The sequence below is a fragment of the Duganella sp. GW822-FHT06D06 genome, assembly GCF_058799615.1.
In genome coordinates, this window is sequence record NZ_JBXALQ010000007.1 from 1 (window position 1) to 111,725 (window position 111,725).

104 protein-coding genes and 1 pseudogene (1 of these 105 running past the window's edge) are annotated in these 111,725 nt (G+C 64.0%); 66 read left to right on the forward strand and 39 right to left on the reverse strand.

All coding sequences use genetic code 11. The features are described from left to right. Positions 1-245 precede the first annotated feature (245 nt). Positions 246-1,616, forward strand: coding sequence for a L,D-transpeptidase Cds6 family protein (locus tag AC1RMD_RS14490; protein WP_492927351.1), 1,371 nt, complete (start codon positions 246-248; stop codon positions 1,614-1,616). Between the two features lie 104 nt (positions 1,617-1,720). Beyond that, a complete protein-coding gene (locus AC1RMD_RS14495; RefSeq protein ID WP_492927353.1) occupies positions 1,721-2,845 on the forward strand; it encodes a L,D-transpeptidase family protein in 1,125 nt (374 codons plus the stop codon). Positions 2,846-2,951: 106 nt separating this feature from the next. Here AC1RMD_RS14495 and AC1RMD_RS14500 read toward each other — a convergent pair whose 3' ends face one another. Then, a complete protein-coding gene (locus AC1RMD_RS14500; RefSeq protein WP_492927355.1) occupies positions 2,952-3,497 on the reverse strand; it encodes an acyloxyacyl hydrolase in 546 nt (181 codons plus the stop codon). A 115-nt stretch (positions 3,498-3,612) separates the two neighbouring features. Here AC1RMD_RS14500 and AC1RMD_RS14505 point away from each other — a divergent pair, with 115 nt between their 5' ends. Then, the gene (locus tag AC1RMD_RS14505) at positions 3,613-4,509 is read left to right on the forward strand and encodes an NAD(P)-dependent oxidoreductase (protein ID WP_492927356.1); all 897 of its coding nucleotides are present in this window, start codon (positions 3,613-3,615) and stop codon (positions 4,507-4,509) included. On the opposite strand, the gene AC1RMD_RS14510 is transcribed toward AC1RMD_RS14505, so the two are convergent. Then, positions 4,506-5,699: a M20 aminoacylase family protein gene (locus tag AC1RMD_RS14510; RefSeq protein WP_492927357.1), complete on the reverse strand. Its 1,194-nt coding sequence runs from the start codon at positions 5,697-5,699 to the stop codon at positions 4,506-4,508. The two genes, AC1RMD_RS14505 and AC1RMD_RS14510, sit on opposite strands and share 4 nt — an antisense overlap. Positions 5,700-5,836: 137 nt before the next feature. Here AC1RMD_RS14510 and AC1RMD_RS14515 point away from each other — a divergent pair, with 137 nt between their 5' ends. From AC1RMD_RS14515 to AC1RMD_RS14530, 4 genes are all read left to right on the forward strand, one after another. Further along, a complete protein-coding gene (locus AC1RMD_RS14515) occupies positions 5,837-7,915 on the forward strand; it encodes a molybdopterin-containing oxidoreductase family protein (protein WP_492927359.1) in 2,079 nt (692 codons plus the stop codon). Between the two features lie 9 nt (positions 7,916-7,924). Further along, positions 7,925-9,052 (forward strand): aminopeptidase, encoded by a 1,128-nt coding sequence (locus AC1RMD_RS14520; RefSeq protein WP_492927360.1) that lies wholly within the window; start codon positions 7,925-7,927, stop codon positions 9,050-9,052. A gap of 190 nt (positions 9,053-9,242) precedes the next feature. After that, the gene (locus AC1RMD_RS14525; RefSeq protein WP_492927361.1) at positions 9,243-10,934 is read left to right on the forward strand and encodes a long-chain-fatty-acid--CoA ligase; all 1,692 of its coding nucleotides are present in this window, start codon (positions 9,243-9,245) and stop codon (positions 10,932-10,934) included. Between the two features lie 3 nt (positions 10,935-10,937). Continuing rightward, a complete protein-coding gene (locus tag AC1RMD_RS14530; protein WP_492927362.1) occupies positions 10,938-12,608 on the forward strand; it encodes a long-chain-fatty-acid--CoA ligase in 1,671 nt (556 codons plus the stop codon). Between the two features lie 74 nt (positions 12,609-12,682). On the opposite strand, the gene AC1RMD_RS14535 is transcribed toward AC1RMD_RS14530, so the two are convergent. Genes AC1RMD_RS14535 through AC1RMD_RS14545 form a run of 3 tightly spaced genes read right to left on the reverse strand, consistent with a single transcriptional unit; the run spans position 12,683 to position 15,069 of the window. Continuing rightward, positions 12,683-12,979: a hypothetical protein gene (locus tag AC1RMD_RS14535; protein WP_492927364.1), complete on the reverse strand. Its 297-nt coding sequence runs from the start codon at positions 12,977-12,979 to the stop codon at positions 12,683-12,685. Between the two features lie 54 nt (positions 12,980-13,033). Further along, the gene (locus tag AC1RMD_RS14540; RefSeq protein ID WP_492927366.1) at positions 13,034-14,608 is read right to left on the reverse strand and encodes an alkaline phosphatase D family protein; all 1,575 of its coding nucleotides are present in this window, start codon (positions 14,606-14,608) and stop codon (positions 13,034-13,036) included. Positions 14,609-14,619: 11 nt separating this feature from the next. Further along, a complete protein-coding gene (locus tag AC1RMD_RS14545; protein ID WP_492927368.1) occupies positions 14,620-15,069 on the reverse strand; it encodes an acyl-CoA thioesterase in 450 nt (149 codons plus the stop codon). A gap of 61 nt (positions 15,070-15,130) precedes the next feature. Between AC1RMD_RS14545 and AC1RMD_RS14550 the strand changes: the two genes are divergently transcribed. Next, positions 15,131-16,999, forward strand: coding sequence for an ABCB family ABC transporter ATP-binding protein/permease (locus AC1RMD_RS14550; RefSeq protein WP_492927370.1), 1,869 nt, complete (start codon positions 15,131-15,133; stop codon positions 16,997-16,999). A gap of 14 nt (positions 17,000-17,013) precedes the next feature. Continuing rightward, positions 17,014-18,432 carry a M20/M25/M40 family metallo-hydrolase gene (locus tag AC1RMD_RS14555; RefSeq protein WP_492927372.1) on the forward strand — a complete coding sequence of 473 codons (1,419 nt, stop codon included), beginning with the start codon at positions 17,014-17,016 and terminating at the stop codon, positions 18,430-18,432. Here the strand turns inward: AC1RMD_RS14555 and AC1RMD_RS14560 are convergent. Beyond that, positions 18,429-20,000, reverse strand: coding sequence for a family 43 glycosylhydrolase (locus tag AC1RMD_RS14560; protein WP_492927373.1), 1,572 nt, complete (start codon positions 19,998-20,000; stop codon positions 18,429-18,431). The genes AC1RMD_RS14555 and AC1RMD_RS14560 overlap by 4 nt on opposite strands. Positions 20,001-20,188: 188 nt before the next feature. Here AC1RMD_RS14560 and AC1RMD_RS14565 point away from each other — a divergent pair, with 188 nt between their 5' ends. Both AC1RMD_RS14565 and AC1RMD_RS14570 read left to right on the forward strand, forming a co-directional pair. Next, positions 20,189-20,599, forward strand: a complete 411-nt coding sequence (locus AC1RMD_RS14565; protein ID WP_492927375.1) for a hypothetical protein — start codon at positions 20,189-20,191, stop codon at positions 20,597-20,599. Then, on the forward strand, positions 20,596-20,796 hold the full coding sequence (locus AC1RMD_RS14570; RefSeq protein ID WP_492927376.1) for a hypothetical protein: 201 nt from the start codon (positions 20,596-20,598) through the stop codon (positions 20,794-20,796). The genes AC1RMD_RS14565 and AC1RMD_RS14570 overlap by 4 nt, the downstream gene beginning before the upstream one ends. A 46-nt stretch (positions 20,797-20,842) precedes the next feature. On the opposite strand, the gene AC1RMD_RS14575 is transcribed toward AC1RMD_RS14570, so the two are convergent. After that, positions 20,843-22,105 (reverse strand): dicarboxylate/amino acid:cation symporter, encoded by a 1,263-nt coding sequence (locus tag AC1RMD_RS14575; RefSeq protein WP_492927377.1) that lies wholly within the window; start codon positions 22,103-22,105, stop codon positions 20,843-20,845. 168 nt (positions 22,106-22,273) lie between these two features. Here AC1RMD_RS14575 and AC1RMD_RS14580 point away from each other — a divergent pair, with 168 nt between their 5' ends. From AC1RMD_RS14580 to AC1RMD_RS14600, 5 genes are all read left to right on the forward strand, one after another. Next, the gene (locus AC1RMD_RS14580) at positions 22,274-22,999 is read left to right on the forward strand and encodes an amino acid ABC transporter ATP-binding protein (protein ID WP_492927378.1); all 726 of its coding nucleotides are present in this window, start codon (positions 22,274-22,276) and stop codon (positions 22,997-22,999) included. Positions 23,000-23,047: 48 nt separating this feature from the next. Then, positions 23,048-23,956, forward strand: a complete 909-nt coding sequence (locus AC1RMD_RS14585; RefSeq protein WP_492927379.1) for an amino acid ABC transporter substrate-binding protein — start codon at positions 23,048-23,050, stop codon at positions 23,954-23,956. Next, complete coding sequence (locus AC1RMD_RS14590; RefSeq protein ID WP_492927380.1) at positions 23,953-24,684, forward strand: amino acid ABC transporter permease; 732 nt, start codon at positions 23,953-23,955, stop codon at positions 24,682-24,684. The genes AC1RMD_RS14585 and AC1RMD_RS14590 overlap by 4 nt, the downstream gene beginning before the upstream one ends. Then, positions 24,684-25,376 (forward strand): amino acid ABC transporter permease, encoded by a 693-nt coding sequence (locus AC1RMD_RS14595; RefSeq protein WP_492927381.1) that lies wholly within the window; start codon positions 24,684-24,686, stop codon positions 25,374-25,376. The genes AC1RMD_RS14590 and AC1RMD_RS14595 overlap by 1 nt, the downstream gene beginning before the upstream one ends. A gap of 77 nt (positions 25,377-25,453) precedes the next feature. After that, complete coding sequence (locus AC1RMD_RS14600; protein ID WP_492927383.1) at positions 25,454-26,860, forward strand: amidohydrolase family protein; 1,407 nt, start codon at positions 25,454-25,456, stop codon at positions 26,858-26,860. Between the two features lie 28 nt (positions 26,861-26,888). On the opposite strand, the gene AC1RMD_RS14605 is transcribed toward AC1RMD_RS14600, so the two are convergent. Both AC1RMD_RS14605 and AC1RMD_RS14610 read right to left on the reverse strand, forming a co-directional pair. Then, positions 26,889-27,152: a Txe/YoeB family addiction module toxin gene (locus AC1RMD_RS14605; protein ID WP_492927384.1), complete on the reverse strand. Its 264-nt coding sequence runs from the start codon at positions 27,150-27,152 to the stop codon at positions 26,889-26,891. After that, the gene (locus AC1RMD_RS14610; protein ID WP_492927386.1) at positions 27,149-27,391 is read right to left on the reverse strand and encodes a type II toxin-antitoxin system Phd/YefM family antitoxin; all 243 of its coding nucleotides are present in this window, start codon (positions 27,389-27,391) and stop codon (positions 27,149-27,151) included. The genes AC1RMD_RS14605 and AC1RMD_RS14610 overlap by 4 nt, the downstream gene beginning before the upstream one ends. A gap of 115 nt (positions 27,392-27,506) precedes the next feature. Here AC1RMD_RS14610 and pyrC point away from each other — a divergent pair, with 115 nt between their 5' ends. The 4 genes from pyrC (at position 27,507) to AC1RMD_RS14630 (ending at position 31,689) form a co-directional block, all read left to right on the forward strand. After that, a complete protein-coding gene (gene pyrC / locus AC1RMD_RS14615; RefSeq protein ID WP_492927387.1) occupies positions 27,507-28,559 on the forward strand; it encodes a dihydroorotase in 1,053 nt (350 codons plus the stop codon). A 3-nt stretch (positions 28,560-28,562) separates the two neighbouring features. Further along, complete coding sequence (locus AC1RMD_RS14620) at positions 28,563-29,360, forward strand: DUF3025 domain-containing protein (RefSeq protein ID WP_492927388.1); 798 nt, start codon at positions 28,563-28,565, stop codon at positions 29,358-29,360. Positions 29,361-29,404: 44 nt separating this feature from the next. Then, positions 29,405-30,400, forward strand: coding sequence for a Gfo/Idh/MocA family protein (locus tag AC1RMD_RS14625; protein WP_492927390.1), 996 nt, complete (start codon positions 29,405-29,407; stop codon positions 30,398-30,400). 71 nt (positions 30,401-30,471) lie between these two features. Then, a complete protein-coding gene (locus AC1RMD_RS14630) occupies positions 30,472-31,689 on the forward strand; it encodes an MFS transporter (protein ID WP_492927391.1) in 1,218 nt (405 codons plus the stop codon). Positions 31,690-31,898: 209 nt separating this feature from the next. Here AC1RMD_RS14630 and recG read toward each other — a convergent pair whose 3' ends face one another. Next, a complete protein-coding gene (recG, locus tag AC1RMD_RS14635) occupies positions 31,899-33,965 on the reverse strand; it encodes an ATP-dependent DNA helicase RecG (protein ID WP_492927392.1) in 2,067 nt (688 codons plus the stop codon). 129 nt (positions 33,966-34,094) lie between these two features. On the opposite strand from recG, the gene queA reads away from it, so the two are divergent. The 5 genes from queA to secF all read left to right on the forward strand — a co-directional run bounded on the left by queA (position 34,095) and on the right by secF (position 39,696). After that, complete coding sequence (queA, locus tag AC1RMD_RS14640; RefSeq protein WP_492927393.1) at positions 34,095-35,123, forward strand: tRNA preQ1(34) S-adenosylmethionine ribosyltransferase-isomerase QueA; 1,029 nt, start codon at positions 34,095-34,097, stop codon at positions 35,121-35,123. Positions 35,124-35,131: 8 nt separating this feature from the next. Continuing rightward, complete coding sequence (tgt, locus tag AC1RMD_RS14645) at positions 35,132-36,271, forward strand: tRNA guanosine(34) transglycosylase Tgt (RefSeq protein ID WP_492927394.1); 1,140 nt, start codon at positions 35,132-35,134, stop codon at positions 36,269-36,271. A gap of 126 nt (positions 36,272-36,397) precedes the next feature. Beyond that, complete coding sequence (gene yajC, locus AC1RMD_RS14650) at positions 36,398-36,733, forward strand: preprotein translocase subunit YajC (RefSeq protein ID WP_020700692.1); 336 nt, start codon at positions 36,398-36,400, stop codon at positions 36,731-36,733. A 65-nt stretch (positions 36,734-36,798) separates the two neighbouring features. Beyond that, positions 36,799-38,661 (forward strand): protein translocase subunit SecD, encoded by a 1,863-nt coding sequence (gene secD, locus AC1RMD_RS14655; RefSeq protein ID WP_492927396.1) that lies wholly within the window; start codon positions 36,799-36,801, stop codon positions 38,659-38,661. A 12-nt stretch (positions 38,662-38,673) separates the two neighbouring features. Continuing rightward, positions 38,674-39,696, forward strand: a complete 1,023-nt coding sequence (secF, locus tag AC1RMD_RS14660) for a protein translocase subunit SecF (RefSeq protein ID WP_492927397.1) — start codon at positions 38,674-38,676, stop codon at positions 39,694-39,696. A 310-nt stretch (positions 39,697-40,006) separates the two neighbouring features. Here secF and AC1RMD_RS14665 read toward each other — a convergent pair whose 3' ends face one another. Both AC1RMD_RS14665 and AC1RMD_RS14670 read right to left on the reverse strand, forming a co-directional pair. Next, positions 40,007-40,486: a hypothetical protein gene (locus AC1RMD_RS14665; RefSeq protein WP_492927398.1), complete on the reverse strand. Its 480-nt coding sequence runs from the start codon at positions 40,484-40,486 to the stop codon at positions 40,007-40,009. A 253-nt stretch (positions 40,487-40,739) separates the two neighbouring features. After that, the gene (locus tag AC1RMD_RS14670; protein ID WP_492927400.1) at positions 40,740-41,627 is read right to left on the reverse strand and encodes a LysR family transcriptional regulator; all 888 of its coding nucleotides are present in this window, start codon (positions 41,625-41,627) and stop codon (positions 40,740-40,742) included. 92 nt (positions 41,628-41,719) lie between these two features. Here AC1RMD_RS14670 and AC1RMD_RS14675 point away from each other — a divergent pair, with 92 nt between their 5' ends. Together AC1RMD_RS14675 and AC1RMD_RS14680 are read left to right on the forward strand one after the other, a co-directional pair. Next, the gene (locus AC1RMD_RS14675) at positions 41,720-42,274 is read left to right on the forward strand and encodes a chromate transporter (protein ID WP_492927401.1); all 555 of its coding nucleotides are present in this window, start codon (positions 41,720-41,722) and stop codon (positions 42,272-42,274) included. Beyond that, positions 42,271-42,804, forward strand: a complete 534-nt coding sequence (locus AC1RMD_RS14680) for a chromate transporter (protein WP_492927403.1) — start codon at positions 42,271-42,273, stop codon at positions 42,802-42,804. The genes AC1RMD_RS14675 and AC1RMD_RS14680 overlap by 4 nt, the downstream gene beginning before the upstream one ends. Here AC1RMD_RS14680 and AC1RMD_RS14685 read toward each other — a convergent pair. Beyond that, positions 42,797-43,714, reverse strand: coding sequence for a helix-turn-helix domain-containing protein (locus AC1RMD_RS14685; protein WP_492927404.1), 918 nt, complete (start codon positions 43,712-43,714; stop codon positions 42,797-42,799). The genes AC1RMD_RS14680 and AC1RMD_RS14685 overlap by 8 nt on opposite strands. A gap of 206 nt (positions 43,715-43,920) precedes the next feature. Between AC1RMD_RS14685 and eat the strand changes: the two genes are divergently transcribed. From eat to AC1RMD_RS14715, 6 genes are read left to right on the forward strand one after another with little or no spacing between them, the layout of a single operon-like run. Beyond that, positions 43,921-45,300 (forward strand): ethanolamine permease, encoded by a 1,380-nt coding sequence (gene eat / locus AC1RMD_RS14690; protein WP_492927405.1) that lies wholly within the window; start codon positions 43,921-43,923, stop codon positions 45,298-45,300. Between the two features lie 35 nt (positions 45,301-45,335). Further along, the gene (locus AC1RMD_RS14695) at positions 45,336-46,157 is read left to right on the forward strand and encodes a TorF family putative porin (protein ID WP_492927406.1); all 822 of its coding nucleotides are present in this window, start codon (positions 45,336-45,338) and stop codon (positions 46,155-46,157) included. A gap of 28 nt (positions 46,158-46,185) precedes the next feature. Further along, positions 46,186-47,577: an ethanolamine ammonia-lyase subunit EutB gene (locus AC1RMD_RS14700; protein WP_492927407.1), complete on the forward strand. Its 1,392-nt coding sequence runs from the start codon at positions 46,186-46,188 to the stop codon at positions 47,575-47,577. 11 nt (positions 47,578-47,588) lie between these two features. After that, positions 47,589-48,434, forward strand: a complete 846-nt coding sequence (eutC, locus tag AC1RMD_RS14705) for an ethanolamine ammonia-lyase subunit EutC (RefSeq protein ID WP_492927409.1) — start codon at positions 47,589-47,591, stop codon at positions 48,432-48,434. A 44-nt stretch (positions 48,435-48,478) separates the two neighbouring features. Then, complete coding sequence (locus tag AC1RMD_RS14710) at positions 48,479-49,174, forward strand: helix-turn-helix transcriptional regulator (RefSeq protein ID WP_332855009.1); 696 nt, start codon at positions 48,479-48,481, stop codon at positions 49,172-49,174. Positions 49,175-49,234: 60 nt separating this feature from the next. Next, positions 49,235-49,852 carry a glutathione S-transferase family protein gene (locus AC1RMD_RS14715; protein WP_492927410.1) on the forward strand — a complete coding sequence of 206 codons (618 nt, stop codon included), beginning with the start codon at positions 49,235-49,237 and terminating at the stop codon, positions 49,850-49,852. Between the two features lie 162 nt (positions 49,853-50,014). On the opposite strand, the gene AC1RMD_RS14720 is transcribed toward AC1RMD_RS14715, so the two are convergent. The 3 genes from AC1RMD_RS14720 to AC1RMD_RS14730 all read right to left on the reverse strand — a co-directional run bounded on the left by AC1RMD_RS14720 (position 50,015) and on the right by AC1RMD_RS14730 (position 51,687). Further along, complete coding sequence (locus tag AC1RMD_RS14720; protein WP_492927411.1) at positions 50,015-50,851, reverse strand: HDOD domain-containing protein; 837 nt, start codon at positions 50,849-50,851, stop codon at positions 50,015-50,017. 84 nt (positions 50,852-50,935) lie between these two features. Further along, a complete protein-coding gene (locus AC1RMD_RS14725; protein ID WP_020700711.1) occupies positions 50,936-51,217 on the reverse strand; it encodes a hypothetical protein in 282 nt (93 codons plus the stop codon). Beyond that, positions 51,214-51,687: a MarR family winged helix-turn-helix transcriptional regulator gene (locus AC1RMD_RS14730; protein WP_116991930.1), complete on the reverse strand. Its 474-nt coding sequence runs from the start codon at positions 51,685-51,687 to the stop codon at positions 51,214-51,216. Before AC1RMD_RS14730 ends, AC1RMD_RS14725 begins: the two co-directional genes overlap by 4 nt. 80 nt (positions 51,688-51,767) lie before the next feature. Between AC1RMD_RS14730 and AC1RMD_RS14735 the strand changes: the two genes are divergently transcribed. The 12 genes from AC1RMD_RS14735 to AC1RMD_RS14790 all read left to right on the forward strand — a co-directional run bounded on the left by AC1RMD_RS14735 (position 51,768) and on the right by AC1RMD_RS14790 (position 68,876). Next, complete coding sequence (locus AC1RMD_RS14735) at positions 51,768-52,682, forward strand: DMT family transporter (protein ID WP_492927412.1); 915 nt, start codon at positions 51,768-51,770, stop codon at positions 52,680-52,682. 7 nt (positions 52,683-52,689) lie between these two features. After that, positions 52,690-53,649: a GlxA family transcriptional regulator gene (locus tag AC1RMD_RS14740; protein WP_492927414.1), complete on the forward strand. Its 960-nt coding sequence runs from the start codon at positions 52,690-52,692 to the stop codon at positions 53,647-53,649. A 142-nt stretch (positions 53,650-53,791) separates the two neighbouring features. Continuing rightward, positions 53,792-55,036 (forward strand): acetylornithine/succinyldiaminopimelate transaminase, encoded by a 1,245-nt coding sequence (locus AC1RMD_RS14745; RefSeq protein WP_492927416.1) that lies wholly within the window; start codon positions 53,792-53,794, stop codon positions 55,034-55,036. A gap of 92 nt (positions 55,037-55,128) precedes the next feature. Then, entirely contained in the window at positions 55,129-56,166 is a 1,038-nt protein-coding gene (locus tag AC1RMD_RS14750) for an arginine N-succinyltransferase (RefSeq protein WP_492927417.1), read from the forward strand. A 13-nt stretch (positions 56,167-56,179) separates the two neighbouring features. Beyond that, positions 56,180-57,238, forward strand: coding sequence for an arginine N-succinyltransferase (gene astA, locus AC1RMD_RS14755; protein WP_492927419.1), 1,059 nt, complete (start codon positions 56,180-56,182; stop codon positions 57,236-57,238). Further along, positions 57,231-58,703 carry a succinylglutamate-semialdehyde dehydrogenase gene (gene astD / locus AC1RMD_RS14760; protein WP_492927420.1) on the forward strand — a complete coding sequence of 491 codons (1,473 nt, stop codon included), beginning with the start codon at positions 57,231-57,233 and terminating at the stop codon, positions 58,701-58,703. Before astA ends, astD begins: the two co-directional genes overlap by 8 nt. A gap of 9 nt (positions 58,704-58,712) precedes the next feature. Then, complete coding sequence (gene astB, locus AC1RMD_RS14765; protein WP_492927422.1) at positions 58,713-60,050, forward strand: N-succinylarginine dihydrolase; 1,338 nt, start codon at positions 58,713-58,715, stop codon at positions 60,048-60,050. Positions 60,051-60,171: 121 nt separating this feature from the next. After that, positions 60,172-64,896, forward strand: coding sequence for an NAD-glutamate dehydrogenase domain-containing protein (locus AC1RMD_RS14770; RefSeq protein ID WP_492927424.1), 4,725 nt, complete (start codon positions 60,172-60,174; stop codon positions 64,894-64,896). 4 nt (positions 64,897-64,900) lie between these two features. Then, complete coding sequence (locus tag AC1RMD_RS14775) at positions 64,901-65,890, forward strand: succinylglutamate desuccinylase (RefSeq protein ID WP_492927426.1); 990 nt, start codon at positions 64,901-64,903, stop codon at positions 65,888-65,890. A 91-nt stretch (positions 65,891-65,981) separates the two neighbouring features. Next, entirely contained in the window at positions 65,982-66,488 is a 507-nt protein-coding gene (locus AC1RMD_RS14780) for an EF-hand domain-containing protein (RefSeq protein WP_492927428.1), read from the forward strand. A gap of 62 nt (positions 66,489-66,550) precedes the next feature. Beyond that, entirely contained in the window at positions 66,551-67,060 is a 510-nt protein-coding gene (locus tag AC1RMD_RS14785; protein WP_492927430.1) for a DUF1993 domain-containing protein, read from the forward strand. A gap of 349 nt (positions 67,061-67,409) precedes the next feature. After that, the gene (locus tag AC1RMD_RS14790; protein WP_492927431.1) at positions 67,410-68,876 is read left to right on the forward strand and encodes an APC family permease; all 1,467 of its coding nucleotides are present in this window, start codon (positions 67,410-67,412) and stop codon (positions 68,874-68,876) included. A gap of 218 nt (positions 68,877-69,094) precedes the next feature. Here AC1RMD_RS14790 and AC1RMD_RS14795 read toward each other — a convergent pair whose 3' ends face one another. After that, positions 69,095-69,349 carry a hypothetical protein gene (locus AC1RMD_RS14795; protein WP_492927433.1) on the reverse strand — a complete coding sequence of 85 codons (255 nt, stop codon included), beginning with the start codon at positions 69,347-69,349 and terminating at the stop codon, positions 69,095-69,097. A gap of 246 nt (positions 69,350-69,595) precedes the next feature. On the opposite strand from AC1RMD_RS14795, the gene AC1RMD_RS14800 reads away from it, so the two are divergent. Then, on the forward strand, positions 69,596-70,894 hold the full coding sequence (locus tag AC1RMD_RS14800) for a sensor domain-containing diguanylate cyclase (protein ID WP_492927435.1): 1,299 nt from the start codon (positions 69,596-69,598) through the stop codon (positions 70,892-70,894). Here AC1RMD_RS14800 and AC1RMD_RS14805 read toward each other — a convergent pair whose 3' ends face one another. The 3 genes from AC1RMD_RS14805 to AC1RMD_RS14815 all read right to left on the reverse strand — a co-directional run bounded on the left by AC1RMD_RS14805 (position 70,895) and on the right by AC1RMD_RS14815 (position 75,826). Then, a complete protein-coding gene (locus AC1RMD_RS14805; RefSeq protein WP_492927436.1) occupies positions 70,895-71,815 on the reverse strand; it encodes an EamA family transporter in 921 nt (306 codons plus the stop codon). Positions 71,816-71,875: 60 nt separating this feature from the next. Beyond that, entirely contained in the window at positions 71,876-74,062 is a 2,187-nt protein-coding gene (locus AC1RMD_RS14810; protein ID WP_492927438.1) for an FUSC family protein, read from the reverse strand. Positions 74,063-74,149: 87 nt separating this feature from the next. Then, positions 74,150-75,826, reverse strand: coding sequence for a M14 family zinc carboxypeptidase (locus AC1RMD_RS14815; RefSeq protein ID WP_492927439.1), 1,677 nt, complete (start codon positions 75,824-75,826; stop codon positions 74,150-74,152). A 218-nt stretch (positions 75,827-76,044) separates the two neighbouring features. Between AC1RMD_RS14815 and AC1RMD_RS14820 the strand changes: the two genes are divergently transcribed. After that, entirely contained in the window at positions 76,045-76,815 is a 771-nt protein-coding gene (locus tag AC1RMD_RS14820; protein ID WP_492927440.1) for a hypothetical protein, read from the forward strand. Here the strand turns inward: AC1RMD_RS14820 and AC1RMD_RS14825 are convergent, their stop codons facing one another. The 8 genes from AC1RMD_RS14825 to purB form a co-directional block, all read right to left on the reverse strand. Continuing rightward, entirely contained in the window at positions 76,816-77,382 is a 567-nt protein-coding gene (locus AC1RMD_RS14825) for an NADPH-dependent FMN reductase (RefSeq protein WP_492927441.1), read from the reverse strand. It abuts the gene before it with no gap. A 58-nt stretch (positions 77,383-77,440) separates the two neighbouring features. Next, positions 77,441-77,764, reverse strand: a complete 324-nt coding sequence (locus tag AC1RMD_RS14830; RefSeq protein ID WP_492927443.1) for a HigA family addiction module antitoxin — start codon at positions 77,762-77,764, stop codon at positions 77,441-77,443. After that, positions 77,764-78,042 carry a type II toxin-antitoxin system RelE/ParE family toxin gene (locus AC1RMD_RS14835; protein WP_492927444.1) on the reverse strand — a complete coding sequence of 93 codons (279 nt, stop codon included), beginning with the start codon at positions 78,040-78,042 and terminating at the stop codon, positions 77,764-77,766. Before AC1RMD_RS14835 ends, AC1RMD_RS14830 begins: the two co-directional genes overlap by 1 nt. A gap of 154 nt (positions 78,043-78,196) precedes the next feature. Continuing rightward, positions 78,197-80,350 carry a S46 family peptidase gene (locus AC1RMD_RS14840; RefSeq protein WP_492927445.1) on the reverse strand — a complete coding sequence of 718 codons (2,154 nt, stop codon included), beginning with the start codon at positions 80,348-80,350 and terminating at the stop codon, positions 78,197-78,199. A gap of 155 nt (positions 80,351-80,505) precedes the next feature. Beyond that, on the reverse strand, positions 80,506-81,072 hold the full coding sequence (locus AC1RMD_RS14845) for a YceI family protein (RefSeq protein ID WP_492927446.1): 567 nt from the start codon (positions 81,070-81,072) through the stop codon (positions 80,506-80,508). Between the two features lie 21 nt (positions 81,073-81,093). Beyond that, a complete protein-coding gene (locus tag AC1RMD_RS14850; protein ID WP_492927447.1) occupies positions 81,094-81,645 on the reverse strand; it encodes a YceI family protein in 552 nt (183 codons plus the stop codon). A gap of 24 nt (positions 81,646-81,669) precedes the next feature. Beyond that, positions 81,670-82,194, reverse strand: a complete 525-nt coding sequence (locus tag AC1RMD_RS14855; protein ID WP_492927448.1) for a cytochrome b — start codon at positions 82,192-82,194, stop codon at positions 81,670-81,672. A gap of 134 nt (positions 82,195-82,328) precedes the next feature. Continuing rightward, the gene (gene purB / locus AC1RMD_RS14860) at positions 82,329-83,705 is read right to left on the reverse strand and encodes an adenylosuccinate lyase (protein WP_492927449.1); all 1,377 of its coding nucleotides are present in this window, start codon (positions 83,703-83,705) and stop codon (positions 82,329-82,331) included. A gap of 107 nt (positions 83,706-83,812) precedes the next feature. Here purB and AC1RMD_RS14865 point away from each other — a divergent pair, with 107 nt between their 5' ends. The 6 genes from AC1RMD_RS14865 to AC1RMD_RS14890 all read left to right on the forward strand — a co-directional run bounded on the left by AC1RMD_RS14865 (position 83,813) and on the right by AC1RMD_RS14890 (position 92,096). Next, positions 83,813-84,421: a glutathione S-transferase N-terminal domain-containing protein gene (locus AC1RMD_RS14865; protein ID WP_492927450.1), complete on the forward strand. Its 609-nt coding sequence runs from the start codon at positions 83,813-83,815 to the stop codon at positions 84,419-84,421. Between the two features lie 3 nt (positions 84,422-84,424). Next, positions 84,425-85,471 (forward strand): LacI family DNA-binding transcriptional regulator, encoded by a 1,047-nt coding sequence (locus tag AC1RMD_RS14870; protein WP_492927451.1) that lies wholly within the window; start codon positions 84,425-84,427, stop codon positions 85,469-85,471. Positions 85,472-85,624: 153 nt separating this feature from the next. Then, the gene (locus tag AC1RMD_RS14875; protein ID WP_492927452.1) at positions 85,625-87,916 is read left to right on the forward strand and encodes a TonB-dependent receptor; all 2,292 of its coding nucleotides are present in this window, start codon (positions 85,625-85,627) and stop codon (positions 87,914-87,916) included. Further along, complete coding sequence (locus AC1RMD_RS14880) at positions 87,906-89,765, forward strand: alpha-amylase family glycosyl hydrolase (RefSeq protein ID WP_492927453.1); 1,860 nt, start codon at positions 87,906-87,908, stop codon at positions 89,763-89,765. Before AC1RMD_RS14875 ends, AC1RMD_RS14880 begins: the two co-directional genes overlap by 11 nt. A gap of 34 nt (positions 89,766-89,799) precedes the next feature. Next, entirely contained in the window at positions 89,800-90,765 is a 966-nt protein-coding gene (locus tag AC1RMD_RS14885; protein WP_492927454.1) for a PfkB family carbohydrate kinase, read from the forward strand. Next, positions 90,762-92,096 carry an MFS transporter gene (locus AC1RMD_RS14890; protein WP_492927455.1) on the forward strand — a complete coding sequence of 445 codons (1,335 nt, stop codon included), beginning with the start codon at positions 90,762-90,764 and terminating at the stop codon, positions 92,094-92,096. Before AC1RMD_RS14885 ends, AC1RMD_RS14890 begins: the two co-directional genes overlap by 4 nt. On the opposite strand, the gene bfr is transcribed toward AC1RMD_RS14890, so the two are convergent. Beyond that, positions 92,093-92,566, reverse strand: coding sequence for a bacterioferritin (bfr, locus tag AC1RMD_RS14895; RefSeq protein WP_217942480.1), 474 nt, complete (start codon positions 92,564-92,566; stop codon positions 92,093-92,095). The two genes, AC1RMD_RS14890 and bfr, sit on opposite strands and share 4 nt — an antisense overlap. Before the next feature lie 164 nt (positions 92,567-92,730). Here bfr and AC1RMD_RS14900 point away from each other — a divergent pair, with 164 nt between their 5' ends. Further along, on the forward strand, positions 92,731-93,411 hold the full coding sequence (locus tag AC1RMD_RS14900; protein WP_492927456.1) for a Fe2+-dependent dioxygenase: 681 nt from the start codon (positions 92,731-92,733) through the stop codon (positions 93,409-93,411). Between the two features lie 68 nt (positions 93,412-93,479). Further along, on the forward strand, positions 93,480-94,004 hold the full coding sequence (locus AC1RMD_RS14905; RefSeq protein ID WP_492927457.1) for a pyridoxamine 5'-phosphate oxidase family protein: 525 nt from the start codon (positions 93,480-93,482) through the stop codon (positions 94,002-94,004). Between the two features lie 159 nt (positions 94,005-94,163). On the opposite strand, the gene AC1RMD_RS14910 is transcribed toward AC1RMD_RS14905, so the two are convergent. Together AC1RMD_RS14910 and AC1RMD_RS14915 are read right to left on the reverse strand one after the other, a co-directional pair. Beyond that, on the reverse strand, positions 94,164-94,883 hold the full coding sequence (locus tag AC1RMD_RS14910) for an energy transducer TonB (RefSeq protein ID WP_492927458.1): 720 nt from the start codon (positions 94,881-94,883) through the stop codon (positions 94,164-94,166). A 23-nt stretch (positions 94,884-94,906) separates the two neighbouring features. Next, positions 94,907-95,122, reverse strand: coding sequence for a (2Fe-2S)-binding protein (locus AC1RMD_RS14915; protein WP_026333955.1), 216 nt, complete (start codon positions 95,120-95,122; stop codon positions 94,907-94,909). Positions 95,123-95,370: 248 nt separating this feature from the next. Between AC1RMD_RS14915 and AC1RMD_RS14920 the strand changes: the two genes are divergently transcribed. From AC1RMD_RS14920 to AC1RMD_RS14935, 4 genes and pseudogenes are all read left to right on the forward strand, one after another. Beyond that, a complete protein-coding gene (locus tag AC1RMD_RS14920) occupies positions 95,371-95,640 on the forward strand; it encodes a FeoA family protein (protein WP_492927459.1) in 270 nt (89 codons plus the stop codon). A 3-nt stretch (positions 95,641-95,643) separates the two neighbouring features. Continuing rightward, the gene (gene feoB / locus AC1RMD_RS14925) at positions 95,644-97,545 is read left to right on the forward strand and encodes a ferrous iron transporter B (RefSeq protein WP_492927461.1); all 1,902 of its coding nucleotides are present in this window, start codon (positions 95,644-95,646) and stop codon (positions 97,543-97,545) included. Between the two features lie 2 nt (positions 97,546-97,547). Next, positions 97,548-97,823: a DUF6587 family protein gene (locus AC1RMD_RS14930; protein WP_492927463.1), complete on the forward strand. Its 276-nt coding sequence runs from the start codon at positions 97,548-97,550 to the stop codon at positions 97,821-97,823. A 297-nt stretch (positions 97,824-98,120) separates the two neighbouring features. Continuing rightward, positions 98,121-98,324 (forward strand): annotated as a pseudogene (locus tag AC1RMD_RS14935) (BrnA antitoxin family protein); the annotation flags it as partial. A gap of 22 nt (positions 98,325-98,346) precedes the next feature. On the opposite strand, the gene AC1RMD_RS14940 reads toward AC1RMD_RS14935, so the two are convergent. After that, complete coding sequence (locus tag AC1RMD_RS14940) at positions 98,347-98,754, reverse strand: GNAT family N-acetyltransferase (protein WP_492927464.1); 408 nt, start codon at positions 98,752-98,754, stop codon at positions 98,347-98,349. A 6-nt stretch (positions 98,755-98,760) separates the two neighbouring features. Then, positions 98,761-100,371 carry an FMN-binding glutamate synthase family protein gene (locus tag AC1RMD_RS14945; RefSeq protein ID WP_492927465.1) on the reverse strand — a complete coding sequence of 537 codons (1,611 nt, stop codon included), beginning with the start codon at positions 100,369-100,371 and terminating at the stop codon, positions 98,761-98,763. A gap of 150 nt (positions 100,372-100,521) precedes the next feature. Between AC1RMD_RS14945 and AC1RMD_RS14950 the strand changes: the two genes are divergently transcribed. From AC1RMD_RS14950 to AC1RMD_RS14960, 3 genes are read left to right on the forward strand one after another with little or no spacing between them, the layout of a single operon-like run. After that, positions 100,522-101,193: a glutathione S-transferase gene (locus tag AC1RMD_RS14950; RefSeq protein ID WP_492927466.1), complete on the forward strand. Its 672-nt coding sequence runs from the start codon at positions 100,522-100,524 to the stop codon at positions 101,191-101,193. 48 nt (positions 101,194-101,241) lie between these two features. Continuing rightward, positions 101,242-102,018, forward strand: coding sequence for a 5'-3' exonuclease (locus AC1RMD_RS14955; protein WP_492927467.1), 777 nt, complete (start codon positions 101,242-101,244; stop codon positions 102,016-102,018). Between the two features lie 30 nt (positions 102,019-102,048). After that, the gene (locus tag AC1RMD_RS14960) at positions 102,049-102,486 is read left to right on the forward strand and encodes an ANTAR domain-containing response regulator (RefSeq protein WP_492927468.1); all 438 of its coding nucleotides are present in this window, start codon (positions 102,049-102,051) and stop codon (positions 102,484-102,486) included. Between the two features lie 2 nt (positions 102,487-102,488). Here the strand turns inward: AC1RMD_RS14960 and mnmA are convergent, their stop codons facing one another. Both mnmA and AC1RMD_RS14970 read right to left on the reverse strand, forming a co-directional pair. Next, complete coding sequence (gene mnmA, locus AC1RMD_RS14965; protein WP_492927469.1) at positions 102,489-103,595, reverse strand: tRNA 2-thiouridine(34) synthase MnmA; 1,107 nt, start codon at positions 103,593-103,595, stop codon at positions 102,489-102,491. 14 nt (positions 103,596-103,609) lie between these two features. Next, positions 103,610-104,107 (reverse strand): NUDIX hydrolase, encoded by a 498-nt coding sequence (locus tag AC1RMD_RS14970; protein ID WP_020700758.1) that lies wholly within the window; start codon positions 104,105-104,107, stop codon positions 103,610-103,612. A gap of 305 nt (positions 104,108-104,412) precedes the next feature. Here AC1RMD_RS14970 and AC1RMD_RS14975 point away from each other — a divergent pair, with 305 nt between their 5' ends. The 4 genes from AC1RMD_RS14975 (at position 104,413) to AC1RMD_RS14990 (ending at position 108,213) form a co-directional block, all read left to right on the forward strand. After that, positions 104,413-105,525, forward strand: coding sequence for a Re/Si-specific NAD(P)(+) transhydrogenase subunit alpha (locus AC1RMD_RS14975; RefSeq protein ID WP_492927470.1), 1,113 nt, complete (start codon positions 104,413-104,415; stop codon positions 105,523-105,525). A gap of 14 nt (positions 105,526-105,539) precedes the next feature. Beyond that, positions 105,540-105,869, forward strand: a complete 330-nt coding sequence (locus AC1RMD_RS14980; RefSeq protein WP_020700760.1) for an NAD(P) transhydrogenase subunit alpha part 2 — start codon at positions 105,540-105,542, stop codon at positions 105,867-105,869. After that, positions 105,866-107,344, forward strand: a complete 1,479-nt coding sequence (locus tag AC1RMD_RS14985) for an NAD(P)(+) transhydrogenase (Re/Si-specific) subunit beta (RefSeq protein WP_492927471.1) — start codon at positions 105,866-105,868, stop codon at positions 107,342-107,344. The genes AC1RMD_RS14980 and AC1RMD_RS14985 overlap by 4 nt, the downstream gene beginning before the upstream one ends. Before the next feature lie 104 nt (positions 107,345-107,448). Continuing rightward, complete coding sequence (locus tag AC1RMD_RS14990; RefSeq protein ID WP_492927472.1) at positions 107,449-108,213, forward strand: SDR family oxidoreductase; 765 nt, start codon at positions 107,449-107,451, stop codon at positions 108,211-108,213. Between the two features lie 241 nt (positions 108,214-108,454). Here AC1RMD_RS14990 and AC1RMD_RS14995 read toward each other — a convergent pair whose 3' ends face one another. The 4 genes in view from AC1RMD_RS14995 to AC1RMD_RS15010 are tightly spaced (at most 10 nt apart) and all read right to left on the reverse strand, a layout consistent with a single transcriptional unit that may run on beyond the window. Then, on the reverse strand, positions 108,455-109,585 hold the full coding sequence (locus AC1RMD_RS14995; protein WP_492927473.1) for a UbiH/UbiF/VisC/COQ6 family ubiquinone biosynthesis hydroxylase: 1,131 nt from the start codon (positions 109,583-109,585) through the stop codon (positions 108,455-108,457). Next, on the reverse strand, positions 109,582-110,907 hold the full coding sequence (locus tag AC1RMD_RS15000) for an aminopeptidase P N-terminal domain-containing protein (protein WP_492927474.1): 1,326 nt from the start codon (positions 110,905-110,907) through the stop codon (positions 109,582-109,584). Before AC1RMD_RS15000 ends, AC1RMD_RS14995 begins: the two co-directional genes overlap by 4 nt. Continuing rightward, positions 110,907-111,641 (reverse strand): N-acetylmuramate alpha-1-phosphate uridylyltransferase MurU, encoded by a 735-nt coding sequence (gene murU / locus AC1RMD_RS15005; RefSeq protein WP_492927475.1) that lies wholly within the window; start codon positions 111,639-111,641, stop codon positions 110,907-110,909. The genes AC1RMD_RS15000 and murU overlap by 1 nt, the downstream gene beginning before the upstream one ends. 10 nt (positions 111,642-111,651) lie before the next feature. Further along, on the reverse strand, positions 111,652-111,725 hold the 3' portion of the coding sequence (locus AC1RMD_RS15010) for an aminoglycoside phosphotransferase family protein (RefSeq protein ID WP_492927476.1). It continues 982 nt past the right edge of the window; 74 of the gene's 1,056 nt are visible here — the last part of the coding sequence; its start codon lies off the right edge, out of view; the stop codon is at positions 111,652-111,654.

Consider the following 111,725-nt stretch of genomic DNA (forward strand, 5'->3'; position numbering starts at 1 on the left):
GTGAAACAACTCTGCGCCGATGATAGTGCTGCAACCAGTGTGAAAGTAGGTTATCGTCAGGCTAGTTATATAAAGAACCCCACCCGGTGATCCAGGTGGGGTTTTTTGCTTTTGGCGGCTGTTTTTTTGTGACAAAAGAGGCATATAAGATACAAGCTAGATTTTGATCTGGGGAAACGAAAGGTGTACCATGTGTGCTTTCGTGCTTGCTTCACACCTCAATGAAAAATAAGACAGCTCCAACAATGCTGTACCGTGCCCTGGCGTCCGCCGGCATCGTGGTAACTCTCTTCGCGCTTGCGCCTGCGCGCGCCGATGAGATGGCCGATGTCAGCAAGCTGGCCAAGGCCGGCAAGTTTGTCGAGGCACTGAACAAGACCAACGAATACCTGGGCAAGCACCCATCCGATCCGCAAATGCGCTTCATGAAGGGCGTGCTGCTGACCGAGCAAAACAAGTCGGATGAAGCGATCGCGGTGTTCACCAAGCTTACCGAAGATTACAAAGACCTGCCGGAACCGTATAACAACCTGGCCGTGCTGTATGCGGCCAACGGCCAGTACGACAAGGCGCGCGTGTCGCTGGAAAAAGCGATCCGCACCAATCCGAGCTATATGACGGCGTATGAAAACCTGGGCGACGTCTACGGCAAGATGGCCAGCCAGGCCTACGACAAGGCGCTGGCGCTGGGCGCGAACAATGCTCCGCCGGCCAAGTCCAAGTTGACGCTGCTGCGGAACTTCTCGAGCAGCACCGGCGCCAAGTTGGGCGCCCCAGAGATCGCCGCGACTGCGCCGGCATCCGCGCCTCAGCAAGTGGCCCAGGCGGCCACGCCACGTGCCGCGGCCAATGCTGCGCCGCCGCTGATTTCGCAACTTCCTGCCGATACCGGCAAGTCGACTACCTTGCAACGGATACCGGCGTTGTCGGTTACGCCGCCCGCACCGACACCGGCGCCAGCCATCAAAGTGGCCGCAGCGCCAGCGCCCGTACCAGCGCCCGCGCCGGTCGCAGCCAAGCCGGTCGCGCCAACACCTGTGCCAACGCCGGTTCCAGTCAAGCCTGCAGCACCGGCGCCTGCGCCAGTGCTGGCCAAGGTTGAACCGCCGAAGCCGGCGCCTGCCCCAGCACCCGCGCCGGTCAAAGCTGCGCCGGTGGTGGTGGCCCAGGCCGAGCCGGTCAAGCCGGCCAAAGTGGAACCGCCGAAACCAGCCAAAGTGGAGTCATCGAAACCCGCCAAACCCGAACCGGAAAAAGCCGCCAAGCCGGATACCTCCGAGCGCGACGCGGTGCTAGCCCAGGTTCACGGCTGGGCCAAGGCCTGGACGACGCAGAATGTTGACTCCTACCTCGGCTACTACAGCCAGGAGTTCGAGCCACCTAAAGGCTTGTCGCGCAGGGCCTGGGCCGATGAGCGCCGCGCCCGCATCGAAGGCAAGGGCCGCATCCACGTCGAAGTAGGCGGACCGGAAGTGGTTGTGAACGGCAACACGGCCAAAGTGACCTTCCGCCAGACCTATGAATCGGACCGCCTTACGGCCAGAAGCCGGAAGACGCTCGTGCTGGTCAAAAATGGTGGAAAATGGCAGATTAAGCAGGAAGCCTCGGGTAGCTGATGTCACACTTTAGTTTTTCGCGACGCTGGCGTGCCAGCGGCTTGCTTTGCGTCGTCCTCCTCAGTGTGGTGGGAGGGACGGCCAGTTACGCCGCAAAAAAGCCGGTGCGGACGCCGGTCGTCCGTAAAGCCAATCCCGAAGAGCTACTGTCCGAAATCTACAAAGAGCTGTCCCGGCACAACCTGCGTATCGCCCAGCAGAAGGCCGACGCGCTGGTGGTCGCCTTTCCCAATTTCCGCCTGGGTCACCTGGTCCGGGGCGACATCCTGTTGATGCATACCCGCGCCGTGGGCGAGCTGGGGGCGGCGGTACCGGCGGGCGAAGCATCCAAGCTGGCGGACTTGCGGCGCGAAGCGACCGTGCGCATGCAGGCCGAGCCTGGCCGGCCGTCGGCGGCGCTGCTGCCGCGCGCGCTGATGCAGATGCGCAAGGACCAGAAGCACGCGCTGATCGTCGACGCCAAGCATTCGCGCCTCTACCTGTACGAGAACCGCAACGACCAGATCCGCCTGCTGTCCGACTTCTACGTCAGCCAGGGCAAGCTGGGCATCAACAAGCTGAAGGAAGGCGATATGCGCACGCCGGTCGGCGTGTACTACATCATCGGCCGCTTGCCTGGCGTGAAGCTGCCTGACATGTACGGCAAGGGCGCATTGCCGCTCGATTATCCGAACGACTGGGACAAGGCGCAGGGCCGCAGCGGCTCCGGCATCTGGGTGCATGGCACGCCGCCGGAAACCTTCAGCCGTCCGCCGCTGTCGACCGATGGCTGCGTGGTGGTCAGCAATGACGACCTGAACACGCTGACCCGTACGGTAGAAATCGGCAAGACGCCGATCCTGATCGGTGACCAGGTCGAGTTCGTCAGCAAGGAGCAAATGGAGCGTGACTTGCGGGTGGCCAGTGCGCTGGTGGAAGCCTGGCGGCGCGATGTCGAGAACCGCGACGACGCCGGGTTGCGCGCGCTGTATTCGCCGCGCTTCAAGTCGGCGGCTGATGAGGATGTGAATGCCTGGCTGGACAAGAACCGCTTCCTGCCCGGCGCCAAGAAGATCAGCGTGACCGTGAGCCAGCCGAGTTACTTCCGCCAGCCTAGCCAGGAAGAAGTCATCGTCAGCAATTTCACGCAGCAGATCGTGGTCGGCAAATACCGCCACGCGGTGCGCAAGAAGCAGTACTGGGCCAAGGAAGGCAAGAGCTGGAAGATCGTCGCCGAATCGAATGTATAAAAAACAATGGGGTCAAGTCTGACATTCGGACACGAGCTCGACCGTAGCAATTGCTACGGTCGAGCTCGTGTCCGAATGTCAGACTTGACCCCAGCTTGTTTTTCGATCAGAAGTGGTAAGCCGCTTTGATTTCGACGAAGTTGACGCCGGTGTTAGGCTTTTTGTAGCCACCGTTGGAGAAGTGCTGGATCTTGGCGCCGATTTCCCAGTTGTTGTCGAACACGTAGCCGATGCCGATGTGGTCGCCAAACTGGAAGTGCGTCGATAAACGGTATGTATCGTTGTCGTACAGCTTGGACAGACGGTGCACGCCGATGCCGCCTTCGTAGTAGATGCCCTTCTTGTTGTCATTCTCGAAGCGGAACACCGGCGTGAAGCCTACATCCCACAGGTGGGCGGTGTTGCCCGAAATATTCTGGTACTTGCTTTCTTTCCACAGACCGGCGCTGGCTTCCCAGTAGCCGCTCAGATGCGTGCCGTTCGATTGGAACCAGCGCGCGCTCCAATCCTTGGAGGCGCTGAAGCGCACCATTTGTACCTTGGCGGCGTTGCCATAATCGATGGCCACGGAATCGACCAGTTTGTCATCGGCCAACGCGCCCTGCATGGCGATCAGTGCGACAGCTGCTGCAATCATTTGTTTCGCGAACATAGTATCCTTGCAATGTAAGTGCCATATCTCATATTTATACGGCTGTCGGGATTGTACCGGGGTTCGTGGAATAATTCCGAAGTGGCTATTATTTTGAACATCTCAGGAGTTGGAATTGTCTACGCGAATCGCCTTTCTCGGTATCGGCTTAATGGGAGACCCGATGGTGCGGCGCCTGCTGGCGGCCGGCCATGCGGTGACGGTCTGGAACCGCACCTTCGCCAAGGCCGCCGCGCTGGCCGATGCCGGCGCGCACGCGGTGGCGACGCTGGCCGAGGCGGTGCGCGATGCCGACCTCGTCATCTCCATGCTGGAGGCCGGCCCGATTGTCGGCGCCGTGATGCGCGAGGCCCTGCCGGCGCTGGCGCCGCGCGCGCTATGGGTGGACATGAGCTCGACCCGCCAATCGGAGGCGCAAGAGTTCCACCTACTGTTGGCCGGGCAAGGCCGGCGCTTTGTCGATGCGCCGGTGTCCGGCGGCGTGGGCGGCGCGGCGGCCGGTACGCTGGCCATCATGGCGGGCGGCAGCACGGAAGATTTCGCCGAGCTGGAGACTGTGCTGGCGGCCATGGGCCGGCCGACATTGGTGGGCCCGGCCGGCAGCGGCCAGGTGGCCAAGCTGTGTAATCAGCTGATCGTCGGCGCCACCATCAACATCGTGGCCGAGGCCTTGTTGCTGGCGCAGGCGGCCGGCGCCGATCCGGCGGCGATGCGGGCGGCGATACGCGGCGGTTTCGCCGAGAGCAAAATCCTCGACGTGCACGGCCAGCGCATGCTGGAGCGGAATTTTGTCGCCGGCGGCCAGGTGAAGACGCAGCTGAAAGACCAGCGCAACATCCTGGCGGCGGCGCAAGCGGCGGGCATCACCTTGCCGGTGACGCAGTTGGTGACCGAGCGCTATCAGGCGCTGGCGGAGACGGTCCCGCAGGCCGATCATGCGGCGGCGCTGCTGGGACTGGAGGCCTTGAATCCCGGACAGCGCGTCGGCACCGCCCCGGACCGGCTGGCTTAGGCGAGCGGCAGGCTCTGCTCCGCCAGACGCACCCAGAAGCTGGCGCCGATCGGCAGCAGGTCGTCGTTGAAGTCGTAGCTGCCGTTGTGCAGCACGCACGGGCCGAGGCCGTGGCCGCCGTCGCGGTGGTCGCCTTCGCCGTTGCCGATGAAGACGTAGCAGCCCGGCTTGGCCTGCAGGAAGAACGCGAAGTCTTCCGCGCCCATGGTCGGCTCGACCTGGTCGTCGACCTGGTCCGCGCCCACCACCGACTTCATCACCTCCACCGCGAACCTGGTCTCGGCCGGATGATTGACCAGCGGCGGATAATTGCGGCGGAACTTGAAGTCCACCTCGGCGCCGAACGCGGCCGCCGTGTGCTGGGCGATCTCGCCCATGCGTTGTTCGATCATGTCCAGCACCGGCTGGGTGAAGGTGCGCACCGTGCCGACCAGTTCCGCTTCGTCGGGGATCACATTGGTGGCGCTGCCGGCGTGGATCTGGGTGATCGACAGCACCGCCGTATCCAGCGGGCTCTTCTGACGGCTGATGATGGTCTGCCAGCTCTGCGCGATCTGCACCGCCACCATCACCGGATCGATGCCCTTGTGCGGCTGGGCCGCATGCGCGCCCTTGCCTTTGACGGTGACGTAGAACTCGTTACTGGAGGCCATCATCGGTCCTTCGACCACGCTCATCGTGCCGACCGGCGCGCCCGGCCAGTTGTGCATGCCGTAGATCGCGTCCATCGGGCACCGATCGAACAGGCCGTCCTCGATCATGCGGCGGGCGCCGGCGCCGCCTTCCTCGGCCGGCTGGAAAATGAGGTAAACCGTTCCGTCGAAATTGCGGTGCTCGGCCAGGTGCTTGGCCGCGCCCAGCAGCATGGCGGTGTGGCCGTCGTGGCCGCAGGCGTGCATCTTGCCCGGGTGGCGCGAGGCGTGCGCGAAGGTGTTCACTTCCTGCATCGGCAGCGCGTCCATGTCGGCGCGCAGGCCGATCGCGCGCTTGGAGCTGCCGTGCTTGATGATGCCGACCACGCCGGTCAGGCCCAGGCCGCGTATCACGGGGATGCCCCATTCGCTCAGCTTGTCGGCGACGACGTCGGAGGTGCGTTTTTCTTCGTAGCACAGCTCGGGATGGGCGTGCAGGTCACGCCGGATTTGCTGTATTTCAGATTGAAATGCAATGATGGGGTCAACTAGTTTCATCTGCTTCTCCAATATCGGGTTCGCTTGCCTTTTGGGCATCGAGAACAGCCATTGTAGCCCTTGTCGCGCAAACAAATCCAGCGCGTCCGGAATGGTTTACGATAGTGCTTTCAGCCCATGCTTTTGGAACCTACGACATGACAACGACACAAGTCCGCGCGACCTGCCCGCACGACTGCCCCGACACCTGCGCGCTGCTGGTCACGGTGGAGGACGGCGTGGCCACCGCCGTCAAGGGCGACCCCGACCATCCGACCACGGCCGGCGTGCTGTGCACCAAGGTGGCGCGCTACACCGAGCGCACCTATCATGCGGACCGCCTGCTGCATCCGCTGCGCCGGGTCGGCAAGAAGGGCGAGGGCAAGTTCGAGCGCATCAGCTGGGGCGAGGCGCTGGACACCATCGCCACCCGGCTCAAGGCGATCGCCGCGCGCGCGCCGCAAGCGATCCTGCCGTACAGCTACTGCGGCACCATGGGGCTGGTGCAGGGCGAGTCGATGTCGTCGCGCTTCTTCCACCAGATCGGCGCCTCGCTGCTGGACCGCACCATCTGCGCGACGGCCGGCGCCACCGGCTACAAATACACCATCGGCGCCTCGATCGGGATTGACCTGGAGCAGTTCCAGAACGCCAAGCTGATCCTGATCTGGGGCGGCAATCCGATCGCCTCCAACCTGCACTTCTGGACCCGCGCCCAGGAAGCCAAGCGCAACGGCGCCAAGCTGATCGCCATCGATCCCTACCGCTCGCTGACGGCGGAGAAGTGCCACCAGCACATCGCGCTGCTGCCCGGCACCGACGCCGCGCTGGCGCTGGGCCTGATGCATGTGCTGATCGCCGAGGACCTGCTCGACCACGACTACATCGCGCAGCACACGCTGGGCTACCAGCAGCTCAAACAGCGCGCCGCCGAATGGACGCCGGAACGCACCGCCGACACCTGCGGCATCAGCGTGGCCGAAGTGGTCGAGCTGGCGCGGCTGTACGGCGGCATGGCGCGCGCCGGCGAGCCGGTGGCGATCCGCGCCAACTACGGCGTGCAGCGGGTGCGCGGTGGCGGCATGTCGGTGCGCAGCATCGCCTGCCTGCCGGCGCTGGTGGGCGCGTGGCGCCATCCGGCCGGCGGCATCCAGCTGTCGTCCAGCGGTTCGTTCCCGACCAACAAGGCGGCGCTGCAACGGCCGGACCTGCTGAAGAGCGCGCCGCGCACCATCAACATGACCACCATCGGCGACGACCTGTTGCGCGCGAGCTCGCCGCAGTTCGGACCGGAAGTGGAGGCGGTGATCGTCTACAACGCCAACCCGCTGGCGATCGCGCCGGATTCGGCCAAGGTCATGGCCGGCTTCGCGCGCGAGGATTTGTTTACCGTGGTGCTGGAACACTTCCAGACCGACACCGTGGACTACGCCGACATCGTGCTGCCGGCCACCACGCAGCTGGAGCACGTCGACACGCACACCGCCTACGGCCACCTGTACATGATGGCCAACAACGCCGCCATCGCGCCGATGGGCGAGGCCAAGTCCAACACGGAAATCTTCCGCCTGCTGGCGGCGCGCATGGGCTTCGACGATCCCTGCTTCCGCGACAGCGACGACCAGCTGGCGGCCATGGCCTTCAACGCCCAGGACGTGCGCGCCGTCAACTTCGATTGGGAGTCGTTGAAGCAAAAGGGCTGGCAGAAACTCAACGTGCCCGACGCGCCGTTCGCGCACGGCGGCTTCCCCACGCCGTCCGGCAAGTGCGAGTTCTATTCCGCCGCGATGGCGGCCGACGGCCTCGATCCGCTGCCCGCCTATCTGCCGCCGTATGAATCGGTGGCCAGCAATCCCGAGCTGGCCAGGCGTTATCCGCTGGCGATGATTTCTCCGCCGGCGCGCAACTTCCTCAACTCCACCTTCGTCAACGTCAAGAGCCTGCGTTCGGCGGAGGGCGAGCCGCACCTGGACATCCACCCGGCCGACAGCGCGGCGCGCGGCATCGCCGACGGCGACATGGTGCGCATCTTCAATGACCGCGGCACCTTCATCGCCAAGGCGCGCGTCACGGACAAGGCGCGCGCGGGTCTCGTTGTAGGCTTGTCAGTGTGGTGGAAAAAGCTAGGCCGGGATGGCAAGAACGCCAATGAGGTTACCAGCCAACAGTTGACTGATATGGGCCGCGCACCAACTTTTTACGATACACTGGTACAAGTCGAAAGAGTCGCTGCTTGAAGGTAATGTATGCGCAACTTAGCCCGCCGAATTGTCCGCGCCAGATACTGGGTTGCGGCGGGCTGTGCAGCAATCTTGCTGGCAGGTTGCGCTCAATTCAAGTATTACATGCAAGCCGCCCACGGCCAGTATGCGCTGTGGTCGGACGCCCGTCCGATTGAAGACTGGCTGGGCGATCCGTCCACCGACCCCCAACTCAAGGCCCGCCTGGAAAAAGCGTTGTTAATACGCCGCTTCGCCGTCAAGGAACTGGGCCTGCCCGACAACGCCAGCTACAAGAACTACGCCGCGCTGACGCGCCCCTTCGTGCTGTGGAATGTGGTGGCGACGCCGGAGCTGTCGCTGCGTCCGATCCAGTGGTGCTTCCCGATCGCCGGCTGCGTCAGCTATCGCGGCTACTACAGCAGGGACGACGCGATGGCCTACGCCGATGAGCTGCGCAAGGAGAACGACGACGTGCAGGTCGGCGGCGTGCCGGCCTATTCGACGCTGGGCTGGTTCAGCGATCCGCTGCTGTCGACCTTCATCAACTATTCCGACGCCGAGCTGGCGCGCATGGTGTTCCACGAGCTGGCGCACCAGGTGGTGTATGTGCAGGGCGATTCGCAGTTCAACGAAGGCTTCGCGACGGCGGTGGAGGAGGCCGGCGTGGCGCGCTGGCTGGAGCTGTACGGCACCGATCCGATGCGCGAGGCCTACACCCGCTACAACGCGCGCCGCCAGGACTTCCTCGAACTATTGGTGCGCCACCGCAAAATGCTGGCCGACACCTACGCCAGCAAATACAGCACCCGCCACAAGCGGGCCGAGAAGGCGCGCATCTTCGCCCACCTGAAATCCGAGTACCAAAAGTTGAAGGACAGCTGGGGCGGTTACGCCGGCTACGACCGCTGGTTTGCCGAGCCGCTGACCAACGCCCACCTCAGCGCTGTGGGAACTTACCACGATTTTCTGCCCGCCTTCCGTTCCTTGTTAAAGCAGGAACGAACGTTCGTGCGATTTTATGGTGCAGTGCAAAAAATAGCTTCTCTTGATCTAGTTCAACGCCAGCAGCAGCTGCAGCAACTGGGCCGCCCGGTAATGCTCAACGCGGAGAGCGCCAAGGAGCCGGACTCCGCGTCGGAAGGCATGCATTGATGTTGCGGTGCAGCATAAAAAGCCGTTAGAAGCCGCGTTCAAATATGGTTAAATGCGCTTGCGTCTGAGCTTGCTGCCCGATAGCATCGTCATAAGTAGGCTCCGGAAGTTCGCATAGACGAATCCCCCGACCCTGAACCGGCACTGTGCGCCGGACCTTACAACGATAATTCGAGACACGAGGCACAGGATGGAAAAAATCTGGTTGAAGTCGTACCCGCCCGGCATGCTGACCGAGATCGACACGAGTCAATACCGCTCGCTGGTACAGCTGATGGAAGAATCCTTCCACAAGTTCGCCGACCGCAACGCCTACGTCTGCATGGACAAATTCCTCACCTATGCCGAAGTGGACGCGTATTCCAAGCGCCTGGGCGCCTGGCTGCAAAGCCGCGGCATGAAGAAGGGCGCGCGGGTCGCCGTCATGATGCCCAATGTGCTGCAGTATCCGATCGCCATCGCCGCCATCCTGCGCGCCGGCTACACGGTGGTCAACATCAACCCGCTGTACACGCCGCGCGAACTGGAGCACCAGCTCAACGATTCGGGCAGCGAAGCCATCCTGATCCTGGAAAATTTTGCGACCACGCTGGAGCAGGTGCTGGGCCGCACGCAGGTCAAGCACATCGTGGTGGCCAGCATGGGCGAGATGCTCGGCGGCCTCAAGGGCGCGCTGGTCAACTTCGTGGTGCGCAGCGTCAAGAAGATGGTGCCGCCGTTCTCGCTGCCGAACGCGGTGCGCTTCAAGGACGCGCTGTCGCAAGGCGGCCGCATGAAGCTGACGCCGGTCTCGCTGGAGCCCACCGATCCGGCCTTCCTGCAATACACGGGCGGCACCACCGGCGTCTCCAAGGGCGCCACGCTGACGCACCGCAACCTGGTGGCCAACCTGCTGCAGAACGAGGCCTGGTCCAAGCCGGCGCTGGGCAATGTGACCGAGCAGATCACCATCGTCTGCGCGCTGCCGCTGTACCACATCTTCGCGCTGACCTGCTGCGCGATGTGGGGCACGCGCGTCGGCGCGCTGAATATCCTGATCCCGAATCCGCGCGACATCGGCGGCTTCATCAAGGAGCTGAGCAAGTACAAGTTCAACATGCTGCCGGCGGTGAACACGCTGTACAACGCGCTGTTGAACCATCCGTCGTTCGGCGGCCTGGACTTCTCGGCGCTGAAGATCTGCAACGGCGGCGGCATGGCGGTCCAGCAGGCCGTCAACGATAAATGGCTGAAGGTGACGGGCGTGTCCATCATCGAAGGCTATGGCTTGTCCGAGACGTCGCCGGTGGCTACCTGCAACCGCGCCGACAGCTCGGCCTTCACCGGCACCATCGGTTTGCCGGTACCGTCGACCGACATCGCTATCCTCGATGACGACGGCAAGGAAGTGGCGCTGGGCCAGCCGGGCGAGATCGCGATCCGCGGTCCGCAGGTGATGGCCGGCTACTGGAACCGTCCGGACGAAACCGCCAAGGTCATGACGGCCGACGGCTTTTTCAAATCCGGCGACGTCGGCGTGATGGACGAGAACGGCTTCGTGAAGATCGTCGACCGCAAGAAGGACATGATCCTGGTGTCCGGCTTCAACGTCTATCCGAACGAGCTGGAGGGCGTGATCGCCGCCCACCCGGGCGTGCTGGAGTGTGCGTGCATCGGCGTGCCGGACGAGCACTCGGGCGAGGCGGTCAAGATCTTCGTGGTGCGCAAGGATCCGAACCTGACGGTCGAGCAATTGATGGCTTATTGCAAAGAACAATTTACCGGCTATAAAAAGCCAAAATATATCGAGTTCCGCGAGGAGCTGCCCAAAACCAACGTCGGGAAAATCCTGCGGCGCATGCTGCGTGATGAACCACCCGGCCAGAACAAGAAAGTTGCATAAGACATGGAAAAAATTTGGTTGAAGTCCTATCCCGAAGGCGTACCCGCTGAAATCGACAGCACGCAGTACCGCTCGGTAACGCACCTGCTGGAAGAATCGTTCCGCAAGTTTGCCGACCGCAACGCCTACGTCTGCATGGACAAGTTCGTCACCTACGGCGAACTCGACAAGCTGTCGCTGCAAATGGGCGCCTGGCTGCAAAGCAAGGGCCTGAAGCCGGGCGCGCGCGTGGCGATCATGTTGCCGAACGTGCTGCAATATCCGGTGGCGATGGCGGCCATCCTGCGCGCCGGCTACACGGTGGTCAACGTCAACCCGCTGTACACGCCGCGCGAGTTGCAGCACCAGCTGGTGGACTCCGGTTCGGAAGCGATCATCGTGCTGGAAAACTTCGCCACCACGGTGGAGCAGGTGGTGGCGCACACCCAGGTCAAGCACGTGATCGTCGCCACCATGGGCGACATGCTGGGCACGCTGAAGGGTACGCTGGTCAACTTCGTGGTCCGCAAGGTCAAGAAGATGGTGCCGTCGTTCTCGCTGCCGAACGCGGTGTCGTTCAAGCAGGTGCTGGCCGAGGGTTCGCGCCTGACGCTCAACCCGGTCAAGCAGGGGCATGACGACATCGCCTTCCTGCAATACACCGGCGGCACCACCGGCGTCTCCAAGGGCGCCGTGCTGCTGCACCGTAACATCATCGCCAACGTGCTGCAGAACGAAGCCTGGCTGCAATTCAAGCCGCAGGCCGAGCAACTGGTGTTTGTGTGCGCGCTGCCGCTGTACCACATCTACTCGCTGACCATCAGCGCCTTCATGGGCATGCGCATGGGCGGCATGAATTTGCTGGTGCCGAATCCGCGCGACATCCCTGGCTTCGTCAAGGAGCTGGCCAAGTACCGCGTGGCGGTGTTCCCTGCGGTGAACACGCTGTACAACGCGCTGCTCAACAACGCCGAGTTCGCCAAACTGGACTTCTCGTCTTACGCGGTCTGCAACGGCGGCGGCATGGCCGTGCAACAAGCCGTGGCCGACCGCTGGCTCAAGCTGACCGGCACCCCGATCATCGAAGGCTACGGCATGTCGGAGACCTCGCCGGTGGCCACCGCCAACCGCGTCGACATCAAGGAATTCACCGGCACCATCGGCTTGCCGATTCCGTCGACCGACGTCTGCATTTTGGATGATGACGGCAACGTGCTGCCGCTGGGCGCGACCGGCGAGATCGCCATCCGCGGCCCGCAGGTGATGGCTGGCTACTGGAACCGTCCGGACGAAACCGCCAAGTCGATGACGGCCGACGGCTTCTTCAAGACCGGCGACGTCGGCATCATGAACGAGCAGGGTTTCACCCGCATCGTCGACCGCAAGAAGGACATGATCATCGTGTCCGGCTTCAACGTGTATCCGAACGAAGTGGAAGGCGTGGTGGCCTCGCATCCGGGCGTGCTGGAAGTGGCATGCATCGGCGTGCCGGACAAGAACTCGGGCGAAGCTGTCAAGCTGTTCGTGGTGCGCAAGGACCCGAACCTGACCGCCGAGCAGCTGCTGGACTTCTGCAAGCACGAACTGACCGCGTACAAGAAGCCGAAGTACATCGAGTTCCGTGATGAGCTGCCGAAGACCAACGTCGGCAAGATCCTGCGCCGCCAGCTGCGCGACGAAAAGGTCGCAGCGTAAAAAACAACCGGGGGGCAGTTCCGGCATCGTGCCACGCGTGGCACGATGCCGGAACTGCCCCCCGGTTGTTTCATCTAGTGGTGTTCGAAACGCGGCCCTTTCTTGATGCAAGCGAGCCGTTTGTCCCTCATGGCGGCGGCCAGCCGTTGCCGCACTTCATGATCGTGATCGACATATCCTTCGACGTTGGCCTTGCGGGCGCAATCGGCCCAGTGCTGGTCGTCGACATCTTGCAGCCTTTCAAACTCGGCCAGTGACAGCACGACCACGGCATCGCGGTCGGCCTGTTCCACGACTATCGTCTGCGTCAGGGCCTGGTGCAAATAGCTATCCAGCTCTTGCGCAATTTCACTCTCTGTTACTTTCAACATGTAGCGCCTCCATACGTTGATGGTCTAGCCAGTATAGGCCGTGTCGGCCCCGATTCAAGCGCTAACCAGTCCGGGCTGGCCGTCACGCACCAGGAAGCTGGCGACGGTCTTGATGGGGCTGGCTGGGCTGTGGACATCGTCCAAGGCCAGGAACAAGGTGGTGGTGGCGGACGGCGTGATGTTGAGCAGCATGAAGCCGCGCTGGTCGCTGCGCCCGTACTTGATGCTGTGGTTCATGGCGACATACTGTTCGGTGCGCGCCTGCGGGCGCGATGGCGACGTCACCGAGGTGCCGACGAATTCGGTGGCGATGACGGGATTGGCGGCCGAACGCGGACGCGTGGGAATGCGGTTGAGCTCGGCCGCGAAGAAGCTGTGGACGTCGCCGCCCAGTATCAGCGGGTTGCCGGCCTTGCTGGTGTGCAGCGCGTCAAACAGCCGTTGGCGCGCCGCCGGATAGCCATCCCAGCCATCGGTCCAGAAGCGGCCGTCGGATTCATGGGTGACAGGCACCTGGCTGTTCTGCGCCATCAGCGTTTGCTGGGCCAGGATGTTCCAGCGCGCCGGCGACGACGCCAGGCCTTGCTCCAGCCAGCGCTGCTGCGCCGCGCCGAGCATGGTGCGGCCGGGATCGGCCAGCGCCGGGCAGTCGCGCCTGAGCACCGAACTGGAGCCGCCGCGTCCGGCGGGTGTGCAGGCGTGGCGGGAACGGTACTGGCGGTCGTCCAGCACGTGCAAGCGCGCCAGCCGGCCCCAGTCGTAGCGCTGGTACATGCGCAGCCTGGCGAAGTCGGCCGGCGGCACGCGCAGCGGCATGTGTTCGTAGAAGGCTTGATAGGCCGCCGCGCGGCGGTCGAGGAAGCGCGGGTCCAGCCGCTCGTCGCGGTCGCCGCCGTAATCGTTGGCCACTTCGTGATCGTCCCAAGTCACGATCCATGGCGCGGCCAGATGGGCGGCCTGCAGGTCGCGGTCGGTCTTGTACTGGGCGTAGCGGGCACGGTAATCGGCCAGCGAGAAGCTCTCAGCGGTCCGTAGCGCGGTTTGCGGATGCCTGAGCTGGTACGGCCCCCACTCGTAGATGTAGTCGCCCAGGAAGGCCACCAGATCGGGCGCGGCGGCCGCGATGTGGCGGTGCGCCGCGTAGCTGCCGAACTCCCAGTGCTGGCACGAGGCCACGGCCAGCTTCAACTGATCGGGCATGGCGTTGGCGGCGGGCGCGGTGCGCGTGCGGCCGACCGGGCTGACGGCGTCGCCCAGCATGAAGCGATACCAGTACCAGCGGGCCGGCGCCAGGCCGGTGACGTCGACATGCACGCTGTGCGCCAGCTCCGGCGCGGCGCTGGCCGTGCCCTTGGCGACGATGCGGCTGAAGCGCTCGTCCTCCGATACTTCCCAGCGCACGCTGAAGGCCAACGGCGGCGTGGCGGCCGCGTCGAGCGGATCGTGCAGGATGCGGGTCCAGAGGATGACCGCATCCGGCAACGGCGAACCGGAGGCGACGCCGAGGCCGAACGGATAGGCGTTGCTGGCGCTGGACGGCGCGGCGTGGAGGCCGCTGGCGCCGCAGGAGACGGCCAGCGCTGCAAGGCGGCTGGCGGTTTGGAGAAATGCGCGGCGAGGCTGCTGCATGCCGCGCCGGATCAGGAACGGATCAGCGTTTCGATCGGCGGCACCTTGCGTGGCTTGCGGTCCGAGTCGGTGGCGACGTAGGTCAGCGTGGCCTCGGTGACCTTGACGGTGCAGGCTTGCAGGCGATTGCGCTCGGCATACACCTCGACGTTGACGGTAATGGACGTATTGCCAACCTTGACAATATCAGCATAAAACGACAGCAGGTCGCCCACGAACACCGGGTTCTTGAACACGAAGGAGTTCACCGAGATGGTCGCCACGCGGCCGTTGGCGCGGCGGGTGGCCGGCAGCGAGCCGGCGATGTCGACCTGCGCCATGATCCAGCCGCCGAACACGTCACCGTAGACGTTGGCGTCGGACGGCGCCGGCATCATGCGCAGTTCCGGCATCTTCCCTGCGGGCAGGCCGCGGTTGACGGTTTCGGCTTTGATGGTGGGGGGATTTTCTGGGGTGGTCATCGTGAATTCTCTTGAAGGGCTACAATTACCGGGATTGAACCATAAAAAGCCGACATCCGCCATGCGCCGCTACGCCGACACTCCGAACACCCCGCCACCTTCCTCCAGCAAAGCCACGCCAGCCGCCCCGCCGCGCAGCGACATGGCGACGCTGAAAACGCTCTTCCCTTACCTGTGGGTCTACAAATGGCGCGTGCTGCTGGCGCTGGGTTGCCTGATCGGCGCCAAGCTGGCCAACGTCGGCGTGCCGGTCGTGATGAAGAGCCTGATCGACAGCCTGAGCATCTCGCCATCGCATCCGCAGGCGCTGCTGGTGCTGCCGCTCGGCGCGCTGGCGGCCTACGGCGTGCTGCGCGTGTCGACCACCTTGTTCACCGAGCTGCGCGAGTTCCTGTTCGCGCGCGTCACGCAGCGCGCCGTGCGCACCATCGCGCTGCAGGTGTTCCGCCATCTGCACGCGCTGTCGCTGCGCTTCCACCTGAACCGCCAGACCGGCGGCATGACGCGCGATATCGAACGCGGCACGCGCGCGGTCGGCTCGCTGATCTCCTACACGCTGTTCAACATCCTGCCGACGCTGGTGGAGATCACGCTGGTGCTGGGCTACCTCGTCACGCACTACGACATCTGGTTCTCGGTGATCACCTTCGTCGCGCTGGTGACCTACATCTCCTTCACCATCTTCGTCACCGACTGGCGCACGCACTTCCGCCGCACCATGAACGAGCTCGATTCGAAGGCCAACACCAAGGCCATCGATTCGCTGATCAACTACGAGACCGTCAAATACTTCGGCAACGAGGACTATGAAGCGAAGCGCTACGACGAAGGCTTGCAGCGTTACGAATCGGCCGCCGTCAAATCGCAGACGTCGCTGTCGCTGCTGAACACCGGCCAGTCGCTGATCATCGCCACCGCCGTCACGCTGATCCTGTGGCGCGCCACGCAAGGCGTCATCGACGGCAAGATGACCCTGGGCGACCTGGTGCTGGTGAACTCCTTCATGATCCAGCTGTACATCCCGCTCAACTTCCTGGGCGTGATCTACCGCGAGATCAAGCAAAGCCTGGCCGACATGGAGAAGCTGTTCTCGCTGCTGGACCAGAACCGCGAAGTGGCCGATTCTCCAGACGCGCAGCCGCTGGTCACGCATGGCGCGCAGGTGCGCTTCAACCATGTGGACTTCAGCTACGAATCCAAGCGCCAGATCCTGTTCGATGTGGACTTCACCATCGCGCCGGGCACGACGACGGCGGTGGTGGGCCACAGCGGTTCGGGCAAGTCGACCTTGTCGCGCCTGCTGTTCCGCTTCTACGAAGTCAACGCTGGCGGCATCACCATCGACGGCCAGGACCTGCGCACGGTCACGCAGGATACGCTGCGCCACGCGATCGGCATCGTGCCGCAGGATACGGTGCTGTTCAACGACACCATCGAATACAACATCGCCTACGGCCAGCCCGGCGCGACGAAAGAGCAGATCGTGGCGGCGGCGCGCGCGGCGTCGATCCACGACTTTATTGAAAGCCTGCCGGACGGCTACGCGACCATGGTCGGCGAGCGCGGTTTGAAGCTCTCCGGCGGCGAGAAGCAGCGTGTGGCGATCGCCCGCACGCTGCTGAAGAACCCCTCCATCCTGATCTTCGACGAAGCCACGTCCGCGCTGGACTCCAAGGCCGAACAGGCGATTCAGGCGCAGTTGAAGGAAATCGCCAAGAGCCGCACGACGATGGTGATCGCGCACCGCCTGTCCACGGTGGCGGACGCGCAGCAGATCCTGGTGCTGGACCACGGCCGCATCGTCGAACGCGGCACGCACCAGTCGCTGCTGGCGGCGGACGGCCTGTACGCGCAGATGTGGCAACGGCAGCAGGCCAAGGCCGATGAAGAATTGGCGTCGTCCCCCGACGACGTCGTGGATGCAGTTTAACTAAGGAAGCGACTATGAAGTCTCGTTTTGCGCTGGGTGCGGCAACTGTCTTGATGGCTTGTGTTCAAAATGCGTATGCCGACCCTACGGAACCGCAGTTCCGCGCCCTGTACAAGGAGCTGGTCGAAACCAATACCACGCTGTCGGCGGGCAGCTGCACGCTGGCCGCGGAGCGCATCGCCGCGCGATTGAAGACGGCGGGCTTTGCCGACTCCCAGCTGCACCTGTTCGCCGATCCGGCGCATCCGAAGGAGGGCGGGTTGGTGGCCGTCATGCCGGGCAGCGATCCGAAGGCGAAAGCCATCCTGCTGCTGGCGCACATCGACGTGGTCGAGGCCAAGCGTGAAGACTGGGTGCGCGATCCGTTCACGCTGATCGAGGAAGACGGCAAGTTCTACGCGCGTGGCGCGCTGGACGACAAGGCCCAGGCGGCGATCTGGGCCGACACGCTGGTGCGCTTCAGGAACGAAGGCTACGTGCCGCGCCATACGCTGAAGATGGCGCTGACCTGCGGCGAGGAGACCGGCGGCGCCTTCAATGGCGCCGAGTGGCTGACCAAGAACCGTCGCGAGTTGATCGACGCCGGCTTCGCCATCAACGAAGGCGCGGGCGGCGAGCTCGATGCGGCGGGCAAGCGCGTATCGATGACGGTGCAGGCGGGCGAGAAGGTGGCGCAGAACTATCGTCTGGAAGTGATCAATCGCGGCGGCCACAGCTCGCGTCCGCAGAAGGACAATGCGATCTACCACCTGGCCGGCGCGTTGAAGAAGATCGAAGGCTACACCTTCCCGATCCAGCTGGCCGACGGCAGCCGTGGCTACCTGACCGGCATGTCGAAGATCCAGGCCGCCGAGGGCCACAAGGACGTGGCGGCGGCGATGCTGGCGGTGGTGAAGAATCCCAGGGACGCCAAGGCGGTGGCGCTGGTCTCCGGCCGCGACACCAGCTGGGGCGCGATGCTGCACACCACCTGCGTGGCGACCATGCTCGACGCCGGCCACGCCACCAACGCGCTGCCGCAGCGCGCACGCGCCAACATCAACTGCCGCATCTTCCCCGGCGTATCGCAGGAGACGGTGCGCGCGGCGCTGGTCAAGGCCATCAACGATCCGGCGGTGAAGGTGGATACGCTGGAAATCCGCGGCGAGAATTCGGCGCCGCCGGAGCTGACGCGCGCCATCATGGAGCCGGTTGAAAAACTGACCGCGAAGATGTGGCCGGGCGTGCCGGTGCTGCCGATCCTGCAATCGGGCGCCACCGACGGCCAGTTCCTGAACGCGGCCGGGATTCCGACCTACGGCATCAGCGGCATCTTCCTCACGCCGGACCTGGGCAACATCCACGGCCTGAACGAATACATCGGCGTGCAGTCGCTGATGGAGGGCCGCAGCTTCCTGTACGACCTGGTGAAGGTCTACGCCGGCCAAAACTAAGCCAGCGCGCGGTACTGGAAGTCCCGCATGCGTACAGCGCCTTCGCCGGCGCTGTACACCGCTGGCTGCAGGCTGAGGAAGCCGCCGAAGACGTTGTGGTGCATGCCGGAGGTCTCCATCTGCCACGGGTGCTGTATCCATTTGCCGTCGTCCAGCGCGTAGAAGAAGGTCACGATGTGGCGGTCGTTTCGGACGCGGATGCGCACCGTGGAGGCCTTCACGGCTTCGCGCATCCAACTCTGTTCGCTGGCGTACTGGTAGGTCAGCATCTGGGTGGCGCTGAAGCCGACGCCGACGAACATACGCTCGTTGTAGTGCAGTAGCAGGCCGCCATGGCCTGCGCCGCTGATCTCAAGCGTGACGCTGGCTTCGTAGGCGTGGTCGCCGACGATGCAGGCCAGCGGCGAGCAGTCGGCCGGCGAGGTGCCTTTGCCCGCGATGCTGACCGATCCCTGTTCAAATTGCACGCGGTTCATCTCGTCCGGCCCCGGATTGAAGAAGCACCACTGCGCGCCGAATTTGTTCTTCGTGAAGTCGTCCGATTTGGCGAAGCCTGCCTGGACGGCGCTGCCTTTCTTCGGCATCGGCAGCGGCGACGACAGGTCGCCGCCCTTGGGCTTGAACCAGCCGTCCGCCGTCCATTCGATCGGTTCGAGCAGCGTCTGGCGGCCGAGGGTGCGGTAGCCGTTCTCGTAGCCGTGGTAGACCATCCACCAGTCGCCGGCCGGGCCTTCGACCAGCGTGGCGTGGCCGCGCGACCACCACTTCTCGTCGGCGCTCCTGGTGCGCACCAGCGGATTCCGGGGACAGTTCTCCCATGGCCCGTGGATGGAACGCGAGCGCGCGGCGATCACCATGTGGCTGGTCGGCGGGCCGGAGGTGCCGCCGACCGCCAGCACCAGGTAGAACCAGCCGTTGCGGCGCAACAGCTTCGGTCCTTCTGGCGCGAACATTTCCACCACCCAGTCGGACGGATAGCGCCACGGTTCGTAGACTTTTTCGAGGGTGCCGACGGTCGCCAGGCCATCGTCGGTCAGGCCGATGCGGCGCACGCCGTTGACGAACAGGTAGCGCTTGCCGTCCTCGCCGAGCGCGTGGCCGGGATCGATGGCGTCGATGTGCAGGTCGATCGGATCGCTCCACGGGCCCCTGATGTCGTCGGCCCAGATGACGAAGATGGTGCCTTTGCCGTTCGGGGTGGCGGGGATGTAGATGAAGTAGCGGCCGTTGTGTTTGACCAGGTCCATGGCCCAGACGCTGCCGATCGGCTTGGTCAGCGCCGGGCCGATCGGCTCCCAGTTCACCAGGTCGCGCGAGTGCCAGAGGATCACGCCGGGGTAGGACAGGAAGGACGAAAACGTCATGTAGTAATCGTCGCCGTCCTTGAGGATGGTGGGATCGGGATGGTCGCCGGACAGGATGGGATTGAGGTAGGTGCCGTTGCCCAGGTTCGCCTTGCGCTGGCCTTCGATGCCGCGTCCCCAGGTGGGCTTGGCGTTGGCCGCCAGCGGCGCCAGCGCGGCGCCCGACAGCAGCGTTTTCAGCGCTGTGCGCCGTGTTGATTTCATTGTGTCCCCGCGGGTAGGTATCGTCGCGCTAGATGGTGCCCCGAGTGATGCGGACACGCAATTATGAAACTCACCAATCTGGGCAATGATTCCGCGCAACTGCGGCCGCGGTTGCTTGCTGTGAGGTCGCGCAAGGCGCATCATGCTCATTCAGACTACGCTTCGATGGAATTCCCATAGGAGGCCGTATGTCTGACTTTTACAAGTACTTCAAAGAAAATATGGATGGCTTGGGATTGCCTGCGCCTGAAAGTCTTTTTGGTAACGTGCAGTTAGCAACTGCAACGGCTTCGACGCTAATTGGTCTGGCTGAAAAATTCGGTAAAAAAGTGACTGTGGCGGAAATGATAGGAGCTGGAATTCGGGGCGAAAAATTGATGGTTATTGGAGCGATGAGCGCCGCCTATTATCTTGGCGCCGTGATCGGGAGTATCGCTGTTGCCACCGGGCGAAGTCTGGCAGGAGGAATTTCTCTCGCCGATGTTCTGCTTAGCGCACAGATGAGTCACCTGCATCGCCCTTGGCTGGCAGGCGTAATGATGCGTCATCCTGAAATTTACAAAAAGCGTCGGGTCGTGCAGACGAGGAGAGGTCCATGAAAGATGGTTTGATGCTGTTGATTGCCGGCGTGCTCTGCGCAGGCGGCGCGGCGTTGTTCTTCAGATTCTTCGGCAACGAGGCCTTCAACGTCATCATATTGGTGACGCTGGTATCTGTTCTTTTGGACAACGCGCGTTTGCGGCGCAGATTGCGCGAGATGGGCGCCAAGCCTGAGGGCAAGCGCACTTGGCTGTGACAAAAAAAAGGCCACCGCGAGGTGGCCTTCTGCCTGGTGGCGCCGCTTACGGCAGCGGTGCGTCCGCCAGCTCGCCGGACTTGAGCGGGTCGACCAGCTCGCCTTCCCACTTGGCGACCACCGCCGTGGCGATGCCGTTGCCGATGACGTTGGTCGCGGAGCGCGCCATGTCCAGGAAGTGGTCGATGCCCAGCAACAGCACCATGCCCGCTTCCGGAATGTTGAACTGACCCAGCGTCGCGGCGATCACCACCAGCGAGGCGCGCGGCACGCCGGCCATGCCCTTGGAGGTCACCATCAGGAACATCATCATGGTGATCTGCTGGCCCAGCGACATTTCAATGCCGTAAGCCTGCGCGATGAACACGGTGGCGAAGGTGCAGTACATCATCGAACCGTCCAGGTTGAACGAGTAGCCGATCGGCAGCACGAACGCGGCGATGCGGTTGCGCACGCCGAAACGCTCCAGGCCTTCCAGCGTCTTCGGATACGCCGCTTCGCTCGACGCGGTCGAGAACGCCAGCAGCGCCGGGCCGCGCATCTCTTTCAGCAGGCCGAATATACGGCCTTTGAGGAAGCCGTAGCCGATGATGATCAGCAGCGCCCACAGCAGCGCGATGCCGAAATAGAACTCGGCCATGAACACGCCGTAGGTCGACAGCACGCCCAGGCCGCTCTTGGCGATCACGCCCGCCACCGCGGCGAACACGGCGATCGGCGCGAACTTCATCACATAGCCGGTGACCTTCAGCATCACGTGGGCGACGCCGTCCAGCGCGTCGATCAGCGGGTCGGTCTTGCGGCCAACCGCCGCCGCCGCCATGCCGAAGAACAGCGAGAAGATGACGATCTGCAGGATCTCGTTCTTGGCCATGCCATCGATGATGGACGACGGCACCAGGTGGGTGACGAAGTCTTTCAGCGACAGGCTGGACGTGGCCAGCTCGGCCTTGCCGACGGTGGCGGCCAGGTGGCCCATCAGCGGGTCGCCCGGGCGGAACAGGTTCACCAGGATCAGGCCCAGGCTCAGCGACATCAGCGAGGCCAGGAAGAACCAGCCCAGCGTCTTGATGCCGATCCGGCCCACTTCCGAGGCGTCGCCCATGCGGGCGATGCCGACCACCAGCGTCGAGAACACCAGCGGCGCGATGATCATTTTGATCAGCCGCAGGAACAAGGTCGTGACCAGCGACATGATGTCGGCGAACGCGACCGGGTCGGCCAGGCTGCTATGGGCGATGTAGCCGGCAAGGATGCCGAGCCCCAGGCCCAACAGGATGTAAGTGGTCAATCGGCTTTTTTTCTGCATGTTCTGAATTCCCGTGGTAGTGTCTCTTTGGACGCAGGCCGACGCAGGGTAGTCTGCGGTAGCACAATCTGGTACAAAATAATGTCATTTCCCCTCTGTGTGGGGGTATGATCCTGCCAATGTTAGCCTTGTAAGCTGATGAAACATTAAGCAAGTTCCGCAGTATATATGATCGCGATAAAAAATCTTAATAAATGGTACGGCCAATTCCAGGTATTGGCCGATTGCAACACCAACGTTGCCAAAGGCGATGTGATGGTGATATGCGGGCCGTCCGGCTCGGGCAAGTCGACGCTGATCAAGACCGTCAACGGACTGGAGCCGTTCCAGCAGGGCGAGATCCTGGTCGACGGCATTTCGGTCGGCGCCAAGGGCACGGACCTGCCCAAGCTGCGGGCCCGCATCGGCATGGTGTTCCAGAATTTTGAACTGTTTCCGCATCTGTCGGTGCGCCAGAACCTGACCTTGGGCCAGACCAGGGTGCTGGGGCGCAGCGAGGACGAGGCCAACGCGCGCGGCCTGCAGTACCTGGACCGGGTCGGCCTGCTGACGCAGCAGGACAAATATCCGAACCAGCTGTCCGGCGGCCAGCAGCAGCGCGTGGCGATCGCCCGCGCGCTGTCGATGGACCCGATCGCGATGCTGTTCGACGAGCCGACGTCGGCGCTGGATCCGGAGATGATCAACGAAGTGCTGGATGTGATGGTCGGCCTGGCGCAGGAGGGCATGACCATGATGGTGGTGACGCACGAAATGGGCTTCGCCAAGAAGGTGGCGAACCGGGTGGTCTTCATGGACAAGGGCAGCATCCTGGAAGACTGCGGCAAGGATGAATTCTTCGGTGCGCCGCGTTCCGAGCGCGCGCGCGATTTCCTCGCGAGGATCATTCACTAGCAAGTTTGACGCTCGGTGCATTTTTTTCTTTCTACTTGGGGAGGAATCATGTCGTTACCGCGGGTACTCATACTTTTGTCCCTGGCCTGCCTCGGCGGCCAGGCCACAGCGCAGGAAGCCGGCGGCACGCTGGCCAAGATCAAGCGCACCGGCGCCATTACGCTCGGCGTGCGCGACGGCTCGATCCCCTTTTCCTACCTCGACGACAAGCAGCAGTACCAGGGTTATTCGGTCGACCTGTGCATGAAGATCGTGGCTGCGGTGCAGAAGCATCTGGGCACGCCGGTCAAGGTGGCGATGAATCCGGTCACCTCCGCCAACCGCATCCCGCTGATGGCCAACGGCACCATCGACCTCGAATGCGGCTCCACCACCAACAACGCGGAGCGCCAGAAGCAGGTGGCGTTCGCGCCGACCATGTTCGTGATCGGCAGCCGGCTGCTGTCGAAGAAAACGTCGAACATCAACGGCCTGGCCGACATGAAGGGCAAGACCCTGGTGGCCACCGCCGGCACCACCACCCTCAAGCAGATGACCATGCTGAACGCCGAGAAGCAGCTGGGCATGAACATCGTGGTCGGCAAGGATCATCCTGAATCGTTCCTGATGATGGAAACCGGCCGCGCCGCGGCCGAGGCCAATGACGACATCCTGCTGGCCAGCCAGGTGGCCAGCGCGCGCAATCCCGGCGAGTACGCGATCGGCAAGGAGGCCTTGTCGGTGGAGCCGTACGGGATCATGATGCGGCGCGACGATCCGGCCTTCAAGGCCGTGGTGGATGCGGCGCTGGTGCAGCTCTACCAGTCGGCGGAGTTCCCCAAGCTTTACCAGAAGTGGTTCCAGAGTCCCATCCCGCCCAAGGGCATCAACCTCAACTTCCCGATGCCGGAGCAGCTCAAGGCCGTCATCGTCAAACCCACCGATTCGCCTGATCCCGCCGCCTACGGCGCGCGATGAACTATCACTGGAACTGGCGCATTTTCGGCGAGTTGTCGCCGGACGGCGTTCATACCTACTGGGACACGCTGATGTCCGGCCTGGCCTGGACGCTGGCGACCTCGCTGGCCGGCTGGGTGATGGCGCTGGTGCTGGGCTTCGCGGTCGGCGCGTTGCGCACGCTGCCGGGACGCGTGCTGCCGCTGCTCGGCACCGGCTATGTTGAGGTGTTCCGCAACGTGCCGCTGCTGGTGCAGATGTTCCTGTGGTTCTTCGTCGCGCCCGAGTTGCTGCCGCAGGTGGCCGGCGACTGGCTGAAGACGCTGCCGAATGCGCCCTTCGTCACGGCCGTGGTGTGCCTCGGCTTCTTCACGTCGGCGCGGGTGGCGGTGCAGGTCACGGCCGGCATCCAGGCGTTGGCCGGCGGGCAGCGGCTTGCGGCGCTGGCGTTGGGGCTGGACCTGCCGCAGACCTATCGCTTCGTGCTGCTGCCGCTGGCGGTGCGCATCATCCTGCCGCCGCTGACCAGCGAATTCCTCAACATCATCAAGAACAGCTCTGTCGCGCTGACCATCGGCCTGATGGAGCTGACCGCCAGTGCGCGCGCGATCCAGGAGTTTTCGTTCCAGGTGTTCGAGGCGTTTTCCGCCGCCACGCTGATCTACGTTCTCGCCAACCTGGCGGTGATCGCCGCCATGCGGGTGCTGGAACGGCGTCTGGCGTTGCCCGGCACGTTGGGGGCGCGCTGATGTTCGCGCAGTTCGACTTCGACGTCATCGGCCGCTCGTGGGTATACCTGTTCCAGGTCGGCATGGCGTTCACGCTGGAGCTGACGGTGCTGTCGATGATCGGCGGCGTAGTGCTGGGCACCTTGCTGGCGCTGGGGCGCATGTCCAGCTTCAAGCCGCTGGCGCTGGTGGCCGCCGCCTACGTCAACCTGATACGCGCGGTGCCGCTGGTGCTGGTGATTTTCTGGTTCTACTTCCTGGTGCCGTATGTCGCCGCGTGGGTGATCGGCGCGGCGGAGCCGGTCAAGGTCGGCACGTTCTGGTCGGCGTTGATCACCTTCACCTTGTTCCAGGCTGCGTACTACTGCGAGATCATGCGCGGCGGCATACAGGCGATCCCGCGCGGACAGGTGCTGGCGGCGCAGGCGCTGGGACTGAACTACTGGCAGGTGATGGGCCGCATCGTGCTGCCGCAGGCGTTCCGCAACATGCTGCCGGTGCTGCTGACGCAGACCATCGTGCTGTTCCAGGACGTGTCGCTGGTGTACGTGCTGTCGGTGCCGGATTTCGTCGGCGCGGCCAGCAAGGTGGCGCAGCGCGACGGCCGGCTTGTGGAAATGTACACCTTTGTGGCACTGGTTTACTTTGTGTTGTGCTGCCTGCTTTCGTGGCTGGCAAGGCAGCTGCAAAAGCGCGTCGCCATCGTGCGCTAGTCTCTGGTAGTATCCTCGCCACCGCATTATTCGAACGGGAACACCGCATGCCATCCATGAAGAACATAGCAGGTGCCATGTTGGCGCTTGGCCTTCTCTCCAGCGCGCATGCCGCTGACAAAATCGCCGCCGACCTGGTGCTGACCCAGGCCACGCTGATCGACGTTGCGGGCGGCAAGGCCGTCAAGGGCAAGTCGGTCGTGCTCAAGGGCGACACCATCATCGCCGTGGTCGACGACAGCAAGCTGTCCGGCTACGCCGCCAGGAAGACCATCCGCCTGCCGGGCAAGTACCTGATGCCGGGGCTGTGGGACACGCACGTGCACTTCGGCGGCGGTCCCGCGCTGATCGAAGAGAACAAGCATCTGCTGGCGCTGTATCTCGCCAACGGCATCACCGCCGTGCGCGATTGTTCCGGCGACCTGGCGGACACCGTGCTGGCCTGGCGCGACCAGATCAAGGCCGGCCAGCTGGAAGGGCCGACCATCTTCACCTCCGGCGCCAAGCTGGAAGGCTACAAGCCACTGTGGAAGGGCACCATCGAAGTCGGCACGCCGGAAGAGGTGGGCAAGGCGCTGGATGGCTTGCAGGCGCAGAAGGTGGATTTCGTGAAGATCACCGAGAACACGCTGAAGCCGGAGATCTACCTGGAAGCGCTGCGCCAGGCGAAGGAGCGCGGCATGCGCACTTCCGGCCACGTTCCGGTGCAACTGACGCTGGCGCAGATGTTCGATGCGGGGTTGGGCACGGTGGAGCATCAATCCTACCTGCTGCGCTCCGCGACGCCGAAGGAGCGCGAGCTGACCGCGCAGGTGGCGGCCGGCACGCTGACCGGCAAGGAAGCGATGAAGCAGAGCCTGGCGACCTACGACGAGCCGACCGCGCGCGCATCGTTCCGTTACATGGCCGCCAAGGGCACGGCGGTGGTGCCGACGCTGTCGGTATCGCGCGTGGTGGCCTACCTGGACCGCGACGATCACTCGCACGATCCGGCCTTGCAGTACATCGGCAAGGGACTGCGCGCCACCTACGACTGGCGCGTGCAGCGCGCCGCGCAGGACAACCCAGAGGCGATCGCGCTGCGCAAGGCGACGTTCGAGAAGTCGGCATCGCTGCTGCCGTTGCTGGCGCAGGAGGGCGTGAGCATCATCGCCGGCACCGACGCGGGCTTTTTGAATTCTTACGACTATCCGGGCCAGGCGCTGCATGACGAAATCGGCCTGTACGTGCAATACGGCCTGACGCCGGTGCAGGCCCTGCGGACGGCCGTGGTCAACGGCCCGCGCTTCCTCGGCCACCTGGACCGCTATGGCAGCCTGGAGGCCGGCAAAACGGCCGATCTGCTGGTGCTGGACGCGAATCCGCTGCAGGACATCGCCGCCACCCGCAAGATCCGCACGGTGGTCAGCCGCGGCCAGGTCTACGACCGCGCGCGCCTCGACAGGATGCTGGCCGAAACCAAGGCCTGGGTCGTGGCCCAGTAGTCAGCCGCGTTCCGGGAGCGCGGCTGCTCTATCCGTAGTGCGTCCACATACGCAGGATGCGAACTATATGCTGGTCCGGGAAAACCTCGTAGACGAGGCGGTGATGTATGTTGATCCTTCGGGAGTAGGCCCCTGCCAGGTCACCGACAAGTTTTTCGAAAGGCGGGGGATGCGCGAAAGGATCGTCGGCGAGCAAGTCAAGTAGCGACTGCACTTGCTTTTTCATCCCTGCCGCAGCTGCTTTTTTTGCATCTTTCTGAGCCTGGTGGGAGTACACCAGTTGCCAGCTCACCAGATTAATTCCTTATCGCTGTCGCTTAATGGCTCCGCGCGTGCGGAGAGGATGGACTCGCGCATTCCTGGCACGGACAGCAAATACAGCGTTTCTTGTATTGCGCGCCAATCATCGGCGGAGACAAGCACAGCGTTGTTGCGCTTGCCGGTGATCGTTATTGGCACATGGCTAGCGGCGGTTTCGTCGATCAGGTTATAGAGGCGTACGCGCGCGTCGCTGGCTGAAATGGTATCCATGACTGCTCCTTGTGGGGTCATCAAAACGTACGCCTTAACGTACGCACTGTCAAGCGAGCGGCGCAAGGAGGTAAAATGGCGGTATTCGCCATTGATAGCCTGAAAGCCCGCCGCCATGTCCGACCTCGAACACATCCCAGACAGCATCACCATCGCCCGTCCCGACGACTGGCATTTGCACCTGCGCGACGGCGCTACCCTGGCCAGCGTGTTGCCGCACAGCGCGCGCCAGTTCGGCCGCGCCATCGTGATGCCCAACCTGAAGCCGCCGGTGACCACGGTCGCCGCCGCCGAGGCCTATCGCAACCGCATCCTGGCGGCTCTGCCGGCTGGCATGAAGTTTGAACCGTTGATGACGCTCTACCTGACCAACAACACGCCGCCGGACGAGATCCTGCGCGCGCAGGAAAGCGGCATCGTCCACGGGGTCAAGCTGTATCCGGCCGGCGCCACCACCAATTCGGACGCCGGCGTGACCGACCTGTCCAACTGCTACAAAACGCTGGAGATGATGCAGGAAGTGGGCATGCCCTTCCTGGTCCACGGCGAAGTCACCGACCAGGACATCGACCTGTTCGACCGCGAAGCCGTCTTCATCGAGCGCGTGATGCGCCCGCTGCGCCGCGACTTCCCGGCGCTGAACATCGTCTTCGAACACATCACCACCAAGCACGCCGCGCAGTACGTGGCGGAAGCGGAAGGCCCGATCGCCGCGACCATCACCGCGCATCACCTGCTGTACAACCGCAACGACATCTTCAAGGGCGGCATCCGTCCGCACTACTACTGCCTGCCGGTACTGAAGCGCGAAGAACACCGCCTGGCGCTGGTCACCGCCGCCACCAGCGGCGACGAGCGCTTCTTCCTCGGCACCGACTCGGCGCCGCACGCGCAGGGCGCCAAGGAAGCCGCCTGCGGCTGCGCCGGCTGCTACACCGCGTTGCACGCGATGGAGCTGTATGCCGAGGCCTTCGAACGCGCCGGCGCGCTGGAGAAGCTCGAAGCCTTCGCCAGCTTCAACGGCCCGGCCTTCTACGGCCTGCCGCGCAACACCGACACCATCACGCTCAAGCGCGAGCAGTGGACGCTGCCGGAAACCCTGCCGCTGGCGGACCAGCAAGTGGTGCCGCTCAACGCCGGCGAAACCATCAACTGGAAAATGGCATAAGCAGTGCTGCAAGCGATAGACTGGTCGCGTCGCTGGTACGACTCGGTCCGCGCTGCGGCCGACCAGCTTTCAGCGGACGTGCCCTTCATGGACACGTTCAACGCGCAAGCCGCTGCACTGGGCTTGCGCAATCATCTGGACCTGCCGATCTCCTTCGTGCCGCAGGAATCGCTGCCTGACGGCACCGCCTACGAAGCCTTCATCGGCGCCACCGGCGGCGTGCCCACGCGCGACAACCTGCACGACTTCTTCAACGGCCTTGTGTGGCTGAGCTTCCCGCGCATCAAAGTGCAGCTGAACGCCTTGCAGGCGGCGCAGATCGCGCTGGACGGCGTCGGCAAATCGCGCGGTCCCGCGCGCGACGGCGCCACCATCTTCGACGAGAACGCCGCCCTGCTGGTGGTGCGCGACTGCGCCGCCGGCCATGCGCTGACGGCCGCGCTGCGCGACCATCAATGGCGCGCCGCCTTCATCGAGCAGCGCGCCAGCTTCGGACCGGACGCGCAGGTATGGCTGTTCGGCCACGCGCTGATGGAGAAGCTGGTCGCGCCGCGCAAGGCGATCACCGCCCACACCCGCGTGGTGGTGGCCGGCGACGATTTCTTCACCATGGACCACGACGCCCGCCGCCATTGGATCGACGCCACCGTGGCGCGCGACCTGGCCGAACATGGCCTCAGCACCGCCGACTTCACGCCGATGCAGGCGCTGGGCGTGCCGGCCTGGTGGCCGGATCAGGACGATGCTTTCTACAACGACGCAACCGTGTTCCGCCCCAAACGCGCACCAGCGGTAAAATAGCCTTTTAACCGACTTCGCCGCCGACGCGGCAGAAAGAGCACGCCATGACGCAGGTAATTCGCTGGGGGATACTCGGCACCGGCAAGATCGCCAAGGCTTTCGCCATCGCCTTGCAGGACACGCCCGGCGCCAAACTGGCCGCCGTTGCTTCGCGCAGCGTAGATAGCGCTACCAAGTTCGGCGTCGAGCATGGCGCGGAACGCTTCCATGGCAGCTACCAGGCGCTGGCCGACGATCCCGAGGTCGATGTCGTCTACATCGGCACGCCGCACCCCATGCACCACGAGAACTCGCTGATGTGCCTTAACGGCGGCAAGGGCGTGCTGGTGGAGAAATCGTTCACCATGAATCGCCGCCAGGCCGAAGACATTGTCAACCTGGCACGCCAGAAAAAGCTGTTCGTCATGGAGGCGATGTGGACCCGCTTCATGCCGGCCGTGGTGGAGGCCAAGCGGATCGTCGACAGCGGCGAGATCGGCGTGCCGGCCAACGTCAGCGCTGATTTCGGCTTCACGGCGGATGTGGGACCCGAGCATCGTCTGTTCGCACCGGAGCTGGGTGGCGGCGCGTTGCTGGACCTGGGCATCTATCCCTTGTCGATGTCGTCGTTCTTCCTCGGCCCTGTGACGGGCGTGAAGGCGCAGGCTGAGATGGGCGCCACCGGCGTTGACATGCAGACCGCGTTCACGCTGATGCACAAGGATGGCGGCGTATCGTCATGCGCGTGCAGCCTGCGTTCGCGCACGCCGACCGAGCTGACCATCTCCGGAACCAAGGGCTTCGTGCGCCTGCACGACCGCTTCCACAACACCGAGACCATCACCGTCACGCTGGTGGACGGCGCCTCGCGCAGCGAGCGCACCATCAACCTGCCGCGCAGCGGCAACGGCTACACCCATGAAGCGCAGGAAGTGGGGCGCTGCATCCGCGCCGGCCTGATCGAAAGCCCGGTGATGCCGCACGAGGAAACGCTGTCCATCATGGGCACGCTGGACGACATCCGCGCGCAGATCGGCCTGAAGTACAGCGCCGATAATTAGGCGTCGCCAGCGCGGGTTGCGGGAACTGGTTAGAATCGACAGATATCGTTTCCACAATCAGGGTCCCTATCATGTTCGTCGCCGCTCGCGCTCCCTCGCTTAAAACCGTCCTGCTGGCCAGCGGCGTCGTCCTGACGCTGGCGATGGGAGTGCGCCACGGCTTCGGCTTCTGGATGCAACCTATTTCTCAGGCCAACGGTTGGACGCGTGAAACCTATTCGCTGGCGCTGGCCTTGCAGAATCTGCTGTGGGGCGCGTTCGGCCCGTTCGCCGGCATGGCGGCGGACCGTTTCGGCACCATGCGCGTGGTGCTGGTGGGCGCGGTCAGCTACATGGCGGGGCTGGTGTGGATGGCGCTGGTGAAGGATCCCACCTTGTTCGTGATTGGCTCGGGCGTGTTTATTGGCCTGGGGCTGGCGTGTACCGCGTTCGGCGCGGTCAGCGGCATCATTGGGCGTGTGGCGCCGGTGGAGAAACGGTCCTGGGCGTTCGGCATCTCCGGCGCGGCCAGTTCCTTCGGCCAGTTCCTGATGATGCCGGTGGAGCAGCAACTGATTTCTGCGGTGGGTTGGCAGAACGCCTTCTACTTGTTGGCCGGGTTGGTGGTGGCGCTGATGATACCGATGGCCTTCCACCTGCGCGAGCCGGCGGTTGCGCATGGCGGCGGTCCGCAGCAAAGCGTGCGCGAGGCGATGAGCGAGGCGGTGGGCAACCGCTCCTTCCTGTTGCTGGTGGCGGGCTATTTCGTATGCGGCTTCCAGCTGGTGTTCATCGGCGTGCACATGCCGGCGTACTTGAAGGACAAAGGCATTGTCAGCCCGGGCGTGGCGGTGATGGCGCTGGCGCTGATAGGCTTGTTCAATATCTTCGGCTCGTACTACGCTGGCAAGCTGGGCGGGCGTTTCCCCAAACGCCACCTGCTGTCGTCGATCTACTTCACGCGCGCCGTCGTCATCGGCCTGTTCCTGTTGGCGCCGTTGACGCCATACTCGGTGTACGTGTTTGCGGCGGCGATAGGATTCATCTGGCTGTCGACCGTACCGCTGACGAACGGCATCATCGCCGGCATTTTCGGCGTCAAGCACATGTCGATGCTGGCGGGCGTGGTGTTCTTCTCGCACCAGGTGGGCAGCTTCATCGGCGTGTGGCTGGCCGGCTACCTGTTTGCCAAGCTGGGAAGCTACGACATCGTCTGGGGCATCGCGATTGGGTTGAGCATCATGGCCGGCCTGGTCAACCTGCCGATCAACGAGCGAGCGCTTGAACGCGGCGTCCTGAAGGCGGCCTAGCAATGAAAACCTGGCTGTTGCGCGCGGCCGGCGTCGTGGTGCTGGCGCTGGTGTTCATGGCCTACCTGACGCCAGACTTCCTGCTGGACCTCGCCAACCGCTTCTACCTGTGCTTCTAGCAATGGGGTCAAGTCTGACATTCGGACACGGCCTCTGCCGTAGCAGCTGCTACGGCAGAGGCCGTGTCCGAATGTCAGACTTGACCCCAGCTAGACTTTGAGGAACTCTTCGCGGCCGCCTAGCCAGCGGGCCAGGTGGGCTTCGATGGTGGCGGCTTTTTCGGGGGTGTTGGCGTGTAGCAGGTCGTGGGCGACGTCGCGCGCCTGGTCGACCAGCCAGCCGTCCGTCTCCAGGTCGGCGAAGCGCAGCATCGCCTGGCCGGATTGGCGGGCGCCGAGGAATTCGCCGGGGCCTCGAATCTCCAGGTCGCGGCGGGCGATCTCGAAGCCGTCGGTGGTTTCGCGCATCGTCATCAGGCGCTGCTTGGCGATCCCTCCCAACGGGCTTTGGTATAGCAGCAGGCACACCGACGCCGCCGAGCCTCGTCCCACGCGTCCACGCAACTGGTGCAGCTGCGACAGGCCGAAACGTTCCGCATGCTCGATCACCATCAGCGATGCATTCGGTACGTCCACGCCCACTTCGATCACCGTGGTGGCGACCAACACCTGCATCTCGTTGGCGGTGAAGGCGTCCATGACCGATTGCTTCTCTGCCTGTTTGAGGCGGCCGTGTACCAGGCCCACATTCAGGTCCGGCAAGGCTTCCGCCAACAGCGCGTGCGTATCCGTCGCGGTTTGCAGTTGCAGCGCTTCCGATTCTTCGATCAGCGGACAGACCCAGTAGATCTGCCGTCCTTCCAGCGCGGCGGCATGCACACGTTCGATCACTTCATCGCGCCGGTTCTGGTCGATGGCGCGCGTGACGATCGGACTGCGGCCCGGCGGCAGTTCGTCGATCACCGATACTTCCAGGTCGGCGTAGTAGGTCATCGCCAGCGTGCGCGGAATCGGCGTGGCCGACATCATCAACTGGTGCGGGACCGCGCCTTCGACACCCTTGTTGCGCAAGGTCAGGCGCTGGCCCACGCCGAAACGGTGCTGCTCGTCGACGATCACCAGCCCCAGGTTGGCGAAATTGACTGCCTCCTGGATCAGCGCGTGCGTGCCGATCACCAGCTGCGCCTCGCCGGATTCGATCAGCGCATACGCGGCCAGTTTTTCCTTCTTCTTCAGACTGCCCGTCAGCCACGCGACCTTGACGCCCAACGGCTCCATCCACGCGGCGATCTTGCGGAAGTGCTGGTCGGCGAGGATTTCGGTCGGCGCCATCAGCGCGGCCTGGTAGCCGCTGTCGATCGCCTGCGCGGCGGCCAGCGCCGACACCACGGTCTTGCCGCTGCCCACGTCACCCTGCAACAGCCGCTGCATCGGATACGGATGGCGCAGGTCGGCGCGGATTTCGTTCAGCACGCGCTGCTGCGCGCCGGTCAGCTTGAACGGCAGCGCGGCCTGGAAGCTTTCTGACAACGCGCCGATCACCGTCAGCGCCGCCGCGCCCTTGGAACGGCGCGCACGCTGCGCGCGCTTGAGCGACAGCTGTTGCGCCAGCAGTTCGTCGAACTTCATGCGGGTCCACGCCGGATGCGAGCGGTCGAGTAGCGCATGCTCGTCCACCTGCTGCGGCGGGTGGTGCAGCAGCTTCACCGCCGGCTCGAAGTCGGACAGCTGCATCTGCGCGCGCAACTGCTCCGGCAGCGTATCGGTCCAGTCGACCCGTTTCATCGCATCGCCGATGGCGCGCCGCAGGATCGGCTGCGACAGGCCTTCACCCGACGGATACACCGGCGTCAGGGACGTCGGCAGCGGCGCGCCTTCGTTGACCACCTTGTAGGCCGGATGCACCATCTCGGCGCCGAAGAAGCCGTGTTTCAGTTCGCCGCGCGCGCGCACCCGCGTGCCCTCGGCCAATTGCTTGACCTGGCTGCCGTAGAAATTCATGAAGCGCAGCTGCAAATCGCCCGTCTCGTCGGCGATATGCACCAGCAACTGCTTGCGCGGCTTGTAGGTGATTTCATTTTTGACCACCAAACCCTCGACCTGCGAAGTATCGCCGCCGTGCAACCGGGCCTCTTCGATGGTGATGACCTGGGTCTCGTCCTCGTAGCGCATGGGCAGGTGCAGCACCAGGTCCATATCGGTGTGCAGACCCAGCTTGGCCAGCTTGGCTTCCGGGCTGACTGTCTTCTTGACGGTTTTGGAGGTTGAAACAGGCATATTGGAGCGTTTTTCGGGCACTAGCGTAAAATAGAGGGTTGGCCGCAGCAAAGCAACGCCGGTATTGTACGACTTGCACCGCCTTCGGGCCTATCCGAATTTTCTTCAACAGTTTCCAGAAGTCCGCAAATGTACTCGCTTTCCGATTTCGATTTTAACTTGCCGCAAGAGCGTATTGCGCAATTCCCGCTGCCAGACCGCAGCGCCTCCCGCCTGCTGCACCTGGACGGTGGGCAGATCATCGACCGTCAGTTCGCCGATATCGTCGGCCAGCTGCAGGCGGGCGACCTGCTAGTGATGAACGATACCCGTGTGCTGAAGGCGCGCTTCTTCGGCGTCAAGGAGAGCGGCGGCAAGATCGAGGCGCTGGTCGAACGCGTGCTGGACAGCCGCACCGTGCTGGCCCAGGTGCGCGCCTCCAAGTCGCCCGGCCCCGGCGTCAAGATCCGCCTGGCCGACGCCTTCGACGTCACCGTCGGCGAGCGCGCCGGCGAGTTCTACACCCTGCATTTCGAAGCCGACGTGTTCGACCTGATCGAAGCCCACGGCCGCCTGCCGCTGCCGCCCTACATCGAGCACGATGCCGATTCGTTCGACGAAACCCGTTACCAGACCGTGTTCAACAAGGTGCCGGGCGCGGTGGCCGCGCCCACCGCCGGCCTGCACTTCGACGAGCAGCTGCTGGCCGAGCTCAAGGCCAAGGGCGTCAATTTCGCCTACGTCACGCTGCACGTGGGCGCCGGCACCTTCCAGCCGGTGCGCGCCGAGGTGCTGGCCGAGCACAAGATGCACACCGAGTGGTACACCATGCCGCAGGAAACCGTGGACGCCGTGCGCGCCACCCGCGCCGCCGGTCGGGATGTGGTGGCGGTCGGCACCACCAGCCTGCGCGCGCTGGAGTCGGCCTCGCAGGGCGGCCAGCTGGAAGCGGGCAGCGCCGATACCGCGCTGTTCATTACGCCCGGCTACCAGTTCAAGACGGTCACCCGCCTGATCACCAATTTCCACCTGCCGAAGTCGACCCTGCTGATGCTGGTGTCGGCCTTCGCCGGTTTTGACGAGATCCGCAAGGCCTACGCCCACGCGATCGCCAACGAATACCGTTTCTTCAGCTATGGCGACGCCATGCTGCTGACGACGCAAGCACGAGCAAAATAAGGAACAATATGCTGGAATTTACACTACACAAGACCGATAGCAGCGGCCTGACCAAGGCCCGTCGCGGCGAAGTCAAACTGAACCACGGCGTGGTCCAGACTCCGATCTTCATGCCGGTCGGCACCTATGGCTCGGTCAAGGCGATGTCGCCGCTGGAGCTGAAGGAAATCGACGCCCAGATCATCCTGGGCAACACCTTCCACCTGTGGCTGCGTCCGGGCAATGACGTCATGGCCAAGTTCGGCGGCCTGCACGACTTCATGGGCTGGGACAAGCCGATCCTGACCGATTCCGGCGGCTTCCAGGTGTTTTCGCTGGGCGCGATGCGCAAGATCACCGAAGAGGGCGTGCACTTCAACTCGCCGATCAACGGCGACAAGCTGTTCCTGTCGCCGGAAGTGTCGATGCAGATCCAGCGCGTGCTGAACTCCGACATCGTCATGCAGTTCGACGAATGCACCCCTTACGAGATCGACAACCGCCCGGCCACCCTTGAGGAGGCGGCAAAGTCGATGCGAATGTCCTTGCGCTGGGCGCAACGGTCGAAAGACGAATTCCATCGCGGCGAGAACCCGAACGCGCTGTTCGGCATCGTCCAGGGCGGCATGTTCGAGAACCTGCGCGACGAATCGCTGGCCCAGCTGGAAGAGATCGACTTCCCGGGCCTGGCCATCGGCGGCCTGTCGGTCGGCGAGCCGAAGGAAGACATGATGCGCATCCTGGCCCACGTCGGCCCGAAAATGCCGGCCAACAAGCCGCACTACCTGATGGGCGTCGGCACGCCGGAAGACCTGGTCAACGGCGTTTCCAACGGCGTCGACATGTTCGACTGCGTGATGCCGACCCGTAACGCCCGCAACGGCTGGATCTTCACCCGCTTCGGCGACGTGAAAATCAAGAACGCTCGTTACAAGGAAGACAAGGAACCGCTGGACAGCACCTGCTCCTGCTATGCTTGCCGCAACTTCTCGCGCGCCTACCTGCATCACCTGAACCGCACCCAGGAAATCCTCGGCGCGCGCCTGAACACCATCCACAACCTGCACTACTATCTGGACATCATGCGCCAGATGCGCGAGGCGCTGGATGAGGACCGTTTCCACGCCTGGACCCTGCAATTCCACGCCGACCGTGGCCGCGGCATCTGAATTTAACCAAGAGTGTTGTAAGTCTTGTAAAAAGATTTATGCCACCCACATAGCCGGAAGACCTAGCGCCTTCCGGCCAGTGCTAGAATACAGCGCTATTTTTTCAAACTATTATCGGAGTCACCCGTGTTCATTTCCAACGCTTACGCCCAATCGGCTTCCCCACTCGACGCACTCGGCCTGGGCGGTAACCTCACCAGCTTCCTGCCGCTGATCCTGATGTTTGTCGCGATGTACTTCCTGATGATCCGTCCTCAGCAGAAGCGCGCGAAAGAACAGAAGGCCATGATGGAAGCACTGGCCAAGGGCGACGAAGTCGTGACCGCCGGCGGCGTGCTGGGCAAGGTCTCCAAAGTGACCGACCTGTACGTGACGATCGAAATCTCCAGCGGCGCCGAAATGACGCTGCAAAAGAATTCCATCACCATGCTGCTGCCTAAGGGCACGCTGAAGGCGCTGTAATCAGCCTCGGCCCGCGTAACGCGGGCCTTATTGCATCCGACGCCTAACACTGAACGTTGAACAATATGAATCGCTATCCTCTCTGGAAATACATACTGATCGTAGTCGCCATTCTGCTGGGCGCGCTGTACACCGCGCCCAACTACTACGGCGAATCGCCTGCGGTCCAGGTCACGAGCGGCAAATCGACCGTCAAGATGTCGGCCGAGATGGGCGCCAAGATGGAAGAGGTGCTCAAGGGCGCCGGCATCGCCTACAGCGGCGTCGCCTTCGACGGCACCGGCACCTACGCTTCCGTGCGCGCCCGCTTCGCCGATCCGGACACCCAGTTCCGCGCCAAGTCGGTGCTGGAAAAGGGCCTGAACGCCGATCCGGCCGATCCGACCTACCTGGTCGCGCTGAACCTGCAAAAAGACACGCCGAAATGGATGCAAGCCCTGCACGCGCTGCCGATGTACCTCGGCCTCGATTTGCGCGGTGGTGTGCACTTCCTGATGCAAGTCGATACCAAGGCCGTGCTGACCAAGCGCGTGCAAGGCATCCAGGCCGCGTCCCGCACTCTGCTGCGTGACAAGAACGTGCGTCACGCCGGCATCGACCGCGTGGGCGACGCCATCGAAATCAAATTCCGCGACGACGCCACCCGCCAGAAGGCCAAGGACGTACTGCAAGGCCAGATGACCGACCTGCAGCTGGTCGATTCCGGCGAAGGCGATGCGCTGAAAACCACCGTCACGCTGAAGCCGGTCGCGCTCAAGCAAACCATCGACGACGGCGTCAAGCAGAACATCTCCACGCTGTCCAAGCGTGTGAATGAACTGGGCGTGGCCGAACCTATCATCCAGCAGCAGGGCCCTGACCGCATCGTGGTCCAGCTGCCTGGCGTGCAGGACGTGGCGCGCGCGCGCGCCGTGATCGGCCGCACCGCGACGCTGGAAGTGCGCATGACCGACAACTCGGTCACTCCTGGCACCGAGCTGACTTCGGCGATTCCGTTCAACTCCGAGTTGTTCACCGTCGGCCGCAACGTGCCGGTTGTGCTGAGCAAGGATATCGTCATCACCGGCGACTCCATCTCCAGCGCCACCGCCACCTATGACCAGAACCAGCAGCCTGCCGTCAGCATCACGCTGAACGGCGACGGCGGCCGCAAGATGCGCGACCTGACCCGCGACAACGTCGGCAAGCGCATGGCCATCGTGCTGTTCGAGAAGGGCAAGCCGGAAGTGCTGTCGGTCGCCACCATCCAGAGTGAATTCGGCAGCAGCTTCCAGATCACCGGCATGGGCAACGCCGAGAATTCCGCCGAGCTGGCGCTGCTGCTGCGCTCCGGCGCGCTGTCCGCACCTATGGACGTGATCGAAGAACGCACCATCGGCCCGCAACTGGGCGCCGAGAACATCAACAAGGGTCTGCATTCGACGATGTACGGCTTCGCCGCCATCGCCATCTTCATGGTCGCCTACTACATGATGTTCGGCTTCTTCAGCGTGCTGGCGCTGGCCTGCAACCTGTTGCTGCTGCTGGCATTGCTGTCGCTGATGCAGGCGACCCTGACCCTGCCTGGTATCGCCGCTATCGCGCTGGCGCTGGGTATGGCGATTGACGCCAACGTGCTGATTAACGAGCGTATCCGCGAGGAGCTGCGTGCCGGCGCCACGCCGCAGGCGGCGATCGCCGCCGGCTTCGACCGCGCATGGGCCACCATTATCGACTCCAACGTGACCACGCTGATCGTCGGTATCGCCCTGTGGGTGTTCGGTTCCGGTCCGATCCGCGGCTTCGCCGTGGTGCACTGCCTGGGTATCTTGACCTCGATGTTCTCCGCCGTGTTCATCTCGCGCGGCGTGGTCAACCTCTGGTACGGCCGCAAGAAGAAGCTGCAATCGCTCGCCATCGGTACCGTTTGGGTACCGGGTCTGAAATAAACAGGGGCTGACATGGAATTTTTCCGCATTAAAAAAGACATACCGTTCATGCGCCACGCGCTGGTGTTCAACGCCATTTCGGCGTTGACCTTCGTCGCTGCCGTGTTCTTCCTGATCACCCGTCCGCTGAACTTCTCGGTGGAGTTCACCGGCGGCACCGTGATGGAGCTGAAGTACCACCAGCCGGCAAAGCTGGAGCAGATCCGTCACTCGCTGGAGACGATCGGCTACGAGCAGCCGGAAGTGACCGGCTTCGGCACCGCGCACGACGTCATGCTGCGCCTGCCGGTGGTGAAGAACGTCACCTCCAAGGATGCGTCGCAGCTGGTGTTCACCACGCTGTGCGCGGCCGAGAAGGGTTCGCCCAAGCAGATCGACGCCGTCAGCGCCAAGGGCGAACACGTGGTCAAATCCGCTTGCGTGGACGCGGCTGGCAACGAGGCGGTATCGCTGCAAAAAGTCGAATTCGTCGGCCCGCAGGTCGGCGATGAGCTGGCGCAGAACGGCTTGAACGCACTGGTGATGGTGATCATCGGCGTGATGCTCTACCTGGCCGTGCGCTTCGAATGGAAGTTCGCGGTCGCGGCGATCATCGCCAACCTGCACGACGTGGTCATCATTCTCGGCTTCTTCGCCTTCTTCCACTGGGAGTTCTCGCTGACGGTGCTGGCGGCGGTGCTGGCGGTGCTGGGTTACTCGGTCAACGAGTCGGTGGTTATCTTCGACCGTATCCGCGAAAACTTCCGCAAGCAGCGCAAGTCGTCGGTGCATGAAGTGATCGACAACGCGATCACCTCGACCATCTCGCGGACCATCATCACCCACGGCTGCACGCAGATGATGGTGCTGTCGATGCTGTTCCTGGGCGGCCCTACGCTGCATTACTTCGCCATCGCGCTGACCATCGGTATCTGCTTCGGTATTTACTCGTCGGTGTTCGTGGCTGCCGCCGTGGCCATGTGGCTGGGCGTGAAGCGTGAAGACCTGATCAAGCCGATCAAGGAAAAAGACGAAACCGATGGCGCTGTAGTGTAAGCGACACCAGCTTCTCAAAAATCCCTCTCCAGCCTGGACGCGCTCAAGATAGCGTTCAGTGCAGGGGAGGGATTTTTTTATTGTTCTTCGCGGATTTGCGGGAAGCAAACTCGGATCTGGAGGTTTGGGTATTCCTTTCGGCAGTTAAGTCTAATTCGATCAAAATCGCGCCGATTCAGTCTAATGGCGTCCAGAATCTCCGGGGGGCCGAGTTTTCTAGACTGAAATCGCCGGAATGCCAAATTCACTAGACCGGAATCGTCTTCGCAAAGCAACCCCAGGACCGAATTAGACTCTCCCTCATGACGGCTTAGACCGACCTGGATATATCAACGTCCCGTATTGCACGTCTTTGTAGTTGCTCCGCAAAGCGCGCCCTGTAACTGTCGGCACGGATCCAGTAGTCGTCGCCGGGAAAGCGCAGCCAAACAAAGCGCCACGCGTTGCGCCCCTTTGCATGGCGATTGGCGAATAGCGAGGGAGTGATGGACTCGCCATCGTCGGTCAGGATGCGATTGCCGACTACCTTGGTGAATTCAATGGTGTCGTGGTAGCTGGTTCGCAAACTGGTTCTGTCGGGCAGGAAGATATTCTTCCATTGAAAACCGCGCATTGCTTGACCATTCTTGCGCAGCGCGAGCCGCTCCATTTCAATCGTTAACCATCGCTGAACCAGTTCCGTGACAAGGGCATCGGGTTTGACGCCCGGTCGTGTAGCCATCAAATGGTATTCCAGATTCTGAAAATCAAGCAGAGGCAGGTATATTTGGTGTTTCGCTTCGTATGCCATGATGGATTCCTTTCGAACGGGGTCTATAAGTTGGACCACGGAACGGGACTATGGTTCGCTTTAGACTTTGGCTTGCTAAAACGCGACCAAATTAGATTTGGCTACCGGACTTCATCGACCGTTTTGGACATCGCTTGGGAATTTCAGACTAAATTAGCTACATTCGGCTCCAACCAGACTGAATTAGACTAAGTTGTGATTTGGAATACCGAAGCCTGAAGGGGGGGGCTCGGTAATCCGTGGAGAACCGTACTTATTTTGGCTTGATCATGTCGTACAGCGCCTGCGCGGCCGGCGACAGATGGCCGGCCTTGCGGGTGATGAGCACCAGCTGGCGCGAGATGGTCGGCTCCTTCAGCTTGATGGCGCGCAGGCGCGGATAGCTGCCTTTGATGATTGCCAGGTTGGGCACGATGGCGGCGGCGATGCCCGAAGCCACCAGACCCACCGCCGTTGCGCTGCGCTGCACGTCGTACTGGAAGTGCAGGTTCAGCTCCGCGCTCTTGCTGCCCAAGTAGCTGTCGAGCAGCGCGCGGTTGCCGTTGACGTCGCCCGAGAAGATCAGCGGGTAGGGCTGGATCTGCGACCACGTCAGCGAACGCCGCTTGGCCAGCGGGTGATCGTCGCGGCACACCAGTACGAAGTGATCCTCCATCAGCGGCACCGACACCAGGTCGGGATGCATGCCGCCACCCAGGCCGATGCCGAACTCCGCCTCCCTGCGCTGTACCGCCTCCGCCACGCGCGACGAGGCGTGGTCGAGAATCTTGATGCGGTTCTCGGGAAAACGCGCCGAGTATTCCTGGATGATCTGCGGCAGATACTGTATGCCCACCGTCGGCACGCAGGCGATCGCCACGTCGCCGCGCTGCGCCTTGCCGGTCTCGCGGATCTCGTTCAGCGTGGACGACAGCTCTTGCAGCAAGCGCCGCGCCTGCGGCAGGAAGTCCTTGCCGATGCTGGTCAGCGCGATCGAACGCGTGGTGCGCTCGACCAGCTTCACACCCAGGAAGTCCTCCAGGTTGCGCAACCGTTGCGTGACGGCGGTCTGCGTGACGTACAGCGTCTCCGCCGCTTTCTGGAACCGGCCGAAGTCCGCAATCGCGACAAAAGCCTGCACGCCGAGTATGTCTATTTTCATCAGAAAAATGAATGAATGATCTAAATAAATTCATTGTACTAATATTTTATGGAGGCGGAAAATTCGCTCCATTGAAACCGAAGGAGAAGATCATGCCGCTCTCAACAATTTTCCTGGTGTTCTCCAAGCTGGCGCTGATGGGCTTTGGCGGCGTGATGCCGTTTGCCTACCGCGCGCTGGTCGAGCAGCACAAGTGGCTCACGGCCGAGGAGTTCGCGAAGTATCTCGCCACCAGCCAGATGCTGCCCGGCCCGACGATCTGCAACGTGGCGCTGATGGTGGGCAACCGCTACGCCGGCACGGGCGGCGCGCTGGCGGCGCTGGCCGGCATGGTCGCCGGTCCGTTCCTGGTGGTCATCGCCCTGGGCGTGGTGTACCAGCGCTTCGGCGAGATCGAGATGTTCCGCCACGCGATACGCGGCATGGCGGCGGTGGCGGCGGGGCTGATCCTCGCCACCGCCGTCAAGATGGCGAAGGCCATGTTCGCCAAGTCCGACTGGCGCGAACGCCGCACGCAGTTGCAGGCGGCCCTGCTGGCGTTGGCCTTTATCGGACTGGGTCTGCTGCAATGGCAGCTGGCGCTGGTGTTCTGCGTGCTGGCGCCATTGGGTACCGGCGCGACTTACCTGATGGGAGAGAGAAAATGAACGAGCAATCTCCAGTAGTCGAACTATCGCTGCACATCGCGGTGATGTCCTTGATGGCGGTGGGCGGCGGCGTGGTGCTGCTAGGGCCACAGGTGGGACACTACGTGGTCGAAGGCAAGCAGTGGCTGAACAACGAGCAGTTCTCGGCCGCGTATGCGATAGCGCAGGCGGCGCCCGGCCCCAACCTGTTGTTCGTCTCGCTGGTGGGCTGGCTGATCGCCGGCTGGGCGGGCGCCATCTTCACCACGCTGGCGGTGCTGGGGCCCTCGACGCTGCTGACACTGGGCGCGATCCGCTTGCAGGCACGCCATGCCGGCGGGCGATTGACGCAAGCGTTGGGCGATGCCTTCGCGCCGATATCGATCGGCTTCCTGGCCGCCACCGCCTGGCTGTTCACCCGGATCTCCAACGTCGACTGGCATGCCGACGTGCTGACGGTGCTGGCGGCGTTGATACTGCTGCGCTCCAGGATCAATCCGGTGATACTGATCGCGGCCGGTGCGCTGGCCGGAACGCTGGGCCTTATCTGAGCGAGTGCGGCGTTGAGCGCGACCGCAGCGACGCCGACGGGCAGTGGCCGAACAGCTTGCGGTAGTCGCTGGAGAACTGGCTGAAGTTGCTCAAGCCCCAGGAGCCGGCCACGTCGCCGATGGCGCCGCCGTCCTGCAACTGCCGGCGCACGCCGTTCAGGCGCACCATGCGCAGATACAGCATCGGGCTCATGCCCAGCACGTCCTCGAAGCAGTATTGCAGCGTGCGGCGGCTCACGTGCACCCGTTCGCACAGCTCCGGCACCGTGATCGAGTCGCTGCGGTGCGCCATGATGTATTCGCGCGCCAGCGAGACCACGTGGCGGCGCCGTTGCAGGCTGGCGGCCAGCGCCGGCTCCACGCAGCTGTGGTCCAGCATGTCGAGCAGGGTGGACAGCACCAGCTCCTGCCACTGCGTCGCACCTTCCGCGGTGCTTTCCCCCTCGGCCGGCAGCAGCTGCGACAGGATGCGCAGGCATTTGGCCTGGGCCTGCGCATCGACTTGCAACAGCTCGGCCGACTGCACCCGCTGCCAGTCGATCTGGCAACCATAGCGCCGCGCCGTCTCGACCAGCAACTCGCGGCTGGCGACGATGCCGAAGATGCTGTAGGCGCTCGGTGTTACCAGTTCGAACTCAACGTTGCCCGGCTGCACCATGATCCAGTCGGCGGCCGTCTGGCGGCCGTTGATGCGGGTGCCGGCGCCGTGGTCGGGCAGGCCGAACCAGATGGCGTCCGGCCACACGCGGCAGGATTGGCGCACCGACTGGCTCAGGCTTTCCCGGAATACTTGCAGCTGCGGCAGGCGCAGTTCGGTCAGCGCACCGTGGAACAGGCCGGCGCTGATCTGGTCGTAGCTTTGTTGCCAGTTGGTGAGCTTGCTGGCCAATTCGTCGGCGTCGTGCGCCATCACAGTGCGCAAATCTGGCGCACTGTGTAACAACTCTGTCGCAGTCTGGTGCATATTATTTTTCTCCCGCTGTTGTTATTTCTTCCCTTGGACGCCAGCCCCTCGCAAGTTTGCCGATTTTCGATAACGCTGGCAATTGGCTCGCTCCTATACTCGATTCTGCTGCAACTTCCATACCAGACGCGCTTTACCTTAGGGAGAATCACATGAATGCAAAACAGGCGGCCGGGCAACCGGCGCTGCAACAGTCGCTAGGCACCTTCCAGTTGTGGGGCATCGCGGTAGGCCTGGTGATCTCGGGCGAGTACTTCGGCTGGAGCTACGGCTGGGCCTCGGCGGGGACGCTGGGCTTTACCATCACGGCGCTGTTCATCGCGGCCATGTACACCACCTTTATCTTCAGCTTCACCGAGCTGACCACCTCGATCCCGCATGCGGGCGGCCCGTTCGCCTACAGCAAGCGCGCCTTCGGCCCGACCGGCGGCTACCTGGCCGGCGCGGCCACCCTGATCGAGTTCGTGTTCGCGCCGCCGGCGATTGCGTTGGCGATCGGCGCGTATCTGAATGTGCAGTTCCCCACCGTCGATCCGAAGACGGCGGCGGTCGGCGCCTATGTCGTCTTCATGACACTCAACATCGTCGGCGTGCAGGTGGCGGCGACCTTCGAGTTGCTGATGGCGCTGCTGGCCATCTTTGAACTGCTGGTGTTCATGGGCGTGGTGTCGCCGGGCTTCTCGATGGCGAACTTCGTCAAGGGCGGCTGGTCGGGACAGGACAGCTTCAGCATCGCGTCTATCCCCGGCATGTTCGCGGCGATTCCGTTTGCGATCTGGTTCTTCCTGGCGATTGAAGGCGTGGCCATGGCCGCCGAGGAAGCCAAGGATCCGAAACGCTCGATCCCCATCGCCTACATCGCCGGCATCATTACGCTGGTGCTGCTGGCGATCGGCGTGATGGTGTTTGCCGGCGGCGCGGGCGACTGGACCAAGCTGGCCAACATCAACGATCCGCTGCCGCAGGCAATGAAGATCATCGTCGGCGAGAACAGCAACTGGCTGCACATGCTGGTGTGGCTGGGCCTGTTCGGCCTGATCGCTTCCTTCCACGGCATCATCCTGGGCTATTCGCGCCAGATCTTTGCCTTGGCCCGCGAGGCCTACCTGCCGCACTACTTCGCCAAGATCCACCCACGCTTCAAGACGCCGCACCGCGCCATCCTTGCGGGCGGCGTGGTCGGCATCGCTGCCATCTATAGCGACGAGCTGATCAAGATCGGCGGCCAGACCCTGACCGCCAACATCGTCACCATGTCGGTCTTCGGCGCCATCACCATGTACATCCTCAGCATGCTCAGCCTGTTCAAGCTGCGCCGCGCGGAGCCGAACATGGTCCGTCCTTTCCGCGCACCGTTCTATCCGCTGTTCCCGGCGATTGCGCTGGTCGGCGCGCTGATCTGCCTGGTGACGATGATCTATTACAACCCGCTGATCTTTGGCGTGTTCGTCGGCTTCATGGCGGTCGGCTATGCATTCTTCCTGGCCACCAAGGGCAATCGTCAGCAGCACGCGGCGTTCGACGCTGTCTAACCCGTCGTCTAACTCACATCAACGGAGCACTATTCATGTCCAAATCCATTTTCTCCCTGCTGGCCGCGGCCGCATGCCTGGCTTGCGCGGCAGGCAGCGCGCCGGCCGCTGACGCAGCACCGGCAGCGCCCGCGCCTGACTGGACCAACACCGGCAACGTGACGCTGGTGTCCGACTATATTTTCCGCGGCATCTCGCAGACGCAGGCCAAGCCGACCGCGCAAGCCACGCTGGACTTCACCCATGCCAGCGGCTTCTACCTCGGCCTGTTCGGCTCCGGCGTTTCGCACGCGGCCTATAACAACGGCAGCGGTTCGGAGATCGACGTCTACGGCGGCTATCGCTATCCGCTCAGCGCGGACAGCAGTATCGACGCCGGCCTGGTCACCTACTGGTATCCCGGCGCGCACTATGCGGCAGGCGGCAAGGACATCAAGTACCATACGCAGGAGGCCAAGCTGGGCGTGAATATCGGCGCCTTCAACGCCTACGCCTGGGTGGCGCTGAGCGAGTACTGGTTCGGTTTCGCGGTGCAGCCGGATAGCGGCAAGCTGGCCAACACGCGCGGCACCGCCTACGCCGAAGTGAACTGGAATCCCGAACTGATGCCGGGCCTGGTGCTGAACCTGCACGCGGGCCGCCAGCAAGTGCGCAATATGAGCGATTTCAATTTCTTCGACGTCAAGGCTGGCGTGACCAAGACCTTCGACAGCTGGGCGGTATCGGCGGCGGGCACCTACAACAGTGGCGACGCCAGCAAGAACGGCACGCCGTTGTGGACCTTCTTCAACGCCGACGGCAGCGGCAAGAACGTGGCACAGAAGCGCCTGGTCGTGACGGCCTCGCGCAATTTCTAGGTTACACCGGCAGCATCGGGAGACGGCAATGAGCAGTTTTGCACATACGGTAGGCAGCAGGACATATCAGTTCCGCGACCTGAAGGACTTGATGGCGAAGGCGACGCCGGCGCGATCCGGCGACTATCTGGCGGGGCTGGCGGCGGCCAGCGCCGAGGAGCGGGTGGCGGCGCAGATGGCGCTGGCCGAGCTGCCGCTGTCGCTGTTCCTGAACCAGATGGTGGTGCCGTATGAGCAGGACGAGGTGACGCGGCTGATCATCGACGATCACGACCGCGTCGCCTTCGCCCGCATCGCCCACCTGACCGTGGGCGACTTCCGCAACTGGCTGCTGGGCGACGCCGCCGATGAGGCTGTGCTGGCCGCCGTCGCACCCGGCATCACGCCGGAGATGGCGGCGGCCGTTTCCAAGATCATGCGCATCCAGGACCTGATCCTGGTGGCGAAGAAGTGCCGCGTGGTCACCCGCTTCCGCAACACCATCGGCCTGGCGGGTTGCATGTCGACGCGGCTGCAACCGAACCACCCGACCGACGACGCCACCGGCATCGCCGCCAGCGTGCTGGACGGCCTGCTGTACGGCAGCGGCGACGCGGTGATCGGCATCAACCCGGCCACCGACAACGTGCCGCAGGTGATCAAGATCGTCACCATGCTCGACGAGATCATCGATCGCTACGGCATCCCCACGCAATCGTGCGTGCTGACCCACGTGACCAACACCATCGCCGCCATCGAGCGCGGCGCGCCGATCGACCTGGTGTTCCAGTCGATCGCCGGCACCGAGGCGGCCAACGCCAGCTTCGGCATCAACCTGGCCCTGCTGGCGGAGGCGCAGCAGGCGGCGCTGTCGCTGCAGCGCGGCACGGTGGGCAACAACGTGATGTACTTCGAGACGGGGCAGGGCAGCGCGCTGTCGGCCAACGCCCATCACGGCGTCGACCAACAGACTTGCGAGACGCGCGCCTATGCGGTGGCGCGCAAGTTCCAGCCGCTGCTGGTCAATTCGGTGGTCGGCTTCATCGGCCCCGAGTACCTGTACGACGGCAAGCAGATCGTGCGCGCGGGGCTGGAGGATCACTTCTGCGCCAAGCTGCTGGGCCTGCCGATGGGCTGCGACGTCTGCTACACCAACCACGCCGAGGCCGACCAGAACGACATGGACATCCTGCTGACCCTGCTGGGCACGGCCGGCTGCACCTTCGTCATGGGCATTCCCGGCTCGGACGACATCATGCTCAACTACCAGACCACGTCCTTCCACGACGCGCTGTATGCGCGCCGCGTGCTGGGCCTGAAGCCGGCGCCGGAATTCGAAGCCTGGCTGAAGGAGATGGAAATCTTCACCCGCGACGATTACGTTACACTGGGCAAAGCGCTGCCGGCGTCCTTCCAACGAGCGCTGTCTAGCTTGAACTAATGGAAATCCGTATGAACGACGACGAGCACCTGCTTCCGGCCAGCCCGGTTGGCGACGACAGCGTGGTGACGAGCAATCCGTGGCAGTCGCTGCGGCGCTTCACGGCGGCCCGCATCGCGTTGGGACGCAGCGGCGTCAGCCAGCCGACCGCGCCGCAACTGGAATTCCAGCTGGCCCATGCGCGCGCGCGCGACGCCGTGCATCTGGCGCTCGATCACGCCGCGCTGGGCGACGCCTTGCAAGCCGCCAGCGGCTTGCCCTGCCTGGCGCTGCACAGCGCAGCAGCCAGTCGCGACATTTACCTGCAACGCCCCGACCTGGGCCGCCGGCTGGATGACAGCTCGCGCCAGGCGCTGCTGGAGCGCCAGCGCGATGCGGCCGGCTACGACCTGGCCTTCGTCATCGCCGACGGCTTGTCGGCGCTGGCGATCGAACAGAACGCCTTGCCCTTCCTGAACGTGCTGATGGCGCGCCTGGCCGCCGAATCCTGGTCGCTGGCGCCGCTGTCCATCGTCCGGCAGGGACGGGTGGCGGTGGGCGACGAGGTGGGCGAGTTGCTGGGCGCGCGCGCGGTGGTGGTGCTGGTCGGCGAACGTCCCGGCCTCAGCTCGCCGGACAGCATGGGCCTGTACCTGACCTGGGCGCCGAAGACCGGCCTGACCGACGCCGCCCGCAATTGCATCTCGAATGTGCGTCCGGCGGGTTTGACCTACAATGACGCAGCCTTCAAGCTTCACTACCTGCTGTCCGAATCGCGCCATCGGCAGCTGTCCGGTGTCGCGCTGAAGGATGAAACAGCCACCGACAACACCCTGCTGGACGCGCCGCAGCGCAACTTCCTGCTCGACCTCGATTAGTCGGCGGGCGGACGTCCCGCCGACCGACTAGCGAGAGAGCGACAATGAGCCGTACCGGCCGACTTTTTCTGTTGATGGACGCGATGCGCGGCTACCGCCGTCCCGTCACCGCCGCCCGCCTGGCCGAGCAGCTGGGCGTATCCGAACGCACCATCTACCGCGACATCCAGACCTTGTCCGGCCTGGGCGCGCCGCTGGAGGGGGAGGCCGGGGTCGGCTACATGCTCAAGGCCGGTTTCTTCCTGCCGCCGCTGATGTTCGGCGCCGACGAACTGGAGGCTCTGGTGCTGGGCGCGCGCTGGGTGCGCAGGCAGGGCGACGAGGCGCTGGCCGCCGCCGCCAACAACGCGCTGGCCAAGATCGCCGCCGCCTCGCCCAAGGACCTGCGCGACGACATGGCCGAGACCAGCCTGTGGGTGCCGCTGTACCAGGACCAGGACACCGCCAGCGACGTCCACGTGCGCCCGGTGCGCGAGGCGATCCGCTACCAGCACCGCTTGCGCATGGCCTACCAGGACGAGCACGGCAAACCGTCGGAGCGGGTGGTGTGGCCGTTCGCGCTGGCTTTCATGGAGGGCAAGCGCTTGCTGGCCGCGTGGTGCGAGCTGCGCATGGCCTTCCGCCATTTCCGCATCGACCGCATCGCGGAGGTGGAGTCGCTGGGCGTGCGCTATCCGGCCCGCCGCAGCGACCTGCTGAAGACCTGGCGCCAGCAACACAACCTGCGCGAAGACTACTGACAAAAACTGTCGCGGGCCGGTCGTACGATGAAGTCCTCAACTCATTCATCGGAGACTGCCATGCGCTTATACCACCACCCCGCTTCGTCCAACTCGCGCCGCGTCATGCTGGCGGCCCTGCACATGGGTACGCCTTTGGAAGTGACCGAAGTGAACCTGATGAGCCAGGAAGACCGGCGCCGGCTGGAGACGCTCAATCCCAATTCGATGGTGCCGGTGCTGCAGGACAGCGACTTCATCCTGTGGGAATCCTGCGCCATCATGCAATACCTGGCCGACCGCACCCACGGCCAGACGCTGTACCCGGACAACATCATGGTGCGGGCCGACATCAACCGCTGGTTGCTGTGGGCATGCCAGCATTTCTCGCCGGCGCTGGGCATCATCGTTTGGGAAAATATCTGGAAGGGCATCACCGGCAGCGGCCTTCCCGACCAGGCCGAGTTGGACCGGGGCGCGCGGCTGGTGGCGAAATTTGGCGCCGTGCTGGAGCAGCACCTGGCGGGCCGCGACTGGGTGGTGGGCGACAAGCTGAGCCTGGCGGATTTCGCGGTGGCCGCGCCGTTGATGTACGCCGAGCAAGCTAAGTTGCCCGTCACTCAATATCCGAAGATGATGGCGTGGTTAGCCCGCATTCAGCAGCTGGACGCGTGGAAACAAACGGAACCGGTATGGTGATGGAAACTTGTGTCCATATGTGAACTGGCGCACAGAGCGGACGGGGTGGGGAGGGTATTCTGAACTTGTCTCCTCTGGAGGAGATCCCTAGTTTTGGACTTTGCCCGCTCCCCAGCGGGCTTTTTTTTACCCGCCATTCCCGCGCAGGCGGGAATGACGACGCTATAGCATCAGCACCGCGTACAGCGACTGCACTTCCTGCGCCGATTCGCTCATGATGGCGTGCAGCGTGCCTTCGCCGACCACGAAGTCGATGGTGCGCGCGCTTTGCAGCGTGGTCGCCCCCGGACGCTGGTACAGCGGCGAATGCACCGGCGACAGATCGTTGGCCAGCAGCAGCGTATCGCCCAGGGTTTCCGGCGGCAGCGCGCGCAGGCCGACCCACATCGATTCGATCGCCCGGCAGACGCCATCCGGCACGTCCAGCTTGGTCATCACGCCGCGGCCTATTTCCACTTCGCCGTGCTCGACCCAATCCTCCGGCTCGCCTTCCATCACTTCAGGGAAGTCGCCGGCGCAGGACAGCATGTAGAAGCCCGCCACCTCGTGCATGATGCCGGCAAACAGCGCCGTATCCGGGTCGACGTGCGTGACGCGGCGCGCGATCACCTGCGACAGGGCCGCCACGTGCGCCGTGTGTTCCCACAGCTGGTTGATCTTGGCCAGCAGAACGGGATCGGTGACCTGGCTGCCGATCTGGCGCACGATCAGCGCCGCCACCAGCGATTGCAGGGTGCGCACGCCGAGCCGCTGCACGGCCGCGCGCACGCTGGAGATTTCGGTACCGGATCGGTTGTAGGCCACCGAGTTGGCGATGGCGACGCTGCGCGCCGCCAGCAACGGGTTTGCCTGGATGAGCTTGGCTGCAGCCTCGACGTGGCAATCGGGATCGCTCAGCGCCTGCTGCAGGCGCAGCGAGGCGTTGACGTTGGCCGGGAACGAAAGCTCCCCCCGGCTCGCCTGAGCAGCAATGGTCTTGAAGGCGTCGAGTCTGTCCATTGCAAAAAATTATACCCGGAATATTGCCGTGTGGCACTTCTTCTGAAAATACTTTTCTGCGGCACAACAGGCCGCCTTGGTGGATTATTGCTCGCTGAAGATGGCGTCGCAGCCGTCCTGGGTGGCGTCGGTGTCTTGCAGTTCGTCGGTCAGGCCCAGGTCGAACAGTTCTTCGATGGCGTTCATGAAGCTGTTGTGCTTGGTCGCGCCGATCAGGCGGTAGATCTCGCCGTCTTCGTTGCGCACGCCGATGATCAGCTTTTCCTGGCGGACTTCGTCAGGGGTGGACTGGTTCAGCAGCAGGTTGCCGATGATGTGTTTGTCGAACTTGGCAGGCTTTTTGCCTTCGAGCAGAGTCGTTTTCAAATGATTTCCTTGGTTGAGTCGCAGGTGGACGGGCATTCGGTATGGCCGGCCATGATGACAGTTTTAAGATCGCTCAGGGTTTTTTCAAGGGCGGCGAAGTCGTCTTCGCTGTAATGCGCGAACACTTTTCCGCTTTCCTTGACGACCGCCGGGAAGACCGTGCAGAACACCTGCTCGCCCTCCGCCGTCAGCCGGACAAAGAAGGAACGTTTGTCGCAGTCGTTGCGCTGACGCTCCACCAACCCTTTTTGTTCCAATCGCTCGATCACGCCGGTCAGCGTACCCTTGGTGATCAGCGTCTTGTCGCCCAATTCTTTATAGGACATGCCGGGCGTATTGCCCAGCGTGGCGATGATATCGAACTGGGCGTGCGTCAAGCCGCTCTGGCGCACGTACTGGCCAGAGAGCCGTTCGTAGCTCTGTAAGCAATCGGCCAGCAGCCGGATGCTTTTCAAAAATCGTTCACCCATAGACCGTGATTATAGCCGGTTCGCACCGGCAATCTTGGCCGGGACTATAATGGCGGACGCACATTCATAATAAAAAAACCATGCCTCAACACTTGCGCGGCATTGCCGCTTTGCTCATCGTGACCCTGGTATGGGGCACGACTTTCCCCGCGATGAAGGACATGACCGGCTACCTGTCGGCCAGCTGGATCGTGCTGTGCCGCTTCGCGCTGGCCGGCCTGCTGTTGCTGCCGTTTATGTGGCGCGCCAAGTGGAACGATATCCGCTGGGGCATCATCGCCGGTGGGGTGTTGTTCCTGTGCTACGTGTTCCAGATCGAGGGGCTGGCGCTAACCAGCTCCAACCGCAATGCCTTCGTCACCGGCCTGAATGTGCTGGTGCCGCCGCTGCTGGGCGTGCTGCTGGGCGCGCGGCTGGAGCGCCGCATCGTCGTCGCGCTCGCGCTGGCGCTGGCCGGCCTGTTCGCGTTGTGCTGGGAGGGCAGCTTCACCTGGGGCCGCGGCGATACGCTGGCGCTGCTGTGCGCGCTGTTCTTCGGCATCTACGTCAAGTTAATGGAAGCCACCACCCGCAAGGTCGAGAAGCTGATGGTGCTGACCGCCTCGCAGATCCTGACGGTGGCCGTGTGCGCCGCCGCCTGGCTGCTGATCCGCGAAGTGCCGCTGGGCTTGGCCGAGCGCAGCCAGGACTTGCCGGACTACGTCAGCTACATCTGGAAGGGCTTGCAGATCTATGGCCTGAACCTGGTCTACCTGGGCGTGGTCGCCACGGCGGCCATTATTTCGCTGCAAACCTGGGGCCAGAGCCACAGCAGCGCCAACGAGGCGGCGGTGATCTACGCCTTCGAGCCCGGTTGCGCGGCGATCTTCGCGTATTTCTGGCTGGGCGAGACGCTGGCCTGGAACGGCTTGCTGGGCGCGGTGCTGCTGATTTCCGGCATGATCGTCAGCCAGTGGAGCACCGAGCGGCCCGCCGCCGCGCTGGCTCCGGAGTAGGTGTCTTATGTCTTTCGATAATTTATCCCGCGTCATCCAGGAGCGGCCGCTGCGCATGCTGCTGGTGAATGCGGGCGAGGCCGATGCGCTCACCTGGGCCGGCCTGGTGCAGCCGCTGCGCCTGGCCGCCGCCGCGCTGGGCCGCGACGTGCTGCATCTGGAAACCATGACGCCGGCGCAGGTGGTGCTGGCGCAGCCGGGCTGGCCGCCTCACAGTCCACACCTTGCTTTGTTGGTGGCCGACGAGGGCCAGTCGCCGCTGGCGCCCGAATTGAGCCGCGCCGTCATCGAACGCTGCCGCTCGGCCGAGTATTGGGGTGGCGTCGGCGCCGGCGTGCTGTGGCTGGCCGCCGCCGGCCTGATGGCGGGCGTGCGCATCGCGCTGCCGTGGGCGTTGTACGCCGACACCGAGGGCATCTCCGAACGCGCCATCCTGACGCCGCACTTGTTCGAGCTGGACGGCCGCCACCTGAGCTGCTGCGGCGGCGCCGCCAGCATCGACTTCTCGCTGACCCTGATCGAGCATTTGTTCGGCGCCACCGTGCAGGCCGGCATCAAGGAAAGCCTGTGCATCGAGCGCGTGCGCGGCCACGAGGAACGCCAGCGGGTCGCGCTGCAGGCGCGCTTCGGCGCCTTGCAGCCGCGCCTGTCCGAGGCGGTGACGCTGATGGAAACCAATATCGAGGAACCGCTGTCGACCGACGACATCGCCAACCTGGTCGGGCTGTCGCGCCGCCAGCTGGAGCGCCTGTTCAAGCAATACCTGGGCAGCCTGCCGTCGCGCTACTACCTGGAGTTGCGGCTGCAACGCGCCCGCCAGTTACTCCTGGAGACCAACCACTCCATCGTGCAGGTCGGGCTGATGTGTGGCTTCTCGTCCGGCTCGCACTTCTCGACCGCCTTCGGCGCCCTGTTCGGCAACACCCCGCGCGAAGAACGCCAGCGCAAGCTGCTACCACCTGTATAGAACTGGTCGTTCTGACAAGCTTACTTTGCGGCCAAAAGTGAAAATCCTTGTCGCCATTAGAAAAGAGTTTTAGCATGCCGCTTTTTATAATGGGTCCACGCGGTGCTGTGCCGCGCCTTACCCAACAACGATAGGGAATGCCATGAACGCCAAGCTCGATACGACCGTAACTACCCGTCCTGTAACTCGTCAGACCTTTGATGAAGTTCTGGTGCCAACCTATGCACCAGCAGCGATGGTACCGGTCCGAGGCGCTGGTCTGGACCTGTGGGACCAGAATGGCAAGCACTATCTGGACTTCACCTCCGGCATCGCCGTCGCTTCGCTGGGCCATTGCAACCCGATCCTGGTCGAGGCGCTGACCCGCCAGGCCAACACCCTGTGGCACCTGGGCAATGGCTACACCAACGAGCCAGTGCTGCGCCTGGCCACCGCGCTGACCGAAGCGACCTTCGCCGACCGCGCCTTCTTCTGCAACTCCGGCGCCGAAGCCAACGAAGCCGCGCTGAAGCTGGCCCGCAAGTACGCCCACACCAAGTTCGGCCCGCACAAGTCGCGCATCGTGTCGTGCTACCAGTCGTTCCACGGCCGCACGCTGTTCACCGTGTCGGTCGGCGGCCAGTCCAAGTACACCGAAGGCTTCGAGCCGCTGCCGCCAGCGATCGACCACGTGACCTATAACGACATCGAATCCGCGCGCGCCGCCATCGGCGACGACGTTTGCGCAGTGATCGTCGAGCCGCTGCAAGGCGAGGGCGGCGTGGTCCCGGCCGACAAGGCTTTCCTGCAAGAGCTGCGCGACCTGTGCAACAAGACCGGCGCCCTGCTGATCTTCGACGAAGTCCAGTGCGGCATGGGCCGTACCGGCGACCTGTTCCACTACATGACCTACGGCATCACGCCGGACATCCTGACCTCGGCCAAGGCGCTGGGCAACGGCTATCCGATCGGCGCCATGCTGACCACCGACGAACTGGCCAAGACGCTGGGCGTGGGCACCCACGGCACCACCTACGGCGGCAATCCGCTGGCCGCGACCGTGGCGCTGACCGTGCTGGACACGATCAACCAGCCGGCCTTCCTGGCCCGCGTCAAGGAAGCCAGCGCCAAGCTGCGCGCGACGATGGAGAAACTGGTGGCCGACTACGCGCAGGTGTTCACGCTGGTGCGTGGCGCCGGCCTGCTGCAAGGCCTGGTGGTGACCGATGCCTGGAAAGGCCGTTCGAAGGACATCCAGCGCGCCGCCGAAGCCAACGGCCTGATGGTGCTGATCGCCGGCATGGACGTGCTGCGCCTGGCGCCGGCGCTGATCGTCACCGACGCCCAGATCGCCGAAGCCGACCGCATCCTGCGCCTGTCGCTGGACGGCATGATCAAGGCCGCTTAATAGCACCTACGGCGGCGGACCTGGTTCCGCCGTCTCTCATTCCAGCCCGGTGCTTTGTGCGCCGGGCTTGTGCATTAAACTGAGGAGTTCCCATGTATGTAGTCCGTCCGGTAGAACTTGCGGATATTGCTGCCCTCGAAGCGCTGGCCGCAGTGACCATGCCGGGTGTGCACACCTTGCCGAAAACGCGCGAGAAGATCGCCGACATGATCGAGCGTTCGATCGCTTCGTTTGCCGCGCACGTCGACATCCCCAGCGAAGAATCCTATCTGCTGGTGCTCGAGTCGCCGCAGGACAAGACCATCGTCGGCACCGCCGCGATCTTCGCCGCCGCCGGTTCCAACGGCACCTATTTCTCCTTCCGCAACGACGTGATCCAGCAGGTCTCGCGCGACCTGAACATCAGCCACAGCGTGCACGCGCTGACGCTGTGCTCCGAGCTGACCGGCTATTCGCAGCTGTCGAGCTTTTACGTCGGCGAACGCGAACACGGCACGCCGGAAGCGGCCCTGCTGTCGCGCGCGCGCCTGATGTTCGCCGTGCTGGCGCCGCACCGCTTCGCCGACCGCTTCTTCGTGCCGCTGGCCGGCGTGACCGACGCCGACGGCGGATCGCCGTTCTGGGATGCGCTGGGCCGCAAATTCTTCAAGATGGATTTCCTGGACGCCGAGCGCGTCATCGGCGGCGCGCGTAACCGCACGCTGATCGTCGAGCTGATGCCCCACTATCCGGTCTACGTGCCGCTGCTGCCGGGCGACGCCCAGGCGGCCATGGGCCAGATCCATCCGTCGGGCGAGCTGGCGTTCAACCTGCTGACGGCCGAAGGCTTCGAAGCCGACGACTACATCGATATCTTCGACGGCGGCCCGATCCTGCAGGCGCACAAGAATTCGCTGCGCACCTTCAACGGCGCGCTGCAACGCCGCGTGACCACCGCCGCCGAATCGCCGGACCGCGGCCGCGAACCGCAGCTGCGCTACGCCGTATCGTCCGGCTCCGAACACAACTTCCGCGCCGTGATCACGCATTGCGCCGCGCTGGAATCGCAAGTCAATGTGGCGCTGCCGGCCGACGTGCTGGAAGCGCTCCAGATCGCCGAAGGCGATACCGTCATCTGCGTCAGAATTTAAGAGTGGATCAATTATGCTAGTAGTACGCGCAATCACAGCCAACGACCTCGACGCCCTGTACGTGATGGCCACGCAGGTCGGCAGCGGCATGACCACCCTCAAGCCGGACATGAAGATGATGGGCGACCGCCTGGCGATCGCGGTCGCCTCGTTCGCCGAAACCATCCCGCCCGAAAAGCGCGACTACATGTTCGTCATGGAGGACACCGACAACGGCCGCATCGCCGGCGTGTGCGCGATCAAGGGCGCGGTCGGCCTGACGGAGCCGTTCTACAACTACCGCATCGGCACGCTGGTGCACTCCAGCCGCGAGCTGGACGTGTTCACCCGCATGGACACGCTGTACCTGTCGAACGACCTGACCGGCAGCACCGAACTGTGCTCGCTGTTCCTGGCGCCGGACTACCGCACCGGCAACAACGGCAAGCTGCTGTCGAAGAGCCGCTTCCTGTTCATCGCCCAGTTCCCGCACCTGTTCACCGAAAAGCTGATCGCCGAAATGCGCGGCTACCAGGAGGAGAGCGGCCGTTCGCCGTTCTACGAAGGCCTGGGCCGCCACTTCTTCAAGATGGATTTCGACCACGTCGACGACCTGACCGCCGTCGGCAAGAAGTCCTTCATCGCCGAACTGATGCCGCGCCAGCCGCTGTACGTGGCCTACCTGCCGGAAGACGCGCAGCAGGTGATCGGCAAGGTCCACATGTCGACCGCGCCGGCGCGCCGCCTGCTGGAGCAGGAAGGCCTGTACTTCGAAGGCTACGTCGACATCTTCGACGCCGGCCCGGTATTGCAGGCGCGCGTGTCGGAACTGCGCGCCATGCGCGAAAGCACGCTGGCCGAAATCGGCCCGACGACGGACTGGGATTCGGCCTGCGCGCCGGAATCCATCGCCGCCGAACCGATGCTGGTGTCGAACACCACGCTCAAGGATTTCCGCATGATCCTGTCGCAAGCGGTGCCGGTCAACGGCGCCATCGCGCTGCCGGAAGCCGAACAACAACTCCTGCACTGCCATACCGGCGATACGGTGCGCACGCTGACCCTTAATTTGAGGAAGAATCCACATGTCTAAAGTCCTGAGCAACTTCATCAACGGCGAATGGCTCGCCGGTAGCGGCGCCGAACTGGTCACCATCGATCCATCGGACGGCAAGCAGACCTGGGCCAGCAACGAATCGACCGCGCAGGACGTGGGCCACGCCGCCGCCGCCGCGCGCGACGCGTTTGAAGCCTGGGCCTTGACGCCGCTGGCCGAGCGCATCGCCGTCTGCACCCGTTTCCGCGATCTGCTGAAACAGGACGCGGAAGAGCTGGCGCTGCTGATCGCCGAGGAAGTGGGCAAGCCGATGTGGGAAGCCCGCACCGAAGTGACCACCATGGCCAACAAGATCGACATCTCGGTGCAGGCCTACGGCGCGCGCACCGGCGAAACCCAGAACAAGGTCGCCGACGGCGATGCCGTGCTGCGTCATCGTCCGCACGGCGTGTTCGGCGTGTTCGGTCCTTACAACTTCCCGGGCCACCTGCCGAACGGTCATATCGTGCCGGCGCTGATCGCCGGTAACACCGTGGTCTTCAAGCCTAGCGAATATGCGCCGCGCACCGCCGTCAAGACCGTGCAGCTGTGGGAAAAGGCCGGCGTGCCGAAAGGCGTGATCAACCTGGTCAACGGCGGCCGCGATGCGGGCGTCGCGCTGGGCCAGAACGCGCTGCTGGACGGCGTGCTGTTCACCGGCAGCTGCCAGACCGGCACCGCGCTGCACAAGCAGTTCGGCGGCCAGCCAGGCAAGATGCTGGCGCTGGAAATGGGCGGTAACAATCCGCTGGTGGTGTGGGACGTCAAGGATATCGACGCCGCCGTGTTCATGGCGATTTCGTCGGCCTTCATCTCGGCCGGCCAGCGCTGCACCTGCGCGCGCCGCCTGATCGTCAAGCAGGGCGCCGAGGGTGATGCGATCATCGCGCGCCTGGTCGACGTGGCCAGCCGCCTGACCATCGGCGCCTCCGCCGCGGAACCGGCGCCGTTCATGGGCCCTGTTGTTTCGGCAGCGATCGCCAAGCGCCTGGTGCTGGCGCAGGCCGACATGGTCGCCAAGGGCGGCAAGAGCCTGCTGGCGATGCGTCAGCTGGTCGAGGACACCGGCTTTGTCAGCGCCGGCATCGTCGACGTCACCGAAGCCCAAGGCATCCCGGACGAAGAGTGGTTCGGCCCTCTGCTGCAGGTGATCCGCGTGGCGGACTTCGACAGCGCGATCAAAGCCGCCAACGCCACCGAATTCGGCCTGGCTTCGGCGCTGATCTCGAACGACGAAAACCTGTGGAAGATCTTCCAGGTGCGCGCACGCGCCGGCATCGTCAACTGGAACCGTCCGACCACCGGCGCCGCCAGCAGCGCGCCGTTCGGCGGCGTGGGCAAATCGGGCAACCATCGTCCGAGCGCCTACTACGCGGCCGATTACTGCGCCTATCCGGTCGCTTCGATCGAAAACAATGTACTTGAAATGCCTGCGAAGCTGTCGCCGGGCATGCACTTCTAAGGAACTGAAATGCGCGCACGCGAATTCAACTTCGACGGCCTGGTAGGCCCATCGCACAACTACGCCGGTCTGTCGTTCGGCAATGTGGCTTCGTTCAGCAACGTCAAGAGTGCTTCGAATCCGAAGCTGGCGGCGCTGCAAGGCCTGGCCAAGATGCGCGCGCTGGCCGCGCGTGGCTTCGGCCAGGCGCTGCTGCCGCCGCAGGACCGTCCGAATTTCCGCCTGCTGCGCAGCATCGGTTTCACCGGCAGCGATGCCGAGGTGCTGGCCAAGGCCGCCAAGGAGTCGCCGGTGATCCTGGCGTGCGCCTACTCGGCCTCGCCGATGTGGACCGCCAACGCGGCCACGGTCAGCCCGTCCGCCGACAGCGCCGACGGCCGCACCCACTTCACCGCCGCCAACCTGAATAACAAGCTGCACCGCGCTTTCGAGCACGCGCAGTCGGCGCGCTCGCTGCGCGCCATCTTCAAGGACGAGAAGCACTTCGCCGTGCATGACGCGCTGCCAGGCACGCCGGCATTCGGCGACGAAGGCGCGGCCAACCACACCCGTTTGTGCAAGGACCACGGCAGCGCCGCCGTCGAGATGTTCGTCTACGGCCGCACCGAGTTCGACGCCTCCGCATCGGCACCGAAAAAATACCCGGCCCGCCAGACGCTGGAAGCATCGCAGGCCGTGGCCCGCCTGCACGGCCTGTCGGCCGAGCGCACCGTCTACGTCCAGCAGAATCCGGACGTGATCGACCAGGGCGTGTTCCACAACGACGTGATCGCGGTCGGCAACGGCAATGTGCTGTTCTATCACGAGCAGGCCTTCGCCGACGAAGCGGACGCGCTGGAACAGCTGCGCCGCGCGATGGGCGGCGTGGGCGCGGAACTGAACGCGATCCGCGTCGATACCGCCAAGGTGTCGGTGGCCGACGCGGTGCACAGCTATCTGTTCAACAGCCAGCTGCTGAGCAAGGACAACGGCAAGATGGCGCTGGTGATCCCGCAGGAGTGCGAGGAAAACGCCGCCGTGGCGGCCTACCTGCAAGGCCTGGTCGCCAGCGGCAACGCGGTCGACGAACTGATTCACTTCGACCTGCGCCAGTCGATGCGCAATGGCGGCGGCCCCGCATGCCTGCGCCTGCGCGTGGCGCTGACCGATGCCGAAGCGGCTGCCATGCATCAAGGCGTGGTGATGACGGAAGCGCTGTACCACACGCTGGTGGCGTGGGTGGAGAAGCACTACCGCGACCGGCTGGAACCGTCCGACCTGGCCGATCCGGCGCTGGCGATCGAAGTGCACGCCGCGCTGGAAGACTTGAGCCGGATTCTGGGCTTGCCTGGACTGTATGATTTGTAAAACACCATCTCGCCCCCATATGGGGATTTGGTGTCTAATAGCGCTCAACCACTGCCGCGCAGCCACAAGCCGGCGCGGCGCCTGCAACATAAAATACACATAACGTATTGGAGAAGCAACGATGAAACAAATGCCACAAGACCTGCGCGCACAGACGCTGGATTTGGTCAATTCGAGCAAGCCGGCCAGCGACAGCAGCCAGGTCGCCTCCCTGATCAGCGCCTGGCTTGGATCCCTGGACGAAGAAGACCTGGCGGGCACCGCCCCGGGTAGCCTGGCCCCGGTATTGTGGGACGGTTTCACGCAAGCTTCCAAGCGCTCCGGCTCCGGCGCGCAGATCGCCAAGCTGCGCTACGCGGATGGCCGCGGCGGCATGGCCACCGCGCTGCTGGTCCTGAACGATGACATGCCTTACCTGGTCGATTCGATCGTCATGGCGATGCGCAAGCTGCGCGTGGGCGTCAGCGGCGTATTGAACTCGGTGCTGCCGGTTGCGCGCAACGCGGACGGCGTGGTGACCGCCGTCGGCCAGAGTGGCGACAAACTCGAATCGTATGTATTGTGCCTGCTGTCCGAAGATCTGCCGGAAGCGGAAATCGGCATGCTGGTCGAGCGCCTGGCAATGGTGTCGCGCGACGCCGCCGTGGTGCGCCGCGACAAAGCCGCGATGCAGGAGCACTTCAGCCGCATCGGCGCCGAAGCCGCCGCCCATGGCGATGAAGGCAAGGAAGTCGCCGCCTTCCTGGAATGGGCCAAGACCGAGGGCTTCGAGCCGTTCGGCTACGCCTACTACCAAGTGAAACCGGGCGTGCGCGAGCTGGAACGCGACATCCCTAGCCGCATCGGCGTGCTGCAAGATACTTCGCATCCGGTCTACGGCACCTGCCTGGCCAATATTCCCGGCGATTTCGACACGCTGTCGAAGCGCGCCCACACGCTGTCCATCGTCAAGGCCGACGTGGAGGGCACGCTGCACCGCGACCAGCAACTGGACTTCATCGGCATCCGCCACACCGACGCGCAAGGCGCGATCCTGGGCGAGTACTGCTTCGTCGGCCTGTTCACCCGCGCCGCCACCGCGACGCCGCTGAACCGCCTGCCGTTCGCGCGTGGCCGCGTGGCCAAGGTGCTGAGCATCGCCGGCGTGCGCCAGGAAGGTTTCCGCGCCGAGAAATTCATCGAGATCCTCGAATCGCTGCCGCGCACAGAGGCGCTGGAAGCGGAACCTGAATGGCTGGCCGAAGTTTGCGGCGCCGTCGTTTCGCTGTACAAGCAGCCGCGCACCAAGGTGTTCGCCCGCCGCGACGTGTACGCGCGCCACCTGAACGTGCTGGTCTACCTGCCGCGCGAGCGTTACAGCGCCAGCGTCGCTTCGTCGCTGGCCAAGGCGCTGCAAGCCAGTTCCGGCGCGCAGCATGTCAGCTCGCAGACGCTGGTGGCGGACGGCCCGCTGGCCCGCGTGTACCTGATCGCCCACGCCGCGCGCTATCCGCTGGACCTGGAAACCGACATCCAGCAGCCGCTGTTGTCGGTGCTGGACGGCTGGCACAACCAGTTCTCCGCGCTGGCCGACGCCGTGCCTGACGTGCCGCTGCGCGCCAGCCTGCGCAAGATGTGCGCCGCGCTGCCGATCGACTATGTCGCCACCACCGCGCCGGAAGCCGCCTTCCACGACCTGGGCACCATCCTGCGCAACACCGATCCATCGCGCGTGGACGTGCGTGTCGAAGTTGGCACAGACGCCGCGGCCAATGCGACCACCATCCGTTTGTATTCCGTCGACCGCGTACCATCGCTGTCGACCATCCTGCCGGCGCTGCACAACGCCGGCGTGGCGATCGACCGTGAACAGGCGCACTCGCTGCGCGTGGACGGCCAGCGTCACTTCGTCACCAGCCTGTCGGTGGATGCCGCCAGCGCCGCCAGCCTGGCCAAGGCCGACATCGTGCCGGTCGCGCAGGAACTGTTCGCCGCACTGTTCAACAACGAAGCCGAAGACGGCCGCCTGAATGGCCTGGTCATCGAAGGCGGCTTGAGCGTGCGCCAGGTACAACTGGTACGCGCCTACATGAGCTACTGGCGCCAGACCGGCAGCCGTTTCTCGGTGCGCTACATCGCCGAGACGCTGCGCAAGCAGCCGGTGGTGGTCAAGCAGCTGGTGGACGCCTTCCTGCAACGCTTCAACCCTGCGCTGGACGCCGCCACCCGCGCCGCCGCACTCGATGCGCTGGCCGGCATCAAGAGCAGCCTGCCGGCGATCAACCACGCCGACAGCGAAGAAGTGCTGGGCGCGATGACCGACCTGATGGTCGCCACGCTGCGCACCAACTACTTCCAGAATAACCAGAAGGGCGACAAGATCATCTTCAAGTTCGACACCAGCAGCCTGGCGCTGGTGCCGGAACCGCGTCCGTTCCGCGAGATCTTCGTGTTCTCGCGCCGCTTCGAAGGCGTGCACCTGCGCGGCGGCCCGGTCGCCCGCGGCGGCCTGCGTTGGTCGGACCGCATGGAAGACTACCGCACCGAAGTGCTCGGCCTGGTGAAGGCACAGATGGTGAAGAACGCCGTCATCGTGCCGGCCGGCGCCAAGGGCGGCTTCGTCTGCAAGCAGATGCCGAAAGACGCCGTGCGTGAAACCATCGCGGCCGAAGGCGAAGCGGTGTATCGCCTGTTCATCGCCAGCCTGCTGGAAATGACCGACAACCGCGTGCTGGGCAAGATCGTTTCGCCGGCCGACACCATCTGCTACGACGAAAACGACCCGTACCTGGTGGTGGCCGCCGACAAGGGCACCGCGACCTTCTCCGACATCGCCAACGGCATCGCCGTGCAGCGCGGTTTCTGGCTGGGCGATGCGTTCGCGTCGGGTGGCTCGAACGGCTACGATCACAAGAAGATGGGCATCACCGCCAAGGGCGCGTTCGAAGCCGTCAAGCGTCACTTCTACGAAATGGACCACGACATCCACGCCACGCAGGTGACGATGGTCGGCGTGGGCGACATGTCGGGCGACGTGTTCGGCAACGGCGCGCTGTTGTCGCGCAAACTGAAAATCGTGGCTGCCTTCGATCACCGCCATATCTTCCTCGATCCAAATCCGGATATGGAAAAATCCTTCGTCGAACGCGAGCGCATGTTCGCGCTGCCGCGCTCCTCGTGGGACGACTACAACAAGGAGCTGATTTCGGCCGGTGGTGGCGTGTACCCGCGCAGCGCCCGCAGCATCGAGCTGTCGCCGCAGATCCGCGCCGCGCTGGACATCGAAGAAACCTCGTTGCCGCCGGAGGAACTGATGCACCGCATCCTGCTGGCGCCTGTTGACCTGTTCTACAACGGTGGTATCGGCACCTACATCAAGGCTTCGACCGAATCGCACGCACAGGTCAAGGACCGCGCCAACGACAACATCCGCGTCGACGGCAACCAGCTGCGCTGCAAGGTCGTCTCCGAAGGCGGCAACCTGGGCGCGACCCAGGCCGGCCGTATCGAATTCGCGCTGGCGGGCGGCCGCATCTTCACCGATGCGATCGACAACTCGGCCGGCGTGGATTGCTCCGACCATGAAGTGAACGCGAAGATGTGGCTGGACGTGGAAATGAACGCCGGCCAGCTGAGCGAAGCAGACCGCAACCGCGTGCTGAACGAAATGACCGCCGACATCGAACGCCTGGTCCTGCGCGACAACACGCTGCAAACGCAGTTGCTGGTGCGCGAAGCACAGTCACAGACCGACGCCGCCGCGCAAGACGGCTACGCCGCGCTGATCGCGTCGCTGGAAGAAGAGGGCGCGCTGTCGCGTGAGCTGGAGCAGCTGCCATCGGTGGCGGAACTGGCGCGCCGCAAGGCCGACGGCCGTTGCCTGACCACGCCGGAACTGGCGGTGGTGATCGCCAACGTCAAGAACCGCTACAAGCGCATCCTGTCGGCGCTGCCGCTGACGGACCTGAGCTGGGCCGAGTCGGTGCTGAAGCCGTACTTCCCGGATCTGCTGGTGGCAACCCGTCCTGCGCTGGCGCACCCGCTGGCCAACGCCATCCTGGCGACCGTGCTGGCCAATGAATCGGTCAACCGTTGCGGTCCGCTGATGCTGCGCCAACTGGCCGGCGAACATGGCGTGGATGAATCGGATGTGATCCTGGCGTGGGGCCAGGCATGGTCCGCGCTGAACCTGGCGCCGATCTTCACGACGCTCGATGCGGACGCGCTGAGAGTGCCACGCGCCGTGTCGATCAAGGTCGATGCGCGTACCCGCGTGCTGCAAAAGTCGGTGATCGAAGGCGTGCTGACGGTGCCTGCCGACCAGTTGCGCGCCGGCGTCGCCGAGTTGACCAAGCTGTTCGCCAAGCCGGAAACGCTGGCGCAGCTGACGCCGGCCGACGGCCAGTCGGATGCCGATATCACCTCCGGCCTGCGCGCCGAATTCGTGCTGGCCTGGAAGGCTGTCGAGGCGATCGACGCGGTGGCGGCGTTTGTGTTCGCGGCGCTGTCGGTATCGCGTCCTGAGGGCATGGACCTGCCGGCGTTCCTGCAAGTTGGCCTGGCGCTGCGCGCGCAGGTTGGCATCGATACGCTGGAGCGCGGCCTGAAACTGCCGGCCACCAGCCGTTCGCAAGAGCAGCTGCGCAGCTACGCCCAGAACGCGCTGCGCCGCACGCAGCAACGCTTGCTGTCGCAGGTGTTGCAGCATGCGACCGGCGACCATACGGCGGCGGAAGCGGTGGAAGTCGTGGCCAACACGCTGGGCTTGTCCGGCTACGCGGCGGCGACCGATCTGGAACAGGCGATGCTGGACGTTTGGGCTTTGTCCGAAGCGACCAACACCAGTAACACGACGCTGGCGGTGTAAGTAGATGAGCGATTTGCCCAAGGTTTTGCCGGAATCTGTACGCGCGTTGGCTGAAGCGGATTTCAGCGTGGTCGCGCAGCGTTTTTCGGCGGCCAGTTTTGCGGTGACGCAGCCGGCCGACGGTATCCTGACCATCAAGGCCGGGGGCGAACGTCCGAGCGTGCTGATTTCGGTCGGCGTGCATGGCGACGAGACGGGACCGATCGAGATGGTGGCGTATCTGCTGGACGCCTTGTCGCAGCAGGCGTCCGCGCTGGCGGTCAACCTGATGCTTTGCGTTGGCAATATCGGTGCGATCAGGGCCGGCAAGCGCTTCATCGATGCCGACTTGAACCGCATGTTCCGCAAGGAGCGCGGTACGCTGGAGGGCACGTCCGAAGCGGCGCGCGCCGATGCGATGATCGCCGCGACCGCGGCCTTCTTCGACGGTGCGGGGCCGCTGCGCTGGCATCTGGATCTGCATACGGCGATACGGCCGTCGGTGTATCCAACCTTCGCCATCGTGCCCGAGCTGATCGCCGACCAGCCGCGCCGCGAGGTGATCGAGTGGCTGGGTTTGGCCGGCATCGGCGCCGTCATCATGAACCCGGCTTCGGTCGGGACGTACAGCTACTACTCGGCCGAGCATCACGCGGCGGCCGGCACCACGGTGGAGCTGGGGCGCATCGGCACCCTGGGACAGAACGATCTGTCGCAGTTCGCCGATGCCTCGCTGGCGCTGGACGACCTGCTGCGCGGCGCGGCCAAGCGTGAGGCCAGGCAGCGGCCGCACGTGTTCAACACCGCGCGCCAGATCATCAAGTTGAGCGACCAGTTCCAGATGGCGTTCGGCAAAGAGACGCACAACTTCACGGCGCTCAAGCAGGGCGAAGAAATCGCCCGCGATGGCGACACCATCTACACCGTCCAGCATCCCGAAGAGCTGGTGGTATTCCCCAACCCCGACGTTCGCATCGGCCTGCGCGCCGGCCTGATGGTGGTGCGCGTTTCCTGATCTTTACGCCGCTTTACACTTTGCGGGATCATGGTTACATGGATTAGTTCGTTAATTAGGACAACAGTGTTCTAACCACGGAGTAATCATCATGTCGACAGCCATCAGCGGCGTTTCAAGCAGCAGTACCCAAGCCACCTCCTTCGATCCTGCGAAGGGGGCGGCGCGCTTTGCGGCCAAGGTATTCACCGACCTGGACGCCGACAAGGACGGCAAGGTCAACAAAGACGAGTTCGTATCGGGCCTGGAAAAGAAGGGCGTGTCGGCCGATGACGCCACCAAGCAGTTCGATGCGATCGATACGCAGAAGAACGGTTCGATCACCCAATCCGATCTGGAAACCGCGATCAAGAGCGGCAGCTTTGCGCCGCCGCGTCCCAGCGGCGCCCAGGGCGGCAAGCCTGCTGAAGGCGCACACGGCGGCGGTGGCGCGGGCGGCGTTAGCAGCTCCAGCAGCTCGACTACAACCTACGAAGCGGCGGACACCAACCAGGACGGCACGGTCTCCGAGCAGGAACAGCTGGTGTACAGCGTTTCCCATCCCGATAAAACGACCGACGCTAGCAAGATCGGCAACAACGTCGACCAGTTGGCCTGAGTGTCTCGATTGCGTCGATTGCGCTACACTCGCAGTTCTCTATCTCATCTCTGGAGTTCGCGATGTCGTTATCGATGCATCAGGTGTCGGTGCCCGTGTTTGTGCGTGGCTTGAAGGTGTTGTCGGATTTGCTGGGGAAGGCCGAGGCCTATGTCGAGCAGCATGGCTCGGTGCCGGATGCGATGATCTCCGCGCGGCTGGCGGACGATATGCTGCCGCTGTCGGCGCAGGTGCAGCGCGCCAGCGATACGTCGAAATTGTCGGTGGAGCGTTTGAGCGGTGTGGCCGCGCCCAAGTTTGAAGACAACGAAACCTCGTTCGCGCAATTGCAACAGCGAATCGCCGATACCATCACTTATCTGGATAGCGTCGCCGAAAGCGATTTCGCCGGCAGCGAGGCGCGCCCGATCACACTTAATTTGGGTGCGTTCCAGCCGGCGTTCCAGGGGGACGACTATCTGCTGACGTTCGCCTTGCCGAACTTCTTCTTCCACATCGTCACCGCCCACGACATCCTGCGCAACCAGGGCGTCCCGGTCGGCAAGCGCGATTATCTCGGGCCGTTCGCGTAGAAGCTTAGCCGCGCATCAGCCAGGCCGCCAGCGTGCCCGCCAGACCCAGTAAAACAACGGCGGCGCCGGCGACGGCAGGATGGAAACGCCGGGATACGGTAGGGATCTTTTGAATTGGCATGATGGGCTCTCTCTTGGCTTGATGTAACACTTCGGCCTAGAGTAGCTTGACAACAATTTCCAATCTATACATCCCGCTGTATCAAAAGTAAGCAACTGTAACGGAGCCCTTACCCCGCCTGGGGTCTGAGTTGTTTTTCTAACACAAAATTACTGTAATGCGACAGGCCGGAAGGCCCTATAATCGCTTAGTTTTTTTGCCCGTACATATCTCCCACAAGGATTGCCTGTGAACCAAACGCTGGTCCAGAAACTGACCCGTACCAAGCCGGTCGATAACACAGTAGAAACTGCTCCCACCAATAGCAATAGCCTGCATCGCTCGATCGGCTTGTTTCCCCTGACAATGATTGGTGTCGGCGCCACGATCGGCACCGGTATCTTCTTCACGATGGTGGAAGCCGTGCCGAAGGCCGGGCCTTCCGTGATCCTGTCCTTCCTGTTCGCCGCCATCACCGCCGGCCTGACCGCGCTGTGCTACGCCGAGCTGTCGTTCCGCATTCCGGCGTCCGGCTCGTCGTATTCGTTTGCCTACGCCACGGTCGGCGAGTTCCTGGCCTTCATCATGGCGGCCTGCCTGTTGCTTGAATATGGATTGGCGGCCAGCGCGACGGCGATCGGCTGGTCCGATTACCTGAACAACTTCCTGAACAACGCCTTCGGCTGGCATATCCCCGAGGTGCTGCGCTCGCCGATGATCGTTTCCACGCCCAAGGGCATGGAGCTCCATCTCGGCCACATCAACCTGCCGCCCATCCTGCTGGTCTGCCTGTGCTGCCTGCTGCTGATACGCGGCACCAAGGAGTCGGCCACCACCAACGCCATCATGGTGATGATCAAGCTGGCGATCCTGATCTTCTTCGTGGTGATCGCCTTCTCCGGCTTTGATATAAACAATTTCCATCCATTCTTCAGCCCGGACAACGGCGTGCACATCACCGGCATGACCGGCGTGACGGCCGCGGCGGCGACGGTGTTCTTCTCCTTCATCGGACTCGACACCGTGGCCACCGCCGGCGAGGAAGTGCGCGATCCCAAACGCAATGTGCCGATCGGCATCCTGTCGGCGCTGGGCATCGTGACCGTGTTCTACCTGCTGGTGGCCGTGGCCGCGATGGGCGCGCAACCTGCCTACAAGTTCGCCGGGCAGGAAGCCGGCCTGGCCGTGATCCTGCAGAACGTGACGGGCAAGACCTGGCCGGCGCTGGTGCTGGCGGCGGGCGCCGTGATCTCGGTGTTCAGCGTGACGCTGGTGACGATCTACGGCCAGACCCGCATCCTGTACGCGATCTCGAAGGACGGCCTGATCTCGCCAGCGTTCCGCAAGGTCAGCCCGCGCACCGCCTCGCCGGTGCACAACACGCTGATCGTCTGCATCGTGGTCGGCCTGGTGGCCGGTTTCGTCGATGCGACCTTCCTGTGGGATATGGTCAGCATGGGCACGCTGACGGCCTTCATCGTGGTGTCGCTGGCGGTGCCGGTGATGCGCAAGAAGGAAAACGGCAAGGGCACCAAGGGCTTCCGCGTGCCGTTCGGCCCGTACGTGGTGCCGGGCCTGAGCATCGTGGCCTGCCTGTACCTGATGTTCGGCCTGTCGATGACCACCTACACCATCTTCCTCATCTGGATGAGCGCGGCGGTGCTGACGTACTTCCTGTACGGCATGCGCAATTCGCGACTGAATCACGCCAAGTAAAACGGCGAGACGTTAAAAAGCCCCCATCGGCACTGAGCGCGATCTTGAGCGCGTTCAGGCTGATGGGGGCTTTTTTACGTTCGTTTGCTTACGCTTGTTCTTTGCCTGGCTTGGCGCCCAGGTAGAGGCGCAGTACGAGGCCGGACAGGGCGATGGCGGCAGGCAGGTTTTCGATGATGGTCAGCATGGTGATCTCCAGAAAGTTAAATTCGGTTCGATTAGCCGCGCGACGCCATGTAGCGCAGTTCGGCAGACAGGTTAGGCGAATGACGTTCGCAGTCATTGGCCAGGCGGTTCAGCCAGGACGCGGAAGCTTCGATCTGGCGTTGCGAAACAACTTCGTCCGCCACGACGGCTGGACGTGGCTTGACGGCGAACAGTGCGGCAATCAGCTGGCGCGCTGCGGTGGCAACATTGCTTGCGTAGCGGGTCGTGGTCAGGTCGATGTAAATCAGGTTGTTCGTTGCGCTCATCAGAAGCTCCTTAAATGTTCGTTTGTTGCAGTGCAGTATGCGCGTGTTTCAGTAATAAATAAAATTTTGATTTATGATACTCGCCATAAGCAAACCGTATAACTTCCGGTTTTGCCTATGACAGAAGCGTTCTGAGCGGTAACTTTTTTCGCTTTGGATTGAGTGCGAGCCGAGCGCCATCAGGTATGATTACTGTCCAACTGGCAATAATTTGACGGAGCTCCGATGTCCCTGCGCACGAAATTCATGCTCGCTTTGCTACTGACCGGGCTGGCGGCGGTAGCGATGGTGGGCGGCCTGGCCTATGTGGGCATGAGCAAGAAGGTCGACGTCATCCGCCGCCAGCACGCCGCCGACAGTTTTTACGAGGGCATGAGCGGCTACCTGCAAAAGTACGGCAGCTGGCAGGCCGCCACCCAGGCCGAGCCTTTCGACGATTTCATGCATAGCTACCGCGAGGCGCATGGCTCGCGGCCGCCGCCGCCGGATGGCGAGGAGCGGCCGGGGCCGCCGCAGGGTGAGGGACCGCCGGGGCGCGGCGATCGTCGGCCGCCGCGCCGGGGCGGCGGCGAGCCGCCGTTTCACTTCATCGTGGCGGACCAGGATTTTCACGTGGTGTTGGGGGCCGGTGTGTATCGGCCAGGCGAATTGCTGCCGGAATCGGCCCGCAAGGATGCGCGCGCCGTCAAATCGGGCGAGCGGGTGCTGGCCTATATCTCGCCGGAAGGCATCTTCACGCCCAGCAAACAGGAACAGCAATACATGGATGCGATGCGCGAAGCGCTGGTGGCCGGCGTGACCGGCGCGGCGGCATTGGCGGTGGTACTGGGTCTTCTGCTGAGCCGGGGACTGAGCCGCAAACTCAGTCACCTGACCGGCGCGGTGCGCGCCATGCACGGCGGCTCGCTGCTGCAACGGGTGCCGGTGGAGGGGCGGGACGAAGTGGCCACGCTGGCCAGCGCCTTCAACGACATGAGCGAACAATTGGCGCGCTCGCACGAGGAGCTGAAGGAGTCGCACCAGACCATCCTGGAACAGGCCGAACAGATGCGCGAGCTCAGTGTGCGCGACGCCCTGACCAAGCTGCACAACCGCCGCCATTTCGACGAACAGGCGACCACGCTGTTCAGCCATGCGGTGCGCCACAAGCGGCCATTGAGCGTGGTGATAGGGGATATCGATTTCTTCAAGCGGATCAACGACCAGTTCTCGCACGCCACCGGCGACGCGGTGCTGCGCCAGGTGGGCGAGATCCTGCGCAGCCACATGCGCTTGAGCGACCTGGTGGCGCGCTACGGCGGCGAGGAATTCGTGATCGCCTTCCCGGAGACCGAGCTGCCGCAGGCGGCGGCCTTGTGCGACAAGCTGCGCAACATGATCGAGGGCTTCCCGTGGCACGAGGTGCACCCGGATCTGAAGGTCACGATGAGCATGGGCGTATACGCCGACCTGGCCGCCGGCACCGCCGAGGCGATGCTGCAAAAGGCCGATGCGCTGCTGTACCGCGCCAAACAGACGGGCCGCAACCGGGTCTGCTTTTCCTAACTAGCTGCGCCGGCCCAGCCAGCGGCCGCCGAACATGGTGCAGATCAGCGAGGCGACGATCAGCGTGATGCCGGCCCACTGCCAGCCGGTGATGACGTCGCCCAGCGCGATCATGCCGGCGCTGATGCCGACCACCGGCACGCCAAGGCTGAACGGCGCCACGCGGTTGACGGGGTGGCGTTTCAACAGACGGGTCCACATGGCGTAGCCGAGGATGGTCGCCATCCAGCCCAGGTAGGCGGTGGAGATCCAGGTGGACAGCGGCGCGCCGGTCCAGCTCCAGCGCGTGGCCGGATCGTCGAAGGCCAGCGACAGGCCGATGAACGGCAGGATCGGCACCAGGCTGCACCAGACCATGAAACCCACCACATCGAATTGCGGCGTGGCCTGCTGCGCGCGGCGCACGACGATGTTCGAGGCCGCCCACATCGCGGCGGCGGCCAGGCAGAGCGCGAAGCCGCCGGCGGTGGTGGCGCCCGCGTGGCCGGGCTGCACGTAGTTCATGCCGAAGCAGACCAGGCCCACGGCGGCCAGCAGCAGGCCGCCTTGCAGCGCGCGGCTGGCGCGTTCGTGCAGCAGCGCGAAGCCGAAGAAGGCGGTGAAGAACACCTGCGTTTGCAGGATCACGGACGCCAGCGCGGCCGACATGCCGACCTTCAGCGACAGGAACAGCAGGCCGAATTGGCCGACGCCCTGGCACAGGCCATACGCCACGATCCACTTCACCGGCAGCTTGGGCGGGCGCACGAACAGGATCAGCGGCAGCACGGCGAAGATATAGCGGGCGGCGCCCATCTGGAACGGCGTCAGGTCGCGCAGGCCGACCTTCATCGCGACGAAGTTGGTGCCCCAGATCAGCACGACGAACAGGGCGGAGATCAGGTCACGGGTGCTGAAGGATGCTGGGGAGGCGGCGGTCATGTTGCCATCTTAGCAGGCCTGCGCCGGCGGCGCAGAGGCTGGGCCAAGACCGGAGCCAGATCAGGCCACGTCGCGGACGATGGCCTCGCTGTGGACGATGATTTTGACGGCGTCCGCTTGCAGCAGGCGGATGCGTCGCTGTACCAGCGGCCAACCGGACCACGGCACGCTGGCGCCGTCCACTGTTGAAGTGGCAGGCGCGTCGGCGGCGACGGCGGCAGCTGCGGCGGTTGCCGGCGTCATCTGCGCGGCCGTCGCCGATTGCGGCGCCAGCGCCTGCGCCAGCGTGCGCACGACCTGTTCATGGCTCTCGCGCAGCATGGCGTTGACGGGCGCGGTCGGCAGTTCCTTCACGTGGCGGCGCAGGATGGCGCGCAGCGCGGCCACGTGCGCCACCAGCAGGTAGTTCTGCACGATGAACAGGTTGATGTCCTCCACCGCGCGCTGCTTGCGGGCCGGCTCGTCGAGCATGCGCACCAGCGCGGAGCTGAGCGCGGCCAGGCTGTCCATCAGGCGCTTGCGTTCGATGCGGTAGGCGAAATCGTCCTTGCCCTTGCCTTGCAGCAGATCGAAGCTGGCCTGCATGTAGCGCAGGTTCACGTCCAGCACTTCGCGGATCAGGCGCGGCAGCGATTGATATTCCCAGCTGGCCAGCACGAAGCTGAACGCCGTCGCCACCGCCGCGCCGATGAAGGTGTCGGTCAGGCGTTCGACGATCAGGTCCTGGTTGCCCGGCGCGATCAGGTGCATCTGCAGCAGGATCATGATGCTGACCGCGATCGCCGCGTAGCGGTAGCGCACGTAGATGAAGGTCGGCGTGGCCACCGTCGACAAAATCAGGAAGCCCAGTATCGCCGCCGGATAGTTGAGGTACTTGATGATCAGCGCCGTGATCACGCAGCCGATGATGGTGCCGACGATGCGGTCGCTGCGGCGCTGCTTGGTCATGCTGAAGCTGGGCTTGAGGATGATGACGATGGTCAGCACGATCCAGTAGCTGTGCGCCGCATACGGCAGCCACGAGGCCACCGCCAGGCCGACCGAGATCGCCATCGCCACCCGCAGCGAGAAGCGGAAGATCGGCGAATCGAGCCGCAGGTGCGACAGGATCATGCGCAGTTCGTACTTTTGCTGCGACAGGAAGGGGCCCATGTCGGCGTCGACCCAGAACGGCGTGCTGTCGTAGGCCTTCTGGCTGGCCTGGTGCAGCTCGCCGATCATCTTGATGATGGCGCGCACCTTGTTGCGCTGCGCGCGCAGCACGGCCAGCGCTTCCTGCGCCGGCTTGCCTTCGTCCACGCGCTGCTGCAAGGCCGCCAGCTCCGCCTCGATGGCCGCCAGTTCCGGCTCGTAGCTGATCTCCGGGTAGGAGGCCTTCTTGCGGGTGACGTCGTAGGCCACCGATTCGATGTCGCGCGCCGCCTTGCAGGCCAGGTCGTGCAGCGATTTCAGCACCGGCGAATCGGCCAGGTGCACGCGCAGCTGGGCGTAGTCGGTGTGGGTCGACAGGATCAGCTCATACAGGTCCAGCATGCAGACGTGGGTCTGCACGACGATGGCGTCCTTGCTGTTCTGGTGGCTGCGCAGTATCAGGTCGCGCGAGGCTTGCTGGCGGTCGGCCAGCAGGCTTTGATGGCGTACCAGCTTGTTGAATTGTTCGGTGAGGTTGTAGCGGGTGTCGTAGAAGTCGGCCTTGATGTCGATGTAGGCGGCCAGCTCGAACAGCGCCTCGGCCAGCACCTGCTGCTTGATGCGGTGGCGCAGTATCCACGAGATGCCCATGGCGTAGGCCAGGTAGGCGATCGCGCCCAAGGTGAACAGGCCGGTGTGGATGAAGGACTCGCGCGCCGTCATGTCGTGTTCCATCGACATGGTCATGATGAACAGCGTGGCCAGTTGCAGCGGCATCGACTTCTTGCCGTAGACGACCATCATGCAGGCCAGGAAGCTGATCGCCACCAGCATGACCATCAGCAGCCAGTGCACCGGCGCGCACAGGCTGATCAACAAGGTGACGGCGCTGCACAGCAGCACCGAGGCGCTCATCTCGTTGAACTTGTGGCGCAGGGGGCTGGGCATGTCCATCAGCGCGGTGCACAGCGCGCCGACGCACACCGTCATGGCGGTGGCCATGTCGGCGAATTGCAGCGTCACCAGGGTGACGCCGACCAGGCCCGCGGCAAAGCGCAGGCCCAGGTAAAAGTAATGGCTGTAGAAAAAGGTGCGCAGGTTGAGTGCGTAGTGCATGGCTATGGCCTTGTGGGCAGCTTGCATGCGCGCCGCGGGATCGCCGCTGCGCGCATGGGGTAACGCTAGTTGTTACTTTGCGGGGACTTAAAGGACGGACAGCACCGGGTAGCGGCGCCATTCCGGCTCCGCGTGGCGTTTGCCGTGTTCGAAGATGAAGCCCAGCACCTTTTCCTGGCAGGTCAGCAGCGCCGGATAGTCGGCCTTCCATTGCTCGAATTTCGCTTTCAGTTCAGGTTCGGTTTCCAGCATTTCCAGCGCCAGGTCTTCGAACACGTAGTCGGAATAGGCTTCCTTTTTCTCCAGCACGCTGTTGAAGAAACCCCAGCGGAAGAAGGAGTCGTGGCCTTGCGGTTCCAGCGTTTCGACGGCGTAGCGGGCGTTGGCCTGCTTGAGCGGAATGAAGTAGTCGCCCGGCTGCACGGTGAAGCTGCCGGTGCGCGCCTCCAGTTCCACCTCGTCGTGGTACATATGGCCTTCGTAGGCCTGCGGACGCGAGGTGACGGCGGCGATATGGTAGTACTGCGCCTCGATGGTGGAGGCTTCGTCGAAGCGCGCCATTTCCACGCCGTTCCATTGCAGGCGCTCGATCACTTCGCGCCAGGCTTGCGGGATCACGTAGCCTTTCGGCGCGCGCACGGTGGCTGACGGCACGAAGCTGTTGTAGTAGGCGATGTCCTTTTCCCACGGTTGGCTGCGGTCGTAGGACAGGCGCGTGTAGTCGCCCAGCAGGCTTGGGCTGCGCTTGGCCGCGTAGCCTTTGAAGCGGAAGGTCGATGGATTCGTTTCATCCATTTTCCAGCTGACGGTCCATTGCTTGGCGTTGGCGGCCTGCTCGCGCGCGTCGGCGCGCAGCTTCTGGATCTGTTCGCCGTGGGTGACGGTGAAGGCCATCGTCACGTCCAGCAGCGCGCGCATCGAGTCGTAGCGGTCCTTGAAGGGCTTGAGCATGTGCGTCTCCGGCATGAAGCCGATCACGTGGTGCAGCGCTGCGAAGCCGGTCGAGAAGCGCGGCACTTCCAGGAACTCGGCGATGCCGTCGTCCGGCGTGTCCTGCACCGGGTTGACGTAAGGGCAGGTCGGCCAGCCTTTCGCTTCCATCTGCGCGTAGATGTGCGGCAGCATGGTCTGGCGCAGGAAGGGGCCGAGGCCGTAGCCCAGCTTGTCCGCCTGGGTGTGGATCAAGGTCATCGTGTACGGGTAGTCGGCGCCGTTGGAGGTGTGGGTGTCCACCATCACGTCCGGATCCCAGCTGGTGACGAGCTGGTTGAACAGCTGGGCGTTGAGCGTGTCGCACTTGATGAAGTCGCGGTTCAGGTCCAGGTGGCGGCTGTTGCCGCGGAAGCCGAACTGCTCCGGGCCGTCCTGGTTGACGCGCGAGGTGTCGGCGCGGTTCAGCGCGCCGTCGACGTTGTACAGCGGGACGAACAGCAGCACGGTCTTGCCCAGCGCGGCCAGGCGGGCCGGATCGAAGCACAGGTCGCGCACGATGGCCATGCAGGCGTCCACGCCTTCGGGTTCGCCGGGGTGGATGCCGTTGTTGTTGAAGAACACGGTGCGGCCTTCGGCCTTGATCTGGTTGCGGTCGAACACGCCGTCCGCGCTGACTACGCCCGCATGCACCGGGATGCCGCCGTCGGACGTGCCGATCTGTTCAAAACGCAGTACTTGCGGGTAGCGTTGCGCCAGTTCCTGGTAGAAGGCGATGCATTCGCTCCACAAGGTGGTCTGGTTCTGATTGCCTTTTTCGTAAGGCGTAGGCATTTCTGGGTGCATGGCAGTCTGGATCTCAGAGGGAGTTGAGGGGAGGGCGGGTCGCGCTGGATAAGCACTGCGACACGCTGCCGAGGGCGGAATTGTATCATTCGTGCCCGATTTTTGAGCGGCGCCGGACTAGCCGGGCGCAGGTTTTGCGTTGCTTCAAGAAAACTTTATGGCGGTGGTGCTCTACTGGAGAACACAGACATGGCCGGGAGGGTGCGATGGGCAACAGGTACGGATGGCGCGCGGTGATCGTGATGGTCTTGCTGGCGCTGGGCTGCAAGGTGGGGCTGGCGCAGATCGGGCCGCGCTATGTGATCGAGCTGGAAAGTGTCGCGGCGCCGTTGCCGCCCACTGCGGCGGGGCGGGTGCAGCTGGCCGGCAAAGGGCTGGCGCTGATCCATTTCCAGGGGCTGAGCATACTGACGGCGGGCGCCGATGCGGACGCCTACAGCGCCGAGGCGGTGCGGCAGTGGCCGGCGGCCGACCTGCTGCTGGTCACGCCCGCCGGCAGCGGCCGGTATGGCGGGGTGGCGCCGCTGGCGTCGCTGGGCAAGTTGCCGGTGATCGTGGCGGCGCAGGAGTCCGCCGCGCCGGTGTCGGCGTCGACCCAGCTGCCGAGCATGCAGGCCGACGCGCCGCGGTTTTATCCGATGCAGACCTGGGATACGCTGCATCTGCGCAAGGGCAAGACGCGGCTGCGGGTGACGGCGCTGCCCGGGTCGCCGGGCACGGCGAACGTGGCGGGATTCATGCTGGAGGTGGGCAACAGCTGGGTGTCATACCGGCTGTATGTCAGTTGCGAACACCTGGCGGCGGACGAGGCGGGCGCGCTGGCGCAACGCCTGCCGGGCGCCGACCTGGCGCTGCTGCCGGACCATCACTCGCCGCTGCTGCTGGCGCTGCAACGGGCGGCGCGGCCGGCCGCCGTCGCCGCCAAACCGGCGGCGTTGACCGAGGCCGGCCAGGTGTTCAAGGCGATCAAGCGCTAATCACTGCCTGGCGTTGGTGTCGACCCAGGCGGCGAAGGTGGTCATGAATTTTTGCAGGAATTCGCGGGTGCTGTCGTTGTTCAACTTGCCGTTGTCGTCCAGCAGCTTGGCGGCGCCGCCGATGTAGGCTTCCGGCTGCTGCAACAGCGGCATGTCGAGGAACACCATGGCCTGGCGCAGGTGGTGGTTGGCGCCGAAGCCGCCGGTCGCACCGGGCGACACGCTGACGATGGCGGCCGGCTTGCCGCTCCAGATGCTGCCGCCGTAGGGGCGCGAGCCGACGTCGATGGCATTCTTCAGCGGCGCCGGCACCGAGCGGTTGTATTCCGGCGTGACGAACAGCACCGCCTGCGCCTGCTGCATGCGCTGGCGGAACTGGGTCCATGCTTGCGGCGCGGTGGCGCCGTTTTCCTCCAGGTCCTGGTTGTACAGCGCCAGTTCGCCGATCTCGACGATCTCCAGCTGCAGCGACGGCGGCGCCAGCGCGATCAATTCGTGGGCGAACTTGCGGTTGAGCGAAACCTTGCGCAGACTGCCGATCACTACGGCGACTTTTTTCGCGGCCATGACATCTCCTGAACACGGTTGTTGGGAGTTCCGCGTTCAGTGTACTACCCTTCTGGCCTCACGTCGCCAGGTTCAGTCGAGACTTAGTCAATGGCCTGATCGCTGCCAATTTGCTTGAATCTTGCCGCACCAGCCACAGATCGACAGCCTCCTGCATGCGCAACCAACTTTCCGGCGAGGTGTTGAGTAGAGTCGCTATCCGCACGGCCATTTCGGGCGACATTGCGCGCTTCTCATGAACGAGTTCGGAAATGCTTAAACGGCTGACACCAATTCGTTCTGCCAATTCCGTTTGCGTCATTTTTAGTGCTGGCAATATATCTTCCCGCAGCACAGCGCCAGGATGCGTGGGACGTCGGTTAGGGTTACGCAACGACTTCATTAATGATAATCCTCCAAATCCACGTCCACCGCATTTTCGCCATCGAATCTGAATGTGATGCGCCAGTTGCCGGAAACAGAGACGGCATAGGTATCCTTGCGATCCCCCTTGAGTTGATGAAATTTTGACCCCGGAATATTCATATCTTCTGGTTTGATACAGCTATCCAAGCGGTCGAGCAAACGCTCGATTCTGGGGGCGAATCCCGCAGGGATACCTCGATGATCGCCATCGGAGAAAAATTTCCGGAGCCCTTTGTGACGTATTGAAATGATCAATTGGTGTCATCCTTGGGATTGCAGTGTAATCCTCCGCATAGCAAAGTCAAGCGCCGCTATTGCGCATCCTGGACATGTCACGCAATGTAACCGATCCATAAAAAAACCACGCCGCGTTGCCGGGGCGTGGTTTTCGGGGTGAAGCGAGCAACGCTTATTCCGCCTTCATTTCCTTCAGCAGGTTGTCGGCGTGGTCGACGTGTTTCATGTTCCACAGGATGTAGCGCAGGTCGACCTGGATGTCGCGGGTGTTGGCCTGGTTGAAGTCCCAGTCCGAGATGATCGAGTCGAGCGTGCCGTCGAAGGCCAGGCCGATCCACTCGCCCTTGGCGTTCAGCGCGGCCGAGCCGGAGTTGCCGCCGGTGATGTCGAGCGTGGCCAGGTAGGCGAGCGGCACCGATTTCAGTTTCGGATCGACGTACTTGCCGAAGTCCTTGGCCTTGATCGCGGCCAGTTGGGCTTTCGGTGCGTTGAACTCGCCGACGCCGGTGGCTTTGGCGGCCACGCCTTCGACGGTGGTGAAGGCCTTCCAGGTGGTGCCGTCGGCGCCGTGGTCGCGGCCGGCGATCTGGCCGAAGGTCACGCGCAGGGTGCCGTTGGCGTCAGGGTAGACCGCCTGGCCTTTGCTGTGCATGAAGGCGATCTTGGCTTTCATGTAGTTGGCGTAGGCTTGTTGCAGCTTGCCGCCCAGCTCTTCCTCTTGCGCTTCGTCCTTCATGTCCGGCTGGTACATGGCGACGGCGGCCTTGATGAAGGCGTCGTTGCTGGCCTTGAACTCTTCCGGCGTCTTGCCGATCCAGCTGGTGCGCTCGGCGGCGTCGCCCAGCTTGCTGCCGGCGTACAGCGTGTCCAGCACGGTTTGCAGGTCGGCCTTGCTCATGCCGTCCTTGATGCCGATGACGGCGTCGAAGTCGGCGTTGCGCTGGGCTGCCGGCAGGGCGGCGTATTTCGCCAGGCTGCTGATGACCAAGGCCTTGTCGACTTTTTCATCGTAGTTGCGCACCAGGGCGGCCACCGACGATTTGATGCGTGGCACGTCGCGCACCTGGTAGCCGGCCTTGCGTTCGGCGTCAGGCTTGGTGTTCTCGTTGGCCAGGCGGTACAGCATGCGCGCGGTGTTCAGCAGGCGCGGCTTGGACGAGGACAGGAAGTAGTCGCGTTTGGTTTCGGCGTCGCGCTGGGCGATCAGCTTTTCCACCAGTTCGATGTCGCCGGCGAATTCGGCCTTGCGGGCCGGGGCGGCGTTGATCCAGGTCTTCAGTGCTTCGTGCTCGGCGGTTTTACGCTGGAGCATGTCGCTGCCGGCGTAGGAGTCCAGCATGCCCTGGCGGTTCTTGTAGTAGTTGTTGATGCTGGCCACCTGCGACGCGTATTTCAGCGCGGTGTCCTTGTTGTCCTTGGTGGCGTCGGCGATGATCGCCAGGTTTTCCGCCGAGGTCTTGACGAAGGACGGGTAGCTCCAGTCGAAGGTGTAGGCCACTTCCGACGGCAGGCGGTGGCGGTTGGTGCGGCCGGGGTAGCCCAGCACCATGATGAAGTCGCCTTCCTTGCTGCCTTCCTTGGCCAGTTTCAGGTAGTGCTGCGGGAGGTAGGGGACGTTGTCCTTGCTGAAGTCGGCGGCCTTGCCGTCCTTGCTGACGTAGGCGCGGTAGAAGCCGTAGTCGCCGGTGTGGCGCGGCCACATCCAGTTGTCGGTATCGCCGCCGAACTTGCCGACGCCGGCCGGCGGCGCGTGCACCAGGCGCACGTCGCGGATTTCCAGTTGCTTGATCAGGTAGTACTCCAGGCCGCCGTAGTAGGACGACACGGTGCAGCGGTGGCCTTGGTCTTTTTCGCACTCGGCCTGGATGGCTTTCTGGTTCTTTTCGATGGCGTCGCTGCGCTTCTTGCCGCTCAGTTTGGCGACATCGGCGCTGACGACTTGTTTGCTGACGTCGGTGACGGCCTTGGTCACGAAGATGCGGCTGCCTGGCGAGGCTGGCAGTTCTTCGCCGAAGTCATGGGCCAGGAAGCCGTTGGCCAGCAGGTCGCGTTCCGGGGTGGAGTTGTGCGCCACGCTGCCGTAGACGCAGTGGTGGTTGGTGGCGACCAGGCCTTGCGGCGAGACGAAGGAGGCCGAGCAACCGCCCAGGCTGACGATGGCGCCCATCGGGAACTCGGTCAGTTTGGTCAGGTTGGCGGGGGCCAGTTTCAGGCCGGCGGCTTTCAGTTGCTTGGCTACTTGTGGCAGCTGTTGCGGCATCCACATGCCTTCATCGGCGTGGGCGGCGGTGCTCAGGATGGCGAGCGCGATCAGTGATTTATGCATTTTTGTCGTTGTTGAAGTGTTGGTAGAAGGAACAACGACGGCAGTATAGCGAAAAACCGGGGTCAAGTCTGACATTCGGACACGAGCTCCGCCGTAACTAGCATTACGGCGGAGCTCGTGTCCGAATGTCAGACTTGACCCCGGGTTGTTGGTTGCTAGTCGGCCTTGATGGCTTCGATCTGGATCGCCAGTTTGACTTCCGGGGCGAAGGCCGGGGTGCCGTAGTTCAGGCCGAAATCGGTGCGCTTGAACTCGGCCACGGCGTTGGCGCCGCATACTTCACGCTTGTAGCGCGGGTGCATGATGCAGTTGAACTTGTCCACCTTCAGCGCCACCGGCTTGGTCACGCCCAGCAACGTCAGCTCGCCTTCGACGCCGACCAGCTTGTCACCCTCGAATTTGAACGTTTTGCTCTTGTAGGTGATGGTCGGGAATTTCTCGACGTTGAACATGTCGGCCGCCTTGGCGTGGCTGTTCATCTTGTCCATGCCGAAGTCGATCGAGTCGGCGGCGATGGCGATGTCCAGCGCGCCGGTCTTGGCGGCGCGGTCCATGGTCACGGTGCCGCTGGTCTTGTCGAACTTGCCGCGCCAGACCGACAGGCCCATGTGGTCGGCCTCGAAGCTCGGGTAGGTGTGCGTCGGGTCGATGTTGTAGGTGGCGGCGATGGCGGACGTGGCCGAGGCGGCCAGCAGGGTGGCGATCAGGATTTGCAGTTTCATCTAGCGGTCTCCGGTGTGAGGTTATTGGGCTGCGACGTGGAATTTGATGGTCACTTCATCGGCCACCATGCCGGTGTCTTTCCATTCGCCTTCGCCGATGTTGTAGGCCAGGCGCTTGATCGGCAGCGCGCCTTCAAACACTTGCTTGCCGCCGTCGGCCTTGACCGTCAGCGGGAAGGTGATGTCGGCGGTCTTGCCCTTGATGGTCAGCTTGCCGGTGACGCTGAGCTTGCCGGCGCCGGCGCTCTTGATCGACGACGAGACGAAGGTCGCTTTCGGGAACTGGGCCGAGTTGAACCATTCCTTCTTCGCCACTTCCTTGTTCATGTCGGCGTCGCCCACGTCCAGGCTGGCCGTTTCCACTTCGACGGTGGCCTTGGAGGCGTCCGGCTTGGCCGCGTCGTAGTCGATGGCGACGCTGTATTTCTTGAACTTCGATTCGACCGGTACGTTCATCTGCTTGAACACGGCCGACACGGTCGACTTGGCGGGATCGGTCTTCAGGGCGGCGGCGCTGGCGGCCAGGGCAACACCCATCAGCGAGACTAGGGCGAGTTTTTTCATGGTTTTCATTGTTGGGCTCCGGTAGATGGGGGATTACGGCAGCATGCGTTTCAGCGTGACGTCGCGATCGACAAAATGATGCTTGAGTGCGGCGAGGGCGTGGACCACTACGGCGGCGGCCATCGTCATGGTCAGAACATAATGAACGGTTTTTAAGATCGGCTTAAGTTCGGTGTTCGGCTCGATCAGGGCCGGCAGCTGGAACAGGCCCAGGTACACCACCGGCACGCCGGCCGCGTAGGTGTACAGGTAGCCGGAAACCGGCACCGCGAAGATGAAGAAGTACAGCAGGTAGTGCATGCCGTCGGCCACCTTGTGCTGCCAGGCCGGAATGCTGGCCAGCGGCGGCGGCGGGGTATTGGCCTTGCGCCACAGCAGGCGGATGGCGGCCACGCCCAGCACCGTCACACCCAGCCATTTGTGCCAGGAATAGTATTTGAGCTTGGTGGGCGTGATGCCGTGGATGTCCACCATGGTCAGGCCGAGGAAGAAGGCGGCGATGATCAGCAGGGCGGTCAGCCAGTGCAGCAACATGGCCGTTTTGGTGTAGCGTTGCATAAGCGTGAGCTCCAGAAAATAGTACGTGTTAGGACTAATATACCAAAGAATTGCAATGCGTGCTGCACAGGCATGAAAAAGCCCCCGGGACACATGTCGGCGGGGGCCAGTGTAAAACAGTTCGGCGGGCTTGCTTAGATGGCTTTAGCCAGATCCGTCGCGATGCCGATGTAGTTGGCCGGGGTCATGGCCAGCAGCAGGTCCTTGGCTTCCTGCGGAATCGCCAGGCCGGTGATGAAGTCGCGCAACGCGTCTTTCGAGATGCCTTTGCCGCGGGTCAGCTCTTTCAGCTGTTCGTACGGGTTCTCGATGCCGTAGCGGCGCATCACGGTCTGCACCGGCTCGGCCAGCACTTCCCAGTTGGCGTCCAGGTCGGCCGCCAGGCGGGCGTGGTTCACTTCCAGCTTGTTCAGGCCGCGCAGGCAGCTGTCGTAGGCCAGCAGCGTGTAGCCCAGGCCGACGCCGATGTTGCGCAGCACGGTCGAATCGGTCAGGTCGCGCTGCATGCGCGACACCGGCAGTTTTTCGGACAGGTGCTTCAGCACGGCGTTGGCCAGGCCCAGATTGCCTTCCGAGTTTTCGAAGTCGATCGGGTTGACCTTGTGCGGCATGGTCGAGGAACCGATTTCGCCGGCCTTGGTCTTCTGCTTGAAGTAGCCCAGCGAGACGTAGCTCCAGATGTCGCGGTTCAGGTCCAGCAGGATGGTGTTGACGCGGGCGAAGGCGTCGAACAGCTCGGCCATGTAGTCGTGCGGCTCGATCTGGATGGTGTACGGGTTGAACACCAGGCCCAGGCGCTGCTCGATGACGTCCTTGGAGAACGCCGCCCAGTCGAACGACGGGTAGGCCGACAGGTGGGCGTTGTAGTTGCCGACCGCGCCGTTCATCTTGCCCAGGATCTCGACCTGCTCGATGCGCTTGATGGCGCGCTGCAGGCGGGCGACGACGTTGGCCATCTCCTTGCCCAGCGTGGTCGGGCTGGCGGTCTGGCCGTGGGTGCGCGACAGCATCGGCACGTCGGCGTTGACGATGGCGATTTCCTTCAGGCGGGCGATGAGCTTGGTCAGCGACGGCAGCATGACGCTGTCGCGGGCCGCTTTCAGCATCATGCCGTGCGAGGTGTTGTTGATGTCTTCCGAGGTGCAGGCGAAGTGGATGAACTCCGACGCCGCCACCAGTTCCGGCACGTCCTTGACCTGCTCCTTGAGCCAGTACTCCACGGCCTTGACGTCGTGGTTGGTGACGGCTTCGATTTCCTTGATGCGGGCGGCGTCTTTTTCGCTGAAGTCGCTGGCGATCTTGTCCAGCAGGGCGGAGCCGGCGGCCGAGAACGGCTTGATTTCAGCGAAACCCGCCAGCGACAACGCTTGCAGCCAGGAGATTTCTACTTTGACGCGGTGGTGCATGAAGCCCGATTCGGACAGGATGGGACGCAGCAGGTCGGTTTTACCGGCGTAGCGGCCGTCCAGCGGCGACAGCGCCGACAGCGTGGAGTAAGGAGTAGTGGTCATGATGGGAAGGAGGCAGGGTTAAAATTGCGCAAAGGTAGATTTTACCATTGGCCGGCCCGGAACCCTCCGATGTTATACTGGCGCCTGATCTTCTACTCTAAGCCTCTATGAAACTCATCGGTTCCCTCGCCAGTCCTTTTGTACGCAAAGTTCGTGTTGTCCTGGCGGAAAAGAAGCTTGATTACCAGTTTGAACTGGAAAATGTGTGGGCGCCGGATACCACCATCGACAAGCTGAACCCGCTGGGCAAGGTGCCGAGCCTGGTCATGGAAGACGGCAACGTCATGATCGATTCGCGCGTCATGGTCGAATACCTCGATACGCTGACCCCGGTCTGCAAGCTGCTGCCGCCCAACGGCCGCGACCGCGCCGACGTCAAGTGCTGGGAAGCGCTGGCCGACGGCATGCTGGACGCCGCCATCATCGTGCGCCTGGAGCGCACCCAACGTCCGGTGGCGCTGCAAAGCGAGGACTGGATGGCGCGCCAGATGCGCAAGGTGCAGCTGGGCCTGGCGTCGCTGTCGGACAAGCTGGGCGAATCGGCCTATTGCGCCGGCATCCATTATTCGCTGGCCGACGTGGCCGTCGGTTGCGCCTTGGGCTGGCTGTCGTTCCGCTTCCCGGAGATCACCTGGCGCGACGACTACCCCAACCTGGCGCGCCTGTACGACAAGCTGTCCGAGCGCCAGTCGTTCAAAGACACCGTGCCGCAGTAAGCCATGTCCAAGACCACGCCGCAAGACGCGGACAGCTCCGCCCAACAGCGGCGCCTGCAGATGGCCGACATCGCGCGGCTGGCCGGCGTCTCGACGTCGACGGTGTCGCGGGCGCTGGCCGGTAGCAAGCTGGTCAGCGACGAGACGCGGGTGCGCATCATGGAGCTGGCCCGCTCGCTCAAGTACACCATCAACATCGGCGCGCAGAATTTGCGCATGAAGCAGAACCGCACCGTCGGCGTGGTGATCCCCTACGACTCGGCCACCCGCCAGCACCTGTCCGATCCCTTCTTCCTGTCGATGCTGGGCAGCCTGGCCGACGCGCTGACCGAGCAGGGCTTCGACATGCTGGTCTCGCGGGTGGATGCCGAGGAGCTGGACGCGGCCGCCGCGCCGTTCGACACCGGCCGCGTGATCGGCATCATCCTGATCGGCCAGTGGCGCCACCATGAACAACTGAACCAGCTGGCCGCGCGCCATGTGCCGATCGTGGTGTGGGGCGCGCAACTGCCGCAGCAGCTGTATTGCACCGTCGGCGGCGACAATCTGAGCGGCGGCGAACTGGCCGGCGCGCACCTGATCGCCCAGGGCCGCCAGCACATCGCCTTCTTCGGCGATATCAAGCTGCCCGAAGTGGGCCTGCGTTACGCCGGCCTGTGCCGCGCGCTGCAGCGGGCCGGCTTGGCGGTCGATCCGGCCTTGCAGGTATCGGTGTCCTTCCTGCCGGAGGGCGGCAAGGAGGCGGTGCAGGAACTGCTGCGCCGCGGCGTGCCGTTCGACGCGGTGTTCGCCGGCAGCGACCTGATGGCCATGACCTCGATCAACACGCTGCGCCAGCAAGGCTACGATGTGCCGGGGCAGGTCGCCGTGGTCGGCTATGACGATATCGAGCTGGCCGGCTACTTCCATCCGCCGCTGACCACCGTGCAACAACCTATCCGCGAAGCCGGCCGGGCGCTGGTGGCCCAGCTGCTGGAGCTGGTCGACGGCCGCGCCGCCGCATCGCTGCAACTTCCTACCCAATTGATCGTCCGCAACAGTTCTGTCTGATTTATGCAACCGATTGCATTGGCTGTGCAGTAAGCAATGCAAATATATTTTTGCGGCGTTATGCAATCGATTGCATTAAATCGAAATCCGTTGAATAATGGCGTACCTGCTCAATTAAGCGGCAGATTAAAACGACAATATCTGGAGACGACAATGGAACAACGCACATTCAAACTGGGCGGCATCGCTGCCGCTGTTGCAACGGCTGTCCTGCACATGGGCGGCGCCTCGGCCCAGCAGGCCGCCCCCGCCGCCGATGGCCTGAACATGGAGCGGGTGGTCGTCACCGGCACCTCCGGCGGCTCCACCAAAATGAAATCGAGCGTGTCGATCAGTACCCTGGAAGGCGAGACCATCAAGAACGGCGCGCCGCTGAGCGCCGCCGAAGTGCTGCGTTCGGTGCCGGGCGTGCGTTCGGAGTCGTCGGGCGGCGAGGGCAACGCCAACATCACCGTGCGCGGCGTGCCGATCTCGGCCGGCGGCGCGCGCTATGTGCAGATCCAGGAAGACGGCTTGCCGGTGCTGCAATCGGGCGACTTCAACTTCATCACGCCGGACAGCTACGTCAAGATCGACGGCACGCTGGACCACCTGGAAGTGGTGCGCGGCGGTTCGGCTTCGACGCTGGCGACCAACGCGCCGGGCGGCATCATCAACTTCATCACCAAGACCGGCGAGGAAAAGGGCGGCCATATCGGCATCAGCCACGGCCTGGGCTACGACGAAACCCGGCTGGACTTCGACTACGGCGCGCCGCTGTCGGACAAGACGCGCTTCTTCATCGGCGGTAACTACCGCAGCGGCGAAGGCGTGCGCAACACCGGCATGAGCACCGAGGACGGCGGCCAGATTCGCGGCAACATCACGCACGACCTGGACAACGGCTTCATCCGTCTGTCGTTCAAGCACGTCGACGACAAGTCGCCGACCGTGTTGCCGGTGCCGGTGCAGGTGGTCAACCAGCAGATCCAGGAAATCCCCGGCATCGATCCGCGCAAGGTGACGTTCTACTCGCCGTACTGGGTGCGCGATGTCACACTGGGCAAGAACAACACGCCGGTGTCGACCAACGTCAACGACGGCCTGCACGTGAAGAGCGATACGGTCGGCCTGGAAGCTTCGTTCGACCTGGGCGACGGCTGGAACCTGAGCGACAAGTTCCGCACCTCCAACAACAGCGGGCGCTTCACCGGCGTGTTCGCCGGCAACAACGGCAAGGTTGGCAGCTATGTGTTCGCCACGGGGCCGAACAAGGGCCAGGCCTACAACGGCCGCGCCTTCTCCGCGGTGGTGTTCAACACTTCGATCGACGACGCCGGCAATACGCTCAACGACACCAAGCTGGCCAAGACCTTCAAGCTGGCCGACGGCTCCAAGCTGACCACCACCGCCGGCTTGTACCTGTCGACGCAGAAGCTGGCGCTGACCTGGAACTTCAACGAATACCTGATGCAGGCCAGCGGCGACAAACCGGCGCTGCTGCAAACGGCCAGCGCCACGCCAGGCCTGGTCGGTCCGGCCTTCGGCGGCTGCTGCTCGCGCGCGGTCGACATGGAGTACAAACTGACGTCGCCCTACCTGAACGTGGGCTATGAAACCGGTCCGCTGAACATCGACGCCAGCGTGCGCCAGGACCGCCAGCGCGCCAGCGGCACGGCCAACATCGCCACCATGAGCGGCGGCGCCTTGCGCTACGATCCGGCCACGCAGCAGCTGGTGGACTACAAGATCAACCACAACTCGTACTCGGTCGGCGGCAACTACCGCATCACCGCCAACCTGGCGGCGTTCGCCCGCGTCAGCGACGGCGTGGCCTTCAATGCGGACCGCATCCTGTTCGGCACCCCGCTGGACGGCAGCGCGCCGATCAACATCAACACCGTCAAGCAGATCGAGGGCGGCGTGAAATGGCGCAGCGGCGGCGTCAGCACCTTCGTGACGCTGTTCCAGGCCAAGACCGACGAGAGCAACTACGAAGCGACCACGCAGCGCAGCACCTCCAACAAGTACGACGCCAAGGGTGTGGAGCTGGAAGGCGCGTACGCGCTGAACGATTTCCGCATCACCGGCGGCATGACCTACACCAACGCCAAGATCACCGGCACCGCGCCCGGCGATGTGGCGGTGATCGGCAACACGCCGCGCCGCCAGGCCAAGGTGGTGTACCAGATCGCGCCGACCTACACCTTCGGCCAGGCCACCGTCGGCGCCAGCTTGATCGGCACCGGCAAGTCGTGGGGCGACGATGCGCACACCATCGTGCTGCCGGCGTACCAGGTGGTGAACGCCTTCGTCAATTATCACGTGACGGAGAAGGCTACCTTGTCGCTGAGCGTGAACAACCTGCTCAACAAGATCGGCTACACCGAAGTCGAAGGCGACGGCCATGCCGCCCGCTCCATCTCCGGCCGTGCCGCGAAAGTCAGTCTGTCCTATGCCTTCTAAAGTAATGTCGGACCGTCTGCTGGCGGTCCTTTCCGACGAGCTGCGGCCGCTGGCTGCGCAGCGGCTGGCGGCGGCGCAGCCGGTGCTGCGCCGGCTGCTGGCCGGCCTGTATGGCGAGCGCGCCGATTTCGATGCCTGGCTGGGCGAGCTGATGGAATCGCTGGGCGTGCTGTACGCGGCGCGGCCGGTGGAACTGCGGGCGCTCGACCTGGAGCGGCTGGCATGCCCCGGCTGGTTCCTCAGCCAGCGCATGCTCGGCTACTGCGCCTACGTGCAGAACTTCGGCGGCGACTTGAACGGCGTGGCCGAGCGCGTCCCTTACCTGCGAGAGTTGGGCGTCAGCTATCTGCACCTGTTGCCGTTCCTGCGCGCACGCGGCGGCGAGAACGATGGCGGCTTTGCCGTGTCCAGTTTCGATGAGGTCGAGCCTGCGTTCGGCAGCAACGCCGACCTGATGGCATTGACCGCGAAGTTGCGGTTGGCCGGCATCAGCCTGTGTTCGGACTTCATCCTGAACCACGTGGCCGACGATCACGCCTGGGCACTGGCCGCCAAGGCCGGCGACGCCGGCGCGCGGGCGATGTTCCATGTGTTCCCCGACCGCGACATGCCGGACCGCTACGAGCGCACGCTGGGCCAGGTGTTCCCGCAGGTCGCGCCGGGCAATTTCAGTTTTGTCGAGGAGCTGGATGGCTGGGCGTGGACCACGTTCTATCCGTATCAGTGGGACCTGAACTACGCCAATCCGGCGGTGTTCGCGGCGATGGCGGCCGCCTTGCTGCGGCTGGCCAATCGCGGCGTTGAAGTGTTCCGCCTCGATTCGACCGCCTTCCTGTGGAAGCGCGAAGGCAGCAACAGCATGAACCAGCCGGAGGCGCACCAGCTGCTGCAAGCCTTGCGGGCGATCGTCGATATCGTCGCGCCGGGCGTGCTGCTGAAGGCCGAAGCCATCGTGCCGACGCGCGAGCTGCCGGCCTACCTGGGCAGCGCCGAGGCGCCAGAATGCCACATCGCCTATCACAGCAGCCTGATGGCGGCCGGCTGGGTGGCGCTGGCGGAGCAGGGCACCGGCGTGCTGCGCGAGGTGATACGCAACACGCCCGCGCTGCCGGCCGCCGCGACCTGGCTCAGCTACGTGCGCTGCCACGACGATATCGGCTGGAACGTGCTGCGCGCGGAGGCCTCGGCCGACGGCGCCGACAGCGCGGTGCGGCTGGCGCGCGCGGCGCGCTTCTTCAGCGGCGCGGAGGGCAGCTACGCCATCGGCGCCGCCTTCCAGAGCACCGATCCGAACGCGGCGCACGGCAGCAACGGCATGGCCGCGTCGCTGGCCGGCTTGCAGGCGGCTGGCACCGACGAGGAACGCGCGCTGGCGCTGCGCCGCATGCTGTTGCTGCACGGCCTGGCCCTGAGCTTCGGCGCGCTGCCGGTGCTGTACATGGGCGACGAGCTGGCGATGGAGAACGACTACAGTTATCAGGATCGGCCGCAGCACGCGATGGACAGCCGCTGGTTGCAACGGCCGCTGTTCGACCAGCAGCGCTGGAAGCATCGCTACGATGTGTCCACCGTGCCGGGGACGATGTATCAGGCGCTGGCCAGGCTGGTGCGGATACGCGGCCGGCACGATGCGCTGGCGGCCAACGCGCCCCGCGCGCTGCTGGCCGATGCGCCGGACGGCATGCTGGCGCTGGCGCGCGGCGAGCGCTTCCTGACGCTGATGAATTTCTCCGCTCAGCCGCAAAGCTATGCGCTGCAAGGCGCCTGGCGCGATTGCGTGGCGGAGCAGGCGGCAGGAGGCACGCTGGTGCTGGAACCATACGCAATGTACTGGCTGGAACGCGAATAATATAGAATCGCCCAAGCAGGGCGTGGAGACAAGCATGACTCAACAAACCATAGCCGTATTCGGCGAAGCGCTGGTCGACGATTTCATCACCGAGCAGGTTGTCGGCGGTGCGCCGTTCAACGTCGCGCGCAACCTGGCGGCGTTCGGCGTGGCGACACTGATGGTCACCCGCATCGGCACCGACAAGAACGGCGCGCTGGTGCGCAACGAGTTCGAACGCTTCGATATGAGCGAGGCGGGCTTGCAGATCGATCCGCAGGAAGCCACCGGCCGCGTGGTGGTCGAGCGCAACGCGGACGGCCACCGTTTCATCATCCTGCCGGACCAGGCCTACGATTACGTGGAAACCGGGCCGGCGCTGGCGGCGCTGGCGCAGGCGGCGCCGGACACGATCTACTTCGGCACCATGGCGCAGCGGCACGAGCGTTCGCGCACGGCGTTGCGGGCGATGCTCGAAGCATCGCGCGCGTTCAAGGTCCAGCGCTACCTGGACCTGAATGTGCGCGACGGCCAGGTGACGGAGCGCTGCGCCTTCGAGTCGCTGCACCTGGCGGACATCGTCAAGGTCAACGAGGACGAGCTGAAGGATTTGTTCAGCTGGTACACCCACACCAAGCCGGGCACCAAGGCGATCGACAGCGCCGAGATGGTGGACGCCTGCCGCGCGCTGATGCGCATCTTCTCGCTGCAAGGCCTGATCGTCACGCTGGGCGAGCGCGGCGCGCTGTACTTCGGCGCCGACGGCGACGTCATCGCCAACCAGGATTGCCATGCGCCGGTGCGCATCGTCGACACGGTGGGCGCGGGCGATGCCTTCTCCGCCGTGTTCCTGTTCGGGCAGGCGCGGGGCTGGCCGATCAGCCTCACGCTGGCGCGCGCCAACGCCTTTGCCGGCGCCATCTGCGGCATCTCCGGCGCGGTGCCGGCCGATATCGCGTTCTACCAGCCGTGGATCGCGGCCTGGCGCGGCGACGCGGTCACGCCAGGAGCCGTCGCATGAAGCCGCGGCTGTCGTTCTGGCAGATCGTCAACATGAACATCGGCTTCTTCGGCATCCAGTTCAGTTTCGGCCTGCAGCAGAGCAGCATGAGCCCGATCTACAAATACCTGGGCGCGGACGAGGCCAGCTTGCCCTACCTGTGGCTGGCGGGGCCGATGACCGGCCTGCTGGTGCAGCCGCTGATCGGCGCCATGAGCGACCGCACGGTCACGCGCTGGGGCCGGCGCACGCCGTACTTCCTGATCGGCGCCATCCTGTGCAGCCTTGGCCTGCTGGCGATGCCGTTCAGCCCCACGCTGTGGATGGCGGCCAGCCTGCTGTGGATACTGGACGCGGCCAACAACGTGACGATGGAGCCGTACCGCGCCTTCGTCAGCGACAAGCTCGATCCGCAGCAGCATTCGCTCGGCTTCCTGACGCAGAGCGCCTTCACCGGACTGGGACAGACGCTGGCCTACCTGACGCCGTCGCTGCTGGTCTGGCTGGGCATGAACAAGGACGCCGTCAACGGCAGCCATATCCCGCACATCGTCATCGTCGCCTTCCTGATCGGCGCGGTGTTCTCGATTTCGTCGGTGCTGTGGACCTTGAAGACCACGCCGGAATATCCGTTGACCAGCGAAGAGCTGGCGCGGATCCGCGCGCGGCCGGCCGGCTGGCGGCACACGCTGGGCGACGTCGCCAGCGCGATCCGCGAGATGCCGCCGACGATGAAGCAGCTGGCCTGGGTCAAGCTGTTCCAGTGGTATGCGATGTTCTGCTATTGGCAGTACATCATGCTGTCGCTGTCGACCACCATCTACGGCACCACCGACCAGGCCTCGCAAGGCTTCCGCGACGCCGGCCTGTTGTCGGGGCAGGTGGGGGCGTTCTATAACTTCATCGCCTTCGTGGGGGCGCTGGCGCTGGTGCCGTTCACGCGCCGGCATGGGCCCAAGATCACGCACAGCGTCTGCCTGGCGCTGGCCGGCGTCGGCATGCTGGCGATACCGATGATCCATACGCCGGCGCTGCTGTTCGTGCCGATGGTGGGCATCGGGCTGGCGTGGGCCAGCATCATGGGCAATCCGTATGTGATGCTGGCGGGCTGCATACCGCCGGAGCGCACCGGCGTCTACATGGGCATCTTCAATATGTTCATCGTGATCCCGATGATCATCCAGATTTTCACGCTGCCGCTGTACTACCGCAGCCTGCTGGGCGGGAATCCTGAGAATGTGATCCGGCTGGCCGGTGGCCTGATGCTGTGCGGCGCGCTGGCCGTGCTGGCGGTGAAAATAAAAAAGCCGCAGGCGAACCCACGGCTTTCGGAGGAAGCTAGTCCCGCTTAGCCTTCGCTCATCTGGCTTTGCAGGTAGTTCTGGATGCCGACCTTGGCGATCAGGTCCAGCTGCGTTTCCAGCCAGTCGATGTGTTCTTCGGTGTCTTCCAAAATCATCAGCAGGAGGTCGCGCGACACGTAGTCGGCGGCCTTCTCGGCGGCGGCGATGCCTTCCTTGACGGTGATCTGCGCGCCTTTTTCCAGCTTCAGGTCGCAGCCGATCATCTCTTCGGTGTTCTCGCCGATCATGACCTTGTGCATGGCTTGCAGGTTGGGCAGGCCGTCGAGCATCAGGATGCGGTCGATCAGTTTGTCGGCGTGCTTCATTTCGCCGATCGATTCTTCGTATTCCTTCTTCGCGATTTTCTCGAAACCCCAGTGCCGGTACATGCGCGAGTGCAGGAAGTACTGGTTGATGGCGGTGAGTTCGTTGGTCAGCTGAGCGTTCAGCAGGCGTATGACTTCTGGGTCACCCTTCATGGGATGCTTTCTAAAATGGTGGTGGAATACTGACATTTTGCCACGAACGCCGTGCACGCGTGGCGCTATGCGCGCAAAGTGTACCAATATGGGCGGAGTGAGATTGTTGGGGCAAATGAAAACAATTAACATTCCCATATCGCTGTTTTGAAAGGATGTCCCCCATGATGCTGCATATCCCCACCGTGCTGAGCAAGCCGCAGGTGCAAGAGTTCCGCCAGCGCCTGGCGCAGGCCGACTGGATCGACGGCCGCGGCACGGCCGGGCCGCAGAGCGCGCAGGTCAAGCGCAACCGCCAGTTGCCGGAGCTGTCGCCGCTGGCGCAGGAGCTGGGCGCCTTCATCACGCAGGCGCTGGCCAGCCATCCGCTGTTCTTCGCGGCGGTGCTGCCGCTGCGCATACTGCCGCCTTACTTCAACAGCTACGCCAGCGGCGAGCATTACGGCATGCATGTCGACGGCGCCATCCGCACGCGGCCCGGCACGGCCAACGCGATGCGGGCCGACGTCTCGTCGACCCTGTTCCTGAGCGAGCCGGAGGAATACGACGGCGGCGAGTTGATCGTCAACGACGCCTATGGCACCCACGAGGTCAAGCTGGCGGCGGGGGATTTGATCGTTTATCCGTCGAGCAGCGTGCACCGGGTGGCGCCGGTCACGCGCGGCGAGCGGATCAGCTCGTTCCTGTGGACCCAGAGCATGGTGCGCGACGACGCCAGGCGCGGCATGTTGTTCGAGCTGGACCAGAACATCCAGAAGTTGCGCGCCGCGCATGGCGACAACGACATCACGGTGGACCTGACCGGCCATTATCACAACCTGCTGCGCATGTGGGCCGATGTGTGATGCAACCCACGGAGGGCTGACACCGCCAGCGGTAGTATCGATGCTTCCCCCTACCGGAGAGCATAACCATGGACACCAGCAATGAAAACCATCACCAGGACTTGATCGGCGAGGACGCCGTCAGGAAAATCCGCGACTTTGTCGACGCCACGCCCGGCTGCTTCTTCTGCACCAACGACGCGGCCGGCGGCCCCGGCGACGCGCGGCCGATGACCGCCTTGCAGGTCGATGCGCAGGGCAATCTGTGGTTCGTCAGCGCCAGCGACAGCCTGAAGAACGTGGAACTGGCGGCCGAGCCGTCGGCCACGCTGTACTTCCAGGCCTCGGGCCGGGCGGAGTTCATGCATTTGGAGGGCATCGCCACGGTGCTGCGCGATCCGGTCAAGCTGAAGGAGTTGTGGAGTTTTACGATGAAGACCTGGTTCGCCGGCGGCGAGGACGATCCGCGCGTGACGCTGATCAAGTTCGCGCCGACCTATGGCTACTATTGGGATACCAAGCACGGCAGGGCGGTGGCCGGCGTCAGGATGCTGCTCGGCGCGGTGATCGGCAAAACCCTGGTCGACACGGTCGAGGGCAGGCTGGACGTCTGAGCCTAGTGTCCTGAATTGCAAATTCGTTGAATAAATACGACGAGAATCGCCGCAATCCTGCGTCACAAATGCGCGCAAGGCCTCGGCCTTGCTGTGCTTTGTTCCTTGGCTTGCAACGATTTCGCCATATTTATTTCAACGAATTTACAACTCAGGACACTAGCCCAGCTGGAAGTTGACCGGCACCAGCGCGTACACGGGGACCGGCTTGCCGTCTTCCATGTTGGGCTTGTACAGGGCGCGCAGCACGGCCTGGCGGCCGGCTTCGTCGAGGTTGCTGGAGCCGGACGATTTGTGGATCACCACCTGCTCGGCCTGGCCTTTTTCGCTGATCAGCACGCGCAGGACGACGATGCCGCTCTCGCCCATGCGGCGCGAGATGTTCGGATACACCGCCTGCGGCGCGCGGATGTATTCGACGCCGGACACGGTTTTCGGCGCGACGGCCGTGGCCACATGGGGCGGCGCCGGTGGCGCCGGCGGCGCGGCGACGACGACCGGCTCGCTGCTGCGCGCTTGCGGCGGCGCGACGGTGATGGTCGGCTCGGTCTGGGCCAGGTTCACCAGCGGAACCGGCGGAATGAAGGCGGGCGCCTGGTGCACCACCGGCACGGTCTTGGGCGGCGGCGGGGCCGGCTTGAGCGGCTCCGGCGCGGCGATGAAGGTGACGTTGACCACCTGCGGCAGGATCGCGTGCGTGACGTGGCGCAACATTCCCGACTGCAGCATATAGAACCCGAACACATGCAGCATGACGATGGCGGCCAGCGGCGCGAACTTGCGGCCGCGGGTTTGCCATTGCATTGTCAGCTGGGCGGCCAGGCCGCGCTCGTCCGCCGCCGGCGTGTGCGCCGCGCGGCCATAGGTCATGGTGTTCATCGGAGTGATCTTTGTAGCTAAGCTTAGTTGCTGAAGACAGGGCGCTTCAGTACGGTTTCCTGGATCTCGGCGGTGGCGGCCAAGTGCTCGCTCAGGATTTCTTCGGCGCAGGAAAAGCACTGGCCGCAGCAAGTCGACACGCCCAGGTCGCGGCGTAATTCTTCCATCGACGTCAATCCCAACTCCACGGCTTGACGGATTTCACGATCAGATATGTTGTTGCAGACACATACAATCATCGATGCACCTTCTGGCTAGGCTTTACAAAAAGAATGAACTGACATGATTGCCTTGCTTGCTACTTAATGCGAATCATTATCATTAATCGTATACTGCCTCAACTTTGAGCGAGATGCAAGCGCAAATAGAAGTAATTCGCATTACCGTTTATAATGCTAGTATCTTATTTCCGGCAAGAACGCGATCTTGCAGTTCGCCGGCAAGCCGCAGCGGCACTGGCCGGGCGGCGCTTTGAACGGACTTCGCTATGACGCTCGCAGCTCCCCTGATCACCCTCGACGCCCTGACGGTCGGCGCCAGCGCCACCGTGGTGCACATCGCCCCCGGCGACGACGTCGCCCACGATGGCGCCACGCTGGCGCGCCGGCTGATGGAGCTGGGCTTTGTGCCGGGCGAAAAAATCCGCATGCTCAAGCGCGGCATGCCGGGCGGCGAGCCGCTGGCGATCAAGGTCGGCAACTCGACGTTCGCGCTGCGCCGCTTCGAAGCGGCGCTGATCTCGATACAACCGGAATAAGCCATGGGTGCAGCAGACATCGCGGCGCCGGTGGCGCCGGTCCTGAAGACGACACCGATGGTGGCGTTGCTGGGCAATCCGAATTGCGGCAAGACCGCGTTGTTCAACCGCCTGACCGGCGCGCGCCAGAAGGTGGCGAACTACGCCGGCGTGACCATCGAGCGCAAGGAAGGCGCGTTCCAGTCCCCGGGCGGCAACGGCTTCCGCGTGCTGGACCTGCCGGGCGCCTATAGCCTGTCGGCCCATACGCCGGACGAGGCGATCACGCGCGACGTGGTGGCCGGCCTGCGCGCGGGCGAGCAGTCGCCGGACGTGGTGGTGTGCGTGGTCAACGCCACCAATCTGCGCCTGAACCTGCGCCTGGTGCTGGAGATCAAACGACTCGGCCTGCCGATGATTTTGGCGCTGAACATGGTGGACGTGGCCAGGAAGCGCGGCATCGTCATCGACGCCGACCGTCTGGCGCAGGAGCTGGGCATGCCGGTGGTGGAAACCGTGGCGGTGCAGGCCGGCGGCGAGAAGTCGCTGCTGCGCGCGCTGGACGCGATGTTGCCGCTGCACGCGGTCAAGCCGCAGCCGCTGTCGGCGATCGACGCGGTCGGCGTGGAAGAGACGCAGCGCGAAGTGCGTCGCATCCTGGCGCTGGTCAGCAGCGACGCCCACGACACGGGCAACCTGACCGAGAAGATCGACAACGTGGTGTTGCATCCGGTGCTGGGCCCGGTGATCCTGGCGGTGCTGATGTTCCTGGTGTTCCAGGCGGTGTTCAGTTGGGCCAATGTGCCGATGGATATGATCAAGGGCGGCGTCGACAGCGCCGGCGCCCTGCTGAAGGGCGCGATGGCCGATGGTCTGCTGCGCAGCCTGCTGGTCGAGGGCATCCTGGGCGGGGCCGGCAGCGTGCTGGTGTTCCTGCCGCAGATCCTGATTTTGTTCTTCTTCATCCTGATCCTGGAGGACTGCGGCTACCTGCCGCGCGCGGCCTTCCTGCTGGACCGGCTGATGGGCGGGGTCGGCTTGTCGGGGCGCGCCTTCATTCCGCTGCTGTCCAGTTTTGCCTGCGCGATTCCGGGCGTGATGGCGGCGCGCACCATCCAGAACCCGCGCGACCGGCTGGTGACGATCATGATCGCGCCGCTGATGACGTGTTCGGCGCGGCTGCCGGTGTATGCGCTGATCATCGCGGCCTTCATTCCGGAGCGCGAGCTGTACGGCTTCATGAGTCTGCAGGGGCTGGTGCTGTTCGTGCTGTACTTCGCCGGCATCGCTTCGGCGATGGCGGTGGCTTACGTCATGAAGCGGTCCATGGGCTCGAACCACAAGCATCCGCTGATGCTGGAGCTGCCGGCCTATCACTGGCCGCATTTGCAGAACCTGGCGCTGGGCCTGTGGGAGCGCTGCAAGATCTTCCTGTCGCGCGTGGGCACCATCATCCTGACCTTGATGGTGCTGTTGTGGTTCCTCAGCTCCTTCCCCGGCGCGCCCGAAGGGGCGACCCATCCGGCCATCTATTACAGCATGGCCGGCATCCTGGGACGGGGGCTCGAATATGTGTTCGCGCCGATCGGCTTCAACTGGCAGATCTGCATCGCGCTGGTGCCCGGCCTGGCCGCGCGCGAGGTGGCGGTGGGGGCGCTGGGCACGGTGTATGCGTTGTCGCAGAGCGGCGAGGAACTGGCGCAGTCGCTGACGCCCATCATCGCCAGCTCGTGGACCTTGCCGACCGCCTTGTCGCTGCTGGCGTGGTACGTGTTTGCGCCGCAGTGCATGTCGACCCTGAGCGTGGTGCGGCGCGAGACCAACAGCATCCGCTATCCGCTGATGATGGCCGGCTATATGTTCGCGCTGGCGTACACGGCGTCGTTCCTGACTTACCGCATTTCCCTGTACTTCATCGGAGGCTGAGCATGTGGCAGCAAGTGATCGTGGCGTTGATCGTGGTGGCGGCCCTGGCGCATTTCTGCACCAAGTACCTGCCGGCGGCCTTGCGCAAGCAGATCGTCTATGTGCTGTCGCGGCGCGGCTACGACCAGAATAAACTGGCTAAACTGTTTAACACGAAATCGAGCTGCGGCGACGGCTGCTCCAGCTGCGGTTCCTGCGAAACCACGCCGTCGGCGTCGTCCGACGCGCCCACCTCGGCGCCGCTCAAGCGCGTCATCAAGCTGCACGTGCAGCGCTGATTCCCACCCTTCTGCGCCGGCGCAAACGCGCCGGCCACAGCCTGTTTAATCTATCCGCAAAGCGATTGATTTCTTAATCTTTGCGGATAAGATGAAACATGGTGATCACCTGCGATCCCAAGAAAGACAACCTCAACCAGCATAGGGAGAGACTGTATGGTGGACAAACGTAAAATCATTTTTGTAACGCCGGAGGAGGATGCCATCATCACGGCGGCAGCTTGGTCCGACCCCGATGCGCAGCCGCTGACTGATGAGTAGCTTGCGCAATTTCGTCCCTGGCGGACACGGTTTCTCGCGCCGCCCGGCTCGCCGACGGTAACGCTGACCATGGAGTTCGACCGCGACACCATCGAGGCCTTCAAGCGGCAGGGCGACGACTGGCAGCAGGGCATCAACGCCGTGTTGCGCGAATGGGCGGTCAAGCGTGATTTTGTACCGGACGTGCTGGGCGATGCCTATCGGCAGTCGCACGCCGGCGACTTCAGCAAAGCGGATTGAACGACTCCGTCCGCTGCGCTGATCAGGCCAGGTAGGCCATGCCTATCGAGGCCGGCGCGGTCGGGGCGAAGCCGTATTGCGCATACAGTTCGCTGGCCTTGCCGTCGGCGATCAGGCTGACGTAGCCGCCCGGCGGCACCTCGCGCTCGAGGTAGGCCTTGATCTCCTTCATGATGGCCTTGCCCAGCCCCTGTCCCTGGTGCGCTGTCAGCACGCCGATATCCACCACCTGGTAGAAACAGCCGCCGTCGCCGATCACGCGGCCCATGCCGACCGGCTCGCCGTCGCGCAGCACCTGTACCGCGAATAAGGTGGCCGGCAGGCCGCGCGCGGCCGCTTCGGTGGACTTGGGACTGAGGCCGGCGCCGATGCGCAAGGCCTGGTAGGTGGCGACGGACGGCGTGGCGTGGATGATGGTGTAGCGGGACATGGTCTCTCAGCTTAGTGGGTTGAACGATTCGGCCTGCGCCATCGGCCAGTACAGGCCGAACACCGGCGGCAGGCGCGCCAGCTGGCTGGGGTCGAGCAGCTCGCCCGGTTCCAGGTAGGGCAGCAGCGCCGACACCAGCTTGACCTGGTTGGTCGAGATGCGCCGCACCAGGTGGTGCGCCTTCAGTTGCGACGGGTGGGTCAGGCCGGCGGCGGCGATCAGCTGGGCCAGCGCCTTCAGGGTGTTTTGGTGGAAGTTGGCGACGCGCCGGGTCTTGTCCGGCACCACCAGCGCGCGCTGGCGGGTCGGGTCCTGGGTGGCGACGCCGGTCGGGCAGCGGTCGGTGTGGCAGCTCTGCGACTGGATGCAGCCCAGCGCGAACATGAAGCCGCGCGCCGAGTTGCACCAGTCCGCGCCCAGCGCCAGGATGCGGGCGATGTCGAAGGCGGTGATGATCTTGCCCGAGGCGCCGATCCTGATCCTGTCGCGCAGGTTGGCGCCCACCAGCGTGTTGTGCACCAGCAGCAGCGCCTCCTGCAGCGGTGTGCCGACGTGGTCGGTGAACTCGACCGGCGCGGCGCCGGTGCCGCCCTCGCCGCCGTCGACCACGATGAAGTCGGGCGTGATGCCGGTGGCCAGCATGGCCTTGACGATGCCGAAAAATTCCCACGGGTGGCCGATGGCCAGCTTGAAGCCGGTCGGCTTGCCGCCGGACAGGGTGCGCAGGCGGTCGATGAAGGCCAGCATCTCCAGCGGCGTGTTGAAGGCCGAGTGCTTCGACGGCGAGATGCAGTCCTGGCCCATCGGCACGCCGCGGGTGGCGGCGATTTCGATGGTGACCTTGGCGCCGGGAAGCACGCCGCCGTGGCCGGGCTTGGCGCCCTGCGACATCTTCAGCTCGATCATCTTGACTTGCGGCGCGGTGGCGTTGGCGACGAAGTTCGCTTCCGAGAAGCTGCCGTCGGCGTTGCGGCAGCCGAAGTAGCCGGAGCCGATCTCCCACACCAGGTCGCCGCCGTTGCGGCGGTGGTGGGGGCTGATGCTGCCTTCGCCGGTGTCGTGCATGAAGCCGCCGGCCTTGGCGCCGCCGTTGAGCGCCAGGATGGCGTTGGCCGACAGCGCGCCAAAGCTCATCGCCGAGATGTTGAACACGCTGGCCGAGTAGGGCTGGGCGCGCGGGCAGTCCGGGTGGTTGCCGATCTCGATGCGGAAGTCGTGGTGCTGCTCGGGCGCGGGGCTGATCGAATGGTTGATCCATTCGTAGCCGGGGGCGTAGACGTCGAGCTGGGTGCCGAAGGGGCGCTTGTCGGTGTCCATCTTGGCGCGCTGGTAGACGATGCTGCGCTGGTTGCGCGAGAACGGTTCGGCCACGGTGTCGTCTTCCAGGAAGTACTGGCGGATCTCGGGCCGGATCGATTCGAAGAAGAAGCGGAAGTGCGCCAGGATCGGGTAGTTGCGGCGCAGCGCGCGCCTGGTTTGCAGCAGGTCGGCGACGCCGACCACGACCAGCGCGGCGGCCAGCAGCGGGATCCACCACGGCGCGCCCAAGGCCAGCGACGCGGCCAGGGTGACGATGGCGGCGTTGAACACGAGGTAGCGCGGGGAAAACAGTTTCATGGGTGCTCCGGTGGACGGCTGGTGGGGGCAGTGTACTGCTGTTTCTTATGGGAATCCATCAGTCTGTGGCGGGGCGGCGCGCAAGCTGGACAACAATGCTAAGCTAGCGGGATTGCGGCGCACGGCCGTTCTTTTTTTGGGAAGTCCACCATGATCGTCGTCCACCATCTGAACAATTCGCGCTCGCAGCGCGTGCTCTGGCTGCTCGAGGAGCTGGGGCTGGAGTACCAGATCGTGCGCTACCAGCGCGACCCGAAGACCATGCTGGCGCCGCCGGCGTTGCTGGCGATCCACCCGCTGGGCAAGTCGCCGGTGATTTCCGACGGCGCCATCGTGGTGGCGGAGTCGGGCGCGATCGTCGAGTACCTGGTCGAGACCTACGGCGAGGGCCGGCTGGTGCCGCCGGCCGGCACGGCGGAGCGCCGCCGCTGGACCTACTTCCTGCACTACGCCGAAGGCTCGGCGATGACGCCGTTGCTGATGAAGCTGATCTTCGACCGGGTCGAGACCAGTCCGGCGCCGTTCTTCGTCAAGCCGATCGCGCGCGGCATCGCGCAGAAGGTCAAGGCGGGCTACATCCAGCCGCAGATCGACAAGCATCTGGATTACCTGGAGGCGGAGTTGAACCAGACGCCGTGGTTCGCCGGCGCCGAGTTCAGCGCGGCCGATATCCAGATGAGTTTTCCGCTGGAGGCGGCCGCCGCGCGCGGCGGGCTGGACGAGCGCCGCCCGAACCTGATGGCCTTCCTCAAACGCATCCACAGCCGCCCGGCCTTCCAGCGCGCGCTGGAGCGCGGCGGCCCGTATGAGTTGTTGAAATAAGCTGGTCGGGTAAAATGATGGATTGAACAAGCCCGGAAGATGTTGAACATGGGTAGACTCCTCGCCATCGACGGCCTCAATATTGTGCGCCGCGTCTACGAAGCCAGCCCCGAACCCGATGGTCCTGAAAAGGCCGAGATCGCGCTGCGCCACGCGCTGTCCTCGTTCCGCAAACTGCTGCACGAGCACGAGCCGAGCCACGTGCTGCCGGCCTTCGACTTCGGCGGCAACACCTGGCGCCACGATCTGTATGCCGGCTACCGCGAGGCGCGCGCGCCGATGCCGGCGGCGCTGCGCGAGGCGCTGCCGGGCTTTTACGACAAGCTGCGCGGCGTCGGCCTGCATGTGGTGTCGCTGCCGCAGGTGGAGGCGGACGACGTGATAGGCACCGTGGTGCTGCGCTGGCTGGCCGACGGCCGCGGCGAAGCCACCGTGGCCAGCACCGACAAGGACTTGCACGGCCTGATCGCGCAGGGCGCCCGCGTGTGGGACCACTTCAAGGGCGAATGGCACGACCACGCCTGGGTCGAGCGTAAATGGGGCGTGCCGCCGGCGCAGCTGCCGGACCTGCTGGCGCTGATGGGCGACGCCACCGATTCGATCCCCGGCGTGTCCAAGGTCGGCGTCAAGAAGGCGGCCAAACTGTTGCGTACTTACGGCACTCTGGACGGGATCATGGCCGGGGCCGGCATTCTGAAGGATACGCTGGGCGAAACTCTACGAAAAGAACGCGAAATGCTGTATCTTTCGAGACAATTGGTGCAATTAAAAACGGACGTGCGGGTCGGCGTGACCTGGAATATGCTGGCCTGGGATAAGACCTGAGCGCACGCCCACTAAGACAAGGTTTGCAAGATGTTAAAAGCGGTCATTATCGACACCAGCGCCGTCGCGCGCGGCCTGCTCAACACGGTCCTGCTCGATGGCGGCTATGACGTGGTGGGCCAGACCCATACCTGCGCCAGCGGCCTGGCGCTGCTGATCAAGCACAATCCCCACATCGTCTGCATCGCCCGCGAGCAGATCGAGAACGGCGAAGAGGTGGTGCGCGAGATCAAGACCGGCTGGCCGAAGGCGCTGATCTTCATGGTCTCGAGCGAATTCGACGCCGCCACCATCCAGGCCGCGCACGCGATGGGCGTGAACGGCTTCATCGTCAAGCCGTTCAAGGCCGACACCGTGCTCAACACGATACGCAACACGGTGATCGCCATGGTCAAGCGCCAGCGCGCGGCGCTGGCCAAGGATGCCGGCCCGTCCGACAGCGACGGCGGCGAGTCCGCCGCCGGCTAGTTTCAGACGGCGAAGGTCGAGCTGGCGATGATGCCGCCGCCGAGGCAGACGTCGCCGTCGTACAGCACGGCCGACTGGCCCGGCGTCACCGCCCATTGGGCGTCCATGAACTTCAACGCGAAATCGGCAGCGCCTTGCGGGGCGAGCTCGCACGCCACGTCGGCCTGGCGGTAGCGGGTCTTGGCCGACAGCGCGCCCGCCGTCGGCGCCTCGCCGGCGACCCAGCTGGCCTGGTCGGCGCGCAGCGCCGACGACAGCAGCCACGGATGGTCGTGGCCCTGGACGATGTACAGCGTGTTCTCGGCCACGTCCTTGCGCGCCACGTACCAGGCGTCGCTGCTGCCGTCCGGGTTCTTGTAGGCCTTCATGCCGCCGACGCCGATGCCCTTGCGCTGGCCCAGCGTGTAGAAGCTCAGGCCCACGTGTTCGCCCACCACCTTGCCGTCCGGCGTCTTCATCGGGCCCGGCTGGTAGGACAGGTAGCGGTTGAGGAATTCGCGGAACGGCCGCTCGCCGATGAAGCAGATGCCGGTCGAATCCTTCTTGGCGGCGTTGGGCAGCGCCAGCTTCTCGGCGATCTTGCGCACTTCGGTTTTCGGGATTTCGCCCAGCGGGAACAGGGTCTTGGACAACTGCGCCTGGTTCAGGCGGTGCAGGAAGTAGCTCTGGTCCTTGGTGTGGTCGACCGCCTTGAGCAGTTCGTGGCGCTCGCCGTTCTGGCGCACGCGCGCGTAGTGGCCGGTGGCGATCAGGTCGGCGCCCAGGTGCATCGCGTGGTCGAGGAAGGCCTTGAACTTGATTTCGGCGTTGCACAGCACGTCCGGGTTGGGGGTGCGGCCGGCCTGGTATTCGCGCAGGAAGTCGGCGAACACGCGGTCCTTGTATTCGCTGGCGAAGTTGACCGCCTCGATGTCGACGCCGATGACGTCGGCCACGCTGGCGGCGTCGATCCAGTCCTGGCGCGTGGAGCAGTATTCGGAATCGTCGTCGTCTTCCCAGTTCTTCATGAACAGGCCGACCACGTCGTAGCCTTGTTCCTTGAGCATCCACGCCGCGACCGAGGAATCGACCCCGCCCGACATCCCGATCACGACTTTTTTCTTGCTCATCTTACTTTCCTGCCTTATCCGTTCGCGGTGCTCACCGCTTCCTTGTACACCGAGGTGTGGGTTTGTATCAGTTCCAGCGGGGCGCGGCGCCCGGCCAGGTATTCGTCGACGCATTGCAGCACGGTGGGGCTGCGGTGACGGTCGGCGCAGGCGGCCAGTTCGTCGCGCGTCAGCCACATGGTGCGCAAAATGCCTTCGTCCAGCGGACGGTCATGCCTGGCGCCCGGCACGCCGCAGAAGGTGAAGCGCAGATAGGTCACTTCCTCGCCGGTGCGGTTGGAGGTGTAGCGCGACATATACATGCCCACCAGCGCGGTCGGCGTGAAGTCGTGCGCGGTTTCCTCCAGCGTTTCGCGGATCACGGCCTGCTCCAGCGATTCGTGCGGGTCGAGGTGGCCGGCCGGCTGGTTGATGCGGATGCCGTCGCTGGTCTCTTCTTCGATCAGCAAGAATTTGCCATCTTTTTCGATGATGGCGGCAACAGTAACAGAGGGTTTCCAGATACGCGGCATGAGTCATCCTTGAAAGAGCCGACATTTTAGCCTGTTCCGGGCATTTGGTTTGAACCCGCCGTCGCCGAAACATGGGTTCGTATTGAAAAATCGCAAGGTTTGTTGTGTTAATCCGTGTTTGACTGAGCGCTTTGCGCGAAATTCAGTGTTTTAGCGGCAATTCATGATAAATAGTAATAAATGATGTGATAAAACCGCTATTTATTGATCATTAGTTATTAAGTATGCTGGGGCCATCGAGGGGCGATGCTGTCCCGGCAATCCGTGTTAGATTCTAGTCAGTTTATCAATCCTTTGGAGGCACCATGAGAGTAGGCATACCGGCCGAGACGCGGCCGGGCGAAACCCGGGTAGCGGCAACGCCCGAGACAGTCAAGAAACTCGCAGCCAAGCATCAAGTGATCGTGCAAGCCGGCGCCGGGTTATCGGCGTCGGTCACCGACGAGGCCTACGCGGCCGCCGGTGCGCAGATCGGCAGCGCGGCGGAAGCCTTTGCCGCGGACGTGGTTTTGAAAGTGCGCGCCCCGAATGCGGAGGAGCGGGGGCTGATCGCCGCCGGCACCGTGGTGATCGGCATGTTGAATCCCTTCGACGCCGACAACAACGCGGCGATGGCGGCGGCCGGCCTGCAGGCCTTCGCGCTGGAGGCGGTGCCGCGCATCACGCGCGCGCAGTCGATGGACGTGCTGTCGTCGCAGGCCAACATCGCCGGCTACAAGGCGGTGATGGTGGCGGCCAACACGTACCAGCGCTTCATGCCGATGCTGATGACGGCGGCCGGCACCGTCAAGGCGGCGCGGGTGCTGATCATGGGCGTGGGCGTGGCCGGCCTGCAGGCGATCGCCACCGCCAAGCGCCTGGGCGCGGTGATCGAGGCCTCCGACGTGCGCCCGCCCGTCAAGGAGCAGGTCGAGTCGCTGGGCGCCAAGTTCATCGACGTGCCGTTCCTGACCGACGAGGAGAGGGAAATCGCCAAGGGCGTGGGCGGCTATGCGCGCTCGATGCCGGCCGACTGGATGCGGCGTCAGGCGGAGCTGGTGCATGAACGCGCCAAGCTGGCCGACATCATCATCACCACCGCCTTGATCCCGGGCCGCGCGGCGCCGGTGCTGATTTCCGAGGAAACCGTGAAGGCGATGAAACCGGGTTCGGTGATCGTCGACCTGGCGGTGTCGCAGGGCGGCAACTGCCCGTTGTCGGAGCTGAATAAAACCGTGGTCAAGCACGGCGTCCACATCGTCGGCGAGCCGGATCTGGCGACCCTGGTGGCGGCCGACGCGTCGGCGCTGTACGCGCGCAACGTGCTGGACTTCCTCAAGCTGATCATCGACAAGGAAGACAAGTTGGTGATCGACCGCGAAGACGAAATCATCAAGGCCACGCTGCTGTGCACCGGCGGCGAGCTGCTTAGAAAATAACAGGGGAATCAATCATGGAAGTCAGCCACACCATCATCAATCTGATCATCTTCGTGCTAGCGATCTACGTCGGCTACCACGTGGTCTGGACCGTGACGCCGGCGCTGCATACGCCGCTGATGGCAGTCACCAACGCCGTCTCGGCGATCATCATCGTCGGCGCCATGCTGGCCGCTTCGCTGACCGAGGGCCTGATCGGCCAGGTCGCCGGCACCGTCGCGGTGGCGCTGGCCGCCGTCAATGTGTTCGGCGGTTTCCTGGTCACGCAGCGCATGCTGGAGATGTTCAAGAAAAAAGAGCCCAAGGCTAAGCCTGTGGTGGCCATCAAGGAGGAACACGCATGAATTTCATCTCCATGAACCTGGTGACGATGATGTACCTGATCGCGTCGGTGTGCTTCATCCAGGCGTTGAAAGGCTTGTCGTCGCCGTCCACGGCGCGCACCGGTAATGCGTTCGGCATGTCGGGCATGGCGATTGCCGCCGTGACCACCATCGCGCTGATCCTGAAGCTGAAGGCGGAAGCCACGGCGGCGGCGGCGGCGGGCGCCTCGGGCGGCATGGGCCTGGGCCTGGTGGCGCTGGGCGTGATCGTCGGCGGCGGCATCGGCGCGATGCTGGCCAAGAAGGTCGAGATGACCAAGATGCCGGAACTGGTGGCGGCGATGCACTCGCTGATCGGTTTGGCCGCCGTGTGTATCGCGGTGGCCGCGGTGTCGGAGCCGCACGCCTTCGGCATCGCCGCCGCCGGCGAGGCGCTGCCGTTCGGTAACCGCATCGAGCTGTTCATCGGTACCTTCGTCGGCGCGATCACGTTCTCCGGTTCGGTGATCGCGTTCGGCAAGCTGTCGGGCAAGTACAAGTTCCGCCTGTTCCAGGGCGCGCCGGTCAGCTTCGCCGGCCAGCACATGCTGAACCTGATCCTGGCCATCGTCATGGTGGGCCTGGGCCTGGCGTTCTGCTTCGCCGGCGGCACCGAGCCGGCCTGGGTGCCGTTCCTGGTCATGACCGCGATCGCGTTCGTGCTGGGCGTGTTGATCATCATCCCGATCGGCGGCGCCGACATGCCGGTGGTGGTGTCGATGCTGAACTCGTACTCGGGTTGGGCCGCTGCGGGCATCGGCTTCTCGCTGAATAACTCGATGCTGATCATCGCCGGTTCGCTGGTCGGTTCGTCCGGCGCGATCCTGTCCTACATCATGTGCAAGGCGATGAACCGTTCGTTCTTCAACGTGATCCTGGGCGGTTTCGGCGGCGCGCCGACCGAGGTGGGCGCGGCGGGTTCGAAGGAACAGCGTCCGGTCAAATCCGGTTCGGCCGACGACGCGGCCTTCATCATGGCGAATGCGGAAAGCGTGATCATCGTGCCGGGCTACGGCCTGGCGGTGGCGCGCGCGCAGCACTCGCTGAAGGAGCTGGTCGAGAAGCTGACCCACAAGGGCGTGACCGTGAAGTATGCGATCCACCCGGTGGCGGGCCGCATGCCGGGCCACATGAACGTGCTGCTGGCGGAGGCCGAGGTGCCGTACGACCAGGTGTTCGAGATGGAGGATATCAACGGCGAATTCGGCCAGACCGACGTGGTGCTGATCCTGGGCGCCAACGACGTGGTCAACCCGGCCGCCAAGGATCCGAAATCGCCGATCGCCGGCATGCCGATCCTGGAGGCGTACAAGGCCAAGAGCATCATCGTCAACAAGCGTTCGATGGCTTCCGGCTACGCGGGCCTGGACAATGAGCTGTTCTACCAGGCCAATACGATGATGGTGTTCGGCGATGCGAAGAAGGTCATCGAGGACATGGTCAAGGCCGTGGAGTAAGCTTGGTTCATGATTTGTGAACGGTCCATTGGTATTTGGCCGATTGATGGTTGGGTTGCTGAAGCATACGATGGCTACATCAACCCACCTCAAGGAGTCTCACCATGAACCGCTTACAAAACAAAGTCGCCATCGTTACCGGCGCATCGTCGGGCATCGGCCGCGCTACCGCCAAACTGTTTGCCGCTGAAGGCGCGCGCGTTGTGGTCGCCGCGCGTCGTCAGGTCGAGCTGGAGTCGCTGGTGGCGGAAATCGTCGCCGACGGCGGCCAGGCCATCGCGCTGGCCGGCGATGTCACTTCCGAATCGTTCAATGCGCAACTGGTGGCCGCCGCGGTCGAAGCGTTCGGCCGGCTGGACATCGCTTACAACAACGCCGGCACGCTGGGCGAAATGGGCGCCACCAGCGGCGTCTCGGAGCAGGGCTGGAGCGAGACCATCGCCGCCAACCTGACCAGCGCCTTCCTCGGCGCCAAGCATCAAATTCCTGAAATGATCAAGCATGGCGGCGGTTCGGTGATCTTCACGTCGACCTTCGTCGGCTACAGCTTTGCCTTCCCCGGCGTGGCGGCGTATGCGGCCAGCAAGGCGGGGCTGATCGGCCTGACGCAGGCGCTGGCTTCGGAGTACGGCCCGCAAGGCGTGCGGGTGAATTCGGTGCTGCCGGGCGCGGTCGACACGGCGATGTATCGCGATATGAACAACACGCCGGAATCGGCGGCCTTCGTCACCAACCTGCATGCGCTGAAACGCGTGGCGCAGCCGGAGGAGCTGGCGCGCTCGGTGCTGTACCTGGCTTCGGACGACTCGTCCTTCGTCACCGGCACCGCGTCGCTGGTCGACGGCGGCGCTTCGATCACGCGTACCTGAGCGTAGAGCGGCGCGGCGTACCTGTATGGGGTGGCGCTGCGCGGTCCTTGGGAGAAACCACGCTATTTCCGTTCTCTCTTTTCTTCTATTTTCCGCAGTTCTTGTCTGCCTTCCGCGCTCTGCGAATTAGAGAGGAAAATAGAGAAAACGAATGGGAAAGCAAGGGCGGAAATAGAGTGCTTGCCCCAAGGGGGCGTGCAGAGCACCCCCTGTGTGTATTCTCAGGTCAACTGCGCCCAGGTCAACGGCGGCCGTACATCATCAGTTCGGCCAGCACGCCGCGCGCGGGGGCGAGCATGTCGATGGCTGCCAGCGACAGGCCCAGCAGCGCCTGCGCCGGCGAATCGTTGGCGAAGATGCGGGCCATGGTGTCGGTCAGGCCCACGGTGGTGTCGCGGTCCTGGCGGCGCAGTTCGGTGAATTGCGCCAGCAGCGTCGGATTGGCGCCTTGCGCCAGCAGGCGCGCCAGCACGGCGACGTCGCGCAGGCCGAGGTTCAGGCCTTGCCCCGCCACCGGGTGCAGCGTCTGCGCCGCGTTGCCGATGGCGACCGTGCGCGCGCTGCTGCGCGGATCGGCGTTCAAGCCCAATGGGAAGGCCAGCCGCGGCGAAGCGTGGGTGAAGCCGCCGACCCGCTCTCCAAACGCGGCGCCCAATTCGGCCAGGAAGGCCGCGTCGTCCAAAGCTTGCAAGCGCGCCGCCGTATCGGGCCGCACGCACCAGACCAGCGAATAATCGTCGCCTTGCGGCAGCAGGGCCAGCGGGCCTTGTTCGGTAAAGCGTTCGTAGGCGCGGTGGGCGATCGGGCGGCTGCTGCGTACCTGCGCGATGATCGCGGTTTGCTGGTAGTCGCGGTGTTGGGCCTTGCTTTCCTGGTCGCTGAACAAGCCACCTTCGGCCTGCACCACGATGGCGGCCGTGGCGGAAGTCGCGCCGGCGATCGTCAGCGCGACGGCGTCGGCGCCTTCGTCGACCGCTTCAACGCGGGCCGGGCGCAGCGTGGCGATGCCGGCGCGTTGGCAGACCGCGCCCAGCGCCGTCACCAGGTCGCCGTAGCGCAGCACGTAGCCGAGCGCCGGCAGTTTGTGTTGGTCGCGGTCGATCAGGCTGCGGCCGAACTGGCCGCGGCGCGATACGTGGATCTGGTGGATCGCGGTGGCGGCCAGCGGCCATGCGCCGATTTCTTCCAGTATCTGCCGGCTGCCCCACGACAGCGCGATCGAACGCGGATCCTTGCTGGCTTGCTCCAGGGTCTTGGCGTCGATCAGCGCGATGCGTTGTGCGGGCATGCCGCGTTTGGCCAGCAGCGCGGCGAGCGCCATGCCGGCCGGACCCGCGCCGCAGATGGCGACCTCAAAAGTTGTATCTGTCATTGCTGTTGCATCAGTTGTTCGATGTCGGCCACCGTCTTCGGCGCGGCGGCGCTCAAAATCGTGTGGCCGCCTGGCGTGACCAGCACATCGTCCTCGATGCGGATGCCGATGTTCCAGTATTCCTCCGGCACGCCTTCGGCCGGGCGCACGTAGATGCCCGGCTCCACCGTCAGCACCATGTCCGCCTGCAGCGGGCGCGAGGGCTTGCCTTCGGCCGCCGTGTCGCGGTACTGGCCGACGTCGTGCACGTCCATGCCCAGCCAGTGGCCGGTGCCGTGCATGTAGAACTGCAGATAGCACTTGTTGGCGACGATGTCGGCGATGCCGCCGTGCGTGTTCTGGTTCAGCAGGCCCAGGTCCAGCATGCCCTGCGCCAGCACCTGCAGCGCCGCCTCGTGCACGCCGGAATACGGCAGGCCGGGCGCGATCGCCTTCAGCGCCGCCGATTGCGCCGCCAGCACCAGTTCATACAGGCGCTTTTGCGGCGCGCTGAAACGGCCGTTGACCGGATAGGTGCGGGTGATGTCGGAGGCGTAGCCATCGAGCTCGCAGCCGGCGTCGATCAGTATCAGCTCGCCGTCGCGGCTCCGGGCGTTGTTGGCGCTGTAGTGCAGCACGCAGGCGTTGGCGCCGGCCGCGACGATGGAGTTGTAGGCCGGCGCCTGCGCGCCGTTGCGGCGGAACTCGTACAGCAGCTCCGCTTCGATTTCGTATTCGTACATGCCGGGCCGCGACGCGCGCATCGCCCGCGCGTGCGCCTGCGACGAGATGGTGGCGGCGCGCAGCATGGTGGCCTGTTCGGCGGCGTCCTTGAACAGGCGCATTTCGTCCAGCAGCGGCAGCAGGTCGACCGCGCTGGCCGGCGGGGTCACGCCGGTGCGCGCCATGCGCCGCACGTTGGCCAGCCACAGCTTGACCTGCGCGTCCAGCGCGCTGCCCAGCGCGTAGTACAGCGCCGGCGCGTCGGCCAGCAGCTTGCTGATTTCGCCGTCGAGCTCTTCGATGGCGTGGGCGGCGTCGAAGCCGAAGGCCGCGCGCGCGCCTTCCGGGCCGTGGCGGAAGCCGTCCCAGATTTCGCGTTCGAGGTTCTTCTGGCGGCAGAACAGGATGGCGCGCGCCGGCTCGCTGCCGCGCGCGGCCACCAGCACCAGCACGCTCTCCGGCTCGGCGAAGCCGCTCAGGTAGTAGAAGTAGCTGTCGTGGCGGTACAGGTATTCGCTGTCGCTGTTGCGCGTGACTTCGGGCGCGGTCGGCAGCACCGCCACCGCGCCGGGCGGCATGTGCGCCAGCAGGCGCGCGCGGCGGGCGGCGTAGCTGTCCATCACTGCGCGCCCTTGGCGGCCGGCAGGCGCATGGCCGGCGGCGCGTTGAGCTGTTCGAGCTGCTGCACGGTGCCCAGGTTGTGCCATTCGCCCTGGTAGACTTCGCCGCCGACCTGTCGCTTGTCGGCGTAGGCGCGGATCAGCGGTCCCAGCTTGGCGTACTCGCCGGGCGCGATGCCGTCGAACATTTCAGGGCGGTAGACGCCGACGTTGCCGAAGGTCCATTTCGGCGAGCCTTCGTTGGTCAGCGAGTACATCGTCAGGCCGAAGTCGCCCTCCGGATGGAAGTCCGGGTTGGGCACCAGGTACAGCCAGCAGATGTCGCGCTGGTCGGCCGGGTAGGGCTTGCCCCACATGTCCTTGTCGTGCAACACGTCCTTGACCTGGGCGAAGTCGAAGTAGGGCATGTAGATGTCGCCCGACACCGCCACGAAGGGCTCCTCGCCCAGCAGGTGGCGCGCGCTGGCGATGGCGCCGGCGGTCTCCAGCGCGGTGCTTTCGTGCGAGTACATCAGTTGGGCGCCGAACTGGCTGCCGTCGCCCAGCGCCGCTTCGATCTGCTGGCCCAGGTGGGCGTGGTTGATGACGATCTCGGTGATGCCGGCCCGCACCAGGTTGAGGATGTGCCAGACGATCAGCGGCCGGCCGCGCACCTTGAGCAGCGGCTTGGGCGTGGTGTCGGTCAGGGGACGCATCCGTTCGCCGCGTCCGGCGGCGAAGATCATGGCTTTCATGCGCGCCGCCTCAGAAGGTGTAGCCGACTTGCGGCTGCTTGTCTTCCAGCTGGTCGAGCAGGCGCACCAGCGGCCGCAGTTCCT

What these genes read in the sequence shown, in the direction of transcription:
- AC1RMD_RS14490 (WP_492927351.1), top strand. Translation starts at nt 246, where the DNA reads ATGCTGTACCGTGCCCTGGCGTCCGCCGGCATCGTGGTAACTCTCTTC.
- AC1RMD_RS14500 (WP_492927355.1), bottom strand. Translation starts at nt 3,497, where the DNA reads ATGTTCGCGAAACAAATGATTGCAGCAGCTGTCGCACTGATCGCCATG.
- AC1RMD_RS14510 (WP_492927357.1), bottom strand. Translation starts at nt 5,699, where the DNA reads ATGAAACTAGTTGACCCCATCATTGCATTTCAATCTGAAATACAGCAA.
- AC1RMD_RS14515 (WP_492927359.1), top strand. Translation starts at nt 5,837, where the DNA reads ATGACAACGACACAAGTCCGCGCGACCTGCCCGCACGACTGCCCCGAC.
- AC1RMD_RS14520 (WP_492927360.1), top strand. Translation starts at nt 7,925, where the DNA reads ATGCGCAACTTAGCCCGCCGAATTGTCCGCGCCAGATACTGGGTTGCG.
- AC1RMD_RS14525 (WP_492927361.1), top strand. Translation starts at nt 9,243, where the DNA reads ATGGAAAAAATCTGGTTGAAGTCGTACCCGCCCGGCATGCTGACCGAG.
- AC1RMD_RS14530 (WP_492927362.1), top strand. Translation starts at nt 10,938, where the DNA reads ATGGAAAAAATTTGGTTGAAGTCCTATCCCGAAGGCGTACCCGCTGAA.
- AC1RMD_RS14535 (WP_492927364.1), bottom strand. Translation starts at nt 12,979, where the DNA reads ATGTTGAAAGTAACAGAGAGTGAAATTGCGCAAGAGCTGGATAGCTAT.
- AC1RMD_RS14540 (WP_492927366.1), bottom strand. Translation starts at nt 14,608, where the DNA reads ATGCAGCAGCCTCGCCGCGCATTTCTCCAAACCGCCAGCCGCCTTGCA.
- AC1RMD_RS14545 (WP_492927368.1), bottom strand. Translation starts at nt 15,069, where the DNA reads ATGACCACCCCAGAAAATCCCCCCACCATCAAAGCCGAAACCGTCAAC.
- AC1RMD_RS14550 (WP_492927370.1), top strand. Translation starts at nt 15,131, where the DNA reads ATGCGCCGCTACGCCGACACTCCGAACACCCCGCCACCTTCCTCCAGC.
- AC1RMD_RS14555 (WP_492927372.1), top strand. Translation starts at nt 17,014, where the DNA reads ATGAAGTCTCGTTTTGCGCTGGGTGCGGCAACTGTCTTGATGGCTTGT.
- AC1RMD_RS14560 (WP_492927373.1), bottom strand. Translation starts at nt 20,000, where the DNA reads ATGAAATCAACACGGCGCACAGCGCTGAAAACGCTGCTGTCGGGCGCC.
- AC1RMD_RS14565 (WP_492927375.1), top strand. Translation starts at nt 20,189, where the DNA reads ATGTCTGACTTTTACAAGTACTTCAAAGAAAATATGGATGGCTTGGGA.
- AC1RMD_RS14570 (WP_492927376.1), top strand. Translation starts at nt 20,596, where the DNA reads ATGAAAGATGGTTTGATGCTGTTGATTGCCGGCGTGCTCTGCGCAGGC.
- AC1RMD_RS14575 (WP_492927377.1), bottom strand. Translation starts at nt 22,105, where the DNA reads ATGCAGAAAAAAAGCCGATTGACCACTTACATCCTGTTGGGCCTGGGG.
- AC1RMD_RS14580 (WP_492927378.1), top strand. Translation starts at nt 22,274, where the DNA reads ATGATCGCGATAAAAAATCTTAATAAATGGTACGGCCAATTCCAGGTA.
- AC1RMD_RS14585 (WP_492927379.1), top strand. Translation starts at nt 23,048, where the DNA reads ATGTCGTTACCGCGGGTACTCATACTTTTGTCCCTGGCCTGCCTCGGC.
- AC1RMD_RS14590 (WP_492927380.1), top strand. Translation starts at nt 23,953, where the DNA reads ATGAACTATCACTGGAACTGGCGCATTTTCGGCGAGTTGTCGCCGGAC.
- AC1RMD_RS14595 (WP_492927381.1), top strand. Translation starts at nt 24,684, where the DNA reads ATGTTCGCGCAGTTCGACTTCGACGTCATCGGCCGCTCGTGGGTATAC.
- AC1RMD_RS14600 (WP_492927383.1), top strand. Translation starts at nt 25,454, where the DNA reads ATGTTGGCGCTTGGCCTTCTCTCCAGCGCGCATGCCGCTGACAAAATC.
- AC1RMD_RS14610 (WP_492927386.1), bottom strand. Translation starts at nt 27,391, where the DNA reads ATGGATACCATTTCAGCCAGCGACGCGCGCGTACGCCTCTATAACCTG.
- pyrC (WP_492927387.1), top strand. Translation starts at nt 27,507, where the DNA reads ATGTCCGACCTCGAACACATCCCAGACAGCATCACCATCGCCCGTCCC.
- AC1RMD_RS14625 (WP_492927390.1), top strand. Translation starts at nt 29,405, where the DNA reads ATGACGCAGGTAATTCGCTGGGGGATACTCGGCACCGGCAAGATCGCC.
- AC1RMD_RS14630 (WP_492927391.1), top strand. Translation starts at nt 30,472, where the DNA reads ATGTTCGTCGCCGCTCGCGCTCCCTCGCTTAAAACCGTCCTGCTGGCC.
- recG (WP_492927392.1), bottom strand. Translation starts at nt 33,965, where the DNA reads ATGCCTGTTTCAACCTCCAAAACCGTCAAGAAGACAGTCAGCCCGGAA.
- queA (WP_492927393.1), top strand. Translation starts at nt 34,095, where the DNA reads ATGTACTCGCTTTCCGATTTCGATTTTAACTTGCCGCAAGAGCGTATT.
- tgt (WP_492927394.1), top strand. Translation starts at nt 35,132, where the DNA reads ATGCTGGAATTTACACTACACAAGACCGATAGCAGCGGCCTGACCAAG.
- secD (WP_492927396.1), top strand. Translation starts at nt 36,799, where the DNA reads ATGAATCGCTATCCTCTCTGGAAATACATACTGATCGTAGTCGCCATT.
- secF (WP_492927397.1), top strand. Translation starts at nt 38,674, where the DNA reads ATGGAATTTTTCCGCATTAAAAAAGACATACCGTTCATGCGCCACGCG.
- AC1RMD_RS14665 (WP_492927398.1), bottom strand. Translation starts at nt 40,486, where the DNA reads ATGGCATACGAAGCGAAACACCAAATATACCTGCCTCTGCTTGATTTT.
- AC1RMD_RS14670 (WP_492927400.1), bottom strand. Translation starts at nt 41,627, where the DNA reads ATGAAAATAGACATACTCGGCGTGCAGGCTTTTGTCGCGATTGCGGAC.
- AC1RMD_RS14675 (WP_492927401.1), top strand. Translation starts at nt 41,720, where the DNA reads ATGCCGCTCTCAACAATTTTCCTGGTGTTCTCCAAGCTGGCGCTGATG.
- AC1RMD_RS14680 (WP_492927403.1), top strand. Translation starts at nt 42,271, where the DNA reads ATGAACGAGCAATCTCCAGTAGTCGAACTATCGCTGCACATCGCGGTG.
- AC1RMD_RS14685 (WP_492927404.1), bottom strand. Translation starts at nt 43,714, where the DNA reads ATGGCGCACGACGCCGACGAATTGGCCAGCAAGCTCACCAACTGGCAA.
- eat (WP_492927405.1), top strand. Translation starts at nt 43,921, where the DNA reads ATGAATGCAAAACAGGCGGCCGGGCAACCGGCGCTGCAACAGTCGCTA.
- AC1RMD_RS14695 (WP_492927406.1), top strand. Translation starts at nt 45,336, where the DNA reads ATGTCCAAATCCATTTTCTCCCTGCTGGCCGCGGCCGCATGCCTGGCT.
- AC1RMD_RS14700 (WP_492927407.1), top strand. Translation starts at nt 46,186, where the DNA reads ATGAGCAGTTTTGCACATACGGTAGGCAGCAGGACATATCAGTTCCGC.
- eutC (WP_492927409.1), top strand. Translation starts at nt 47,589, where the DNA reads ATGAACGACGACGAGCACCTGCTTCCGGCCAGCCCGGTTGGCGACGAC.
- AC1RMD_RS14710 (WP_332855009.1), top strand. Translation starts at nt 48,479, where the DNA reads ATGAGCCGTACCGGCCGACTTTTTCTGTTGATGGACGCGATGCGCGGC.
- AC1RMD_RS14715 (WP_492927410.1), top strand. Translation starts at nt 49,235, where the DNA reads ATGCGCTTATACCACCACCCCGCTTCGTCCAACTCGCGCCGCGTCATG.
- AC1RMD_RS14720 (WP_492927411.1), bottom strand. Translation starts at nt 50,851, where the DNA reads ATGGACAGACTCGACGCCTTCAAGACCATTGCTGCTCAGGCGAGCCGG.
- AC1RMD_RS14730 (WP_116991930.1), bottom strand. Translation starts at nt 51,687, where the DNA reads ATGGGTGAACGATTTTTGAAAAGCATCCGGCTGCTGGCCGATTGCTTA.
- AC1RMD_RS14735 (WP_492927412.1), top strand. Translation starts at nt 51,768, where the DNA reads ATGCCTCAACACTTGCGCGGCATTGCCGCTTTGCTCATCGTGACCCTG.
- AC1RMD_RS14740 (WP_492927414.1), top strand. Translation starts at nt 52,690, where the DNA reads ATGTCTTTCGATAATTTATCCCGCGTCATCCAGGAGCGGCCGCTGCGC.
- AC1RMD_RS14745 (WP_492927416.1), top strand. Translation starts at nt 53,792, where the DNA reads ATGAACGCCAAGCTCGATACGACCGTAACTACCCGTCCTGTAACTCGT.
- AC1RMD_RS14750 (WP_492927417.1), top strand. Translation starts at nt 55,129, where the DNA reads ATGTATGTAGTCCGTCCGGTAGAACTTGCGGATATTGCTGCCCTCGAA.
- astA (WP_492927419.1), top strand. Translation starts at nt 56,180, where the DNA reads ATGCTAGTAGTACGCGCAATCACAGCCAACGACCTCGACGCCCTGTAC.
- astD (WP_492927420.1), top strand. Translation starts at nt 57,231, where the DNA reads ATGTCTAAAGTCCTGAGCAACTTCATCAACGGCGAATGGCTCGCCGGT.
- astB (WP_492927422.1), top strand. Translation starts at nt 58,713, where the DNA reads ATGCGCGCACGCGAATTCAACTTCGACGGCCTGGTAGGCCCATCGCAC.
- AC1RMD_RS14770 (WP_492927424.1), top strand. Translation starts at nt 60,172, where the DNA reads ATGAAACAAATGCCACAAGACCTGCGCGCACAGACGCTGGATTTGGTC.
- AC1RMD_RS14775 (WP_492927426.1), top strand. Translation starts at nt 64,901, where the DNA reads ATGAGCGATTTGCCCAAGGTTTTGCCGGAATCTGTACGCGCGTTGGCT.
- AC1RMD_RS14780 (WP_492927428.1), top strand. Translation starts at nt 65,982, where the DNA reads ATGTCGACAGCCATCAGCGGCGTTTCAAGCAGCAGTACCCAAGCCACC.
- AC1RMD_RS14785 (WP_492927430.1), top strand. Translation starts at nt 66,551, where the DNA reads ATGTCGTTATCGATGCATCAGGTGTCGGTGCCCGTGTTTGTGCGTGGC.
- AC1RMD_RS14795 (WP_492927433.1), bottom strand. Translation starts at nt 69,349, where the DNA reads ATGAGCGCAACGAACAACCTGATTTACATCGACCTGACCACGACCCGC.
- AC1RMD_RS14800 (WP_492927435.1), top strand. Translation starts at nt 69,596, where the DNA reads ATGCTCGCTTTGCTACTGACCGGGCTGGCGGCGGTAGCGATGGTGGGC.
- AC1RMD_RS14805 (WP_492927436.1), bottom strand. Translation starts at nt 71,815, where the DNA reads ATGACCGCCGCCTCCCCAGCATCCTTCAGCACCCGTGACCTGATCTCC.
- AC1RMD_RS14810 (WP_492927438.1), bottom strand. Translation starts at nt 74,062, where the DNA reads ATGCACTACGCACTCAACCTGCGCACCTTTTTCTACAGCCATTACTTT.
- AC1RMD_RS14815 (WP_492927439.1), bottom strand. Translation starts at nt 75,826, where the DNA reads ATGCCTACGCCTTACGAAAAAGGCAATCAGAACCAGACCACCTTGTGG.
- AC1RMD_RS14820 (WP_492927440.1), top strand. Translation starts at nt 76,045, where the DNA reads ATGGGCAACAGGTACGGATGGCGCGCGGTGATCGTGATGGTCTTGCTG.
- AC1RMD_RS14825 (WP_492927441.1), bottom strand. Translation starts at nt 77,382, where the DNA reads ATGGCCGCGAAAAAAGTCGCCGTAGTGATCGGCAGTCTGCGCAAGGTT.
- AC1RMD_RS14830 (WP_492927443.1), bottom strand. Translation starts at nt 77,764, where the DNA reads ATGAAGTCGTTGCGTAACCCTAACCGACGTCCCACGCATCCTGGCGCT.
- AC1RMD_RS14840 (WP_492927445.1), bottom strand. Translation starts at nt 80,350, where the DNA reads ATGCATAAATCACTGATCGCGCTCGCCATCCTGAGCACCGCCGCCCAC.
- AC1RMD_RS14845 (WP_492927446.1), bottom strand. Translation starts at nt 81,072, where the DNA reads ATGAAACTGCAAATCCTGATCGCCACCCTGCTGGCCGCCTCGGCCACG.
- AC1RMD_RS14850 (WP_492927447.1), bottom strand. Translation starts at nt 81,645, where the DNA reads ATGAAAACCATGAAAAAACTCGCCCTAGTCTCGCTGATGGGTGTTGCC.
- AC1RMD_RS14855 (WP_492927448.1), bottom strand. Translation starts at nt 82,194, where the DNA reads ATGCAACGCTACACCAAAACGGCCATGTTGCTGCACTGGCTGACCGCC.
- purB (WP_492927449.1), bottom strand. Translation starts at nt 83,705, where the DNA reads ATGACCACTACTCCTTACTCCACGCTGTCGGCGCTGTCGCCGCTGGAC.
- AC1RMD_RS14865 (WP_492927450.1), top strand. Translation starts at nt 83,813, where the DNA reads ATGAAACTCATCGGTTCCCTCGCCAGTCCTTTTGTACGCAAAGTTCGT.
- AC1RMD_RS14870 (WP_492927451.1), top strand. Translation starts at nt 84,425, where the DNA reads ATGTCCAAGACCACGCCGCAAGACGCGGACAGCTCCGCCCAACAGCGG.
- AC1RMD_RS14875 (WP_492927452.1), top strand. Translation starts at nt 85,625, where the DNA reads ATGGAACAACGCACATTCAAACTGGGCGGCATCGCTGCCGCTGTTGCA.
- AC1RMD_RS14880 (WP_492927453.1), top strand. Translation starts at nt 87,906, where the DNA reads ATGCCTTCTAAAGTAATGTCGGACCGTCTGCTGGCGGTCCTTTCCGAC.
- AC1RMD_RS14885 (WP_492927454.1), top strand. Translation starts at nt 89,800, where the DNA reads ATGACTCAACAAACCATAGCCGTATTCGGCGAAGCGCTGGTCGACGAT.
- AC1RMD_RS14890 (WP_492927455.1), top strand. Translation starts at nt 90,762, where the DNA reads ATGAAGCCGCGGCTGTCGTTCTGGCAGATCGTCAACATGAACATCGGC.
- bfr (WP_217942480.1), bottom strand. Translation starts at nt 92,566, where the DNA reads ATGAAGGGTGACCCAGAAGTCATACGCCTGCTGAACGCTCAGCTGACC.
- AC1RMD_RS14900 (WP_492927456.1), top strand. Translation starts at nt 92,731, where the DNA reads ATGATGCTGCATATCCCCACCGTGCTGAGCAAGCCGCAGGTGCAAGAG.
- AC1RMD_RS14905 (WP_492927457.1), top strand. Translation starts at nt 93,480, where the DNA reads ATGGACACCAGCAATGAAAACCATCACCAGGACTTGATCGGCGAGGAC.
- AC1RMD_RS14910 (WP_492927458.1), bottom strand. Translation starts at nt 94,883, where the DNA reads ATGAACACCATGACCTATGGCCGCGCGGCGCACACGCCGGCGGCGGAC.
- AC1RMD_RS14915 (WP_026333955.1), bottom strand. Translation starts at nt 95,122, where the DNA reads ATGATTGTATGTGTCTGCAACAACATATCTGATCGTGAAATCCGTCAA.
- AC1RMD_RS14920 (WP_492927459.1), top strand. Translation starts at nt 95,371, where the DNA reads ATGACGCTCGCAGCTCCCCTGATCACCCTCGACGCCCTGACGGTCGGC.
- feoB (WP_492927461.1), top strand. Translation starts at nt 95,644, where the DNA reads ATGGGTGCAGCAGACATCGCGGCGCCGGTGGCGCCGGTCCTGAAGACG.
- AC1RMD_RS14930 (WP_492927463.1), top strand. Translation starts at nt 97,548, where the DNA reads ATGTGGCAGCAAGTGATCGTGGCGTTGATCGTGGTGGCGGCCCTGGCG.
- AC1RMD_RS14940 (WP_492927464.1), bottom strand. Translation starts at nt 98,754, where the DNA reads ATGTCCCGCTACACCATCATCCACGCCACGCCGTCCGTCGCCACCTAC.
- AC1RMD_RS14945 (WP_492927465.1), bottom strand. Translation starts at nt 100,371, where the DNA reads ATGAAACTGTTTTCCCCGCGCTACCTCGTGTTCAACGCCGCCATCGTC.
- AC1RMD_RS14950 (WP_492927466.1), top strand. Translation starts at nt 100,522, where the DNA reads ATGATCGTCGTCCACCATCTGAACAATTCGCGCTCGCAGCGCGTGCTC.
- AC1RMD_RS14955 (WP_492927467.1), top strand. Translation starts at nt 101,242, where the DNA reads ATGGGTAGACTCCTCGCCATCGACGGCCTCAATATTGTGCGCCGCGTC.
- AC1RMD_RS14960 (WP_492927468.1), top strand. Translation starts at nt 102,049, where the DNA reads ATGTTAAAAGCGGTCATTATCGACACCAGCGCCGTCGCGCGCGGCCTG.
- mnmA (WP_492927469.1), bottom strand. Translation starts at nt 103,595, where the DNA reads ATGAGCAAGAAAAAAGTCGTGATCGGGATGTCGGGCGGGGTCGATTCC.
- AC1RMD_RS14970 (WP_020700758.1), bottom strand. Translation starts at nt 104,107, where the DNA reads ATGCCGCGTATCTGGAAACCCTCTGTTACTGTTGCCGCCATCATCGAA.
- AC1RMD_RS14975 (WP_492927470.1), top strand. Translation starts at nt 104,413, where the DNA reads ATGAGAGTAGGCATACCGGCCGAGACGCGGCCGGGCGAAACCCGGGTA.
- AC1RMD_RS14980 (WP_020700760.1), top strand. Translation starts at nt 105,540, where the DNA reads ATGGAAGTCAGCCACACCATCATCAATCTGATCATCTTCGTGCTAGCG.
- AC1RMD_RS14985 (WP_492927471.1), top strand. Translation starts at nt 105,866, where the DNA reads ATGAATTTCATCTCCATGAACCTGGTGACGATGATGTACCTGATCGCG.
- AC1RMD_RS14990 (WP_492927472.1), top strand. Translation starts at nt 107,449, where the DNA reads ATGAACCGCTTACAAAACAAAGTCGCCATCGTTACCGGCGCATCGTCG.
- AC1RMD_RS14995 (WP_492927473.1), bottom strand. Translation starts at nt 109,585, where the DNA reads ATGACAGATACAACTTTTGAGGTCGCCATCTGCGGCGCGGGTCCGGCC.
- AC1RMD_RS15000 (WP_492927474.1), bottom strand. Translation starts at nt 110,907, where the DNA reads ATGGACAGCTACGCCGCCCGCCGCGCGCGCCTGCTGGCGCACATGCCG.
- murU (WP_492927475.1), bottom strand. Translation starts at nt 111,641, where the DNA reads ATGAAAGCCATGATCTTCGCCGCCGGACGCGGCGAACGGATGCGTCCC.